This window comes from Phytomonospora sp. NPDC050363, assembly GCF_040655735.1.
GTDB lineage: Bacteria > Actinomycetota > Actinomycetes > Mycobacteriales > Micromonosporaceae > Phytomonospora.
Genome location: NZ_JBFAKK010000001.1, coordinates 1 through 115343 on the forward strand (window position 1 = coordinate 1; position 115343 = coordinate 115343).

A 115343-nucleotide genomic window follows, 5' to 3' on the forward strand; every position below is an offset into this window, starting at 1 on the left:
CGTCGTGGAGCGTGGCGGTGTCGAAGCGATCGGTGTCCATGATGCGAAAGTACAGCGTCCTCAGTGGCCGGTGATCTTACGGGTGCCGCAGCCCCACGATGATCACCAGGACACGCCCAGGGTCCCGACCGTCGAAATGTCCGCTGTGTCGGCACGGGCATTCTCGTGGATCGATGGATTCCCATACTGGGCCCGACCTGTCCGCGCGGACGTGCTTCTCGGAGACCGATGTGCCTTTCTCGGCTTCCCGCGAGACCTTTCACGCCGCCGGACTCGTCAACTACCGAGGACCGCTGTCCGTCCACAGTGGTCTGTCCAATTAGGACCATCGACCCACTGGGAGTTGGCTCGACGTGAGAAGAAGCATGCGACTGATCGTCGGCGGGGCGGCTGCGGCCGCCCTGCTGCTGGGTGCGGCGCCGCCGGTGGCGGCCGACCCGACGGGCGAGGCCGCCGGGCCACTCGCCGTATCCCCGCCCGCCGACGGGCGCGGCCACATCGTGACCCTGGTGACCGGCGACCGGGTCGACGTCGCCGCCGACGGGACGACGACCCTCCTCCCGGGCGAGGGCCGGGAGAAGGTCGGCCACCAGCGGTTCCGCGACGGCGACGACGTCTACGTCGTGCCCGCCGACGCCGTCGCGCCGCTGCGCGCCGGCCACCTGGACCGGCGCCTGTTCAACGTGTCGGGACTGATCCGCGACGGCTACGCCGACAGCGACGTCCTTCCGCTCATCGTCTCCGGCGGCGCGGCCTCACGGTCTGCGGCCGTCGCCGACGGCACCCGCCTGGAGAGCATCGGGGCGACCGCCTCGGTCCTGTCCGCGTCCGGTCTCGCCGGGCTCTGGAGCTCGGTGAGCGGCGCGAACGCCCGCTCGGCCGCCGACACCAGGATCCTGCTGGACGGCAGGTCGCGGGTCGTGCTCGACGCGAGCGTCCCGCAGATCGGTGGGCCCGCCGCATGGGAGGCCGGCTACGACGGAACCGGCGTGACCATCGCCGTCCTCGACTCCGGCTACGACCCGACCCACCCCGACCTGGCCGGCCGCGTGACCGTGGCCGAGAACTTCACCGAGGAGTCCGACGCCGTCGACCGGAACGGTCACGGCACGCACGTGGCCTCGATCGCGGCCGGCACCGGCGCGGCCTCGAACGGGAAGTACAAGGGCGTCGCGCCGGGCGCGAACCTGATCGTCGGCAAGGTCTGCACCCAGGACGGGTTCTGCGCCTACAGCGACATGATCGAGGGCATGGAGTGGGCCGCGGCTCAGGGCGCGACCGCGGTGAACATCAGCATCGGTGGCGCGCCCTACGACGGCAACCCGGTGGTCGAGGCGCTGGAGCGCCTCAGCGCGGACAGCGGGACGCTGTTCGTGGTGGCGGCCGGCAACAACTACGGGCCGAACAGCATCGACAGTCCCGGGGTGGCGCCCTCGGCGCTGACCGTCGGCAGCGTGACCAAGTCCGACGAGCTGTCCGACTTCTCCAGCCAGGGACCGGCCTACGACTACTCGGTCAAGCCGGACCTGGTCGCCCCGGGTAGCGCGATCACCGCTGCCCAGGCCGCCGGAACCGGGACCGAGGGCGAGTCCTACGTCGCCCACGACGGCACGTCCATGGCCACCCCGCACACCACCGGCGCGGTGGCGCTGCTCAAGCAGCGGCACCCGGACTGGACGGGCGAGCGCCTCAAGAACGCGCTCGTCGGCTCCGCCAAGGGACTCGACGCCCTCAGTCCCATGCAGGAAGGCGCGGGCCGCCTCGACGTGGCGCGCGGAATCTCCCAGGCCGTCCACGCCGACGGCTCGGTCTCCTTCGGGTTGTTCCGGTTCCCGCAGGACCAGGAGACCGCCGTCGAGGACGTCACCTACACCAACGACGGCGACGCCGACGTCACGCTCTCGGTCTCGCTGAGCGGTGGCGAGGGCTTCGCCGTCGACCGTCCACAGGTGACGGTACCGGCGGGCGGCTCGGCGACGGTGTCGGTGTCCTACGACCCCGACCCGGCGCGCGAGTACGGCGCGCACTCCGCGGAACTGGTCGCCACCGACGGGACCGCGACGGTCCGGACCGCCCTCGGCGCGGTGACCGAGGAGGAGATCTGCACGGTGGACTTCCCGTCGACCCTCGTCGAGGGAGAGACGTTCGAGTTCGCCGATGTCACCTACTGGAACCTCGACACCGGCGAGCAAAGCATCACCTGGGACTACCGGCCGGACGGGACGCCGTACGCCCGACTCACGCCCGGCCGCCATATATTCGCGGCCGTGGTCGCCAGCAGCGACGGTGAATCGCTCTTCGGGACCTTCACCGACATGGCAGCCCAGATCAGCGCGGACACCTCGATCACCGTCGACGCCGCCTCCGCCGGGGAAGTGACCACCGACATCACCTTCACCGACGGGGAAGTGCTGTCGTCCTCGTCGGCCGAGGTGCGGGTCGGGATGACCGAGGACCCGCACAGCGGTATCGGCGCGACCATGTGGTTCGGCAGCGTCTTCACGACCCGGTTGCTGCCCGGTTCCTCGGGCCTGCCCGTGCTGTTCGACCTGTGGCAGCTCTTCGAGGACGAGGGCGGCGAGTACTACCTGTCCGAGACGCGCGAGGGACCGCTGCCCGACGGTCTCGCGCTGGCTTACGAGGAGTCCGACCTCGGTGTCGTCGAGCACGTGATCGCGGCCCAGGGGCCGGGGACCACCACCGCGTACCTGGGGTCCGGGCGCAACGGAAGCGGCATCGCGCTGCCCCGGCAGGCTCCCGGAACCTACCGGATCCATTACACGCCGGGGGAGTGGAACTCCAGCGTCTCCCTGGGTGAGTTCATGTCGGACGACACCGAGGACCACGGCACGTCCCATGTGGTGGTCGCCGGAGCGACCACGACGGTTCGCTGGAACAGCGCTCCGCTCGGGACCGGGTTCACCAACGACGCGGCGGGTGTGCACCGCCGCAACGGTTTCCTCTATGTCAACCTCGGCATGTTCAGCGGCCCGGACCCGGCGATCGAGTCGTGGTCGATGAGCCCGAACAGCCGTCTCACCTTCACCGCCAACGGCGAGACCGTCCTCGACACCTCCTACTCCTACACCAACCGTTTCGAGATCCCCTCGGGACTTTCCGGCGACTTCGTCTTGACCTGCGAGATGGAGCGGGACGTCGCCTGGAGTGACATCGGCACCAAGTCCACCGTCGAGTTCTCCTACGCGCAGGACTTCGTCCCCGACGCCGCACTGGATCCCGCCGTGAGCCTCGTGCGCCTCGACGCCACGGGAGTGCGCGACGGGTACGCCAAGGCGAAGCTTCCGCAGGTCGTGTCGCTGAGCTTCGACCACAACACCGACGGGCAGCCCGCCGTCGAGACCCTGGGCATGGAGGTCTCCTACGACGACGGGAAGACCTGGAAGCGGGTCGCGGTCAGCCGCTTCGGTGAGACTGGCGTGGCGGTGCTGTTCCACCCCGCCGGGGCCACCGCCGTCTCGACTCGTCTGACCGCCGTGAACATCGACGGCGACACCACAGTGCAGACCATGATCCGTTCCTACGGCCTGAAGTAGGGCCCCGTTCCGGGGGCCCGCGACGAGAGTCGCGGGCCCCCGTTCTTTCTGGCCACTCTCGCCGCCCGGCCCGGTGTGCCGGTCTCCCCGGAGGACTTGATCGGCCGGGTCCGGGCCGGTGAGCCGCCGGAGCCTTACGCCGGGTAGAGCCCGGGGCGCCGACGCCGTCGGCGCCCCGCCGGTCAGCCCTTCGGCAGTGTGACGACGACCGTGCGCACGATCTTGTCGTGCAGTGTCTGCCGGTGGGGCTTGTCCCACAGGCACCACAGCGGGTTGAGCAGCCCGAAGGGCAGGAACACGAAGACCCAGAACGCCATGGGCCGCAAGGTCACCGCGATCCACCCGGCGGGCAGGCCGTCGTGCCGGCGCAGCACGCGCAGTCGCAGGAGCTTCTTGCCGATCGTGGCGCCGACGGTGCCGAGCAGGATCGCCTCGTAGGTGATCGGGCACGTGACGGCTACGACGATCGCGATGACCCGGGCGGTGTCCTTCACCGCGCCGGGGAGGAGCTGGTCGGTGATGAGGAATCCCGCGCTGACGGCCAGGGGGTAGAGCACGGCGACGGCGGCGATGTCGATCGCGCGTGCCGCCAGGCGCCGGCCGGGGTCGGCGAGGGCCGGGATCTGCGGCTCCCCGGGCTCGGGGATGGAGAACCGCGCTTCGGCGGGCTCTCGGGTGGTGACGTTCATGGATCTCCTGATCTCTGGGGGCGCCGACTAGGGCCAAGTGGCCGGAGGCATGTGACGTGCGAGCCGAAGCGCGCGGTGAGCGGCGAACCAGGCGTTCACCCGGTGCTGCGCCAGCAGGCCGACGATGATCGCGTCGGCCGCCATGAGGCAGGCGGCGAGCACGCCGTAGAAGGCGAGGAAGGCGCCGATGTGGTTCTCGGCCGCCGATCCGGCGGCGGTGAAGCCGACGGTGGACCCCAGCCCGTCGCAGATCGCCGAGGTCCCTGCGACGGCGAAGGCCGCCACCCGGCATTCCGAATTTCCGCGCAGTACGAAGATGCCGAGAATCCCGGCCGTGACGTGCAGCGCCGGCCCGAAGCAGCCGGTGAGGCCGAGAAGGACCGCCTCGGCGTCCTCACCGTCGGGGTCGTTGACGACGGCGACCGTGAACAGCATCAGCATGCCCACCACCCCGCTCGCGTACATGAGCATCACCGCGGTCTGCACCTGCGCCGGGCGCGGGAGCACGATCACCCGCGGCGGCGGAAGTGGTGTTCGGGAGTGCATGGATCACCGGGCGTTCTGCGGAGGCCGGGGGAGACCGGCGTGGACAGGTACGCCGCGATGGTCACCGGCCGGGCGCCCGAAACCCGCCCTGAATCCGCCCTCCCGGTCAGCCGCCTCCGCTGAGCAGGACCTCGACCCGGGCCAGGTCGGCGCTTCCCGAAGCCGCCATCAGATCCCGCGCGCGGCTCCAGGCGGTACGGGCCGCGGTCATGTCACCACGTCCCTTCTGGATGAGACCGATCGTCATCAGTACCCGGGCCTCGTCCAGGTGCTGGCCCTTGGCGCCGAGCTCGCCGAGAGCGGCTTGCGCGACCTTGTGCGCCGCGTCGAGATCTCCTATGGCGTGCAGCGTCTTGGCGAGCAGCGCGCGGGCCGGTCCGATGTGGGTTCCCGCCTTCTCGGCGATGCCGAGCGCGGCGCGCGCTCGCCGGTTGGCGTCGGCGGTGTCTCCCTTGTGGAGGGCGAGGGCGGCGCGGCCAGTTGTCACGACATAGGTGCCGTAGCCGTAAGTGCCCTTCTCCAGCGCGGCATCGGCGCGGTCGAGCCATGCGCCGGCCGCACCGGTGTCCCCGCCCTCGCGAAGTGCGATCTGGGCGAGGCCACAGGCCGACATGACGGTGAGCCGCACGTCGCCCAGGCGGTCTCCTTCGTCGAGCAGCGCGTGGAAGTAGGCGCGGGCCGTGCCGTAGGAGCCGAGTTCCCGGTGCATCGCCGCCAATCCGATCCAGATCTGCACCTCGTCGTGGTGGCGGCCCAGCTCGGTGAAGAGCCGGCCCGCCCGGGTGAGCACGTCGACGGCTTCGCGGAGTTCGCCGCGCCGGGAGTGCAGGAAGGCCAGGGTCTGGAGGATCTCGGCGCGTGAGGCGTCGTCGCCGTCGTCGGCTCGCGCCAGGGCGGCGGTGAGGTCGTCGAGGGCGCGGTCGAGATCCCCGACCTGGATGCGCGCCTGCGCCAGATTCGTCAGGCCGCGAAGCTCGGACTCGGCGTCGTCGTTGTCCTGGTCGATCGTCACGGCCCGGCGCGTCAGGTCGATGGCCGAGGGCAGGTCGTTGCGCAGGTGGTGCACCGAGGCGAGCCCGTGCAGTGCCTGGGCCTCGCCCCTGCGGTGATCATTGCGGGCGAACAGATCGAGCGCGCGCTGGTACTCGGCGAGCGCGGCTTCGGCCTCCGAGGTGCGGAAGTGGATGGCGCCGCGGGCCTGATGCATCGCCGCCAGTCCCACGTCGCTGGCGACGGCGCCCGCGGCGGCGAGGCCGATGTCGGTGACACCGCGCCACTCGGCGAGCGCGCCGGTGTCGCTCAACGGCACCCGCAGCGCGTCGGCGAGGCGCCAGGCGGCCTCCGGCCGATGGTGCTCGGCGGCGTAAGCGACGGCCGCCACGATGTTGGGCAGTTCGGCGCCCAGCCAGGCCCGCGCGACCACCGCTTCACCACGGTCGACGGCCGGGGGACGGCCTCCGCCGGCGAACACCGATCCGCCAACGGCCCTGGTCAACTCGGCGAGGTAGTAGGCGAGGAGGCGGTCGACGGCCGCGCCGCCGTCCGGATCGTCGGCGGCGTGGCGGATGCCGAAGGCCCGGACGAGGTCGTGATGGGTGAAGCGATCGGCCGCCGACTCGGCGATCAGGTTGCGGGACAGCAGGCGCTCTACAGTGGACTTCAGCGGTGCCGCAGAGCGCAGGGTCACGATGCCCAGCGCCTCGGCCGACAGGCCCGCCGGGGAGGGCACCATCGCCGACAGCCGCAGCGCTCGCCGGGACTCCTCGTCGAGCGACGCGTAGGAGCGGGCGACCGCGGCGTGGACGTCGGCGTGCGGGTCATCGGGTACGGCGAGCCTCCGCAGTGGTTCGGCGGCGATGTCGGCGGCGTAGCCGGCCACCGACTGGTGCGGCCGGTCGGCGAGGAGCGCGCCGGCGATGCGCAGGGCGAGGGGAAGGTGGCCGCAGGCGGCGGCGAGGGCCTCGGCGGCGCCCGGTTCCCCGACGAGCCGTTCGGCACCGAGCATCCCGGTGAGGATCTCGACGGCGGCGCGCGTGCCGAGCACGTCGAGGGCGAGTCGTTCGGCTTCGTCGAGGGCGACCAGTCCGCTGAGCCGTTCGCGGCTGGTCACCAGCGTGAGGCAGCCCGGCGAGTCCGGCAGTAGCGCGCGGACGCGGGCCGCGTCTCCGGCGTTGTCGAGGAGCAGCAGGGCGCGGCGGCCGGCGAGAGTCGACCGCAGGAGCGCCCGCCGTTCGTCGGTGCCGGGCGGGACGCGGTCCGGAGGCAGGCCGAGGGCGCGCAGGAGGATCGTGGTCGCGACGTCGGTGTCGAGCGGCGGTTCGGGGTCGAAGCCGCGCAGGTTGAGGTACAGACGCCCGTCGGGGAAGCGCTCGGCGGCGCGGTGCGCCCAGTGGACCGCGAGAGTGGTCTTGCCGGCCCCCGCCGGGCCGGTGACGACGATGACACGGCTCCGCTCGGCGAGCGCGTCCAGTGCGGCGAGTTCGGCGTCGCGGCCGGCGAGTAGGCGCGAGGGGGACGGGAGCGTGGAGATCGGACGGGCCTTCGCCGGTGCGGGCGCCGCGTCCAGGCTCGGCGCGGCGCCCAGGATGTCCTTGTGGAGACTGCGTGTCGCGGCCGAGGGCTCGATGCCGTACTCGTCGGCGAGGCGGGCGCGGAGGCGCCGGTAGGCCCGTAGCGCCTCCTCGGCGCGTCCGGTCCGGAAGAGGGCGAACATGAGCTGGCCGTGCGGGCGTTCGCGGGAGGGGTGGGCCCGGGTCAGCGCGGTGAGTTCGGCGATGACCTCGGCGTTGCGGCCGAGGGCGAGCATCGCCTCGATCCGGTCTTCGCGCAGGCGCGTGCGGAGCTCGTCGAGCGACGCAGCCTCGGCGCGGACGGCGGGTGTGTCGAGACCGTCGAGCGCGGGTCCGCGCCAGAGGGCGAGGGCGTTGTCCAGGGCGGTGAGGCGTGCGGTGTCGTCGGTCGCGGCGTCGATCCCGCCGATCGCCTCGTGGAGGGCCGGCAGGTCGCAGCGGGCGGCGTCGGTGTTGATGAGGTAGCCGGGGGAGCGGGTGACGATGAGCTCGCCGCCGAGACCGCGCAGGTCCCGGCGCAGTTCGGCGACCATCGTCCGCAGTCGCGGTGCCGGGTTGGCAGGGGGCTCGGTGTCCCAGATGTACTCGGAGAGCCGGCGGACACTGACGACCCGGCCGCCGTTGAGCAGGAGCCCGGCGAGGAGCAGCCGCTTTCGGTGCCCGAGGCTGACGGGCCTGCCGGCGGCGCCGACCTGGAAGGGACCGAGGAGCAGGAAGTCGTGTCTCGGGGCGGCGGCCATGGCCAACATGATGACCGGCGGGACCCGAGTCGATGTCGGGCCCCTGCCCTGCGGGGCATACGACGGGCCGCCTGTGGCATTGGCGTCCACAGTGGATCGCATGCCCCCTCGCCATGGACCGGCGACTTCCACCACACGGGAAGCCGATCATGCCTCCCCGTCTGCCCGTCGGGGCAGTCCGGCGATCGGACCCGCCCAGTACGGTGCCGGGATGGAGCGGGAGCGTGCTCACACTGCCGGAGCGCATGCGGGGACCCAGCCCGACCGTCGCCGCGCCCGCGTACCCGGCGACGTGCGCGCCGGACTCGGCCCGCACCGCACACCCCAGGGGATCCTGCGCCTCCAGTCATCGGCGGGAAACGCCGCCGTCAGCCGGCTGCTCTCGGTGCAGCGCCAGGACCCGGACGGGGCGGCGGCGTCCATGTCCTCTGCCGCGCCGGCGGCCACGGCCGAACCGCTGTCGTCTGAGGCGGCCGAGCCCACGCTCTCCTCGACCGACCGCGAGATCGACGGCCGCACCGTGGGCGAGGTCGGCGCCGACCTGCGCGGCCGCACCGGCCGCTACCTTCGGGTGCTCGACTCGTTCAAGCAGGGCGGCCTGGACACCAAGCAGCAGGAGCTCGACTGGTACGGCGAACTCGACCTCGTCGGCGAGTTCATCGACCTGTTCAACAGCGCTCCCCGCACCGACCCGGCCCGCTGGGACGCCGTCCCGGGCCAGTGGGACGAGGTCCGCACCCAGCTCGACGCCGCGCTCGCGGCGCCGATCACGGCCGAGGGGATCGGCGAGGCGGGACGTCGCAGCGAGGAGGCCTTCGCTCACTTCGACCAGGTCTTCCGGCTCGACCAGCAGCTGCGCGACGAGTTCTCGCACTACCTGCGCGGCTTCAGCCAGTCCGCCGAGGGCGTGCACACCACGGCGGTCATCGTGCGCGACGTCTCTTTCGCGGCGGCGGTGTCGATCGCGGTCGTCCTCGCCGCTCCGGCCGTCGCCGCCGGCGCCACGGTCGCCTCCGGTTACGTCGGCTTGACCGGGACCGCGGCGACCGTCGCCACGTACGGCGGCACCGCGCTGACGATGGGCGCCATGGGCGCGGGCATCGAAGGTGCCGGGCAGGCCCTTCCGGTGGCGGTCATGGAAGGCGTCGGCCTGCTCAACGACCTGGTGGTCGAGGGGCGGACCTGGAACGACGCGGCCGCCCGCTTCGACTGGGGTGCGATCGGCGACAACGGCTGGGAGGGTATGAAACGCGGCTTCGTCGACGGCCTCCTCGCCTACGCCGGCCTCGGATTCGACCGGGTGCTGGCGCGCGGCACGTCGGTCATGCTGTCGCGGATCCTCGGCCAGGCGGGCGCCGGCACGCTCGCGCAGGTGCTGCGCATGGCCCTGACCAGGGCGATCGGCGGCGGCGCGTCCGGTGCCGTCATCGGGGCGCTCGACGCCGGCATCAAGTCGGCGATCGAGGGCAAGAGCCTCGCCGAGGTCCAGGCGGCGATGGAGCAGGGCTTCATCATCGGCGGACTCGCCGGGGTCGTGCTCGGCGGCGCGGGCGGCGCCTTCGAGGGCCGCACCAAGGCGCGTCTGGCCGCCGAGATCTCCGAACTCCAGTCACTCCTGGTGTCGAATCCCGAGGAGTTCGCCCGGCGCTACCGTACCCTCGTCGAAGGTCTGACACCCGAACAGCGCCTGGCCTGGGACACCGAGATGCAGGGACGGCGCTTCGTCGACCGCGAGCACTACGGCCCGGCCGCCGACGCCTTCGACTCCGGTGCCTCGACCGTGCCGCCCGCGCACCGCTACGGCGAGCCGCACTTCCGCGACTGGCAGGAGGCCGCGGCGATGCTCGACGACCACGCCCGCACCGGCCGGCCGCTCACGCAGGCCGAGGTCGAGGCGGCACACGCCGCCGCCGCGCGCGACCTCACCAGCGAGGCCGGCAGCGTCCGCGGACCGGGCGTGGACGTGTTCGCCGGAGGCGGCCGGGGATTCCGGGGCGCGTTCAGCGCGCTGTCACCGGAGCAGATCGCCATCCTGGAGCGCAATCCGCACATCCAGCTCGCGCTGCGGGGCATGGACAACGCCTCTTTCACCGCCGAGGAGATCGCCGCCCGCATGGAGTCGGCGATCATCGCCTACCCCGAGGGCGCGCTCGTACAGAGCAAGCTCGACGACTTCTTCCGCTGGTACACCGAGGCCTCGGCGACGATGGGCCCGACCGAGTTCGCCGCCGCCGCACAGCGCGAGCTCGTCTCGATCCACCCCTTCGTGGACGGCAACGGCCGCATCACCCGCCTGGTCATGGACCACGCCCTGCAGACCCGGGGCCTGCCGCCGTCACTGCTCGACAACCCCAATCTCGACTACATGATCTCCGAGGCGGCCTGGACAGCCGAGGTCCGCCGGGGCGTCGTGGAGTCCTACCAGACCACCCTGCGCCACGTGGACCTGTTCAACGCGGCCATCCGCTCCGGCGAACTCGCCCGCGCGGGCGTCATGTGGGGCTCGATCCTCGGGCTGACCGGCCATCCCGCCGTGCTGACCCAGTGGCTGTACAACGACGATCCGGTCTGCCGCTAGCGACTCCACCCCACCCGATTCTTTAGTGCGCTAAAGCTCCTTTATGATCATCGCGTGTCCCTCACCGAACGCGAACGCGAGATCGTGGCCCTGCTGCACCGCGATCCGATGATCGGCTCGGCGGCCATCGCCGAGGCGCTCGGCACGACCAGGGCGGCGGTCAACGTCCACCTGTCCAACCTCGGCAGGAAGGGCGTCATCCTCGGGCGCGGATACGTTCTGGCGAACCGTCCCGCCGTCGTGGTGGTCGGCGGCGCGAACATGGACGTCAAGGCCCGCAGCCAACTCCGGGCCGTACCCGCGTCCAGCAACCCCGGCACGGCGAGCATCACCCCCGGGGGCGTCGGCCGCAACGTCGCCGAGAACCTCGCCCGCCTGGGCACCCGCACACACCTCGTCTCCGTCGTCGGCTCGGACAGCCTCGGTGACCAGGTCCTCGCGGCGACCTCGGCGGCCGGCGTGCACGTCGAGCACGTCCGCCGCAGCACGCGGCCCACCGGCACCTACACCGCCGTCCTCGACACCGACGGCGAACTGGTCGTCGCCGTCTCCGACATGAGCGCCACCGAGGACATCGGCATCGCCCAGGTCGCCGCCGTCCGCGACCTGATCGCCAACGCCGAACTGCTGGTCCTCGACGGCAACCTCCCCGAGGCGACACTGTCCTACGCGCTGGAACTCGCCGTCGCCGCCGACGTGCGCGCGATCCTGGAACCCGTGAGCGTCCCGAAAGCGGCCGCGCGCGCCCACCTCGTCTCGGCCGAGCGGCCGCTGTTCGCGATCACCCCGAACCGCGACGAACTGGCCGTGCTCGCCGGCCGGCCCACCGGCACCGAACGCGAAGTGCTCGACGCCACGGCGGTACTGCACGAACAAGGCGTGCGGTACGTGTGGACCCATCTCGGCGACAAGGGCTCGCTGCTCAGCGGCCCCGACGGCGCCGTCCCGATCGACGCGGTGCCCACCGAGGTCGTCGACGTCACCGGAGCCGGCGACGCGGCGCTGGCGGCCTTCGTCCACGCACTGCTCGCCGGAGAGGAAGTCGCGGCCGCGGCCGCCTACGGCCATGCCGCCGCCGCGCTGACCATCGCCGGCCCGAACACCGTTCGACCCGACCTGACCGACTGGCTCGTGAGGAGCACCCTGTGACCACGCCCCACCCGATGCTGCGCCTGACTGACGAGGTCTCCCAGGCCCTGCGCGACCGGACCCCGGTCGTGGCGCTGGAGAGCACGATCATCAGCCACGGCATGCCCTACCCGCAGAACGTCGCCATGGCCGTGGAGGTCGAGGGGATCATCCGCGAGCACGGCGCGGTGCCGGCCACGATCGCGGTGCTCGGCGGCATCCCCCGCATCGGCCTCGACCGCGACGACCTGGAGCTGCTGGCGAGCCACGGCGACGTCGCCAAGGTGAGCCTGCGGGACCTGCCCTTCGTCATGGCCCGCGGCGCACACGGCGCCACCACGGTCGCCGCGACGATGCGCCTGGCGGCCCTCGCCGGAATCCGCGTCTTCGTGACCGGCGGCCTCGGCGGCGTCCACCGGGGCGCCGAGCACACCTTCGACGTGAGCGCCGACCTGACCGAGCTGGCCGCCACGGACGTGACCGTGGTCAGCGCGGGCGTCAAGAGCATCCTCGACATCGGACTGACGCTGGAGAAGCTGGAGACCCTCGGCGTGCCGGTGCTGGTGCACGGCAGCGACGAGTTCCCGTCCTTCTACTCGCGCGACAGCGGGCACCGGGCGCCCATGCGGGTGGACTCGCCCGCCGAGGTCGCCGCCGTGATGACCGCCAAATGGGGAATCGGCCTGGCCGGCGGACTCGTGGTGGCCAACCCGATTCCGGTCGCCGACGAGATCCCCGCCGACCGGATCGGCGCCATCATCTCCCGGGCGCTGGCCGACTCGGAGGCGCTGAACGTGCGGGGCAAGGACATCACGCCGTACCTGCTCGGCCGGATCGTCGAACTCACCGACGGCGCCAGCCTCACCGCCAACATCGCCCTCGTCCGGTCCAACGCGCGCCTCGGCGCGGCGATCGCCGGGGAGTACGCAGCCCGGGCCTGACGACGCCGAAGCGGGCCCGCCGGCGAGAGCGACTCATGCCCGAGCAGGATCCCGGCTCATTCCCCGCTACGATGCCGCCACCGGCCCGGCCTCACTAGCGTTTGGGGCATGGTGAACCTCCTGGAAGAAGTGGCGCTGCTCGCCTACCGCGACGACAAGGGACGCAACGCCGTCCCGTACCTGCAGTGGAGTCTGGCCGGTGCGGCCCTGCTGGAACTCGCGCTGGGCGGGCACATCGTCGTCGACGACACCGGAAGGGTCGCCGTCCGCGAACCGGGCCCGGTGGCCCGGCCCGGCGTCGACGAAGCGCTCAAGCGGCTGTCGGAGTCCAGGACACGGCACATCCCCAGCTCCTGGGTGCAGATCCTGGCCGGCGTCGACCTGCGGCTGCCGGTCCTCGAAGGCCTGGTGGAGCAGCGAATCCTGACCCACGACCGGGAGAAGGTCCTGGGGCTCATCCCGGTCAACAGGTACCGCCCCGTCGAGACCGGCGTCGAGGAAGAGGTCCGGGCGCGCCTTGAGCGGGCCTTCGACCACGCCGCCGGCGCCGACGTCCGCACCGCCGCACTCGCCGGGATCATCAGCGCCACCTTCATGGAGGGCGCGGCCCTGCCACAGCACGAGTACGGCGCGGTGAACAAGACCTTCAGGGAACTCGCCGCGGGCTTCGTGGAGATCGAGAAGTTCGTCGAAGGCGTCCAGCTCGCCGTCACCCTGTTCCGCTCCACCCCCGGATCGGCAACGGCGGTGGCCACCTCCTGACGGCGGCGGCGGCCGGTGCGGCGAGACGGGTGGATCCCGCCTCGCCGCGTCTTCGACCGCCGCTACGGCGTGTCGAAACCGAGCGCGTAGCCTCCGCTGCCGGAGTAGGCGTGGACGCGGTACCGGTAGCGGCCCGCCGTGCCGTTGTACGTCAGCGTCTCATCGGGTCGCGCCGACGTGCCCTGCGCGACGTTCGTCCAGGTGGTGCCGTTCCACTTCTGCAGGTAGATGTCGAAGTCGGTCCCGTTCGGTCCGTCCAGGCAGGCCTGGTGCGTCCCGGAGACCGTCGTCTCGAAGTAGGACCCGTCCGGCTGGTACACGCTGCCGCCCGAGGTCAGCGAGCCGGTGCGGTTCGTCTCGTAACCCGGGCACGTGCCCGGCGATCCGTTGACGATCAACTGGAACGTCGTCGTGCGGGTCACCGTCCCGGCACCCCGGATCGTCACCGGGTACGTTCCCGGCGGCGTGCTCGCCGAGGTCTGGATCGTCATCGTCGAGGACGTGCCCGTGGTGGGCTGCGCCGGTGAGAACGCGGCCGTCGCACCGGCCGGAAGACCGGTCGCCGAGAGCGTCACCGGTTGCGGCTGCCCGGCCGTCGTCTGCGTCGAGACCGTCGCCGACACCGCCGCGCCCGGATTGACCGCGGCGGACGCGGGAGCCACCGAGACCGAGAAGTCGCGGGCCGCCTGGCAGTACTCGGCCTCCTTGCCGATCGCCCGGTAGGGGCAGTCGGCGTACTCGGCCAGCGTCAGGATCGACTCCTTGTTGCGCGCGGTCTGCGCCGGGATGACCTCGTCGGGAGGGTAGAAGCCGGGGCTCGGCGAGGCCGGGTACATCTCGTAGGTGAAGGACCAGATCCGCTGGTCGCCCCACATCCAGTCGGTGGAGTCGCCGTCGGTGATGTAGAGCTCGCTGGACTGCTCCGGCGTGTACCCGTTCGTCTCGGCCATCTCGAAGCCGATCGTCTCGAACGTGTCGTACTGGTCTTGCGTCATGCCTTCCGCGGTCTCGGAGTACGTGTACCCGTAGGGCCACAGGATCAGCTCGGAGTACGAGTGGATGTCGATGTGCGCTTTGATCTGCTGCACACCGCCGACCCGGCGCGACAGCACGAAGTCGCGGAACACCTGGATCTCCGGTGACGAGAACGCCGAGGGCCCGCGGTAGGTCTCGCTGCTCGGGCTCCCGCTCGACCCGCCGCAGCAGCCCCACTTGTAGCCGAAGTTGCGGTTGAGGTCGGTGCCGACGGCCGAGGAGCCGGAGTTCGGCTGCCGGTTCTTGCGCCACGACCGGTACGAGCCGGTGGCCACGTCGTACATGCTGCCGTCGGGGTTGAGCATCGGGATGATCCAGATCTCCCGCCCGTTGACGACGTCGGTCACCCGGTTGTCGGAGCCGTAGGAGGCGGTGAACAGGTTCGCCAGGTACAGCGCCTGCTCGGTGGTGAGGTGCTCGCGGGCGTGGATGTTGGCGTTGAACAGGACCTCGGGCTCGTCCTCGTCGCTGCCGACGTTGTCGGAGATCTTCAGCGCGACGATGTCGCGGCCTTCGTAGGAGCGGCCGATGACGCGGCTGCTCGCCAGTGCCGGGTAGGCCGCGGTGATCCTGTTGATCTCGGCGAGGGTCTCGGGGTAGTCGTGGTAACCGGAGTCGGCGGGCGGGAAGCCGGAGAGGTGCGGGTCGTCCGGCGAACCGGGTGACGGCGCGGGCAGCGCCTCGACGTCGAAGCCGAGCCGCTTGATCGCGGCCGCCTCGGTGCCGGTGGCGGTGATGAAGACGGTCCCGTGCTCGATGAAGTCGATGGCCGCGCCGGTGCCGGCGATCGCGCTGGCGTCGGCCCGGGTCTCGGGTCCGACGACGCGGTACTGGGCGCTCGTCTCGGTGGCGGCGGGCTCCGCGGCCGCCGGTTCGGGCGGCATGGACATCGAGCTGGCCACGACGGCGGCCAGCGTCAGAACCGATAAGGCGAGTCGTGCTCGCATGGTGATCTCCTCGTGACGTGTGCCGGAGGGACGCGGGCCGGTTCGAGGGGTCGCGGCCGGCCCGTGCATCCGACTCCCGGGCCGTGGCCCGGGAGAGCGGTGACCCGGTGCGGTCACCGGACCCAGCTTAGGGCCGCCGAAGGCACCGGTGACATACCGAAGATCCGCTTCGATTCAGCGTCTTCCCCATCCGTGCGAGGGGGGAGGGGCCGGGCTTTCCGGAGGGCCGGTCGCCGGTCGGCCACCGGACCGGTTCTCGCTACCATTCCTGAGATTCCTTCACAGTCGACCGAGGGGCCACCATGCACGAGGACGAACTCGTAGGCGCCCGATACCGACTCGATGCCCGCATCGCCACCGGCGGTACGGGCGAGGTCTGGCGCGCCCTCGACACCCGGCTCGACCGCATCGTCGCCGTCAAGCTGCTCCACCCCGAGATGTCGGCGAGCGAGGAGTTCCGCGCGCGCTTCGAGTCCGAGGCCCGAACGCTCGCCGGTCTCGACGCCCCGTCCGTGGCCTCCGTGAGCGACCACGGCGTCGACGAGAGCGCCCACGGCGTGCGGTGCTACCTGGTGATGGAGCTGGTGGACGGCCGCTCGCTGGCCGCCGCGCTGGGGGAGGACGGCACCCTGCCCCCTGGTGAGACCGCGCGGATCGTCGCCGACGCCGCTGAGGGCCTCCAGATCGCCCACGACGCGGGAATCGTGCACGGGGGCGTCAAACCCGCCGACGTGCTGATCACCTCCGACGGCGAGGTGAAGCTCATCGACTTCGGCGCCGCGCGCGCCGTGGAGCCGGCTCGCCCGGCGGACCCGGCCGCGGTCGCCTACACCGCGCCCGAGCGCTTCAGCGACACCGATCCGACACCGGCGGCCGACATCTACGCCCTCGGCGCCGTCGCCTTCGAGTGCCTGACCGGCGCGCCGCCCTTCGCCTCCACCGACCCCCAAGCCGTCATCGCCGGCCATCTCAACCAGCCGCCGCCCGCTCTGCCCGAGGACGTTCCCGGCGTCCTCGCCGAAGCCGTCTACAAGGCGCTGCGCAAGGAAACGGCCGACCGCTGGCTGACCGCCCACTCCTTCGGCGCGGCCTGCCGCACGGGCGCCACCGAGCGCCCGAGCCCCGCCGCGACCGTGCTCATGCCCGCCGCCGAGGCATCGTCACCTGAGACCACGGTGGAGGCCGAGGCCACGACGGCCCTGGAGACGCCGCGGACGCTCGACCCCGTTGCCCGCGACGAGGGGACGAAGGTCGAGGCCGCACCCGGGTCACCGGCCGATGAGGCCGCCTCACCCCGGCGGCGGCGCCGCGTCCTCATCGCCGTCCTCGCCGTCGCGGCGGTGCTGATCGCGCTCGCCGCGGCCTTCGCGCTGCCGGCGCTCACGGGCGGCGAGTCCGAGACCGCCGGCCCGGAGCAGTCCGCCGGCGCGGCGAGCGGACCGGCCTCCTCGCCCGAAACCGCACCGTCCGAAGAGGACGACGCCCCCGGCGACGCGCCCGGTTCGGCCGACGACCGGCCGGGCGCTCCGGACACGACCGGTCCGGACCAAGTGCCGGAGTCGAGCGGGCAGGCCCCGCTGGTCGCGGTTCCCGACCTGGTGGGCCTGCCGATGTCGCAGGCTCCGGAACTGCTCGCCGCAGAGGGCTTCGAGAACCATCAGCCCGAGGCCGCGCGGCCCGACGGTCTGGCGGCCGTCTGCGAGATCTGGGAGCAGACTCCGGCGGCCGGGACCCGCGTGGCCGCCGGCACCACGATCGTCTACCGCTACATGCCCGCTCTGCTCGGCGACTGCGCGACGCGGGGGTAGCGCGTCACGGCTGGTCGAAGGTCCGGCGATAGGCGCTCGGCGTCGTGCCCGCCGGGCCGCGGAAACGGCGGCGCAGGTTGACCGCCGAGCCGAGACCGACGCGGACCGCGATCGCCTCGACGGTCGGATCGCCGGACGAGGTGCGGGGACAGGTCGAGACCCGCCCGAAGGTCGACTGCACCGGCCGTACCAATGCCACCACACGATGCATGGCCGAAAAGTACCCCACGACGTCCCAAGCGGCTCTGAACCCCGCGCTCCGGCCGAGGCAGTCTGGGACGCATGCAACCCGAGATCCTGGCCCAAGAGGGCTACACGTCGGTGACCGTCGACGAATCCCCGGTCCGCGAGCTCTTCCCCGGTATCCGGCTCCGTCCGCTGTGGTCGGGCCCGGGCGGGACCCAGGCCAATGTGCTGGAGATGGACCCGGGTTCGTCGTGGCCCCACCGCGACGTCCACGAGCCCGGACCGGAGGAGGTGTACGTCATCGCGGGCACCTTCAACGACGGTGCCCGCGATTACCCTGCCGGTACGTTCCTGCACGCCCCGGCCGGGTCGTGGCACGTGCCCGCGACCACGACCGGGTGCACACTGTTCGTCTTCTACCCCGCCGGTTAGCGCGCCCGCTGGAGCGCCTCGGCGTGCTCGGACTCGATGATCGGCAGGACGACCGACGGGCCCTTCTGGTCGAGCCACGGACTGGTGACCGGCTGGATCGCCGGGTTCAGCCAGGTCACCGTGTACTGCACCTGGAAGTTGTCGGCGGCGGCGGCGACCCATGCCGTCGTCCAGGTGTGGGCCGCCGCGTTGGTGAAGATGTACGGCGTGCCGACCTGGGCGCCGTTGTAGCGGACGCTGACGCTGACTCGTGCCACGGTCGTGGCGAAGTCGGCGTCGACGGCGACGGCGGTGTGGAAGTTGAGCGTTCCGGTGGCCTTGGCGCAGAAGCGCGGGTCCTTCATCGGGTCGGTGAAGCCGAGCGACGTGAGCGTCGGCAGCGGCCCCCGGGCGACCGGGAACCAGTTGACGTTCTGGTCGAGGTTGAAGTCGGCGTCGATGTCCTGCACCGAGTCGATCCGGAAGTTCGCCACGTCGTCGGGCGAGGTCTTCTTCAGCCGTTCGACGACCGCCTGCTCGACGAGCGTCTCGGCCTGCTGGTGCGCCCAGGTCTCGGCACTGTCGATCATCGCCTGCGTGACACCGTCGCGCGGGGTCGGCGGGTCGATGGTGACGGTGATGCTCTGGCTGGCCACGAGCGTCTCGCGGGTCGCGATGACGATGAACTTCTCGTTGCCCCAGACGCTGGCCAGGGCGTTGTAGACGTCGTTGAGGACCTTCTCGATGGCCTCGTAGCCGGACACGAGGCCCGCCCTGATCCATTCGAGCCAGTGCTCGGCGTACTGGAGGAAGTCCCAGATCAGGTTCTTGAGCTCGTCGTAGACGATGCCGGCGATGTCCCCCAGTTCCTGCACGCTCACGTCGAGGTCCAGCGAGGGCAGGTCGAAGGTGAAGTCCCCGATGGTCACCTCGCTGGCTCCCATGTGGAGCGTCGCCCGGTCGGTGCCGACGTGGAAGCTCATGCCGATCGCGATGGCGGCGTTGAGGTCGAGCGTGCCAAGGCGCACGTCGAAGAGCTTGAACTCGGGGTCGTGGATGTGCACCTCGGCGGCGAAGTCGATGGTCACCCCGGTGTCGGTGTCGACGGTCGAGTCGAAGTCGAACGACGCGCCGAGGCTCTCGTCGCCGACCTTGGCCATGAAGTGCAGCAGCAGACCGGCGCTGCTCACGTTGACGGTGGAGGCCACTTCGAGGTCGAGGAAGACCAGTCTCCCGTCGAAGTAGAAGTGGGCGGGCAGGGTCGCCGGCTGCTTGGTCACCGGGTCGATGCCCTGGACGGGGTAGGTGGACATCGAGAAGCGCGGTCCCCGGGTGCGGTCCTCGTTGCCGGTCAGCTGGAGGTAGCCGTCGAGCACGTCGACGGGATCGGTGAGCTCGACGTCGACGGCGAAGCCCTGGTTCTGCTTGACCTCCAGCTGCACCGCGAGGTGGAGCATGAAGAAGTCGAGGGTGCCGGCGACGTACACGCCGGGGTTGAAGGTGAGCCCGGCCGAGGGCGGGCCGAGCGTGATCGTGCCGCCGCCGGGCGGCATGCAGTAGTAGAACTGCGGCTCAAGGGACGCGTGCAGGGTTCCGTCCTCACCCGTGGTCACCTGGTAGTGCTTGATGACGTCCGAGGCGGGGAAGTTCGTCAGGTACCACACACCCGGCTTGTCGAGGTCCGTCGCGCCGACCACGAGGAGGGTGTTCTCGGCGGTGAACGAGTAGGACGTGGACTTGTAGGCGGCGTTGAAGGCCGCGGTGATGCCCGCGAAGTCCCGGCCGTCGAACTTGGCGGCGGCCGTCGCCGGCATCGTCACCTTCGAGGTCCCGCTGACGCCGACCTGCGCCAGGAGTTCGTCGAGCCACTCGGGGATGACGTCCTTGCCCGAGACGGCGCCGACGATGGTGTCGGCGACCTGCTTGAGGGTGACGTCGCTGATCGAGCCGGCGAACAGGCTCTTCGAGGGATCGCCGGAGTCGAAGAAGAGCGCGATCGAGCTGTCGTAGGTGGTGCCGTAGGCGTTGAGGTCGATCTGTGCGGCGAAGCCGAGACTGGGGATCAGCTCCCAGTCGATGCCGACCACGATGACCACGTTCGACAGGGTCACCGGGCCGAAGACCACCGAACCGATGAGCGAGACGCTCAGGTAGGCCGCGTTCGGTGTGAGCTCGAAGGCCACACCGGCCTTGAGGCAGTCGTTCATGTTCGGCTTGTCGCACGACACGAGCTTGTTGGCGCCGTCGGTGCCCTGCACCGACGTGGTGACGACGCCCTCCAGGTAGAAGCTCGGCTCGCCCGACTCCATGCGGGCGCCGAGGTACCCGCTCAGGGTGGTGACGTCGTTGATCCGCCCCTGCACGCCGGCCTGTGCGTAGGCGTTCTTCCGCGGGTCCATCCCGATGAAGACCAGGAGCTGGAAGGCCAGCTCGACGTCCAGGCCGAGCAGGTGCTGCACGAGGGCGAGGTTCGGCTGGCCGGCCAGGTTCAGCTTCATCTCGCCGAAGAAGTAGAACCCGGCCTTGACCGGTCCGGCGAAGGACGGGATCACCATGTCGGGGCCCGTCTCGCCTTCGAAGTCCGCCGTCGGCGGGAAGTGGAACCCGCTGTCGAGGTCACCGGAGACGAAGACGAACAGCAGCTCGGTCGCGGCGAACATCGCGTCCATGCCCGCGAGCTCCGACAGCCCGCTGAACGCGGCGATCTTGGGCGTGTCGAGTTGCAGCGCCCCGGCGAACACCCAGCCCGAGGGCTGCTTCTCGACCTGCGTGATGAGCGTGCCGAAGGACGGCTTGGCCATCATCGCGAAGGTGTAGGCGGCGCCCTTCTCGGCCCCCTGCCTCTCGACGAGGAGGCTGGTCTTCGGGAAGGTGATGTCGGGCATCCAGCCCGGCAGCGCCCAGCCCGGCCCGAGCAGCCGGTCGGCCAGCGTCTGCATGCTGACGGTGAACTCCGGTACGAGCGCGGTCACCCTGAAGTCGCCGGGCGCCTGGTAGGTGATGTCGGCGCGCAGCCCGAACAAGGTCATCGCGCCGACCATCCCGCCGCCCGGGCCGCCCTTGTAGGAGTCGTTCTCGATGTGGAAGTCGGCGTAGAGGACCTCGAAGACCTCGACCCCACCGAAGCGGAAGACCAGCGGGTTGGCGGGATCGAGGCCGGCGTACATGCCGTAGTGGTTGGCCGGCGAGGCGAACTTGAAGTCCACACCGAGGCGGTTGAACACGATGTCGGGCAGGCCGACGACCCCCGGCAGGTACTCGTCGGTCAGGTGCTTCACCGGAAGGGTGAGGTCGGTGCCGGGCGCCAGCCCCGCCTGCACCCGGTACTCGCCCGGCTTGGACGGCGTGAACGTGGCCGACGCCTGTGCCACCATCTCCACGGGCTTCTCCGTGGTCGGCAGTTCCAGTCCGCCCGAGACCGTCACCGACAGGGTGCGGTTGGTGCTGTCGAAGGGGCTGAGCACCGTGGCCGTGAACTGGACGTCGGTGACCGTGGCGAGGTCGCCGAGCGGCCAGCCCGGACCGTCCGGCGGCATGCCGATGTCCAGCGACGCCAGCATCGGCGTGAGGTCGACGGTGCTGATCCCGAGCGTCAGCCGTCGCAGCTCCAGTCCCGAACCGCTCTGGTACGGGTCGGGCAGCGACGAGTAGAGGTCGTCGGCGCCGATGAGCTCCTTGAGAGCCTGCGCGGCCTCCGAGGGAGTCGGCAGTTTCACTCCGGTGAAGTCCCCGTAGAACGTCATGAGCCCGCCGAGCTGCGGCTTGAGGATCGTGCTGATCCGCAGGCCCTTGTCCGGCCCGAGGTCGAAGCTCGTGGCCAGCATCAGTCCGGCCTGGTTGGTCGCCTCCTGCAGATCGCTGACCAGCCGGGCCTCGACACGGCCCTTGAGGATCGGGAAGTAGTCGGTGAGCACCCCGACGTAGCCCAGCCCGAGCGACATCTGCGGCAGGTCGCCGAGGATCGAGATCGGGCCGACGGCCGTCGTCGCGGCGAACGAGCCGAGCAGCGCCGTCACGCCGCGCCACGGCTCGTCCGTCGCGGCCGGCTCGACCTTGGCGTAGAAGTTCATGCCGGTGGCGAACTCGCCGTCGTCGAGGCCGGGCCAGGTGAACGGGTCGGACGCGAACACGTAGGCGGGTTGGGTGCCGGCGCTGATCGCGACGCTCTCGAAGACCGTCCCGGCCAGGGCCGGGAAGGTCTCGACGAAGCTCCACCCGGTGCCGAGGTCCATCCGCACCGCCAGCTCCGCCTGCTCGCCGGCGAGATGGAAGAGCATGGTCAGCGAGGCGCTGTCGCGGCCGGAGAACTCCGCGCAGGTTCCGGCGACGGTGACGGTCTGCGCTGTGCTGTCCACGACGGGCGGCGCGGCGCCCGTCAGGTCCCACGAGTCCAGGTCGATGACGTCGGCCAGGAGCCGGTCGATGTCGGACGACCCGTAAGGCGCGGGGTCGAAGGAGAAGGTCCGCCGGTTGGCGTCGTACTGGCCGTCGACGGCCGCTTTGAGGGCGGTGAAATCCATGATGCGTCCCCGTCCGCTTCAGTAGTTGATCGTGATGGCGATGGGCGCGTGATCGCTGACGTACAGGCGATACGCGGCGAAGGCGTCGTCGAAGCGGTCGTAGCTGCCGTCCGCCCCCGCGGTCACCTTGTCGTCGCCGACGCTGCGTGCTTCGACGTTGGCGAGCGCCGGGCGAAACGGCGCGGGCTGCCACGTGCCCTGGGCGTCGAGCCGTCCGAGGGATCCGCTGATGACGCCGAGGATTCCGGGTGCCGACACGGTGATGCCGCGCTGCGAACTGTTGCGGCGCACGAAGAAGTTGTCGGAGGTCTGCACGTAGGACTGCGAGTCGGTGGTGGCCACGATCGGCGGGCCGAGGGCGGTACGGTGCCCGTGCATGGCCTGGTCGTATTTCCCGTTCGGTCCGGCGAGGCGCCCGAAGGCCAGGGCGCCGTTGGATCCGGGCGTGCCGACGTCATCGTCGGCCGGGACGTTGAACGAGCCCATGAGCAGCGCCCCGTCGCCCACGTCGAATGCCTCGACACGGGTCAGGTTCGCCATGGCCCGGGTGATCTCGGCGCCGTTCTGCCAGGCGTCGGGCCAGGTGGGTGCGTGCAGGACCGACATCGGCATCCACTTGCCGCTGCTGCCCAGCTTGAAGAACATCGTGAACGGCGGCAGGTCGGGGGACATGCTCTCCGGCCGGGGGAAGCCGAGAAGCCCGTCCAGGGGATTGGGCGCCGGGTACTGCCATAGCCAGTACTCGTAGCCGGGCGGCTTGTAGGCGCCGGCTCGCGAGCCGTCCCAGATGATCAGGTACTGCTCGTCGCGGCCCTGCCCGAGTGGAGGGCTGGCGCTGTGGATCCACGTCGAGTGGGGGTAGTACCCGCGCAGTTCGGCCACCACCGCCTCCCCTAGGGCGTTGGCCAGACCGGAGCGCACTCCGCTGAAGCCGGCGACGGTGATGTCGCCCGCCCGAATGGCCGAGGCGACCAGGCTCGGGTAGCTCGTGCCCGCCAGGGACGCGCGCTGCTGGTCGAGACCGCCGAGATTCCAGTACATGACGTTCAGCTGTGCCATCGGTGACTCCCCCGCTCGGGCGGCGCGTAGGCCGCCGCCGTGCTCATGTGAACCTCAAGGCGACGCCGCCGTGGTCGGACATGGTGCCGGCGATGCCGGGTCCGGCGTTGAGGGTTTGCGCGTAGGCGCTGGGCGCGGGCTGGATCAGCCCGGCGGGCACCGGTCCGGCGGGGGCGATGTCGCTGTACCAGTAGTCGTAGAGGCTGCCGCTCCAGGTCGTGCCGCCCGCGACGGCTCCGGGCGGTACCGCGGCCAGGCCCGCGGAGTGCCCGTAGAGCCGGCCCTGCCGCACTGTTCCGCGCGGAGTGATCATGTTGACGTTGAAGTCGCCGCCGATGTAGCGCGCGGCGACCGCGATCGGTCCCAGGCCGCCGACCGCCGCGCCCATCTCCCTCGCCATGAAAGGCAGCTGCCCGGCGACCAGGATTCGCTGGTCGACGAGGGTGTAGAGGTTGTGCAGGAAGCCGATGGCCACGTTGGGGCCGCCGCCGGGAATGGTGACGATCACATACGCGAGCCCGCGGTAGTCGGGTGTGGCCGCCCCCAGCCCTTGTGCGTTGAGTGCGGCGAAGGTCGCGGCACGCTGATGGGTCAGCGTGACCGTCTGGCCCACGACGGTGAGGAGCAGCCGCCCGACGGTGAGGATCGGCCAGCCGGCGTTGACGGCTATGCCGACGTACTCCGGGCCGTGCGCCAGTGCCGTTCGGCCGCAGGCGACCGCGCCGCTGAGGCCGCCGGCCATGCCGAGGCTGACGGCGGACAGCGCGAGCGCCGCCGGTGCCGCGATGTTGTTGGTGATCTCGGTGAAGCCAGCCACCGCGATGGGGCCGGCCGGCGGGCCGCCGATGGCGCCGTTGATGGCCGCGAACGCGCCGCCCGGTGCCATCACTCCGTTGTAGGCGGCGTTTCGCGCGGGTGCACCGCCGCCGAAGATGCGCATGTTCTGGTGGAAGAAAGTCGCCATGGTCGGCCCCTCACCGTTCGCGGGTGGATTCGGCGGTGGTGACCGCGCGGCTGGGCGGACGGCTAAAGAGACCCATTTGTACGTCCTCTGGTAGTCGTAGGCGGCCTTGGCGTCGAAGTGGACGTGGGCCGAGACCTCGCCGAGGCGGGCCCAGACGGTGAGCTGGTAGACGACCTGGACCGTCCCCGCACCGGCGTCGCCGCCGAAGTAGGACTTGAGGAAGGCCGTCTCGGTGCGGCTGAGGTTGTCGATGCCGAAGGTCGCGATCTGGCTGCCCGACAGCGATGGCCTCGCCTGGGCGGTGCGGCTGACCATTCCGGCCTTGTCGGAGAAGTTGAGGAAGGCCATGTTGGGGTCGATGCCCTCGCCGACCACGTCGATGTAGGGCATGGTCTGGTACGCGGGTGCCGGCACGCCCTTCTGCCGCAGCGCGACGGCGACGGCGAGTACCACGTCGTCGGGAACGGCCAGGATCGTCGACACCTGCAGCAGCGCGGAGAGATAGCCGCCGCCGCTGTCGACGTACTCGGTGAGGTGGAAGCGGGGTAGCCCGTTGGAGACGGAGAAGCCCGGCTTCGGCGCCACGTAGTAGATGTTGGGGTCGTCGGCGTCCTGGAAGTAGTCCCAGACGTTGTTGGCCGCGTCGGTGTAGGACGACTGGGACGCGGCGTTGAGGACGCGTGTCATCGGGTCTCCTTCTCGATGGCCGCGGCCCGGAGTCGCCGGGCGACGGCCACGGCCGTCGAGCGCCAGACCACCGTTCCCTCGACGTCGCAGCAGATCGCCGGCGCCTCGGCGCCCGCCTCCGGGTCGGGCACGGTCGCCAGCGCCCGTGCGGCCGGTTCGAGTTCCGTCGCGCCCATCTCGACGGCGTGGCGCAGCGCGCGGAGCCATTCGCCGGGAGCGGGATAGAAGGGCGTGCGCCGCCGGTCGTGGACTCCTGCTCGCGACACGTCCCGGGCGGCGGCGTCGACCATCTCGCACGCCTCGGCGTAGCCGGGCGCCGTGCGCATCCCCGCGGCGGCTAGCAGCGCGACCACATTGGTGTTCACGCAGCAGTCGACGGGATTGGCGACCGGCGCGCCGGTCAGCCAGGTGAGGAACACGCCTTCTCGATGCCAGGGGCGGTCGAGGTGGCGGGCACCTTCGCCGACCGCCCGGTTGGGCAGCAGGTGCCGCTCGGCGACCTCGGCCAGCGCGTCGGTGCTCATGAGCCCGGCGCGGACCAGTTCGAGGTTGATGACGGCGGTGTCGTCGGCGTCGGGATAGAGCGCCGAACGCATCCAGAAGGGGTGGCCGCGATGCGGGTAGAAGGAGAACAGGTCCCGGTAGACGGGGTACCTGCTGCGCAGCAGGTAGGCCAGTGCCCGCCTTCGCGCCTCGGCGACGCCGTCGCCGGCGATCCCGTGCAGTTCCCGGACCACGAGCGCGGTCACGAAGCAGTTGCGGTCCTCGCTCTCACCCCACGGCAGCTCGACACGGGAGAGGAAGGTCCCGCCCGGCGACTGTGCGTCGGCCAGCCGTGCCGCCAGTTCCGCCGCCTCGGCGTCGCCGGCCCCGATTCCGGGTCGTTCGCTCAGTTCCACGTTCATGTCAGATCGCCTCCGGAGGTCGAAGCCCCACGTAGCTGACGGGTTCGGCGTCGTCGGTGACGGTCACTCCCAGGAGCCCGTGGTGGTTCCACGGCCCCGGATGACCTGTCGTCGGCTCGCTCATGTCGGTGTAGTAGTCCATGCAGGCACCTCGCCTCTCCCAGTGGCCGCGCAGGCGCCGGCGGATGCCGGCGTCACCACGGGCCAGGACCTCGCAGAAACTGAAGAAGGAGAACGCCGCCCCGCGACCCGAACCGGGCGCGGGAAGGCTGTAGCTGTAACCGAACAGCGGCCCCGGCAGGCGCTGCCCGAAAGGCCGTCCGAGGACGTCCTCGAAGACCGCCAGGACGGCCGGGGCCCGCGATTGGAGACCGAGCGGCGACATCAGCGCCGCCAGTTCCCACGGCCGCAGGCCATGGATCCGCGCGTACAGCTCAAGACCGCCGCCGTACGGATACCAGCCGACCATCTGCGGCTCCTGACGGCGGGCCGGCAGAACGGCCGGCCCGCCCAGACGCCGCCGGAAGTGGGCGGCGACGCGAGCCCGCGCCGCCTCCGGAACCTCCGCGTAGATCTTGTAGTCGCTGCCCGCCGGGCCGTGCCTGGCGCCCAGCCATGCCCCGTAGGTCAGCCCGCCCCTCGCCTGCCAGCGGGTCAGCCGCGCGAGCGTGCCGTCGTCGGCGGGCTCGCCGCCGACCCCGGCCAGCAGCTCGACGGCCCGCGCCAGGCGGGCGCCCGGGGGAGTGCCCCCGGGCCCCACCTCCAGCGTGTAACTGGGACCGTCCCCATTGGTCGAGAAGGTCATCTCGAAGGGGAAGCCGCCGTCGGTGAGCGGACTGAGCCGCCACCGGGCCGAGTCGCCGGCCGGCAGGAGCGGATCCAGCAGCACCGGCAAAGCGGCCTCCATGTCGCCCGCGGCCGCCGGGAAGTGCCTGCGGGACACCTCGACGGCGCGGGCGATCGACGGCGGAAGGACCGGCATCAGAAGACCTTGCCGCCCGTCGGAGTCTTCTCCGTCGCGATCGCCGGCAGGTCCAGCACCGTTCCCTGCTGCGTGCCGTGCGCGTACAGCGCACCGCTCTTGTAGACGTAGGCGGCCGTCCAGCTGAACTCCAGATCGGCGAAGCCGTAGGGCATGTTGGCGACCTTGAAGAAGACCGGATAGGCCCGCCCGTCCGGTTGCCGGGCGATCACCTGGTTCGGCGAGTCGGCCTGCACCGTCACCCTCGTCGACTGCCCCTCGGGCGTGTACGTCACCGCCGTGACGAGGACCTTCACCCCGGTCAGCTCACCTCCCTGCCACTGCACGATCGTCGGATCGGCGGTGAGGAAGAAGGTCTGCAAGTACGGCGAGAACGCGAACAGCGTCACCGTCGAGGGCGTGAACTGGTACGGCCCGACCTGCCGCTGCGTGAAGTCCGACAGCAGCAGCGTCGCGTCGACCGTCACCGGCGTGACCGCCGTGTTGGCGAACAGCTCGAAGGTCTTCATCCTCGTCTTCTTCGCCGGCGGTACGGCCTCCTGCCCTTCGGCGGCGAACTTGAGCTGGATCGGACTGCTCTGCGTCGGCCGCGGCAGTGCCTTGCTCGCCGGGATGTCGGGGAAGTACGGCGGGTTGCCGTAGTAGAAGTTGATGTCGGCCTCGGTGACCTCCAGGTCGCCCTGTTCCATCGCGACGAACACGTTGAACGACTGGGTCGCGTCGGGCGACAGCAGCCGCACCCATGGCCCGTTCTGACTCTTGGCGTCGGTCGTGTACGGGTTGGCCTTCACGTCCTTGGCGAACGTGTAGGTCACCGTGTACACGTAGTCGGTGGTGATGGGCGCCGAGAAGACGCTGGAGAAGACCGTCGTCGCCTCCGACGGCGTCAGCACCGCCGACTGGAGGAACGGCACCTGCTGCGGGACGTTGAAGGAGAAGTCGACGGTGACCTTGTCGACGATCTTGTCCTCCGCCACGAAGAACTGGGAGGCGTCGAACACGACGTTGAGCGTGCCGATGTCGGCCAGCCCGAGCGTGTAGGTCGTGGCGTCGATGTCCGCCAGCGAACCCGTGACCTGCGTGTCGTCGTCGTAGACCGCCATGTACTGCAGCGAGTACTCCCCCTGCGCGGTGTCGTCCCAGTCCGCCTCCCACGTGTAGGGCGTGTTGTCGGTGAAGGTGTGCGTCCTGGTCCCGCTCGACGACAGCGTCGGGTACGAGACGGTGACGTCGAGCCGCTTGAGCGGCTTGATGTTGGACATGAACGGATTGACCGGCTGCGCCCCGAGCGTGGCCGCCTTCTCCTTCGACGTGCCGAACAGGCACTGCGGTGTGACCTGGGCGACGAACTTTCGCTTGTCGACGGTCACCTCAAGCGACTTGCGCTGGTCGACGCTGAGTCCGAGGTCGGCGAAGGTCGGCAGCGTCGCCTGCGGGCACAGCCGCCACAGGATCGTCTCCTTCTGCTCGTAGGTCTCGCTGAACGAGGAGATCTCGCTGACCGAGAACGACTCGTGACCCCCGGCCTTCTCCTGGAGCGCCAAGGCGGCCGCGACCTCCTTCGACACGAGGTCGGTGATCACGCGCTCGCCCCACGCGGCCACCGCGTCCACCACGCTCTGCGGGAGGTTCGGGTCGACCTTGTCGACGACCACCTTCGAGGCCGCCGACTGGGTCAGCTGCTCGGTGACGTCGTAGGTCCACGACGACGAGCTCGCCCAGTGCGTGTGCTCGTGCGCCTTGACCTGGTAGTCGAAGGCGGTGGTCGCGTCGAAGGTGAGCTGTGCGGTCACCGCGGGCATCTGCGCGGGGACGATGATGTTGTACTGCACCTCGAAGGGGCCGCTGCCCTGCTGGTCGAGAGTGCTCTTGACGGTCGTCATCTGGGCCGCCGTCAGCGGGACCTGGAAGATGGCGTTGTCGCTGCCGAAGTCGGTGCCGCCCACCTGGAGGCCGGTGACGCCGCCCTCGCCGTCGGGGAGGGTCAGGTTCACCAGGGTCCCCGACTGCACCGGGATCGCCGGGAGGTAGGGGTCCTTGACGCCGAACCGGGTGGCGATGTCGGCCTTGACGGCCTGCTGGACGCCGATGGGCACGACCAGTTCGACCTCGATGACGCAGTAGCCGGAGCCGTTGAAATGGTCGGAGGTCTCGTACTCGACGATCTGGACGGCCGGCAGTCCGTCGTTCATCACCCACGACGGCTGCGGCGTGATGTAGAAGGTGGCGGCTTCGGTGGTGTCCCCGTGGTACTCCCAGCCGACACTGCCGACCGTGACGGTGCCTCGTTTCATCAAGTCCAACATGCTTTTCTCCCCGTTCGACGAGTGGATTCGGGCACGCCGAGGAGACGTCCGCCGCGCCGTGCGTCTTCACGGCGTGCGGACATGCGTCATCGACGTGGGTGGATGAGGGGTCGCGCGGCCGTTGAGGGCGGCGTCGACCACTGCGGACTGACAGCGATTGGAATGCGCCGGTGACTCGGTGCGCCGGCTGCGGCGAGATCGGCCTGGGCGTGAGCGCCGGTGCCGGTCGTCGGTAGGTCGTGTGTTCTCGAGTGGCCTGCGGGACGTTCCCGGCGAACGGCTTCGACGATCCCGCCGACCCGTGAGCCGATATCCCGTGAGGGAGCCTAGCGTCACCATTTGGCGACTGTGCGCTATTGCTCCAATCTCCAGATCCCAGTGATGCCAAGGGCTCGAAGGCGGGGGAGTGCCGAGCCTGCCGGCGGGGGCGGTCGGCGAGGGCGGCCGGAGCCGGTGAATGGCCTTCTGTGCAGGGGTTTCACTGCTCTCGATGTCTCGATGAACGGGCCGGGAGCGCGATCCCTTGCGTGCTAACGATCTTGGGTTCGACCCGGTCGGCGATCCCCGGGTGACGGATCTCTGACACTGCCGTCGTAGGGGTTGCGTCGGCGGGGCATCTGAGCGTCGGGGTCATCGGCGATGCGTTTCGTGCTGCTCTTCGCTGCCGGTTCGGTCCGCGGGACTCGGTGTCCCGACGGGGCGGATGTGAACTGCCGGCCAGGCTGCGCACTGAGCAGATATCCAGGCAGTGACAGGATTGTGGCTGTCGAGGGGGCGTCCGTCATCGGTTCGCGACGGCGATCGGCGCGAGTGGTCCACTGTGGAGCCGAGGACGGGCCGGCGTACTGCGCCGGCCCGTCCTCGGCTCCCTCGGTTCGAGGTCACATCGCGCTGTCGGCCGTGGCCTTCTCGCGGGCCGAGCGCGTGCGGAGGGTGATGACCGCGAGGACCGCGCCGGCGACCGCGATGACCGCCGCGGTGGCGAAGGCCGCGGAGAACCCCTCGGTCAGGGCCGCGACGTCGCCGAGCCGGTCGGCGCCGGCCCCGGCGGCGATCGCGGTGGCCACCGCCAGGCCGAGGGCGGAGCCGATCTGGTAGCCGGTGTTGACGATGCCGGAGGCCAGGCCGCCCTCCTCGGGGCGCGCCGAGGAGATCGCCGTCTGGAGTGACGGGACGAAGGCCAGGGACATGCCGAGGGCGGACAGGAGCGAGGCGGGCAGGACGTCGGTGGTGAAGCCGCCGTCGGGGCGGATGAAGGACAGCCACGCCAGGCCTCCGGCCAGCAGCGCCAGGCCGGTCGCGATCATGGCCTTGGCGCCGAGGCGGGCCATGAGGCGCGGGGCGAGGGCGATCATCCCGATCATGATGAGCGCCGTCATCGGCAGCAGCGCCGCTCCGGAGGGGAAAGCCGAGTACCCGAGGACCTGCTGGAGGTAGAGGTTCAGGAAGAACCACATCGGCACCCAGGCCGCGCCCAGCAGCAGCTGTGCGAGGTTCGCCGCGCCGAGGCCGGGCGCCTTGAAGATCGACAGCGGCATGAGCGGCTCGCGCTTGCGTGCCTGGACGAGGACGAAGACGGCCAGCAGCACGGCGGCGGCGATCAGCGGGCCCCAGGTCGCCGGGGCGCCCCAGCCGACCTCGGGAGCGCGGACGACGGCGAACACAGCGGCGCCGAGTCCGAGGGTCGCGGTGAGGGTGCCGACGACGTCGACCGAGCCCCGCGCGCCGGTGGTCGCGGCCGGCAGGAGCGAGGGAAGGGCGACCAGGACGAGCAGCGCGATGGGGATGTTGATGTAGAAGACCCAGGGCCAGGAGGCGTACTCGGTGATCAGTCCGCCGAGGAAGACCCCGGCGGTTCCCCCGGCGGGTGCCGCCGCGCCGTAGAAGGCGAAGGCCTTGGTGAGCTCCCTGGGCTCGGCGCCGAACAGTGTCATGAGCAAGGTCAGCGCCGACGGCGCGATCAGCGCCGCGCCGACGCCCTGCATGCCGCGTCCGGCCAGTTCTGCGGGCACGTTCCCGGCGACGCCCGCCACGAAGGAGCCGACGGCCAGGACGAACCACCCGAGGCCGAAGATCCTGCGGGCGCCGAAGAGGTCGGCGAGCCTGCCGCCGAGGAGCAGCAGGCCGCCGAAGACCACGACGTAGGCGTTGAAGACCCAGGAGAGGTTCTGCTGGGAGAAACCGAGCGCGGTCTGCATCTTCGGGAGGGCCACGCCGATGATCGAGGTGTCCATGATGACCATGAACTGGGCGAGCGCGATGAGCGCCAGGGCCCACCACCGGCGGGAGGCCGGTGCGGTGGAGGGTTGGAACATGATCAGTACTCCTTACTGGTAGGGGGTATATCGCGTCGACATCGCCCCGATTGCTCGCGGAGTCCACAAGGGCCTTGGTGGACCGTTGTGGACGTGCGAGCCATTTATACCCCAGGGGGGTACTCGGTGGCAGGATGGGGCGAGTGACGCTCGCCATACCGGTAGGGGGTATGAAGGCTCAGTCCGCGCGGCGAGAACGACGCAGCGCGAACCCGCCGAGGACAAGGCCGATCGTCCCCACCAGCAGGGCCACGTAGGCGCCGCCGCGCCCGTTGCCGGTGCCGATGCCGGAGTCGGCGGTGGCCACGACCCATCCACCGAGAGCGACGCCGAGCACCGCCGCCGCCAGGCTCACCAGAGCCCCGAGCCGCCCCTTCGCCACGCTGAAACGACTCTGCGGCCGAGTCAGGGCCAGCACGGCGACGACCACCGCGACCACGCCGAGCACCGCGCCGGCGCTCGCCCCGATCCGTCCGGCGCTCACGGTGAACACACTGGCGGCGACCGGCTCGAAGGCGAGGACCGACCCACCGGCGGTGATGACGACTCGGGCGGCTGCTGTCGAAGACATGTCGTTCTCCTCTTCCGGGCATCTCGTCGTGAGATGCGGTCATCCTGATCCTGTCGCCCGGCACGGCGCCGTTCGTCCTGCGGAGGGAGGTGATCGGGCCTGCCGCGACCACGGCGTGGGAATGCCGCCGCCGACGCAGAACACGGGGGAGTACCGCGGGTGCGGTAGCCGCTCCCTCGTCCGGCGGCAGGAGGTTCGCGCCCGTGGACCGGGCTAGTGTGCCGACATGGACAGAAGGCGGCCGGCGATCCCGGCGGGTGTCACCGACCGGCTGATCACCGCCGGTGTGGCGGCGATGCTGCTGCTCGTCGGGCTGCTCCAGGGGCACTCCGCGACCGGACTCGGCATCGTCGGTTACGCGCTCCTGGCCGTCAGCGGCTTCGCGCTCATCGCGCGGCGCCGGGCGCCGGTGGCCGTCCTGGCCGTCACAGGGCTGTGCGCGGTGGGCTATCAGGCGGTCGGTTTCGACGTTCCCGCCGTGGCATTCCTCTTCGCCGTCTACGCCGCGGTCCGGGCGGGCCACCGGCTCGTCACGGTCGTCGTGGCCGTCGTGACGCTGGCGGCGCTTCCGCTGGCGATCCTGGCCTCGCCGCACGACTGGCCGGTCGGCGAGGCCTTCGCGCAGGCCCGGGGCGCCCTGGAGATCGCGTGGATCGTCGCCGCCGCAGCGGCGGGGGAGGCGCTGCGGCAGGCCGAGCGCCGCGCCGACGAGGCCGAGCGCACCCGCGAGGAGACCGCGAGGCGCCGCGCCGACGAGGAGCGGCTGCACATCGCGCGCGAACTCCACGACTCGCTCATCCACCAGATCTCGATCATCAAGGTGCAGGCCGAAGTCGCCGTCCACGTCGCCCGCAAGCGCGGGGAGGACGTGCCCGAGGCGCTGCTGGCGATCCAGGCGGCCAGTCGGGAGGCGAACCGGGAACTGCGGGCGACCCTCGGGGCGCTGCGCGACGAGGACCTCCCGAGACAGGGCGTCGACCAGGTTCCCGGCCTGATCGAGCGCACCCGCCTGACCGGCCTCGACGCCACTCTCACGATCGGCGGCCGACGGCACGACGTGCCGGTCGCGGTGGACCGGACCGCCTACCGGATCGTGCAGGAGTCCCTGACCAACGTCGCCCGCCACGCTTCGGCCACCACCGCGTCGGTGCACATCGACTACCGCCCCGACGCCCTCGCGATCCGCGTCGACGACGACGGTGACGGCGATCCCGGCGCCGCGGTGAGACCGGGTGTCGGCCTGCTCGGCATGCGCGAGCGAGTCACGGCTCTCGGCGGGCGTCTGCGCGCCGAATCCCGTGCCGAAGGCGGCTTCACCGTCGAGGCCGAGCTGCCGGTGGAGTCGGCCGCGTGATCCGGGTGCTCCTGATCGACGACCAGCCCTTGCTGCGCAGCGGGTTCCGGGCGCTGCTGGACCTGGAGGACGACATCGAGGTCGTCGGCGAGGCCGCCGACGGCGTCGCGGGCCTGGCCCTCGTCCGTGAGCACCTGCCCGACGTCGCGCTCGTCGACATCCGGATGCCGCTGCTCGACGGGATCGAGACGACCCGCAGGATCGCCGCCGACCCTGCCCTCGGCGGCGTGCACGTCGTCATCCTCACCAACTACGGCTTCGACGAGCACGTCTTCAACGCCCTGCGCGCGGGAGCGGCCGGGTTCCTGGTCAAGGACATCGTTCCGGAGGACTTCCTGCACGCCGTTCGCGTCGCCGCCCGGGGCGACGCCCTGCTCGCGCCGTCGATCACCCGCAAGCTCATCGACCGGTACGTCACCGAGCCACCGCACTCGATCGGGGAAGCCCGCGCCGACACCCTGACCAACCGTGAGCGCGAGGCGGTGGCGCTGGTGGCGAAGGGCCTGGCCAACGACCAGATCGCCGCCCGCATGGAGATCACTCCGATGACCGCCAAGACGCACCTCAACCGGGCCATGGCGAAGTTGGGCGCCCGCGACCGCGCGCAGCTCGTCGTGCACGCCTATGAATCCGGGCTGGTGACTCCCCGGGAGCGGTGAGGATCGGGGAAGGGTGACCGGATCGGTCCTCCTCGCTCCTTATCGTGAAGGCGTGGGATCGGCCCACCAAGGAGGAGACGGCATGCGCGTCGCGATCACTACCCCGACCGGCAACGTCGGCCGGCATGTCCTGGCCGGACTCGTGCGCGCCGGGGTGCGGCCACGGGTGCTCATGCGGGATCCCGCCCGCCTCGACCCGGGCCTGGCCTCCTTCGCCGAGCCCGTCGCCGTCGACCAGGGAGATCAGGACGCCGTGGTCGAGGCGACCAAGGACGTCGACGCGCTCTACTGGGTCGATCCGCCCAGCATGGACGATGATCCCGCCGGCGCCTATGCCCGCTTCGGAGCCGTCGCGGCTCACGCGGTGGCGGCCAACGGGGTCGGGCGGGTCGTCTTCCAGAGCAGCGTCGGCGCGGAGAAGCGCTCCGGCGCCGGCGAGATCGACGGGCTGGCGCGCACGGAACGGTCGCTCGACGCGACCGGCGCGAGCGTCCTGCATCTGCGCTGCGGCTTCTTCTTCAGCAATCTCCTGCTCGAACTCGACGCCATCCGGGAGGGCACCGTCGCGGTCGTACTGCCCGTCGACCGGCCGATGGCCTGGGTGGCTCCGCGCGACATCGCCGAGGTCGCCGTCGGGCGGCTGCTCAACCCCGACTGGTCCGGCCGGGTCGTCCAGGCCGTGCACGGTCCCGCCGACCTGAGCTGGGAGAAGGCGGTGGGAGTCGTCGCCGAGGTCACCGGACTTCCCGTGCGCGCAGAGCGAATTCCCGACGAGCGGATGCGCGAGCGGCTCCGCGCCGCCGGGCTGCCGCCGGGGCAGGTCGACGGGATCATGGGCATGTCGACGGGCCTGCGCGAGGGCTTCACTCCCGAGCAGGAGCGCACGGCCCTGACCACGACGCCGACCACACTGGCCGCCTGGTGCCGAGAGGAGCTGCTGCCCGCCCTCCGATCGTGACCGAGGCGCGCCTCAGGCCGCGTGCGCGGCCCGCCGTGCGACCGCGTCGATCATCAGGCCGAGCGCGAACTCGAACTCTTCCTCGTGGTCGCAGCGGGCCAGTTGCGCGGCCACCTCGGACAGTGCCGGGTGCCCCGAGCCCTCCAGGGCGCGGCGGCGGTCGGCGATGCCGTCGGGGTCGCCGACGCCGAAGGTCGGCCCGGCCTCGACCTCGCGCAAGAGCGCGCCGACGGTCAGGGCGAGCAGCGAGCGCAGCAGGTGGACGGACTCGCCCGGCCCGAAGCCCGCGGCGCGCAGGACCGACAGGATCGCCGCGGTGGGGGCGAGTCCGGCGGCCGAGGCCACCTGTCGGGTGAGGACGAGGGCGGCGGCGCGGGGGTGTCGCAGGGTGGTGCGGCGGAAGCTGCGGGCGAAGGCCATGAGGTCGGGGCCGAGCGAGCCGGTCGGTTCGGGGATGGCGAAGCCGGCGAGAATGTGCTCGGCGACCGCGTCGAGGAGGCCGTCCTTGCCGTCGACGTGGTTGTAGAGGCTCTTGGCGTCCACGCCGAGCCGGCGGGCCACCGTCCGCATGCTGGTGTTCTCCACCCCGTCGGAGTCGATGACGGCGATGGCCGAGGCGAGGATCGCCTCCCGCGTGAGCGCGGGGGAGCCTTTCGGCGGGCGTCCCCGGGTGGGCTTGGCCGTTGCGTCCTTCGTCGGTGGGGTCACCTGTTCATCATGCCGCGCCCTTGCGAAAACCCACAACGTGGAATAAGTTCCCGGATAGAAAATCCACGCTGTGGATATCCTCGCGACGACACGACAGGGAAGCCATGAACCGCTTCGACATTCCCGGCGCCGACGTCCTGCGCGCCCGCCAGCGGCTCGTCCTCGACCACTTCCGCGACGAGGTCGTGCAGAAGTGGGACGACGTGCTGTCGACCTTTCCGCACCCGCACTACGAGATCGTCCCGACGTTAACCGTCCACGACGGGGACACCGCGGTCCGCGGTTACTACCACGACACCCGCGTCGCCTTCCCCGACCAGCATCACGAGATCATCGAGCTGAGGCACAGCGCCGACGCGGTGATCGTCGAGTTCTGGCTGCTCGGCACCCATCGCGGGCCGCTCGGCGGCATCCCGGCGACCGGCCGGCCCTTCCGGGTGCGGATGACCGGGTACTTCATCTTCGACGAGCACGAGAACCTGGTCACCGAGCGCGTCTACTTCGACAGCCTGACCATGCTCAAGCAGCTCCTCGGGCATGTCTCGATCAAGCGGCCGGGGACCTGGCTGACGGCCGTCCGCGCGCTGCGCGGCCTGGCGAGCCTCAGCGGCGAACCCGACCGTCGACTGCTGGAGACGACCGCTCCCGCCGACCTCTCGGACTGAGGGCCCGAAGGTGCGCGTCCACCATCTCAACTGCGGCACCATGCGCACGCCCGGTCTGCGGTTGGTGACCCACGTGCTGCTGCTGGAGACCGACGGCGGGCTGGTCCTCGTCGACAGCGGCATCGGGCTGGCCGACATCGCCGACCCGGCGCGCCGCGTCGGCCCGTACCGGTATGTGGCCCGCCCGGCGCTCGACCCCGCCGAGACCGCGATCCACCAGGTTCGGCGGCTGGGCCACGACCCGGCCGACGTCACCGACATCGTCGTCACGCACCTCGACTTCGACCACATCGGCGGGGCCGCCGACTTTCCCGACGCCAGGATCCACCTGACGGCGGACGAGTGGGCGGCCGCCGGCCTGCGGTGGACCCTGCTGGAACGCGGCCGATACCACCCCGCCGCCTGGGGCCACGAGCCGCGGATCGTCACCTACGACGCGGCGGGGGAGTCCTGGCGGGGGTTCGCCGCCGTGCGGCCGCTCGACGGCGTCGACGGGTCCATCGCGCTCATCCCGATGCCGGGACACACCCGCGGCCACGCCGCCGTCGTCGTCGACCTAGGTTCGCGGTGGATCCTCCAGGCCGGCGACGCCTTCTACCATCGCGGAGCCATCACCGGCCACGGCAACGGCCCCGTGCTGGGCCGTGTCCAGGAACGCGTGGTGGCGCACGACTGGAAGCGGGTGCGGGCCAACCACGCGAGTCTCGCCGAGCTGCATCGGCGAGCCGATTCGGACCTGCTCATCGTCAACGCCCACGACCCGGTCCTGCTCGACCGGGCGCGGGTCGCGGCGAACGGGCCCTAGATCGTTGATGGGAGAAAGATTCGCTGGTCAGGGCGGTATCTGTGGTCGATAGCTGTCTCTAGCGGCCTAACAGGTCGGCGTGAGGCCAATTGCGCGGCGCTGGGCACTGGAGAAGGTCCTCGGAGACCGCCGCCGGGATGCGTCTGCGCTGGTCAGAATTTCACATCAACGATCTAGAACACGCCTCGCACCCGCAAGACAAGCCCTCCCGAGGCCAACCCTCCAGCCTGACCCGGTGGTCGGGTGGAGGGCGTGGCGCCCCGTAGCGCCCACCCGTGGCCAGGTGTGATGTCCGCTGTGGTCCTGGTCTACGCGGGGTGTCTACATAGGCGTAGCGCCCTATTCGTCCCCTCGGTTTCGGGGGGTGGCGGGGATGGGTTGTGACGCAAAACCGTCAGCGCTGCCAGCCGAACGGGTGGGTTTGGGTGTGATGGGCGGGTGGGTATTTCGGTGTCGGCGGACTGGCCGCGCGCGTCGTGGCCGGCTCAAGCAGAGGGGTTTCCCGCGCGTTCTCGAGACGTACGGGGTTCGCCGCCCGCAGCGCCCGGGGACTTCGGTCGCCGGGCGCTGCTGCGTGGTCTCGGGCGCATGTCGCAAGAGGAGCGGGATGCCCGGCTGGGCTTGACCGGCCTGTCACCGCAGGAGCGCGCCGAGCGCCTCGACCAGCTGGAGCGCGAGCTGGAGGCGAAAGTAGCGGTGTCAGGGCGAAGCCGGCCAAGGCCTGCGCGGAACGGCTCGCGTAGCGCAGCGCGCTGCGCTGGCCGCGTGGCGAGCATGTCGGCGACTTCGCCCGCCAGTCGCTGCTCCTCGGCGGCCGGGGCGGCGCCGGTCGCGGCACGCGCGAGGTGTGGGGCCAGTGCCAGCACGACCGGTGAGGGGCCAGTCCCCGCGAGGGCTTCGGCGATCGGCTTCCGCTCGGCGGAGGCGCTGGTGGGGATGCGCTTGGCCAGGCCGATGTGGGTGCGCTGCTGCGGCGGGGAGACGGTCACCGTGCGGACCGCACGCCGCCGGTTCGTGGCGGGATCGCTGTTGGAGGCCAGTGGCGCGAACACACCGACCAGGATCGCGAAGACGCCGGTGATCGCCAGGGTGTGCGGCCACAGCGACGACAGCCCCAACGGTGGAGGCTTGGCAACATAGGGACTGGCGTGCCGGGAGTGCCCGGAGGTGTTCCGGGGGTGCTGGGAGGCGGGGCGTAGGCGCCCATCGCGGCCGCCTGAGCGGGAATCGCAGCGGCTTGCGGCGCAACCGAGGCTTTGCTGCCGGGGCCGGATGGTGGGGCGGCGCGGCGGCCCCTCGCGATGAGCACCCGCTGCCGGCGCGCCGGAAACACCCCCGGCCGGGTTCGCCCCGCCCGGCCCCGAGACGTTCCCGGTCTTGCACCAAGCCCAACCAGCACACCGCCACACGGTGACGCCGAAGGGCGCCGTAGGCGAGATGCGGCTACGTTCCGGCCGGACCTCGGGCCCCACGGCGCCCAGGGCGCGGGACCGGTCGCAGGAGCGCGCTGTCGACGAAGAAGCGCCTACCGGTCCCGCACGCAGGCGGAGCCAACCCCCGAAGGCCCCGGCCCTGCTGGCCTCCATATAACGCCGCACCAGCCCCGCCCGGCGGGCATTTGATCGTTTCCCGCCCCGTGTTACGCACGCGTGAAGAGGCGGTTGACACCCGCCCAGTGCACGCTGACCCTGGATCCGGCAGGCAGGACACGTGCCCGGCACGGCTCCCCGAAGTCTCCACCGGGCACGAAGACCCCGCTGGGCAGGAGGACCCCGACGCGGTCACCCGCATCGAGGCAGGCCGGGCTCCTCCAAAGCGGGCCCGGCCTGGGTTTCCAGACCGTGCCCGCAGGGTGTGGGTGAGTGGGCTGCATGCCTTCGGGCCACTGCTGGTGGGCGACGGCGTCAGTCAATTCGGTGAGCTCAGCGGAGGTGCCCGCGGTGAGGGTGCTGTTGTCGACGGTGTGGTAGTCGGCGCCTTCGACCCCGCCGGTGTTCGTCTCGCGAGTGTGGTCGACAGGTTGGTGTCTCTGCCGAAGGTGTGGGGCGACAGGTTGCTGTCGTGGGTGCCCGGTACGAGCACGATCGGGTCGGCGGCCGCTTGGAGGCGCCGGGCCGGGAGGTGTTCGTGCCGTACGTGCCGGGTCAGTAGCCCTTAGGCCGGTTCTTGCAGACGTACAGCGCCAGGTCGCCGGGCTCGAAGAACAGACCATCGGTGTCGCTGCCGACCAGCTGGAGGTAGACCAGTCTGCCCTCGGCGTCGGCAATCACATACGGGCCGGTTCCGTTGACCGCCCACACGAGGTCGCCTTGGCCGACGGTGTGACCGTCCTTGGTGCGCATTCGACTCGGCATCGTTGACAACTACCATGTCGCGGCGGCTGGCCCTGTCCGCATGCGGACAGGGCGGCTCCGAGGGGCCACGCGACACGAACTCCTGCGACATGAACCGGCTGGGCCGGCAGGCGGGCGAAGGCCGGCGATCGGCGATCGGGCGACGGCGCCTAGGGTGGCCAGCGGATCAGCCGGGCCACCGCATGATCACCGGGGCCTGTGGATCGGCCATGTCCACGAGGATGTCGGCCTGTTCCGTCGGGCGCGCCTCCTCGCGGTAGAGCCGCTGGCCCGGCAGGTACCGCTTTCGGTACCGCTCCTCCACGGCCTCCACCGAGCCGAACAGGCCGAGGTCGCGCACACGGGCACGGGCCAGCGTCACGTCCTCGTCGACGTGCAGGTAGACCGACACGTCCCAGTGGTCGCGCAGTTCTGGCCGCAGCAGGAACACGCCGTCGAACAGCAGCACCGCGCCCGGCGGCGCCGCGCGGTGCGCGGGCCGTGCGGCGCGGTCGGTGCGGTAGTCGAAGGCCGAGGGAAGGTAGCGCCCGTCGCCGCCGGGCCCGAGAGGCCGCAGCACCTCGCCGACGATCGTCTCGTTGTCGAAGGAGTCGCGGTAGTAGCCCTCCGGCGACAGCGATCCGCGCCGCCGCCGCACGTCCTGCGGCCGGTGGAAGCGGTCGACGCTGAGACGGATCACCGGCCCGATCCGCGCGAGGCGGTCGGCGAGCTCGTCGGCCAGCGTCGTCTTGCCCGCCGCGTCCGGACCGTCGACGGCGACCCGCAGTGTGTGCGGCACCTCCCTTCCCGACAGTTCCGTGACCAGGCGGTCTATGCACGTTCGGCGGTCCTCCGGCATGGGCCCATACTAGATGCCGCTCCAATACTGTATCCGAATACAGTATGGTTGCCGCATGGAAGATCCCGCGCTCGCCGCCCATCTGCACGAGCTTCGGCGTGGCAGCGTCGTCAGCGCGTGCCTGACGGTCCTGACGACGCCGGCCTACGGATACGCGCTCAGCCACCGCCTCGAAGAAGCGGGCTTCGAAGTGGAGCAGAACACCTTGTACCCGCTACTGCGGAGGCTGGAAGCCCAGGGCCTGCTGGTCAGCGCGTGGAACAACGACGAGCCCCGCCCCCGGAAGTTCTACCGGACCACCCCGGCCGGCGACCGCGTCGCGACGGCCCTGCGCGACGACCTGGACAGGATGCGGTCGGCCCTCGCCGGCCTGCGGGAGAGGAACGACGATGACCTCGACGGTTGATCGGTACCTGGAGGTCGCCGTCGCCGGTGTCCCGCCCAAGGACCGCGCCGACGCCGGCCGCGAACTGCGCGACGCCATCGAAGACGGCGTCCGCGAACGCCTCGGCGAAGAACTCGACGAGGACGAGGCGGTCGAAGCCGTCCTCGTCGAGTTCGGCGACCCGCTCCTGTTCGCCGCCCGCTACCGGGGCCGCCCGCTCGGCCTGATCTCCAGCGTCCGCTACCCCGCGTGGCGCATCCTGCTGCGACTCCTGCTCGTCATCATCGTCCCCATCATCGCCGGCGTCGCCTTCGTGTACGCCGTGGAACGCGGCGCATCCGTCGCCTCGATCGTCGGCGCCGTCGCGGGAGGAGCACTGGAGGCCGTCGTGCACGTCTCCTTCTGGACGACGCTGATCTTCGCGCTCGTCGACCGCATCGTCCCGGCACCCGCCAAGCCGGAGGTGACCTGGTCCACCGCCTACCTCCCGCAGCGTTCGAGCTCGACACGCCTCGCCCTCGGCGAAGCCATCCTGTGGGCCGCGACGGCGCTCGCGGCCATCGCGGCCATCGTCGTCCAGCACGTGGTCCTCAACGAGCCGCCGCTGTCACCGGCCCAGTGGAGCTTCTGGTGGCCCGCCGTGATCGCCGCCCTGGCACTCCAAGCCGTCCTCGCCTTCGTCGTCCACCGGCGCGGATGGTCGCCCGCCCTGCGGCTGACCGCGCTCGTCTTGGACCTCGCGGTCCTGGTGCCCCCGCTGTGGCTGCTCGCCGCCGGCCGCGCGCTGAACCGCGACGCCTTCCGGGACCTCGACCTGGGAATCGCCACACCACCCGCCGACGCGCTCACCGCGGCGCTTCTCGTCGTCCTCTCCTCACTCCTCGCCTGGCGTCTGGTCACCGCGGCCCGGTCGCTGCGCCACCTCCACCCGAAAGCGGAATCATGACCACGGCACCGGCCGCCTTCCTCATCCGAGGACTCCACAAGACCTTCGGCGAGCACACCGCCGCCGACCACGTCGACCTCACCGTCGCCCCCGGCTCCTTCTACGGACTCGTCGGACCCAACGGCGCGGGCAAGACCACCACCCTCTCCATGGCCGTCGGCCTCCAGCGCCCCGATGAGGGCAGCGCCCTCGTCCACGGGGTCGACGTGTGGCAGGAGCCGCTGCGCGCACGCGCGCTCATGGGCGTCCTCCCCGACGGGCTGGCGATGCCCGAACGGCTCACCGGGCGAGAACTGCTCACGTCCCTGGGGCAGTTGCACGGCCTCGACGTCGCCGAGTCGGCGCACCGTGCCGGCGAACTCCTCGCCGTCATGGACCTCGACGGCCCCGCCGAGCGCACGCTCATCGTCGACTACTCCACCGGCATGCGAAAGAAGATCGGCCTGGCGACCGCGCTGCTGCACGGTCCCCGCCTCCTCGTGCTCGACGAACCCTTCGAAGCCGTCGACCCGGTCTCCGCGGCCACCATCAAGCGGATTCTCCAGCGCTTCGTCGCCGGCGGCGGATCGGTGCTGATCTCCAGCCACGTCATGGCACTCGTCGAGCAGCTGTGCGACACCGTCGCGGTGATGGCCGCGGGCCGCGTCGTGGCCGAAGGGCCGCTCGACGAGGTGCGCGGTGACCGCACGCTGGAGGACACCTTCGTCGACCTGGTCGGCGTCGAGGTCGGCGGCGGGAGGGGACTGTCGTGGTTGGCGTCCTGATCGGCATGAAGCTCGCCGTGCTGCGCAACACCGCGACCGGCGGGAAGAAGGCATGGGCCGCACTCGGCGCCACGGCCGGCCTCACCCTCGCCGTCGCCACGATCGTGCTGTCCTTCCTCGACTTCGCGCACCCGCGCATGCTGATGGACCTGCTCGCGGTCACCTTCGCGCTGTGGGCCCTCGGCTGGGCGGCCGGGCCCGCCTTCACCGGCGAAGCCCCGATCGGCGGACACCATTTCCAGCGCCAGCCGATCCCGCGCCGCACGCTCACCCTCGGCCTGCTCGCCTCGGCGATGGTCGCCGTCACCACCCTGGTCACGCTGCTCGCGTTCACCGCGCTGGTCGTCTTCGCCGCCCGCCTGAGCCCGTGGGCCGTGGCCGTCGCGATCCCCGCCGCGATCCTGCTGCTCCTGCTGGTCGTGCTGGCGTCAAGGGTCGTCTCGCTGCTCTTCGCGACGCTGGCCAGCTCCCGCTTGGGTGGCGTCGTGACCGCCTCGGTCACCGCGGCCATGGTCGCGCTGGCGTCCTTCTCCTGGGTCGTCTTCATCGCCGTGTACATCCTGCTCGAACACGGTTTCCCGGCGCGGGTCTCGACGGTCCTGCGCGCGCTCCCGTCGAGTTGGGGGCTGCTGTCGGTCGAGGCCGCCTCGCGCGGCGACTGGTGGGGCGCCGCCGGGCCGCTGGCCGGGCTCGCCGTTCTCGCCGTGGCGCTGTTCGGTGTGTGGTCGCGACTCCTCGGCACGCAGCCGATCACCCGTGCGGTCGTGCGAGGCTCGTCGGCGGAGTGGGCTGCCCCCAGGGGGTGGGCGGCTCGCGGTGATCTGGGCTTGTTCTACCTCCGGGAGCTGCGCACCTGGTGGCGCGATCCTCTGCGCACCCAGAACATCACGCTGCCCGTCGTGTTCGCGCTGCTCACCGCACTGTTCCCGGTGACGCTCGACTACACCGGCTTCTTCCCCTTCGCAGGCGCGGGCGCCGCCGTCATGGGCGCGGCGACGTGCGCGAACCTCTACGGCCAGGACGGAACCGCGCTGTGGATGACGCTCACGGTCCCCGGTAAGGAGAAGGCCGACGTGCGGGCACGGCAGCTCGCCTGGTTGACGGTGTTCGGGCCCATGACGCTGGCGATGACCGTCGCCGGAGTGGTCGTGCACGGAGAGGCGGCCATGCTGCCGTGGGCACTGGCGGCGAACCTCGCCGCTCTCGGCGCAGGCGCCGGGCTGCTCGTCTGGATCGCCGTCGTCGGGCTCGTGCCCGGCCCCGATCCGCACCGGAGCAAGCACTCACCGCTCGACCACGGCGACGTCACCGGCCAGTCGTTGCTGATGTTCCTGCTGACCTCCGTCGCGATCCTCCCCGCGCTGGGCGTTGCCCTGGCGGGGCACCTGCTCGGCCAGGCGGCACTGACTTGGGCGAGCGTGCCGGTCGCCATCGTGGTCGGGGCCGCCGCCTACCTCGGATTCGGTCGCCTCGCCGCCGGGCGCCTGGCCGAGACCGGGCCCGAGCTGCTGCAGCTGATGCGCACCGGGAAGCGCCCGAACGCCGCCGCGGGGACGGTGAGGCCACCGACGGCGTTCGAGACGATGGGCGCCGGAAGCCGGCTGCGCATGTGGGGCAGCATGGCCGTGGGGATCATCGCTCTGTTCCCGCAGGGGCTCGTGCCGCTGGGGATCAAGCTCGACGGCTCGCCCGACAAGGTGTGGTTCCTCGCGCTGTACCTGCCCGAAGCGTGGCAGTGGCCGACGATCGCCGTCATGATCCTCATCGGCCTGGCGGGCTTCGGCGGCATGTTCGCGGTCTACCGCGCCGAGACGCGCAGGGTGCGGGCGGACTGACCGGCCCTACTCGCTGTGGACGATCTGGATCAGGTTGCCGCAGGTGTCGTCGAAGACGGCGGTGGTGACCGCGCCCATCTTCAGCGGCTCCTGGGTGAAGGCGACACCGAGCTCGCGCAGTCGCTCGAACTCCGCCCGCACGTCTTCGACGGCGAAGGAGGTGGCCGGGATCCCATCGGCGACGAGGGCGTCCTTGTACGGTTTCACGGCGGGATGGCCGGAGGGCTCCAGGAGCAGTTCGGTGCCGGTGGGGTCCTCCGGGGAGACGACGGTGAGCCACTTGTCCTCGCCGATGGGGACCTCGTGCTTCTTCACGAAGCCGAGGACCTCGGTATAGAAGCGCAGGGCCTCGTCCTGGTCGTCGACGAAGACGCTGGACAGGTGGATCCTCATGGGTTCTCCTCGGTGGTGCCGGGCCTGAGCCATCGGGTCATGACGCGTTCGAGCGGTTCGGTGTTCAGGTCGTGGAACTTGTAGCGGCCCTGCCGGCGGGTGCCGACCAGGCCGGCGGATTCCAGCACGGCCAGATGCTGACTGATCGCCTGGCGGGTGAGCCCGAGCTTGTGCTTGGAGACCAGTCGCGTGCAGATTTCGAAGAGCGTCTGGCCGTCCCGGTCCACCAGCTCATCGAGGATGAGCCGGCGGGTGGGGTCGGCCAGGGCCTTGAAGACGTCCTCCTCCGCCATGATCCGACGATAGGCAAGTGTTGACTTGCCTGTCAAGGTGGGGCGAGGTCGGTCGCTGGTGAGGCCTTTTTATTCGTAGTCTAGGGCGAATGCTGTTAAGTCGGGCGGAATGTGGCGGCGGTTCGCGGGCAGGGGCGAGGGGTAGTGGGCCGGGTACGGCTGGAGGATGCGGTGGAGGGCGGGTCGGTCGCGGACGGGTGGTGCTGCGGACGGTGACATGGGGAGTGAAGACTCCACGGCGAGGCATATGCGGCGGCGGTAGCTCGGCGTCCACCCGCGGTCCCGCAGCACGTCGCGGGCCCCACGCCGCTGCCGTGCCACCTGCGGTGGACCGCCGGAGGCATCGCAGCCCGGCGCGCCCCAAGGCGGCCTGCGAGGTCACGCGTACGTGCGGTGCCGCTCGGGGTGATCGGTGGAGCCATCCGCGCGCAATACCGTGCTGCTCACGGAGCCGGGCGTAGTCACTCGGGCCCGCGCAACGCCGTGCGCTCTCCGAGCCCACCCCACCCACCCCGTTCTCTGCCGCGCCCGGGGCCTCCCGCCTCCCTGTCACACCTCCCCATCCCCTCCCGCCCTACCCCCGGCCCACCCGCAGCACCCCGTCCACCCGTCGCGGCACGCCGTCGTACCCCTCGCGCAGCTCTTCCGGCAGCAGCTCCGCCGGAGCGTTCTGCCAGGTGACCGGTCGCAGGAAGCGGCGGATCGCGCTGGTGCCGACCGAGGTGTGCTGGCTGTTGGTCGCCGGCCACGGGCCGCCGTGGTGCTGCGCCCATGAGACGGCGACGCCCGTGGGCTGCCCGTCGTAGAGGATGCGGCCGGCCAGCCGTCGCAGCCGGCGATCCAGTCTCCCGGGCAGCTCGACCTCGGCCGGTCCTTTGTGGATCGTCGCGGTCAGCGACGAGGGCAGTGTCGCCAACGCCGTGAAGAGCTCGGCTTCACCGGAGTAGCGGGCGACCACCGTGAGCGGGCCGAAACATTCCTCGGTGGCCTCGGGGGGCAGGTCGGCGGCCGTCGTGGTGAGCAGCCGGGGAGTGCCGCGGAAGCCGGGTGCGTCGTCGTCGGTGGCGCCGCGGGCGGCCTCCTCGATCCCTGCGGTGGCCCCAAGGAGCCCTGCTCCCTTGCCGTAGGCGGCGGCGATGCCCTCGTTGAGCATCACCATGGGGGCTGCGGAGGTGATGGCCTCGCCCATCGCCGTCACGACCTCGTCGCCCGCATCGCCCGAAGGGACGAACACCAGTCCCGGCTTGGTACAGAACTGTCCGGCGCCCAGCGTGAACGAGGCGGCGATCTCCGCGCCGAGCCGGGCGGCCCGGTCGAGCGCGGCGCCGGCGGTCACGACGACCGGGTTCAGGCTGCTCAGCTCCCCGAAGAAGGGGATGGGATCCGGGCGGCCCTCGATGATCTTGAGCAGTGCGCGGGCCCCTCCGGTGGACCCGGTGAAGCCGACGGCGCGGATCTCGGGGTGCGCGACGAGGTCGGCGCCGGCCTGCTGACCGTGCACCAGGCCGAGGGTGCCGTCCGGGGCACCGGCCGCGGTGGCCGCGGCCGCGAGCACGTCGAAGCACAGCTGCGACGTCGCCGGGTGCGACCCGTGTGCCTTGACGACGACCGGCGCGCCGGCCGCGAGCGCCGAGGCGGTGTCGCCGCCGGGAACGGAGAAGGCGAGCGGGAAGTTGCTCGCGCCGAACACCGCGACGGGCCCGACGGGGACCAGCATGCGGCGCAGATCCGGCCGCGGCCCCATGGGCGTGTCGCCGGCGTGGTCGACGGTCGCCTCCAGGTAGCCGCCGTCGCGCAGCACCTCGGCGAACAGCCGCAGCTGGTAGCACGTGCGGGCGAGCTCGCCGGTCAGCCTGGTGGCGCCGAGCCCGGTCTCCCGGTCGGCGACGGCGACGATCCTGTCACCGGCGCCCTCCAGCGCTTCGGCGAGCGCGTCGAGCAGCGACGCCCGCCCGTCGCGGCCGAGCGCTTCCAGCGGTTCGGCGGCGCTCGCGGCGGCGCGGCAGAGGCGGTCGACCTGCTCGGGCGTCGTCTCGGGGGCTGACCGGTAATCGATCTCGGCGATCTCGCCGGTGCTCGGGTCGATGCTGGGAACGTCGGTCATGTCCTTGCCTCCTGGATGACGGCGCTGTCGACGGTCCAGGCGCGTGTCTGGTCGCTGAGGGTGATGCCGAGGCCCGGCCGGCCGGAGAGGTGGATGCGGCCGTCGCGGATCTCTAGGCGCTCCTCGAAGAGGGGATGGAGCCAGTCGAAGTGCTCCACCCAGGGTTCGCGGGGGTAGGCGACGGCGAGGTGCGCGTGAATCTCCATCGCGAAGTGCGGCGCGAGCATGAGCCCGGCGTGGTCGGCGAGCGTTGCCAGGCGCATGAACTGGGTGATGCCGCCGATGCGCGGGGCGTCGGGCTGGATGATGTCGACGGCGCCGTGCCGGATGAGTTCGTGGTGCTCGGCGACGCTGGTGAGCATCTCCCCGCTGGCGATGGCGGTGTCGAGGCTGCGGGCGAGGGCTGCGTGGCCCTCGGCGTCGTAGGCGTCGAGCGGCTCTTCGATCCAGGTCAGCGCGAACCCTTCGAGGGCTCGCCCCACGCGCTGGGCGGTGGGCCGGTCCCACTGCTGGTTGGCGTCGACCATGAGGGGGAAACCGTCGCCGAGGTGCTCGCGGACGGCCTGGACGCGGGCGAGGTCGACGGCCGGCGAGGGGTGCCCGACCTTGATCTTGATGCCGCCGATGCCGGCCTCGACCGAGGCGGTGGCGTTGTCCTTGATCTGCTCCACCGACTCGTGCAGGAACCCGCCGGAGGTGTCGTAGCAGCGCACGGACTCGCGGTGCGCGCCGAGCAGTTTGGCCAGCGGCAGTCCCGCGCGCTTGGCCTTGAGGTCCCACAGGGCCACGTCGATCGCGGCGATGGCCTGCGTGGCGGCGCCGCTGCGCCCCACCGAGGCGCCCGCCCAGACGAGTTTCGTCCACAGGCGGGCGATGTCGTTGGGGTCCTCACCAATCAGTTCGGGCGCGACCTCGCGGGCGTGCGCGAACTGCGCGGGCCCGCCGGCGCGCTTGCTGTAGCCGAAGCCGACTCCTTCGTGCCCGTCCCGGGTGCGGATCTCGGCGAAGAGGAAGGCGACCTCGGTCATCGGGCGCTGCCGTCCGGTGAGGACCTTCGCGTCGCTGATCGCCTGCTTCAGCGGCAGGGTCACCGAGGAGAGCGCGACTTCGGTGATCTCGTCGATCGTGGTCATGTCGGCGTCCTTCGCGGTTTCAGCGCACGAGGCAGGGGCGTTTGGGGTCGAAGCTCCAGCCGGGGAGCAGGTAGCTCATGGCGACGGTGTCGTCGCGGGCTCCGAGGCCGTGCTCCCGGTAGAGCCGGTGCGCCGCGTCGAGGGCGTCGCGGTCGAGTTCGACGCCGAGGCCGGGCCCGGTGGGTACGGCGATGGCCCCGTCGACGATGGGCAGCGGCCGACGGGTGAGGCGCTGCCCGTCCTGCCAGATCCAGTGCGTGTCGAGGGCGGTGATCCGGCCCGGTGCGGCGGCGCCGACGTGGGTGAACATGGCCAGCGAGATGTCGAAGTGGTTGTTGGAGTGCGAGCCCCAGGTGAGGCCGAAGTCGTGGCAGAGCTGCGCGACGCGCACCGAGCCGCGCATGGTCCAGAAGTGGGGGTCGGCGAGCGGGATGTCGACGGCGTGCGCACGCACGGCGTGGGCCATCTGACGCCAGTCGGTGGCGACCATGTTGGTCGCGGTGGGCAGGCCGGTCGCCCGCCGGAACTCGGCCATCGTCTCGCGTCCGGACAGGTCGCCCTCGGCTCCGACGGGGTCTTCGGCGTAGGCGAGCACGTCGCGCAGGTCGCGGCCGAGCGCGATGGCGTCGCGCAGGAGCCAGGCGCCGTTGGGGTCGAGGGTGATGCGGGCGCCGGGGAAGCGCGCGGCCAGGGCGCGGACGGCGGCGGCCTCCTCCTCGCCGCTGAACACGCCGCCCTTGAGTTTGAAGTCGGTGAATCCGTACCGGTCCCGGGCGGCTTCGGCCAGCGCGACGATCGCCTCGGGGGTGAGGGCGGGTTCGCGGCGCAGGCGCTCCCAGTCGTCGGCCGGATCGGTCTCGGCGATGTAGGGCAGGTCGGTGCGGTCGCGGTCGCCGACGTAGAAGAGGTAGCCGAGCACGGGGACGCTGTCGCGCTGCCGTCCTTCGCCGAGCAGTTCGGCGACGGGCACGCCGAGGTGCCGGCCGAGCAGGTCCAGCAGCGCCGACTCCAGCGCGGTGACGGCGTGCACGGTGGTGCGCTGGTCGTAGGTCTGGCGGCCGCGGCCGTGCGTGTCGAGGTCGGCGTGGGTCTCGGCGACGGCCCGCAGCAGGGTCGCGTACTCGGCGATGGACCTGCCGAGCAGGATCTCGGCGGCGGCCTCGACGGTCGCGCGGATCGCCTCGCCGCCGGGGGCCTCGCCGAGGCCGACGTTGCCCGCGCTGTCGGTGAGGATCACGACGGTGCGGGTGAAGAACGGCCCGTGCGCTCCGCTGAGGTTGAGCAGCATGCTGTCGTGGCCGGCGACGGGCACGACCTCGACGCCGGTGATGGTGGGGGTGGGCGCGCTCATGGTCCTATCCGACCTTGTCGATGAGGGCGGCGAGGGCGTTCCGCTCGGACTCGTCGAGATCGGTCAACGGCGGCCGCACGCGGCCGCCGTGGCGACCGACGGCGGTGAGGCCGGCCTTGATGATGGAGACGGCGTAGCCGCGGGAGCGGTCGCGGATGTCGAGGTAGGGGATCACGAAGTCGCGCAGCATCCCGTAGACGGCGGGGCGGTCCTGCGCGCGCACCGCCGCGTAGAAGCGCAGCGCGAACTCGGGCAGGAAGTTGTACAGCGCCGAGGAGTAGGTGCTGACGCCCAGTTGGAGCAGCGGCAGCGCGAAGGTCTCGGCGGTGGGGAGGCCGCCGATGTAGATCAGGCGGTCGCCGACCTTGGCGTACGTGCGGGTCATCCGCTCGATGTCGCCGACGCCGTCCTTGAGGCCGACCAGGTTGGGATTGCGCTCGGCGAGTTCGGCGACGGTGACGTCGTCGAAGACGGCGTTGGCGCGGCTGTAGACGATGACGCCGAGGTCGGTGGCGCCGCAGACGGCGTCGACGTGCGCGATGAGCCCGGCCTGGCTGGCCTCGGTGAGATAGGGCGGCAGCAGGAGGATCCCGGCGGCGCCGGCGTCCTGGGCGGTGCGGGCCTGGGCGGCGGCCTGGACGGTGCCGCCGGTGGCCGGGGCGACGACCGGGACGCGATCGCCGACCTCGTCGACGGCCGTGCGCACGACCGTGTCGATCTCGGCCGGGGTGAGGGAGAAGCCCTCCCCGGTCCCGCCCGCGGCGAACAGGCCCGCGATGCCGGCGCCGGCCTGCCAGGCCAGGTGCTCGCGGTATCGAGGCTCGTCGAAGGCGAGCTCGTCGTCGAAGTGGGTCACCGGGAACGACAGCAGTCCGGTCGTCAGCCGGGTGGCGAGCTCTTCAGGCGTTGTCAGCGTCACGCGGTCACCGTAAGTACTGATCACGATGCCTGTCCAAGAGTGTTTCCGCATTATTTGATACCCGGGCGGTATCGACGACTCTAGAACTCCGCCTCGTCGAGCACCGCGAGGACGCGCCGGACGGCGGGGTTGCGCGAGTCGCGCGGCCACAGCAGGTGCAGTTCGACCGGCTCGGGCACCGGTGTGTCCAGTGCCGCGTAGGAGACGCCCGGGATGCCCAGCAGCCTCGCCGAAGCGGGGACGAAGGCGAGGCCGCGCCGCGCCGAGACGAGCCAGAGCATCGTCAGCACCTGGCTGACGCTGTGCACGACGTGCTCCTGGGCGAGCGGGATCATGCTCACGACCAGGTCGTAGAAGTACCGGGCCCGCAGCGGCGAGTGGAAGATGAGCGGTTCGACGCGCAGGTCGTCGGCGCCCACCGGCCGGTCGAGGGCGGTGAAGCGGTGGCCTTCGGGGACGGCGAGCAGGAGCGCCTCGCGGTGCAGCAGGCGGGAGTCGAACAGCTCGGAGTCGAAGGGCGGACGGGCGAGGCCGAGGTCCAGGTCGTCGCTCGACATGGCCGCGGTCTGCTCGCGGGTGACCATCTCGGACAGTTCGACGCGGACGTCGGGCAGTGCCCGTTCCAGTTCGTTGAGCAGCCGGCCGAGGATTCCGTAGGTGGAGGCGGCGGTGAAACCGATGCGGATGAGTCCGCTGGAGCCGGAGGAGACCCGCCGGGCGAGGTCGGGGGCGGCCTCGGCGATGGCCAGGATCCGGCGCGCCTCGGCGAGGAAGGCCGTCCCCGCGGGCGTCAGTGAGACCCGGCGGTTGTCGCGCTCCAGCAGCCGGGCGCCCACGGCGGCCTCCAGTTTCTGGATCTGGCGGCTCAGTGGCGGCTGGGTCATCCGCAACCGGGCGGCGGCGCGCCCGAAGTGCAACTCCTCGGCGACGGCGACCAGTCCCCGCAGTTGTTCGAGCGTGTAGGCCATGCAGTGAAGGTATCAATCAATGCTTTAAGAGAGTTGGACAGGCATGACAGGCGGTCATAGGCTCGCCCAACGGTGAGGCGCCTCACACGAGACCCCATCCACGCTCCCGCCCCCGTGTTTCAGGAGAGTTTCAATGACGAAAAGGCTTCGCGTACCGCGCCGGGCACTGCTGGGCACGGGACTGTGCGCGGTCCTCGCCCTCACAGGCTGCGGTGGAAACCTCGACGACAACGGCTCCGAGTCGGCCGCCTCCTACCCCGATAAGGCGGTGACCCTCCTCGTCGGACAGGACGCCGGAGGCAGCACCGACCTCACCGCTCGCGCTCTGGCCGACCCCGCCGCGGCCGACCTCGGCCGGCCCATCACCGTCGAGAACCGGCCGGGCGCCAACGGCGCCGTCGCCGCCGGTGAGCTCGCGGGCGCCGCGGCCGACGGGTACACGGCGATGCTGTTCGTCGGTTCCCTCGCCTACATCACGCCCCTGGCCGTGTCGGAGGACCAGGCCGTCGACATCAACGACTACGAGGTCGTCACCGGGCTCTCCCAGGACGACTACGTCCTGGTCGCCAGTCCCGAGTCCGGTTTCAAGACCGTCGACGACATCGCCGCCGCCGGCCGGTCGATCAAGTACGGCACCACCGGCGTGGGCACCGGAAGCCACCTCAGCCAGGCGCTGCTGTTCGCGCAGGCCGGCGTCGACGCCACCGGCGTCCCCTTCGACGGCGGAGCCCCGACGCTGACGGCGGTCCTCGGTGGCCAGGTCGACGTCGCCTCCATCCAGCTCGGCGAGGCCGCCGCCCAGATCCAGGCCGGCAAGCTCGCCCCGATCGTCACCTTCGCCACGGAACGGCCCGCCTACCTCGCCGACACGCCGACGGCGGTGGAGGCCGGGTACAACGCGCCCGTGCAGCAGTCCCGCGCGGTCGTGGTGCCCAAGGGCACCCCGCAGGAGGTCATCGACCGGCTGCGCGCGGCCTTCCAGAAGTCCTTCGAGTCGCAGCCCTACAAGGACTTCAACACCGAGCGGATGCTCACTCCCAACGAGGTCGACGGGCCCACCCTGATCCAGCAGTGGAACACCGCGCTGTCGACCTACCGGCAGCTCGTCGAGCAGTACCAGATCGACCTGAGCGGCGAGTGATGAGCGAGCCGACCGAAGACCGGCCGGCCGTCGACGAGTTCGGCGAGCCGGACCGGCCTGCGGCCGCCGGGACGGTCACGAACCTGGTGACCGCCGCGGTCGTCCTCGCCCTCGGCGCGGCGGCCCTCGCCGGGGCGCTGAGCCTCGGCGTCGGCGAACCGGCGTCCCCGGGCGCCGGCACCTGGCCGATGCTGATCGGCGGCGCGCTCATCGCCCTCGGCGTGGTGCTCGCCCTGCGCGCCCGCCGCACCACTGACGCCGAGCGCTTCAACCGCTCGGGCCTGCTCGTCCTGATCGCCGTGGCGAGCATGGTCGGCTACGTCGCGGTCATCGGCTCCATCGGTTTCGAGATCCCCACCGCGCTGCTGGCCTTCGTCTGGTTGCGCTTCCTCGGGCGGGAACGCCTGCTCACCTCGATCATCGGCGGCCTCGCCATGGTCGCCGCGTTCTACCTGCTGTTCATCGGCGCGCTGAACGTGAGCATCCCGCACCTGTTCTAGAAGATTTGGAGGACCGTTGGGCGACCTGTCCCCGGTACTCGACGGCTTCTCCGTCGTCGTCGAACCGACGAACCTGCTGTACTGCCTCATCGGCGTCGTCATCGGCATGCTCATCGGCGTGCTCCCCGGTCTCGGCCCGGCGGCGACGATCGCCATCCTGCTGCCGCTCACCTTCGGCCTCGAACCGGTCACGTCGATCATCATGCTGGCCGGGATCTTCTACGGCGCCCAATACGGCGGCACCATCACCTCGGTGCTGCTGCGCCTGCCCGGCGAGGCGTCGTCGGTCGTCACCGTCTTCGACGGCCACGCGCTGGCCCGGCAGGGCAAGGCCGGGACGGCGCTCGGCATCGCCGCCATCGGCTCCTTCGTCGGCGGCACCCTCTCCATCCTCGCGCTGACCCTGGTGGCGCCCTTCATCGCCGGTTTCGCGCTCGACTTCGGCCCGCCCGAGTACACCGCGCTGGCCCTGCTGGGCATCCTGCTGGTGTCGACGATCAGCAGCGGCAGCAAGGTCAAGGCGCTCACCGCCGCCGGAATCGGCCTGCTCCTGGCGACCGTCGGCCGCGACGGCTTCACCGGTGCCGAGCGCTTCACCTTCGACAACCTCTCCCTGGCCGACGGGCTCGACTTCGTGCCGATCGCGATGGGTCTGTTCGGGCTCGGCGAGATCCTGCACAGCCTTGAGGAGCGCCACCGCGCCGAGAAGGCGCCCGCGCCGGTCGCCAACGTCTGGCCGAGCCGCGAGGACCTGCGCAAGTCCAGCGGCGCCATCGGCCGCGGGTCGGCCCTCGGGTTCGTCCTCGGCGTCCTCCCCGGCGGCGGCGCCGTCTTGTCCTCGTTGGCCGCCTACGCGCTGGAGAAGCGCCGCTCACGCAACCCCGAGCGCTTCGGGCGCGGCGCGATCGAGGGCGTCGCCGCGCCGGAGTCGGCGAACAACGCCGCGGCCACCTCGTCGTTCATCCCGCTGCTGTCGCTGGGCATCCCCGCCAACGCGACGATGGCCGTGATCTTCGGCGCGCTGCTCATCCAGGGCGTGACGCCCGGCCCGCAGCTGGTCACCGAGCAGCCGGAGCTGTTCTGGGGCGTGGTCAACTCGATGTACATCGGCAACGTCCTGCTGCTGATCATGAGCATTCCGCTGGTCGGACTGTTCGTGCGCATCCTGCGCGTGCGGGCGGCGATCCTCGCGCCGATCACCGTGCTGATCACCCTCGTGGGCGCCTACACGGTCAACAACAGCGTCTTCGACATCGTGCTGGTCATCGTCTTCGGCGTCCTGGGTTACCTGATGAAGAAGCTCGGCTTCGACCCCGGACCGCTCGTGCTGGCCTTCGTGCTCGGCTCCCTGCTGGAGAGTTCGCTGCGCCGTTCGCTGCTCCTCTTCGACGGCGACCCCACCGGCTTCGTCACGCGGCCGATCTCGGGCACCCTCCTCGCGCTCTTCCTCGCCGTGGCGCTGCTGCCGGCGCTCCAGGCGTGGCGCAAGCGTCGGCGGAAGGAGCGGGAGCGCGTCGAGGAGGCGGTCTGATCCTTGCCGCGCGGTCAGTTCCCGGACTCGGCCCTCGACCTTTCGAGGTCCTCCAGGAAGTTCGGCGGCCATTCGACCAGTTCGACGCGGTAGCCGTCGGGGTCGGTCAGCCACGAGGTCTTCGGCCCGTCCGGGCCCCCGGGCAGCTCCTCCGGTCCCGGTTCGAGTCCGGCGGCGGTGAGCCGGTCGAGGGTGGCCGCCAGGTCGTCGACGTCGATCGCGAAGTGCTCGAAGCCGCCCGCCTCGGACGCGCAGCGCGAAGAGGATCGTCTTCATGCCCGCCGATTCAACAGGGTGGCGAGCGCAGCCGTCAACGATCGGCGAAGCGTGCGGCCGCGCGTTCAGTTCCGCTTCGTGGGCGCCTCGTCGGCCGCCGACGGGTCGCGCGTGGCGATCCAGGAGGCGAGCACGCGCAGGGCGTCGGCGGTCGGTGAGCCCGCCGGGGCGGTGAACACGTTGAGCACGAGTCCAGGTTCGCTGGACAGCTCCATCGACTCGTAGTTGAGGTCGAGGTCCCCGACCACCGGGTGGTGCAGCCGCTTGAGGCCGCTGCGGTGGTGCTTGACGTCGCGCGACGCCCAGCGTTCGCGGAAGAGTTCACTGCGGGTCGACAGCTCCCCGACCAGGCGGATCAGGTCCGGGTCGTGGGGGTTTCGGCCCGCCTCCATGCGCAGCATCGCCGCGGAGTCCCGGGCGACCTGGTCGTAGTCGCGCCAGAACTCGCGTGCCTTGGGGTTGAGGTAGGTGAAACGGGTGGTGTTCGGCGGCCGGCGCGGGTCGTCGAACACCGGCGCGTAGAGGGCACGGCCCATGTCATTGGCGGCGATGATGTCGTGGCGGCCGTTGCGCACCCACGCCGGTGACTCGGTGATCGCGTCGAGGACCTGCTGCACGGCGGGCCCGACCTTCGCGGCCGGCTTCCCCGACCGCCTGCGCCCGTTTCCGCTCGCCTTGGCGAGGTCGTAGAGGTACTCCCGTTCCGCCTCGTTGAGCTGGAGGGTCGTGGCGATGGAGTCGAGCACGCTCTCCGAGGCCCCGGACAGGTTGCCGCGTTCGAGGCGGACGTAGTAGTCGACCGACACCCCGGCGAGCATGGCGACCTCCTCGCGCCGCAGCCCCGGCACCCGCCGGTTTCCGCCGTAGGCGGGCAGTCCCGCCTGGTCGGGCGTGATCCGGGCGCGCCGGGAGCTGAGGAACTCCCGGATCTCAGCGCGTACGTCTCCCATGCCTCAACGGTAGGCCGACCCCCGCCGGGCTGGGAGGTTCTGCCTGTACCTGGCTGCGGGCGGCGTGCGGGCGCAGGATGATCGGAGAACGCAGACGGTGAGGAGCAGACGATGCACACACGCACGCTCGGTCAAGGTCTAGAGGTGTCGGCGATCGGTCTGGGCGCCATGGGCATGTCGATGAGCTACGGGCCGAATCCCGGTGACCGCGGCGACATGATCGGTGTCCTGCGCTACGCGATCGAGAACGGGGTCACGTTCATCGACACCGCCGAGGTGTACGGGCCTTATGTGAACGAGGAGCTCGTGGGCGAGGCGGTCGCGCCTCTGCGGGGGCAGGCCGTGATCGCCACGAAGTTCGGCTGGAACATCGTCGACGGGAAGATGCGCGGCACCGATTCGCGGCCGGAGACGATCCGCCGCGTCGCCGAGGAGTCCCTGTCGAGGCTGGGCGGAGACGCGATCGACCTGTTCTACCAGCACCGCGTCGACCCGAACGTGCCCATCGAGGACGTCGCCGGCGCCGTCGGGGAACTCGTCGCCGAGGGCAAGGTACGCCACTTCGGCCTGTCCGAGGCAGGCGCCGAGACCATCCGCCGCGCCCACGCGGTCTTCCCCGTGACCGCCGTCCAGAGCGAGTACTCACTGTGGACCCGCGACCCCGAACCCGAGGTACTGCCCGCCTGCGCCGAGCTGGGCATCGGTTTCGTGCCGTTCAGCCCATTGGGCAAGGGCTTCTTCAGCGGGACCGTGGCGGCCGGTGCGAAGTTCGGCGACGACGAGATCCGCGCCCGCGTCCCGCGCTTCAGCGCGGAGAACCTCGACGCCAACCAGGCGCTCATCGAGCACGTGCGCGCGCTCGCCGAGGCGCGGGGCGCCACCCCGGCGCAGGTCGCCCTCGCCTGGCTGCTCACCCGGCACCCGTCGATCGTCCCGATCCCCGGCACCCGCCGCCGGGAGCGGGTCGACGAGAACGCCGGTGCCACCGCGGTCGGCCTGTCCGCCGACGAGGTCGCCGACCTCGAAGGCATCGTCGACCGGCTGGGCGTCGCCGGTGAGCGCTACGACGAGGCGGGCATGAAGATGGTGGGTCTGTGATCGGTGATTCCCGGACCGACGTGATCGTCGTCGGCGGCGGACCGACCGGAATGATGCTGGCCGCCGAGCTGCGGCTGAGGGGCGTCGGCGTGCTCGTGCTGGAGCGGGAGCCCGAACCGACCGAGGTCGTCCGCGCGCTGGGCATGCACGCGCGCAGCATCGAGCTGATGGACCAGCGCGGGCTCCTGGACCGGTTCCTCGCGCTCGGCAGGACGCACCCGCTCGGCGGCTTCTTCGCCGGCATCCTCAGACCGGCGCCGGAGGGTCTCGACACCACGCATCCCTACGTCCTCGGCATCCCGCAGCCCGTCACCGAGCGCCTGCTCACCGAGCACGCCCTCGCCCTCGGCGCCGAGATCCGGCGCGGCCGCGAACTCACCGGTCTCCAGCAGGACGACGAGGGAGTGGCCGCCGAGCTGGCCGACGGCACACGCTTGCGCTCGCGTTACCTTGTCGGCTGCGACGGGGGCCGCAGTACGGTCCGCAAACTGCTCGGCGTCGGTTTCCCTGGAGAGGCCAGCACCGCCGAGACGCTGCTGGGGGAGATGTCGCTGACCGCGGACGCCGAGACGATCGCCGCCGTCAACGCCGAGGTCCGCAAGACCCAGCTGCGTTTCGGTGCCGGGCATCTCGGCGAGGGGGTCTACCGCGTGGTGGTCCCCGCCGCGGGCATCGCCGAGGACCGCGCGGCGCCGCCGGACTTCGAGGAGTTCAAGCGGCGGCTGCTGGCCGTCGCGGGAACCGACCTCGGCGCGCACTCGCCGCGCTGGCTCTCCCGCTTCGGCGACGGCACCCGCCTGGCCGAGCGCTACCGGGTCGGACGGGTCCTGCTGGCCGGCGACGCCGCGCACGTGCACCCGCCGATGGGCGGGCAGGGGCTCAACCTCGGCGTCCAGGACGCGTTCAACCTGGGCTGGAAACTCGCCGCCGAGACGACCGGGCGGGCGCCGGAGGGACTGCTCGACAGCTACCACGACGAACGCCGTCGGGTCGCCGCCGACGTGCTCGACACCACCCGGGCCCAGGCGGTGCTGATCGCCACCGAGCCCGGCCCGCAGGCCGTGCGCCGCCTCATGGCGGAGCTGATGGGCTTCGACGAGGCGAACCGGTACCTGATCGAGAAGATCATCGGCGTGGCGATCCGCTACGACTTCGGCGAGGGGCACGAGCTGCTCGGCAGGCGGCTGCGCGACGTGGAGCTCAAGGGCGGGCGGCGTCTCTTCGAGCTGCTGCGCGACGGGCGAGGGCTGCTGCTCGACCGGACCGGGCGGCTGTCGGTGGCGGGCTGGGAGGACCGGGTCGGCCATGTCGCCGACGTCGGCGAGGAAGTGGACGCGCCGGCGGTGCTGCTGCGGCCGGACGGGCACGTGGCCTGGGTGGGGGAGGACCGGCTCGACCTGCGCGGTCACCTGACCCGGTGGTTCGGGGCGGCCGTCGGCTGAGCGGCGGTGGATCCGCCGGCGCCGTCCACGGCGACGCCGGCGGGAGCAGCCGTGGCTCAGGCCCGCCACACGCTCGCGCACCGTGCCATGAACCGGAAGGGGATCGCCTGCCCGTTCACCTGGTCGACGGTGCCGGCCAGGTGCAGGTCGAGCTCGGGGCAGTGGAACAGCCAGGTGCCGGTGGCGCCGGAGTGGCCGACGAAGTCGATCGGGCGCTGCCCCGGTGCCATGAGGCGGCCGACGCGGAAGAACATGGTGCCCAGCCCGTAGCGCAGGATCGGGATGTCGCGGAGCCGGTTGCGCCGCTCGGTGAGCGCGTCCAGTGTGCGCGCCCCGGCGAAGAGCTCGCCGTCGAGCAGCGCCCGCTGAAAGGCGAGCAGGTCGCCGGTGGTGCTGAACAGGTCGTTGGCCGAGTCGATCAGTGAGGGCAGCTCGACGCGCCGTCGCCCCCGGTGGAGAGGTGTCGGGGGCGCCGTCACCGGGTCGGCCGGGGCACGGCCGGGCAGCCAGGTGTGCCCCAGTCCCAGCGGGCCGAGGATCCCCTCGGTGAGCAGCTCGTGGAAGGAGCGGCCGCCGACCGTCTCGACGACGCGGATGAGCAGCTGGAACCCGGTGTCGCAGTAGCGGGCCTTCTGCCGGGCCGCGGTGAGGTCCTGCGGCGCGAAGTGCGGGCGCTGCTCCTCGCGGACGATCCGCGTCATCTCCTCGAAGTCCCAGGCGACGTCGCGTCCGGCTCGGAGGCTTTCGTGCAGGCTGGGGCCGCCCCGGCGCTTCTCGAAGTAGTCGGGCAGGCCGGAGGTGTGGCTCGCGAGGTGGCGCAGGGTGATCGCCGGGGTGCGGTCGACGCCTTCGTGGACGTGAAGGCCGGCGATCGTCTCCGCCGGCAGGTAGTCGCCGACCGGGGCGTCGAGGTCCAGGTCGCCGCGCTCGTGGGCCTGGAGGACGAGCGTGATGACGAAGCGCTTGGTGATGCTCGCGACGAAGAACGGGGTGTCGGTTCGCGTGCCTTGGTCGGCAGGCCCAGCGGCGGCCGACCAGCGTGACTTCCCGTCGCCGCTGACGACGGCGACGTTGGCGTGGTGGACACCGCGCCGCTCGACGAGCCGGCGGAGCAGTCCGGTCAGACGTGCGCCGACCTCGGCGGGAACGTGATTGTCGGGGGCTTGGTCGATGAGCATTGGCACGTGGACTCCCGGGATGAACGAATGACTCTCATAGACATGTCTACAAGACATGTCTATGAGAGTCAATGGTCTAGACTCGGCCGGTGGCCAACGTGATCCTGGGACTTCTGCTGCTCGCCCCGCAGAGCTTCTACGACCTCATCAAGGGGTTCGAGGCGGGCGTCGGCCTCTTCTACAGCGCCAGCTCGGGCAGCATCAAACGCGCGCTGGACGGCCTGCTCGCACGCGGGGCCATCGAGGTCGCCAGCGTCGAGGCGGGCGGCCGGGGCCGTAAGGTCTACCGCGCCACCGACACCGGCCGCGCGGAGTTCCAGGCCTGGATGGGCTCCGAGCCGACCGGTTCGGACTTCGAGACGGCCGCGCTCTCCCGGCTCTACTTCCTCGGTCTGCTCGACGCTGACGATCGCGTACCGGTCCTGCGCGGCATCACCGCCCGCATCGAATCCGACCTCGCCGAACTCACCGCCCTCGACGCGCGGCTCGACACCCAGGCCGTTCCCCCGGAGCACCGCGACACCGCCTTCCACCAGCGGGCCACACTCGCCTTCGGCATCGCCTCGAACCGCTTCGCGCTCGCCTGGTTCGGCGAGCACATCGAGCGAAGCGAACCCACGGACGGCTGACGGCCCCGGGCGATCGCTTCCTGACCGGGCTCGCCGGTCAGCCCGAGCGACGGGGTGGTGAGCCGACCGGTTCACGCGGCATCGGCATCCGGGCCCACCGCCGGTCTTCGCGCGCCCGCGCCGGATCCCTTCGGTGGCAGAGGAAGGCTACCCTCGGTCCACTTTCCGAGGAGGTCCCTTGCACGCGCAGGCCAGAGTCGACGGCACGACCCCACGCTCGGGCTCCCGGCCGCTCGTCGGGTCGCTCCTGCGCCTCGCGGGTCTGCTCGGGCTCGCCGCCGTCCTCGCCGCCGTGGTCGTGTTCAGCCTCTGGGCCGGCACCCTCGAAATAACCCCGGAAGAGCTGTGGGCGGTGTTCACCGGGACCGGCCGCGAGGTGCACGAACTCGTCATCTGGGAGCTTCGCGCACCCCGCGCGGGCCTCGCCGTGGCCGTGGGAGCCGCCCTCGGCGTCGCCGGCGCACTGCTCGCGGCGCTGAGCCGCAACCGCCTCGCCGACCCCGTGTTCGGCGGCGCCGGGTTCACCTCCGCCGCCTTCGTGGTCCTCGCCGTCGGAGCATTCCGGCTCACCGACTTCCACGCCTACATCTGGTTCGCCTTCCTGGGCGCCGCGCTCGCCCTGATCGTCGGCCACTTCCTCCCGGCGACCCGCGCGCCCGGCCACCCCCTCAAGCGCGCATTCGCCGCCGCCGGGGTCAGTCTCACGCTGGCCGTGGTCGTCCACATCGCCACGACACGGGCGCCCGACACCTTCGCGGGCTCGCGCATGTGGGTCTTCGGGTCCCTCAACGCCGCCACCGGCGACCGCCTCGCGGCGCTCGCCCCCTATCTGGGCGCCGGTCTCCTGTTCGCGTTCGTGCTCATGTGGCCGCTGCGGCGGATCGACGCGCCCGGCGCGACGCGCTTCGCCGGCGAAGGCGGCCGGAACACGCTCATCCGCGCGGGCGTCGCACTGACCCTCGTGATCCTCTGCGGCGCCGCCACGGCCGCGACCGGACCGATCGCCTTCCTCGGCCTGGCCGCGCCGGCCTTGGCGAGGATGCTCGTCGGCGACGACGTCCGCTGGATCGCCGCGTATTCGGCGTTTCTCGGGCCGATCCTGCTGATCGCCGCCGATCTGGCCGGGCGGACCCTCGACACGACGCGGGAACTCGAGGCGGGCCTGGTCACGGCCGTCGTCGGCGTGCCCTTGTTGATCGTCCTGGCGTGGCGGATGAGGGCCGGGCGGACCTGAGCCCGGCGGCGAGGCGGTCGGCGACCAGCTCGGCGTCCCGCCCGACCCATCCCAGCAGCGCCGAGCCGCGACTGTGCTGGAAGGACAGTCCGACGTGGAAAAGCCCGGGAACCGGGCTCACACCGAAGTCCTGCACCGGCCGGCCGTCGACCGGATCGACCGCGCCGGCGACGTCGAGCCACCCGTAGTCGGGCGCGTAGCCGGTCGCCCAGACAACGGTGTCGGGTGCCACGACCTCCCCGGCGGCGGTGTGGACCGCGCGGCCGTCGACCCCGGTGAGACGTCCCAGGACGCGCACGCCCGACCGGAGGAGGTCGCGCGGGCCTCGCCCGATCAGGGGATCGCGGGCCCGCACGCGCCTGCCGAGGCGGCCGGTGACCGGCGCGCGGACCACGCCCAGCATCTGGAGCCAGCCGAACACGTCGCGGCCGAGGACCCGCTGGGGCATCACGGGCCGAGGGCGGCCGGTCGCGAGGGCCACGTCATGGGTCGCCGACAGCTCGGCGGCGATCTGGACCCCGGAGTTGCCCGCGCCCACGACGAGGACGCTCCCGCCGGGGATCCGGCCGGGCGCGCGGTACTCGCCGGAGTGGAGCTGCCGCACCGCCGGGTCGAGCCGTTCGGCGAGCGCCGGAACGCGGGGCCGCTGGAACGGTCCGGTGGCGACCACGACGGCCTCGGCCCGGTGGGCGCGCGAGTCGGTCTCGGCCACGAACCCGCCGTTGTCGCGGTGGAGCCTTCGCACCGTGGAGCCGTGCTGGACGGCGAGACCGAAATGCCGGGCGTAGCCGGCGAGATAGTCGGCGACCTCGTCCTTGCCGGGGTAGCGGCCCGGCCTGCCTGGGAAGGGCATGCCGGGCAGAGCGCTGTGGCGCGCGGGCGTGAACAGCCGCAGTGAGTCCCAGCGGCGGCGCCAGACCTCGCCGGTCTCGGCGGCGGCGTCGAGGACGAGTGGGCGGTGTCCGCGGACGGTGAGCGCGTGTGCGGCGGCGAGGCCGGCCTGGCCACCGCCGATGACGATGATGTCGTTCATGCCTCCAGCGTCTGCGGGGGAGGGGGCGGGCGGCTTGCAGGAACCTGCTGTCCTTCCCAGACGACGCCGCGGACGAGGTCGGAGGGCGGGGACCCGAACATCGCCCGGAAGCTGTTGCCGAGGTGGGCGGAGTCGGTGAAACCGGCGGCGTGGGCGACCTGGCTCAGGGACTCGCCGGAGGCGAGCAGGCTCAGCGCCAGCCGGATCCGCTCCCAGCGGACGTGGGCGCGGAAGGGCAGGCCGAGCTGCTCGGCGAACAGGTGGGCGAGGCGGCTCTCGGACAGGTGGACGCCGCGCGCGACCTCGCCGATCCGGAGTCTGGCCGGTAGCGCGGCGGTGATGATCTCCATGGCGGCGGTGAGCGCCGGGTGCCGGTCGGCGGGTTCGGGGAGTGTCGTGCCGGTGAGCCGGCCGATGATGTCGTCGACGGTCTCGGCGAGCGGTAGGCGATCGTCGACGGTGGCGGAAACGGTGGCTGCGCGCCAGGTCGAGGGATCCCCCGAGCGGTCGGCGGTGAGCGCCCGGCCGACGGCGGAGGACGGTTCGATCAAGGCGAGGAGTCCGCGTGCCGGGGGACCGGTGATCGCGTGGAGAGCGCCGGAGGGGATGATCGCGGTACTGAACTCGTGCCCGGTGCCGTCGGCGCCTCGCAGGGTGACGGGCTCGGGGAAGGCCGCGAGCACTTGGACGACGCGGTGGGCGTGCAAGGCCGCCGGACCGATCTCGCCGTGGAAGTAGAGGCGCCCGGGAGGTAGCGCCACGCGACCCCGCCAACCGTTCACGATCGTCGGCCGGGGAAGGCGCCGCCCGGTGTTTCCCGTCCACTCGCGCCATAGGTCGACATGGGCCGATGCTATTGCCCGGGAGCGCGCGGGCCGCGCCGAGGCGCCCGACACCGCGTCCAACGGCGCCGGGGATCGTTGAGCATGAGGTGTCCTCGTGAACACGGACGGTGGGCACGGGCTGACAGGGGGAGCGCATGCCGGACACGGCGACGATCGGGCGGGGACAGGCCCTGCTGACCGAGGCCTTCCTTCGCTACGAGAAGCGGCGGGCCGACGGCAACATGGGCCTCGGCCTGCTCGCACGGTTCCCGGGCGCGACGCCCGATCCCGAGACGCTGGAGCGCGAACTGCGCAAGTCGTGGGGCGCGACCGGCTGGGAGCTGGCGTTCGACGCGCCGATGGAGGCGCCGGGCGGGCTGCGCGCGGCCGTCGCGGCGATCCTCGCCGTCCACGCGCCTTCGCGGCCGGTCCTGTCCTGCCGGCCGGTGCACGGTTACGCCGAGGAGGAGTGGGCGCTGGTCTTCACCGCCCATCACGCCCACGCCGACGGCCTGTCCATGGTGGAACTGGCGGCGCGCTGCCTCGGCTGGCAGCTGGAGCGCACCCCACCGCGGCCCTGGGCGCCGCAGGGCGAGGCGGGCCCGGCGCGCAACCTGTTCCTGGCCACGCGCGGCCTGGTACCCCTGACCCGCAGTTTCCTGCCTCCCGCGCCCGGGATCGCCGGTGCCGCGCCGACCAGCGCGGTGCGCCGTGTCGCCTGGGAAGCGGTGGAGGCCGACCGTGTGCGCGAGATCGCCCGGAACCACGGCGCGACGGTCAACGACGTGGTACTCGCCTCGGTCCTGGGCGCGGTAGGCGACTGGAGCGCCTCGCCTTGGTCGGGCGAGCGGCTGTGGACCTTCGTGCCCGTCAACGCGCGCGGCCCGCACGAGGTCGGCACCATCGGCAACCGTGCCGTCGGCCTGCGGATCGGTCTGCCGCTCGGCGAGCCCGACCCGGTGCGGAGGCTCGCGCTCATCACGGCGGCCACCGCCAAGGCGAAGCGCCGGGGCGCGGCGACGGCGGCGTGGGCGGCCGTCCAGTTGCTGCCCACAAGCCTCGCCGCGCCGCTGTTCGGGTTCGCCCTCTCCCCGCGCCAGTGCCAGCTCATCGTCAGCGACTGGGGTGAGACAGTGGCCGGCTCCCACGACGGCCGCCGGGCGACCGAGCTGCTGCCGCTGATGTTCCTCCCGCACGACCGGCCGCTCTCCGTCGGCGTCGCCACCCACGCCGGTCGCCTCTCGATCGGGTTCGTCGTGGACGGTGCCTACGGCGAGGGCGACGAGCTGTGCGGACTCTGGCGGCGGGCCCTCGACGCGTACGGGGCCGGCTGAGGTTCAGCCTTCGGCGGTGAGGGACTCGCGGGCCTCGCGGGCCAGCTTCTCGTCGTGCGGGCGGTCGAGCCGGCGCGCCGCCTCGATGGTCCGGTCGAGCAGCGCGATCGCTTCGCCGCTTCGGCCCGCGACCCGGCAGGTCTCGGCGTAGGTGTGCAGGAAGTTGATCTCCAGTTGCGCCTCGGCCAGCGGCTCCAGGAGTTCCAGGGCGCGGCGGTGGTGCTCCAGAGCCTCCTCGAACGAGCCCATCTCGCGCAGCGCGACACCGAGGTAGTTGTGGCACCACGCCTGGTTGTGCGCCAGCCGGTTCTCCTCGGCCAGTCCGAGCGCCTCGCGCAAGGTTCGCAGCGACTCCTCGGCGTCCTGCGTGGCAAGAGCCAGTCCGAGCGTGACCAGCCCGGTGATCCGCGCCGGACCGGCGGCCGTCGCGACCGACTCCCGCGCGAGGGCGACGGCTTCGGCGCGGCCCCCGAGATGCAGGGTCACCCACCCGTCGAAGGCCAGCGCCTGTGACAGCCCGCCCATGTTGCCGAGCTTCCCGAACAGCTCGCGGGCCTGCCGGAAGTGCGCCTGCGCCGCTTCGAACTCGCCGAGATCCCGGCGCGCGAAGCCCATGCGCAGTGCCAGGCCCGCGGCGAGTTCGTCGTCGGCGGCGCCCGGCTCCTCGGCCAGCTCGTAGGCGGCGATCGCCTCGGTGAGGCGGCCCGCGGCGGCCAGTGCGTAGCCGAGGTCGGCGAGCAGGGCGGTGCGCTGCCGGTGGCGCCCCAGCCGGCCGGCGGCGCCTGCGGCGGCTTCGAGCAGCCGCACCTGGTCATCGGTGCCCCGGTGCCGGAAGAACCAGACGCGGAGGGCGTCGGGGAGTTCGGCCGCCACCTCGTCGGCGCCCAGGCGCACGGCGGCGTCGAAGGAGGCTATGAGGTTGACGTACTCCAGGTCGAACCAGGCCATGGCCGCGGCGGGGTCGCCCGGCTCGGGTTCCCTGCGGTGCGGGGAGGGCAGCGTCCGGTCGTGGGCGACGGCGCGCGCGAGGTAGTGGTCGAGCACCCTGCGCAGGGCGGTGTTCGCCTGCGGCTCCTCCTCGGCGGCGAGGTCGGCGGCGTAGCGCCGGATGAGGTCGTGCAGCCGGTAGCGCCCCGGGGAGGGTTCCTCGACGAGGTGCGCGTCGGCCAGCTCCTCGAGGATCCCGGCGACGCGGCCGGCCGGCATGTCGGCGAGGGCGCCGGCGACCTCGGTGTCGAAGTCGGCGCCCGGCAGCACGCCGAGGAGCCGGAAGACGCGGCGCTGGACGGAGTCGAGCTGTTGCAGTGACATGCCGAAGGCGGAGTCGAAACGGCTGGTGTTGTCGCGGAGGCGTTCGGCCAGCACCGCCACCGTCCACCCTGGGCGGTGCCGGAGCCGGGCGCCCGCCATGCGCAGCGCCAGCGGAAGTCCGCCGCACTGGCGCAGGACCTGCCCGACCGCTTCCTCCCCACCGAGGGCGAGGCCCGCGGCACGGCCGAACAGGCTCGCCGCGTCGCCGTCGGCGAACGGCTCCAGCGAGACCGGCGGCACCCCGTCGAGGTCGACCAGTCGTGCCCGGCTGGTGATGACCACCGCCGACTTCCCGGCACCGGGCAGCAGCGGGCGGACCTGCCCGGCGTCGACGGCGTTGTCCAGTACCACGAGCACTCGTCGCCGGGAGAGTTCCGAACGCCACAGGGCCGCGCGTTCGTCGACGGCGGCCGGAAGGTGGGTGATCTCCAGGGCGTTCAGCAACCGACCGAGCGCGGCGAGCGGCTCCAGCGGCTCGTGACCCGGTGTGAAGCCGTGCAGGTCGAGGTAGAGGCCGCCGTCGGGATAGGCGGGCGCCAGCCGGTGCGCGGCGTGCACGGCGAGGCTGGTCTTGCCCACGCCGGCCATGCCGTCGACGGCGACGGCGCCCGTTGTCCGCAGCAGCTCCTCGACCTGTTCCGCCTCCGCCTCGCGGCCGGTGAAGTCGACCAGGTCGGCGGGCAGGTCGTTGCGCCGGGGAGCGGGCGCGGCACCGGCCTTGGACGCCTCGGCCCACAGCGGACGCAGCGGGCGGGGGTCGCGGCCGACGGCTTTGCACAACGCCGTGACAGCCTCCCATGTCGGCACCAGCCGGCCGGTGAGGTACCGCGACAGCGAGGAACTGCTCAGACCCGTCTGGCGGGCGAGGGCGCGCAGGCTGAGCCCGCTCAGTTCCTTGATCCGGACGAGCTGGGCCACCAGCCGCTCGTTGGGGCTCGACACCGCACCACCGTACCCGTCCCGGCCCGCGAAAACGGATCGCCGAGGCGTTCGCGCAGGTAGGTGCCCCTGCGTGTGTCCCACGGTGTCCCACGGGCAATGCGAGACGGGGCGCGTCGGTGGTCCGATGGCTCATGTCAGCAAGGACGACGACGAAGGAGAAGACGATGGCGACCGAGCGCATGCCGAACCCCGCGACCCTGGTTCCCGAGGCGATGACGGCGTTGACCGACCTCAACAAGGCGATCGCCGGGACCGGCGTCGACGGCCGGCTCCTGGCGCTGACCCACCTGCGCGCCAGCCAGATCAACGGCTGCGGGCCGTGCGTGGCCGGCGGCGCCGGCCAGGCACGACGTCACGGTGTGACCGACCGGCAGCTCGACAGCGTCGCCGCCTGGCGCGAGACGCCCTGGTTCACCGACGAGGAGCGCGCCGCCCTCGCCCTCACCGAGGCCGTGACCCGGCTCGCCGACAGCCCTGACGCGGTGCCCGACCAGGTCTGGGACGTGGCCGCCACGCACTTCGACCAGAAGGAGCTGGCCGCGCTGCTGCTCAACATCGCCGTCGCCAACGCCTACAACCGGCTCAACCTGCCGACCCGCCAGCAGGCCGGCAAGTGGTGACCCGAATGCCCGCCCGTACCGAATCCACCAGCACGAAACCGAGAGGACTCACCATGTCGAAGGACACCGCGCCCACCGAGAAGTACGACGGCTTCACCGTCGAGGAACGCGACGCGATGAAGGACCGTGCCAAGGAACTGAAGGCGGCCAAGGGCAAGGGCAAGTCGAAGGACACCGAGCCCGAGGTCCTCGCCAAGCTCGCCGAGATGCCCGGCGGCGACCGCGCCATCGGCGAGCGGCTGCACGCCGTGATCAGGGCGAACGCGCCCGAACTGGCGCCGCGACTCTGGTACGGGATGCCCGCCTACGCCAAGAACGGCAAGGTCTTGTGCCACTTCCAGCCCGCGCAGAAGTTCAAGACGCGGTACGCGACCTTGACATTCAGCGATGAGGCCGCCCTCGACGAGGGTTCGATGTGGTCGACCTCCTTCGCGCTGCCCGAGCTGACCGCCGCCGACGAGGCGCGGATCGGCGAACTGGTGAAGAAGGCCGTTGCCTGACGGCCGCGCCGCGCCGGGTGCCGGGCGTCCTCTCCCGAGCGGGAGCGGGCGCCCGCTTCGCTGCCCACAGCGCCTCGTGCAGGTCGCCGCGCCCGGCGAGCGCCCGCCCCATCCCGTCGAGCGCGTTGGCCTCGGTCAGTGGCCGGCCGGTCCGGCGGGCGATGGCGATCGCCTCCGTCAAGCGCGACGCAGCGGCATCCCATGCCTCCTCGGCGAGGTCGACGTGCGCGAGGTTGTTGAGGTCGACCCCGTGCTCGCCATCGGCCCCATGAGCCACGGAGATCGCCAGCGCGCGCTCGTGCTGGGTACGGGCCTCGGACAAGCGCCCGGCACGCCGCGCGGACGCGAACTCCTTGCGCTGGCCCGCTTCCGTCGAGGGGTATCGGGGGCGGGAACGCGCGGGCGACGTGCAGTCCGGTGTGGACGTACCAGTCGACGGCCCGCCGTACCGGCGTCAAGGGCGCGGTAGGACCAGGAGAACACCGCGCAGGTTTACCGCCCCGCCCCCGGCCGAACCCAGGACGGCGAAGCGGTCGCGCTCGGCGGCGAACTCGGCGAGCAGGCGCAGGGCGAGGGGCAGGCCGGCGCGCCGCCCGCGGGTCGGCCGCCAGACGCGCCGCTCCGACCAGCGCCGCGAGGAGCTTGTGCGCGTCGGCGTCGTCGAAGCGGTCGAGGGCGACGCGCACGGCCCCCTCGCCGACGACCAGGTCGCGCAGCGCCTCGCGGCTGGTGACCAGGACCGCCGCGTCGGCGCCCGGAGGCAGCGGCCGGACCGCGTCGCCGGTGCGGGCGTCGTCGACGATGAGCAGGATGCGCCGCCCCGACACCTCCGAGCGCCACAGCGCCGAGCGGGCCTCGGTGGAGGGCGGAACGCGCTGGGCGGGAACGCCGACGGCGCCGAGGAGGCCGCCGAGCGCGCCGCCGGGATCGACCGGCTCGCCGTCGGTGTGGCCGCGCAGGTGCATCCAGAACTGGCCGTCGGGAAACTCGTCAGCGTTGGCGTTGGCCCGCTTGCGCGCCAGGGACGTCTTGCCGATCCCCGCGGTCCCGGTCACGACCGCCGGCTTCGCCCCCTCGCCGCCGTGACCGGGACGGAGCCGGTCGAGGGGGCCGGTCTCGGTGTCGCGACCGACGAGCAGGCGCGGAGCCGCCGGGAGTTGCCTGGGGACCGGTGTGTCCTGCGCGCGAAGGCCGAGCACCGAGCGGTGGGCCGCCAGGAGCGCGGATCCGGGGTCCTCGCCGAGTTCTTCGCGCAGGATCCGCCGGGCGGTGTGGAAGGCGTCGAGCGGCGAGGTGCTCGAAGCGGAGGAGGTCGAACTCGGCGGCCGAGGTGGCCAGGCGGTAGCCGTACGGGACCGTCTCGATGCGCCGCAGTTCGGGCAGGAGCCGGCGCAGCCGGAACACGTGGAGTTGCAACGCGCCGCTCACGTCGGCGGGGCCGGGACCGTCGCCCCAGAGGTAGTCGGCGAGGCGGTCGGTGCCGACGGTGCGGCCGGTGGACAGCAGCAGGGCGGCCGGCAGTGTCCCGGCTGTAGCGAGGAGCCCAGCCGCACCGGCGTTCCGGCCCCGCTTACCTCCAGGGAGCCCAGGACGCCGAAGTGGACGCCGGGCGTTTCCGGCTCACCCATCGGCCGTGCTCCCGCCGGGACGGCACAGGCACCCGGCGCACGCGTCGGCGACGACCCTTACCGGGCGCCGTTCGTCGCCGGCGCGCCAGACCACCGCCAGGCGGCCCGGCGGGATGCCGGTGACACGGACGTAGGCGAGGTCGCCGCGAGCGTAGATCCCGGCGTTGCCGGCCGAGATGAGCGCGACGCCCAGCCCTGCCGCGACCAGTTCAAGGCATTCCTCGGCCGTCTCGGCCTCGGCGCCGATCAGGGCCGGACCATCCCGTTGAGCCGAGGCCAGCCAGAAGTCGCGCCCGCCTCCCGCCGAGGCCGGCAGTGCCACGAAGGGCTCGTCGGCGAGTTCGGCGAGCCGCAGCTCCGCGCGCCCGGCGAGCCGGTGGCCGGCGGGGAGCGCGACCAGCCGGTCCTCGGTGGACACCACGCTCCAGGTGAAGCGGCCGTCCTCCGGCAGGGGCAGCCACACGACGGCGACGTCGGCCTCACCGGTGGCGAGCCCGGCGGTGGCGTCACTCCACGGGAACTGCCGGAACCGCAGTGTCCAGCCGGGCAGCGCCTCGCGCATGGAGGCGGTCAGGGCCGGCAGGACGCCCCGGGCGACGCGGGTGTGGAAGCCGACGGTGAGCGACTTCGCCGCCGTCGCGACGGCCGTCCTGGCGCGCTCCCAGCCGTCGGTGAGGTCGCGGACGTGCGGCAGCAGGGCGCTTCCGGCGGCGGTCAGCGCGACCCGGCCGCCGGAGCGGTCGAACAGCGGGGTGCGTAACTGCTCTTCGAGGCGGCGGATCTGCTTGCTCAGCGCCGGTTGCGAGACGTAGAGGCGCGCGGCGGCGGCGGTGAAGTTGAGGTCGTCGGCGACGGCGGCGAAGTAGCGCAAGTCCCGCAGATGCACGTCCATAGCCAAAGGTTATGGCGACGGGTCTTGGACGGGTGGGGAGGGCGCGGCACAGGATGTGCGCATGAGACTGGGTGTGAACGGACTCGCCGCCAAGGCGACACTGGGACCGGCGGCGACGGTGCGGCTGGCGCGGCTGGCCGAGGAACTGGGGTACGCCTCGTGGTGGGTCGGCGATCACGTCGTTCTGCCCAGTCCGCGCACGCCGGAGTCGCCGATGGAGGCGACCGATCCGATCCTGGATCCGCTGGTGCATCTGGCGTACGTCGCGGCGGTGACCACGCGGATCGAGCTGGCCACCGGGATCGTGATCCTCCCGCAGCGCAATCCCGTCGTCCTCGCCAAGCAGGCGGCCAGTCTGGACGTGCTGTCCGGTGGGCGGCTGCTCCTCGGCGTGGGGGCCGGATACCTGGAGCCGGAGATGACGGCGGTGGGGGTGGCGATGTCCGAACGCGGTGGCCGCACCGACGAGTACATCGACGCGATGACGTCGTTGTGGACTCACGACGCGCCGGCCTTCGAGGGCCGGTACGCCTCCTTCCGTGACGTCGACGCGCATCCGCGACCGGCGCGGCCGGGCGGTCCCCGTGTCGTGATCGGCGGGCACAGCCGCGCCGCCCTGCGCCGCGCGGTGGGACGCGGGCACGGCTGGTTCGGCATGGGCGACCTCGCCGAACTGGAGCGCCTGCTCGCCGGGCTCCGCGAGGCCGCCGGCGAGGTCGAGCGCCCGGACCGGCTCGGCCGGCTGGAGGTCACCTACCTGCACTTCGGCGCGGCGGCCCTCGACCGGTCCGTCGCCGAGCGCTACGAGTCGATGGGCGTGGACCGGCTGCTCGTCTATCCGCTGCCGCTGGAGGACGTCGACGATGTCGCGGCCTTCATGGAGCGGTACGCGGGGCTGCTCCAGTAGTCCGGCGCCGGACCGCTGCGCGAACCCGTGATGGCGACTGCCGAGGTATTACGCTACCTTAGGTATCGATACTGGAGGTAGCGCAATGGGTGCAGGAAAAGTCATGAGCGAGAGCATCGCCGCCGAGCGGCCGCCGCGGCCGGATCTGGCGACCATCACCGACGAGGAGCTGGCCGCCTATCGCGACGCCGAGAACCGCTTCCGGGCCTCCGTCGAGCTTCGGGTCGTCACCGGGCATCCCGACGAGGGCGCGACCATCGACTGGCAGGAGGTCGAGCTGTCCGACCGTGCTGTCCCGGTGCGGGTCTACCGGCCGTCCTGTGCGGTGGAGGGCGCCGCGTTGCCGCTCGTGCTCCACGTGCACGGCGGCGGATTCGTGGGCACGGCGACGCAGTGCGACTGGATCAACGCCCATTTGGCGGCCCGGCTGCCGGCGGTCGTCGTCTCCGTCGAGCATCGTCTCCTCGACGCCCGGACCCCGCTGGCGGCCGCCGTCGACGATGACTGGGACGTGCTGCGGTACGCGATCGGCCACGCGGAGCGCTGGGGAGTCGACCGGGACCGCATCGCCGTCTTCGGGGAGAGCTGTGGCGCGCTGGTCAGCGCTCTCGTGACCCTGCGGGCCGGCCGGGCGGGGCCTCGTCTGCGGGCGCAGGTCCTGGTCAACCCCTGCCTCGATGTGTCCGAGACGATGTTCGACCACCCCTCGTTCACCGAGTTCGCCGAGACGCCCGCCCTCGACAGGCCCGTGCTGGACCTGTTCCACCGCTTCGCCGTTCCGGCGGGGACCGATCCGGTGCCGCTGTCGCCGCTGCGCGCCGACGACCTGGGCGGACTGCCCCCGATGCTCGTTGTCGTACCCACCGACGACCCGCTCGCCGACCACGGCCGCGCCTACGCCGAACGCCTGAAGGCCGCCGGGACACCCACGCGGCTCACCGAACACCCCGGCGCCCAGCACGCCTTCCTGAGCACACCGGGCATCGCGCCGCAGGCCGAGACCGCGAAAACGGAGATCACCGATTTCCTCCGCGAGACCCTCGCCGCCACAGCGTGATCATCGCGGGGCGAGACCCGGCATCACCCCAGAACGCGCGGCGGGCCGGGTCTCCTCCACCGCTCGACGGTGGGGCCCCGGCCCGGCGCTCGCGCGCTCAGTGCCTGCCCTTGAGCTTCGTCACCAGCCTTCGAAGCTTGTACTGGGTCTCCGGCTTCTGCAGGTAGCGCTGCGCCTTGCCCTTCGCCTGCTGACCCTTGGGACTCTGCAGGAAACGCTGAATGCGGTCGACGATCGACATCTCGAACTCCTTCGCGGGGTGGATGACTCCTGAGTACCCCGAAACACCGCGGCCTAATCCGCCCCGAGACCGACGGCACCACCGTTGCGTGCGCACAGTGATCGAACGAACTCTAAGCGTTAGTGCGTGTCGTACAGTCGGTACATGGCGCTCGACAAACCGCTCGGCCTCCTCGCCGACAACCTGCGCCTGGCCACCGTCCTGGTCGACGCCGGCGACCGCATCGTCTTCTTCGACCCCATCGCCGAGGAGATCACCGGCTACGCCGCCGCCGAGGTGATCGGGCGCGAAATGGAGACCGTCCTGCACGCCGACGGCGACGGCGGCGTCGCCACGGTCCGCCGCGCCGACGGGACCACGCGAACCGTCATGGCCCGCAACATCCCCGTCCGTCCCGCCGACGGCGCCCCCGTCCGCCTCGTGCAGTTCATCGACGTCGGCGCCGCCCGCGGAGCCGTCACCCACCTCGGCCTCCTCGATGCCTTCTTCCACCAGGCACCCGTCGGCTACGCCATCCTCGACCAGCACCTCCGCTACGTCATGGTCAACCAGACCCTCGCCGACTTCAACGAGCGCCCCATCGCCGACCACATCGGACGCAGCGTCCGCGACGTCGTCGTCTCACCCGACATCGACGCCTACGAACAGGCCCTCTTCGGCGTCCTCGAAAGCGGCGAGCCGCTCCTCAACGTCAGCATCGCGCGCTCGCCGACCACCAGCCCCGACGCGCGGGCCGTGGCCTCCGCGTCGTGGTTCCGCGTGACCGGCGGCGACGGTGAACCCCTCGGCCTGTGCGGCCTGATCGGCGACATCACCACGCAGGAGGCGCGCTCCCTGGTCGACGCGCGCGGCCGCCACCGCGCCCAGCTCCTCACCAAGGTGGGCACGCTACTGGCGATGAGCCTGGAGATGGAGGTGGTGTGCGGGAAACTCGCCGAGCTGCTCACCGCCGACTTCTGCGACCTCGCGGCCATCGACGTGTTCGCCGAGGTCGTCGGCGAGCAGACCGAGGTCGCCCCCGACGACCCGCACGTCCTCTTCCGCCTCGCCGGAGCGACGCGCCTCGACGACCCGCGCGCCGTCCGCCTCATCGGACAGCGCGGGCCCCGGCCGCTGGCCGACTCGCCGGGCCTGGCGATGGTCCTCAAGGACAACCGGGCGCGGATGTTCCCGCCCGAGGAGTCCACCGGCGCCGAAGCCCCCGAATGGATGCTCACGACCGCCCGCGAACTCGACGCCGGCTGCTACCTCGCCGTGCCGCTGCGGGCACGCGACACCACGATCGGCGCGCTGAGCTGCCTGCGGACGGGTGACCGCACCGCCTTCGACGAGGACGACATGCGCTTCGCCGAGGAGGTCGCCGCCCGCACCGCCGCGACCATCGACAACGTGCGCCTCTACCAGGAGGAGCGGCGCAAGGTCGTCGTCCTCCAGATGAGCCTGCTCCCCGGCACGCTCCCGAGCCTGCCCGAGGCCGAGCTCGCCCACCGCTACCTGCCGGGCCGGGCAGGGCAGCAGGTCGGCGGGGACTGGTACGACGCGTTCGTCCTGCCCGGGCACCGGATGGCCATGGTGATCGGCGACGTCGCCGGGCACGGTGTCGGCGCGGCGGCGACCATGGGCCGCTACCGCAGTGTCGTGCAGACCCTGGCCAGCATCGGGCTCGAACCGGGCGCGCTGCTGACCCGGCTCAACCAGATCGCCACCAGCTTCGGCGAGACCGCGATGGCCACCTGCGCCTACGTCCAGTACGACCCGTGGGACCACCGGTGCACGATCGCCTCGGCCGGCCATCTCCCGCCCATCGTCATCCGGCCCGGTGCCCGCGCCGAGGCCCTCGACGTCCGCCACGGCCCGATGCTCGGCGCCTCCGAGGACGCCCTGTACGAGACCGACATCATCGACACCCCGCCCGGGACCCGGCTGCTGCTCTACAGCGACGGCCTCGTCGAGTCGCGCACCATCTCCTTCGAGGCGGGCGTGGCGAGGCTGGCGGCACTGCCCGGCACCGGCCTGCCCCTCCCGGAGCACGCCGACCTGATCATGTCCGCCGCGCCCGGCGACAGCCGCGACGACCGCGCGCTCCTGCTCGCCGAACTGCGCGGCACGACCCGGGCGCACTGATCCCGCCGAACACACCGACGGCCCTCCGGGCGGCCCCTCGGCCGCCCGGAAGGCAAGGCGTCAGCCGCGTCGGGTGTCGATCGCCTCGATGATGCGCGGCCGCAGTTCGGCGGCGCGGATGACCGCGTCGACCGAGCCGACCTCCACCGCGCGCTGGATGTTGTGCACGCCGTCGAACTCCGCGGCGACCTCGCCGAGCTTCTCGGCCCGGACGGAGGCGCGCAGTTCGTCGAGTTCGGCGGTGAGGGTGGCCCGCTCGGTTCCCGACGCCGCCGCGACGCGTGACTCCAGGTCGCGGACGCGCGGGTCTGCGGCCGTGCGGGCGTTGACGTCGCCGGAGAAGACGACGGCCGCGGCGGGCGCGCCGCCGAGGACCGAGGCGAAGGACCCCTCCAGTGCCAGCACGGTCATGTTCGGGTTGAGCGCCTTGGAGAACACCACGAACGCGCCGCCGTGGTAGCGCGAGATCACGCAGAACACGATCGGCCCGTCGAAGTTCACGATCGCGCGACCGATCTCGGCGCCGTACTCCAGCTGGAGCTTGCGCATCGACTCGGGTGAGCCGTCGAAGCCCGAGAGGTTCGCCAGCACGACCAGCGGCCGGTTGCCGCTCGCCGCGTTGATCGCCCGCGCCGCCTTCTTCGACGAGCGGGGGAACAGCGTGCCGGCCGTGTAGGTGTCGGGCCCGTCGGTGGGGGGGAAACCGCGCCGGGGCACCGAGCGCGACTCCACGCCGAGCAGGCACACCGGCATCCCGCCGAGGTGGACGTCTTGCACCGCGACGGTCTCGGCGTCGGCCATGCCCGCCCAGCGTTCCAGCACCGGGTGGTCCTGGTCGGCCAGCGCCCGCATCACCGTGCGGATGTCGAAGGGCTTCTTACGGTCGGGGTTGGCCTCGGCGGAGAAGATCTCGCCGACGGTGCGGAAGTCGCTGCCCTCCACGTCGTGCGGGAAGTCCGAGACGTCGCGGTCGACGGGGTCGGAGGTCTCGGCCCTGCGAGGCGCGTCCTCTCCGGGGGCCACGTACGTGTGGGCGTAGTGCGCCATCACGATGTCGCGGGCGCCCAGCAGGGTCGGCGCCCAGTACTGTGCCTGGCCGTTGGGGCCCATCACCCGGTCGTAGCCGCCGATGCCGTAGTTGTCCTCGGCCGACACACCACCGGAGAAGTCGAGCGACTGCTTGCCGGTGAGGACCATCGCCGAGTCCGGCGTCATCACCAGGATTCCCTTGGTGTGCATGAGCATCGTCGCCTCGGCGTTCCAGTACGGCTGCGCGCCGACGTTGATGCCCGCGACCACGATGTTGATCTCGCCGCCGTCCTGGGTGAACTCGACGATCCGCTTGAGGGCCGCGGCCACCCAGTCCATGTTCTCGGTGCCCGACTGCATCGAGATCCGGGCACCGGCCGACAGCGCGTACCACTCCAGCGGCACGCGCATGCGCTCGGCGAGGTCGAGCGCGGCGATCACGCGCCGGCACTCGGGCTCGGACAGCGCGCCCAGCGCCTTCGTCGGGTCGCCCAGCAAGACGACACGGGTGACGCCCTCGGGGTGCCGCTCGGTCGGCGTGCTCACCACGCCGGCGACGATGGCGGCCGTGTTGCGTCCCTTGGGCCGGTCGACCGGTACGAGCGCGCCCGACTCGTCGAGGTCGTGCTCGGTGAAGTCGCCGAGCAGTCCGGTCAGCTCGTAGGGGTAGACCGCGTTGCGGCCGGCGGCACGCAGCACCTTCAGGCGGTAGTCGTCGAGCGGCTCGACGAACTCGGTCGTCGGCTCGCCGAAGGTCAGCTCGGCGTCGCGAGCGGCGTTGAAAGAGATGCGCAGGTGCATCTTGCGCAGCTCACCGGTCTGGCGATCGCGCCGGCGCGCGATGAACAGGATCTCCTCAAGGCCCGCGCCGCCGGTCGTCGGGCGCACGCGGCCGGCGATCATCCCCAGTTCCTCTCGGGTGATGTCCACCGGCGGCCACACGTAGATGACGGCCCGGTTGGTGGTGAAGCGGTTGCGCGCGGGCCGCCGAACCTGTGCCCGCCGGATCGAGTCGAGGCAGGCCGCGACGGTGTCCTCGGCGGTCGGCAGGGCGACCAGGCGGCCGTCGTGTTCGCGCAGCTCGGTGAGGTCGCGCACCTGCGCGAACGCGACGAGGCGGTCGTCGGAGGGGTTGTCCCGCGCGACGGCCTGGAACAGGTAGACCTCCTCGTCGGAGGAGCGCAGGCGCGTGAGGTCGAACTTCCCGAAGCGCTCCATCTGCATTCGCTGCGCGATGTAGGGGTGCAGGCCGCGGATCAGGCGCTCCTCGGCCATCCCGCCGTCGGAGCTGCGGAACGTGAAGTGATGGTGCATCACGGCTCCGCTGCGGCCCGCGACAGTCGTGGTGAGCCTTCGTACGCGGCTGGGCAGCGGGTGCGCCTGGACGACGTCGTTCAGCGCGGCGGCCATCGCCTCGGAGTCCTCCGGCTGGTCCTCCCACGACAGGTAGACGTCGGCGTCGATGTCGGTCTCGCCCTCGCCCAGCTCGGCCAGGCCGCGCAGGGCTCCGCCGAGGCCGTCGAAGGCGACGGCCGCGGAGGCCAGCAACGAACCGGTGCGCTCGGCGATGACGAAGGAGACGTCGCCGACCTTGACCGTCCGGACCCCGGAGAGCCCTTTGTTGCCGTAGTAGCGGCGGGTCAAGACCTCCAGCATCACCGAGTTGTCGACGTCGTCGCGGACCAGCCGCTGGCCGAGGAGCCTGACGAGGGGCTCGGTCGTACGGACCATCTCGGCGATGCGCTCGGCGCGGTCGGCGGCGTCGGGGTGGGCGTCGAGGTGCCGCAGGTGCTTGCGGACCCCGGCGTAGACCAGGGCGCGGTTGCGGCGCAGGAGCGGCTGCGCGAACCAGGAGAAGACGACACCGCGGGCGAGGTCGGCGATGACCGGGAAGCGCACCTGCGTGGCCGCCATGAGGCGCTCCAGCACGAGCCCGGCGGGCTCGCGCATCGCCTCGTCCGGCGCGGGCTCCTGCAGCCAGGAGCGCAGAACGGCCGTGACGACGGCCGCGTCGGCCGACGAGCGCTGCTGGGCGAGGAATACGCGGAAGACCGCGGCCTCGACCTCGGGCGTGCGCTCCAGATCGGTGACACCGTAATGACCGAGGGCCTTGGTCAGCTTCGTCTGGAACGCCGGCGGCAGCCCGGCGCGCTCGACGTCGAGGCTCTGGAGGTAGGTGTGGAAGTACTCGCGGGCACTGTGGACGTGGGTGTCGCTGCCGCCGTCCTCGCCCGTTGGCCGGTTGCGGCTGAGCTCGGCGAGGTCGGCGAACAGGTCGACCAGTGCCAGTTCGGCGGCCAGGGGCCGCGGACCGGCGGCGCGGCGGGCGGCCAGGTAGTCGTCGAGGACCCGGCCCTCGTCGTGCGGATCGACGTCGAAGCCGAGCAGCAGGCCGCGCAGGTCCTCGAGACCGCGCCGGACGCGTTCGGCGACCGGACGCTCGGTCGGCTCGGGCGGCAGGTCCAGCTCGACGGCGGCGACGGCGGGGGAGTCGCCGGCCTCCTCGTCGGCGAGCGGTTCGAGGCGCAGCAGGGCCGCGCCCGTCTCGACCTGGCTGCCCACGGAGACCGCGCACTCCTTGAGGCGCGCCTTGAACGGCGCGCGCAGCACCGTCTCCATCTTCATGCTCTCCAGCACCAGCACGGGTGCGCCGGCCTCGACCTCGGCGCCGACCTCCAGCGGGGTGGCGACGACCAGCGCGGGCATGGGCGAGCGCAGCACGCCGCCCTCGTCGCGGCCGACCCGGTGTGTGACGCCGTCGACCTCGACGAGGTGGGTTGCGCCGTAGGTATCGGTCAGGAGGCGGTGGCGCACGCCGTTGACGACGATCTGGCCGCTGTGGCGGTCGTGGCGGTCGAGTTCGACGTCGGCGGTGCGGATCTGCTCACCGGCCTCGATGGCGACGCGGAAGCGGTGCGCTCCGACGCGGGCGACGCGCACGCGGTAGCCGACGCCGCGCAGCTTCAGGTCGAGCGGGCGGCCGCTCTCGTGGCGCACCTGGGGGCGTCCGCCGAACGCGGTGGACAGCAGGCGCTGGCGCTCGGCCCGCTCCTCCTCCTCGTAAGCCTCGATGGCGGCGGCGGCCAGCGCGATCGCGGAGTGCCGGTGCGACACCAGGCGGCCCTCGCCGCGCACGCGGTCGATCCAGCCGGTGTCGGCGCTGCCGTCGACGACCTCGGGCTGGTCGAGCAGGTCGAGGACGAAGCTCTTGTTGGTGGCGCCGCCCTCGATGACCACGGTGGTCTCGGCCATCGCGCGGCGCAGCCGGCCGAGGGCCTCGTCGCGGTCGCGTCCGTAGGCGATGATCTTGGCGATCATGGAGTCGAAGTCGGCGGGGATGGAGTCGCCCTCACTGACACCGGTGTCGACGCGGATGCCGGGCCCGGCGGGCAGGGCGAGGCGCGCGATGCGGCCGGGGGAGGGCGCGAAGTCGCGGTCGGGGTCCTCGGCGTTCAGGCGGGCCTCGACGGCGTGGCCGCGCTCGGCCGGAGGCTCGCCTTCGAGCCGGCCGCCCGCGGCCACGTGCAGCTGGGCCTTGACGAGGTCGAAGCCGGTGGTGGACTCGGTGATGGGGTGCTCGACCTGGAGCCGGGTGTTGACCTCCAGGAAGGCGAAGAGCCGGTCGCCGGGGTGGTAGAGGAACTCGACGGTCGCGGCTCCCCGGTAGCCGACGGCCACGGCGAGGCGCTCGGCGGAGGTCTTGAGTTCCTGGGCCTGATCGGGGCGCAGGACCGGAGAGGCCGACTCCTCGATGACCTTCTGGTTGCGGCGCTGCACCGAGCAGTCGCGGACGCCCAGCGCCCACGCGGTGCCCTGGCCGTCGGCGATGACCTGCACCTCGACGTGGCGGGCTCCGGTGACCAGGCGCTCCAGGAACACCACGCCGCTGCCGAAGGCGCGCGCGGCCTCCTGACTGGTGCGCTCGTAGGCTTCGGCGAGGTCGGCTCCGTTGGTGACGACCCGGATGCCGCGCCCGCCGCCGCCGGCGGTCGCCTTGAGCATGAGGGGGTAGCCGATCTCGGTCGCGGCCTTCAGGGCGGCGTCGAGGTTCTCGACCGCGCCACGGCTCCACGGCGCGACCGGGACGCCGACCTCCTCGGCGATGAGCTTCGCGCCGATCTTGTCGCCGAGCTTGCGCATGGCGTCGGGGCTCGGCCCGACGAAGGTGACGCCGATCCGCTCGCAGAGTTCGGCGAAGGCGGGATCCTCGGCGACGAAGCCCCAGCCGACCCACGCCGCGTCGGCGCCGGACTCCACAAGGGCGTGTTCGAGGACCTTCAGGTCGAGGTAGGGCCGCGCGGCGGCGGGGCCGAGGTCGAAGGAGAGGTCGGCCTCGCGGACGAACGTGGCCGTCCGGTCGACGTCGGTGTACAGGGCGACGGTCTCGATGCGGGCCCCGGTCTCCGCGGCTATGTCCCGCACGGCGTGGATCAGCCTCATCGCGGCCTCACCCCGGTTGACGATGGCGACGCGTTTGAACACCGAAACGAACCCTCCTGTGGACCGACAATGCGCGGGCCGCCCACGGGCGGCCCCTATCACCCTCCCGCTTGGAGCGCGGGCGGCGCTATGCCGTGCCTGAGCGATCTGCACGGCGATAGTTGTAGGAACTATACAAAGCCGCTTGGCAGGCCCAGGCAGGCCGCTCGCGCGGGCGCGCCGCACGGACTCAGGACCTTCCTCACAGCGTGCCCGACGAGGGCGCCCGGCCGATCTTGGGGTCAGCGCTCGCCGTGCCAGATGACGCGCCCGGCGAAACCGCCGCGCTCGGCCGCCTTGCCCGCGCGGATCTCTTCAAGGCCCTCGGGCGTGAGGCCGTGCAGTGCGGCGAGTGCGCGGACGACCTCGACGATGTCGGCGAGTTCCTCGGCCGCAGAGTCCTCGTCGGCCTCCAGGTACTCGGTGGTCTCCTCGCCGAGCTTGGCGCGCAGTTCGCGGCGGTACTCGCCGTCGGTGGCCACGGTGGTCACCGGGTCGAGTCCGTCGGCGCGGATGATGTCGGGGACGCGGTCGCGGACGAGTTTGCGGATCATGCGGCTCCTCGGGTCGGGCGGCCGGTTGACGGCGCGCAATAACATCCTCCCTACGCCGGTTCACGTCCGGCGGCCCGCCTCGGGGGACGGCGGTGAGTCGCGCGGCCCCCGGGCGAGTGTTGTCCACGCGGCGACACCATCGCCGCGGCAGGAGGGGAAGCATGCGAGAACGAGTCGTGAAGCTGCTCGTGTTCACCTTGGCGGCGGTGCTGGGAGCGACCGGGGTCTCGGTCGGTGTCGCCGGAACCGCGCAGGCGGAGGTCTCGGCCCCGATCCCGTTCGACTACGAGGGCAAGAACGTGCGGGTGAAGATCTACTCGCGGGATGTCGGCGACGCGGAGAACAGCCCGGTCTTCAAGTTCGGCGATCTGCTCAACCGGGCGGTCCGCTACAAGACCGCCAATCCCGCCGCCGACGTGCGGGTCACGTTCGCGATGTACACGATGAGCTCGGACGTCTACATCGGAGTCGTGCCCGGCACGGCCTCCTATGGCCACGTCCGCGACTCCGACTGGGATCCCGACAACACCGAGAAGCTGACCTACTCGATGGTGAAGGCCGCGCAGCACAAGATCGACGTGGACTTCGCCTACCAGAAGGACGCCTACAAGCCCGGCGGTCAGGACGGGGAGGTGCTCCGCTACCTCGAAAGCCACATGGACGACGCGTGCGTCGGGGACGGCGCCTGTCAGGTGCGCGACCACCTCAGCGCCCGCAAGGTCACCTGGGGCGATGAGTCCCCTCAGCAGATGCACGCCAAGTACATGACGGTGAACCACTACCTCGGCGACGACGGCGGCGACATCACCGACACGACCTACGTGTCGACGGCCAACGTCGACGACCACAGCTCCACAGGTGTTCCGGTCGGGCACGACTGGGTCCAGTCGGGGACGCTGGTCAACGGCCATCCCGGTCTGCTCGCGGCCTACAACGGCTACTTCGGCAAGATCTACGACAACGCCTACGACCAGGCGGCGTTCCACACGGCCGTGCGCGAGGCCCACGGCCGGGGCGAGCTCAACTTCGACGACGCCCACTTCAGCGCGTACTTCTTCCCGATCCCGACGGACGCGGCCGACGGCTGGGACATCGCCTTCAACCCGGTGGCGAAGTACGTCGACCTGATGCGCGAGACCGGCGGCGACCGCTACCTCAAGGTCAACGTCTACCACCTGAAAGGCGACGCCTTCGGCAAGCGGCTCCACGCCGAGCTCAAGGCGATCCACGACGCGCCGGATCCGGGACTCGAGCACTTCCGCTTCGTCGTCTACCGCAACAGTGCCGAGAAGACGTGGTCGGTCGTGAAGAACTTCGGGCAGCTGGGCACGGTCTACTACGGCGAGGACACCGCGGTGAAGAACACGCACGCGAAGAACACCCAGTTCGCCTTCAGCGGTGCCGGCGAGTACTACTGCGTCACCGGCTCCACCAACCTCAAACTCGACGAGAACGCGTCCAAGGCGAACTCCAGCCTGGTGATCAAGGAGTTCACCGTCGATCATCCGGTCTACGACGAGTTCAAGAAGATCTACGAGTACGTCACGCTCGCATAGCGAGGACGCGGGTCTCCCGGCCGCGGGGCCCGCGTACCTTTCCCGTCGATCTCCGGCCGGACCTAGGATTCGGTCATGTCGCAGAACGTCCGGGTGGTGGTCGTCGGAGCAGGCCCGGCCGGGCTGACCGCGGCGATCGGGCTGGCCCTGCGCGGCATCGAGTGCCTCGTCCTGGAGCGCAGGCCGCGCCCCTATCCTTTGCCGCGCGCGGTGCACTTCGACGACGAGGTGTTCCGCATCCTGGCCGGTCTCGGTCTCGGTGAGCGGGTCCGCGCGATCTCCCGGCCCGCCGCCGGCATGCAGCTCGTCGACACGCGGCTGCGCCCGCTGGCGGAGTTCACCCGCGACGCGGCCGGCGGCCCGCACGGCCACCCGCAGGCCAACATGTTCGACCAGCCCGAACTCGACGCCGTGCTGCGTGAGCGCCTCGGCGAGATGCCGAAGGCCGTGCTGCGCGAAGGCGCCGAGGTCACGGCGATCGAAGACGACGGCGGCCCGCTGCGGGTCCGCTACCGCGACGCCGCCACCGGCGAGGAGTCGGTCGTGCGGGCCGACGCGGTGCTCGGCTGCGACGGCGCCAACAGTCCCACCCGCGAGGTCATCGGCGCCACCATGCGCGACCTCGGCTTCGAGCAGCGCTGGCTCGTCGTCGACGCCCGCAGCCCGCGCCCCCTGGTCGCCTACGACGGGGTTCAGCAGGTCTGCGACCCCGACCGCGCCGCGACCTTCATGATGGTCACGCCGGGCAGGTACCGGTGGGAGTTTCGCCTCCCGCCGGCCGAACCGGGCGACGCGGAACTGGACGACGACGCCGTCCTCGCGCTCATCCGGCCCTGGCTCGGCGAGGTCGCCCCCGAAGAGCTCACCCTGACACGCCGGGCCTGGTACACCTTCCGGGGCGCCGTCGCCGACCGCTGGCGCGCCGGACGGGTGTTCCTCCTCGGCGACGCCGCGCACCTCACACCTCCGTTCATCGGACAGGGCATGGGCGCCGGCGTCCGCGACGCCGCCAACCTCGCCTGGAAGCTGGCTCTCGTCCTCGACGGCCTCGCCGACGACCGGCTCCTCGACACCTACCGGGCCGAGCGCCTTCCCCACGCCCGCAGGATGATCCGGCTCGCCGTCATCGTCGGCAGGATCATGACCGGCGGCAGCGCCCGCACCGCCCGACTGCGCCGGGTCGCACTGAAGCTCGCGACCCGCCTCCCCGGGATCGAGGGGAAGGTCCTCGACACCGCCTGGCCGGCCTTCCCCGCCGGACCGCTCACCGCCGGACGCGACCGGGCCGCCGGAAAACTCTGCCCGCAACCGCTGGTCCGCACACCGACGGGCGAGGCGGGGCTCGACGAGCTTCTCGGCGACGGTTTCGCGATCCTCGGCCCTCCCGGATGCCGGGCCGCCGTCGAGGCCTTCGACACCGCGACGCGCGACTACTTCGACGCCCTCGGCACGCGGGTCGTCGAACTCGGCGAGGACGCCGTGGTCGATGTGGACGGTTCCCTCGCCACGCTGCTCCATTCCCGCGCCGGCACCCTGCTGCTGCGCCCGGACCGCGTGATCGTCGCGAGCGCGGCCGGCCCGGACCTGCGCGTCTGGCGGCGGCTGCTCGAACGGGCGGGGATCTCGGGTGCCCCGAAAAGGGCGGACACGTGCTGAGCCGCTCTCCCCGGACCCGCGCGGTCGCCGGCCGCATCGACCATGCTGCCGCGGTGGGAGACCCCGGTAAGTGACGGCGGGCGCCCGAACCTCGTGAACAGTGCACAAGGCACCTGAGCGGACACATATCGTCCCTGTTCAGAGCATTGCGCAAGGTTAAACTTGACTCATTCCAAAAAATGGTTCACACTTCTGGCGTGGCCATGACCTTGGACTTCGAGCAGATGCTGCGAGAGGTCGCGTTGCGAGTCACCCGACCCCGGGTGGAGGTGCTCAGCGCCGTGCACGCGCGACCGCACGCTGATACCGACTCGATCATCGCCGCGGTTCGCACCACCCTCCCGACCGTCTCGCATCAGGCGGTCTACGACTCCCTGAACGCGATGACGGCCGTCGGCCTGGTTCGCCGCATCCAACCCTCCGGCCTCGTGGCCCGCTACGAGTCGCGAGTGGGCGACAACCACCATCACGTCGTGTGCCGGTCCTGCGGTTTGATCGCCGACGTCGACTGCAGCGTCGGCGAGGCGCCGTGCCTCATCGCCTCGGACGCCGGCGGCTTCACGATCGACGAGGCCGAGGTCGTCTATTGGGGACTGTGCTCCGACTGTTCCACCCCAGGCAACCCCTGACAAACCCCTCAGCAAGTTCTGGAAGGAAACCGATGTCCGAGAACCATGACGCCATCGTCCACGACGCCGATTCCGGCGCCGAGTCCCGCTGCCCGGTGGCGCACGGGCGCGCCCCCCACCCCGTCGAGGGCGGCGGCAACCGTGGCTGGTGGCCGAACCAGCTCAACCTGAGGATGCTGGCGAAGAACCCCGCCGTGGCCAACCCGCTCGGCGAGAAGTTCGACTACGCCGCGGCCTTCAACTCGCTCGACCTGCCCGCCGTCAAGCGGGACATCGCCGAGGTGCTGACGACCTCCCAGGACTGGTGGCCCGCCGACTTCGGCCACTACGGCCCCCTCATGATCCGCATGGCCTGGCACAGCGCCGGCACGTACCGGATCAGCGACGGCCGCGGTGGCGCAGGCGCCGGTCAGCAGCGCTTCGCGCCGCTCAACAGCTGGCCGGACAACGGCAACCTGGACAAGGCCCGCCGCCTCCTGTGGCCCGTCAAGCAGAAGTACGGTCAGAGCCTGTCCTGGGCCGACCTGATGATCCTCGCCGGAAACGTCTCCCTCGAGTCGATGGGCTTTGAGACCTTCGGCTTCGCCGGCGGACGCGAGGACGTGTGGGAGCCCGACCAGGACGTGTACTGGGGCCCGGAGACGACCTGGCTCGGCGACGCCCGCTACACCGGCGACCGCGAGCTGGAGAGCCCGCTGGCGGCGGTGCAGATGGGCCTGATCTACGTCAACCCCGAGGGCCCCAACGGCAACCCCGACCCGATCGCCGCGGCCCGCGACATCCGCGAGACCTTCCGCCGCATGGCGATGAACGACGAGGAGACCGTCGCGCTGATCGCCGGCGGCCACACCTTCGGCAAGACCCACGGCGCCGGACCCGCCGACCACGTCGGCGCCGAGCCCGAGGGCGCCTCGCTCGAAGACCAGGGCCTCGGCTGGAAGAACAGCTTCGGCACCGGCAAGGGCGGCGACGCCATCACCAGCGGCCTTGAGGGCATCTGGACCAACACCCCCATCCAGTGGGACAACAGCTTCTTCGAGATCCTCTTCGGCTACGAGTGGGAGCTGTTCCAGAGCCCGGCCGGTGCCAACCAGTGGCGCCCCAAGGACAACGCGGGCACCGGTACCGTCCCCGACGCCCACGACGCCTCGAAGACCCACGCGCCGACGATGCTCACCACCGACCTGTCGCTTCGCTTCGACCCGGTCTACGAGCAGATCTCGCGTCGCTTCCACGAGAACCCGGCCGAGTTCGCCGACGCCTTCGCCCGCGCCTGGTACAAGCTCACCCACCGCGACATGGGGCCGATCCAGCGCTACCTCGGCCCGGAGGTCCCGACCGAGGAACTGCTCTGGCAGGACCCGCTGCCGGCCGTCGACCACGAACTGATCGACGCCGCCGACATCGCCGACCTGGAGAACCGCGTCCAGGCCACCGGCCTGTCGGTCGCGCAGCTCGTCACCACCGCCTGGGCCTCGGCCTCGACCTTCCGCGGCGGCGACAAGCGCGGCGGCGCCAACGGCGCCCGCATCCGCCTTGAGCCGCAGAACGGGTGGGAGGTCAACCAGCCCGACGAGCTCGCGGTCGTGCTGCGCGCCCTCGAAGGCGTCCAGGCGGACTTCAACGCCGCCCAGACCGGCGGCAAGAAGGTCTCCCTCGCCGACCTGATCGTCCTCGCCGGGTCGCTCGCCGTGAAGTGGGCCGCCAAGAACGGCGGCCACGACGTCCAGGTGCCCTTCACCCCGGGCCGCACCGACGCGTCGCAGGAGAAGACCGACGTGGAGTCCTTCGCCGCCATGGAGCCGGCCGTCGACGGGTTCCGCAACTACCTCGGCAAGGGCCAGCGCCTGCCGGCCGAGTTCCTGCTGGTGGACAAGGCCAACCAGCTCACGCTGAGCGCGCCCGAGATGACCGTCCTCGTCGGCGGCCTGCGGGTCCTCGGCGCCAACCACCAGCAGTCGTCGCAGGGCGTGCTCACCGAGACGCCCGGCGCCCTGACCAACGACTTCTTCGTCAACCTGCTGGCCATGGGCACGGTCTGGACGGCGACGTCCGAGGACGCCTCGGCCTTCGAGGCCCGCGACGCCTCCACCGGCGAGGTCAAGTGGACCGGAAGCCGCGTCGACCTGCTCTTCGGCTCCAACTCGGAGCTGCGGGCGGTCGCCGAGGTCTACGCCGGTGACGACGCTGCGGAGAAGTTCGTCCGCGATTTCGTCGCCGCCTGGGTGAAGGTCATGGAGCTCGACCGCTACGACCTGGTCTGATAGACGAACGCCCGGGCGCACCGCGAGGTGTGCCCGGGCGTTCTCGTGTCCATGGGCGCCGGGCAGAGCGGGACTACCGGTCCCGCCGGAGCCCACGAACGAGTGAAACGGCAGGCTAGGGTGTCGAAGTGAGCGACGGTCTGAGCCCCGGAGAGGTCGCGCGCCGCCTCGGTATCGCCGTCACGACGCTGCGGACCTGGCACCAGCGCTACGGCCTGGGTCCCAGTCGCCACTCCACCGGGCAGCACCGCCGCTACGGCGACGACGACCTCGCCCGCCTGGAGACCATGCGGCGGCTCACCACCTTGGGCCTGCCCGCCGCCGCGGCGGCCCGTGTCGCGCTCGCACCGGGCTCGACGCCCGAACCCACCGCCCGCGCCGGCGGCGGGCACGCCATCAGGATGCGGTCGGCGAGCCGCGCGGCACGCGGACTGGCGGCCGCCGCGATGCGCCTCGACGTCCTCGCCATGCGGGAACTGATCGCCGGCCACCTCGTCGACCACGGCGTCGTCCGCACGTGGGACGACCTCGTGCGGCCCGTCCTCAGCGGCATCGGGACGAGGCACGCCGGCACCGGCCGCTTCGTCGAGGTCGAGCACCTGCTGTCCAGAAGCGTGAGCGAGGCGCTGGCCGCCGTCCCGCGCCCGGGCGCGGGCTCGCCGGTGCGCGTCATGCTCGCCTGCGCCGACGGCGAGATGCACAGCCTGCCCCTCGAAGCACTGGCCGCGGCACTCGCCGAGCAGGGCGTCGGCTCGCGGCTGCTGGGTGCGCGGGTCCCACCGGTCGCGTTGCTCGACGCCGTCGCCCGCACCGGCCCCATCCTCGTCGTGGTGTGGTCACACGAACCCGCGACAGCCGACCCGGAGCCCCTGACGGCGCTGGTCGAGGCCGCACCGGTGGTCGCCGTCGCCGGAACCGGCTGGTCGCCGCCACTGCCCGAGCAGGTCATCACCCTGCCGACCCTCCGCGAGGCGGTCGACCTCGCCATGCGGCTGGCCGCCGCCTGAGTCCCGGTCAGATCGCGATCACGCCGACGGCGTGCGTGGGCTGCGGCGATCCGCCGGCCGGTTCCACCGACAGGCCGATCGCGGTCGCCTCGACGATGCCGGCGACCAGCCCGGAGACGTGCGGCATCAGGCCGGCGCTGACCATGACACCGTCGACGTCGCGCCAGAGCTGATAGGCCTGGTCGGCGCTCAACCCGGGCATGCCCACGCGGGTGACGACGGCGGCGTTCCGGCTCGCGGAGGTGACCACGCTGATCGACCCGCCGTCGGCGGCCGGCGCGGTGGTGAGCACGGCGTCGTCGGCGGCGAGGACGGCCGCGACCCGGGCGGCCTCGGCGTCGCGGGCGTCGACCTGCTCGCGGAGGTCGTCGACCCGGGCCTGCCCGGTGACGTAGACGAAGGCCGAGAGCGCCAGCGCGGCGACGGCCACGATCGCCGCGGCCAGGGTGACCAGGTTCCGGCGCGGGCGCGGCACGGCCGGGGCCGGCCGGCGCGGAACGGGCCGGTCCTCGGCGGTGAGCTGAGGAGTGGCGCGGACGGCCTCCATGACCGAGGCGCGCATCGTCGCGGGCGGTTCGGCGCTGAGGCCGTCGGCCAGTCGCGCGGCGGTGCCGGACAGTTCGGCGGCCTCGGCGGCGCAGGACGAGCAGGCGCCGAGGTGGACCTCGAAGCGGGCGCGCTCGTGGTCGTCGAGCGCGTTGAGGACGTAGGCGCCCAGCAGGGTGTGGGGTTCGTCGTGGATCATCGCGCCCCCAGGCAGTCCCGCAGCCGGATGAGCCCGTCGCGCATCCGGGCCTTGATAGTAGGCAGTGCGACGGCGAGTTCGGCGGCGACCTGCGGGTAGCTCAGGCCCGAGTAGTAGGCGAGCGTGATCGACTGGCGCTGGAGCTCGGTGAGCCGGGTCAGGCAGCGGCGGACCTGCTCCCCTTCGGCCCTGATGAGGGTGGTCTCGGCGGCCTCGTCGAAGGGGACGTCGGGGGTCATGAGGGCGGCGGCCTTCGACTCGCGGTCGGTGGAGCTCTGGGCGGCGCGGACGTGGTCGACGGCGCGGCGGTGCGCCATGGTGAGGACCCACGACAGCGCCGATCCGCGCGCCGCGTCGAAGCGGGGCGCCTGGCGCCACACGTCGAGCAGGGCCTCCTGTGCGGCCTCCTCGGCCATCGCGCGGTTGCGCAGGATCCGCAGGGCGAGACCGAAGACGCGGGGGGAGACGAGTTCGTAGAGCTCGGCGAAGGCCTGCTCACTGCCGCGGCCCACCTCGGCCATGAGCTTGTCCAGGGACGGTTCGTCCGCTCGGTTCGGCGGGCGCTGCTGCTCGGGACGGGATCGTGCGGTCACGGGCGTGCTCCACGGATCTGCGACGGCGGTAGCGCCGGACGTGCCAGCGCCCCCTCACTCTACGCAGTGCGGTTCGGGCCGTGATTTCGACTCACGAATCGGCGCAATATCGATCTCCGCAGGTAGCCCGGCCGGAGTTCAGGCCTCCGGGTCGGCGCAGCGCGGGCCCGCGGGCGCGACTCGGCCGGGATCCGAAGCGCCGGTGGCGGCCTCGACGCCACGCCGCGCGCGTTCCTCCTGGCGGCCGAAGCGCATCGTCCGGGCCAGGTCGAGGGCGTGCCGGTGGAGTTCGAGCGCCTCGGCGTCGCGTCCGGCGGCCCGGCAGGTGTCGCCGAAGTCGTTGAGGAAGTGGACCGCCGCCTGGTGCTCGCCGAGCTCACCGAGCAGTGCCATCGCCTCCCGGTGGGTCGCGACGGCCTCGTCGAGCCGGCCGGCGTGGCGCAGGGCCACGGCGAGGTAGTTGAGCGCCCACGACAGGTCGTAGTCGTGGTCGTCGGCCTCGCTCAGGACACAGACCCGCCGCAGGTGCTCGATCGCCGTGGCCGGGTCGGCCGGTGCGATCGCGGCCGCGTAGGTGACCAGGGCGGCGCGGTGAGCGATGCCGTCGCCGCAGACGCCCATCGCCTCCTCGGCGAGATTCGCCGCCCGGGTCAGGTCGCCGTCCTGGTAGTGGGTCCAGGCGGCGTAGGCGCGCGCGAAGGCGAGCCCGTCGGGCTTGCCGATCGCCTCGAAGAGTTTCGCGGAGCGTTCGAGGTCGGCCAGCGCCCTCGCCGAGTCGCCGATGTTGTCGTACAGGTTCCCCCGGCGCAGCGCGAGCACGGCGGCCACGTCGGGCCGGTCGACGGTGGCGAGGAGGCGTTCGGCGGTCTCGTACTCGTCGAGGGCCTCGGTGGTGCGCCCGGTGGCGGCGCGCGCGTTGCCGAGGCCGACGCGGATCCGGGCGAGCAGTTCCCGGTCGCCGAGGCGCAGGGCCGCGGGCAGCGCCGCCTCCAGCATTCCCACCTCCTCGGCCCAGCCGCCACGCCTGGGAAAGTAGGGGCGCAGCAGCGTCGGGAGGCGCGCGGTGAAAGCGTCGGCCCCGATGGCCACCGCGCGTTTGAAAGCCGCGCGCAGGTTGGCGAACTCGCGGTCGTACCAGGCGAGCGCGGCATCGCGGTCGGCGAACGGCTGCTCGTCGTCGCCGGGCGCCTCGACGTAGAGGAAGGGCAGTCGCCGGAAGGCGGCGGTGGCCAGGCACAGGTGGTGGTCGAGGACCCGCAGTTCCGCGCGGCGGCGCGCGGCCTCGGGCTCCTCGGCCTCGACGGTCCGGGCGGCGAAGCCGCGCACCAGGTCGTGCAGGCGGAAGCGGTCGGCGGCGGGCTCCTGGACGAGGTGGATGTCGACGAGGTCTTCGAGGACGGCGGCGGTCTCGCCGACGCCGTATCCGGCGGCGGCCGCGGCGGTGGCGGCGTCGAAGTCGGGGCCCGGCAGCAGCGCGAGCCTGCGGAAGGTCTCGCGGTGCCGCTGCCCGAGTTGGCGCAGGGACATGCCGCAGGCGGTGTCGAAGTCGTCGGTCCGGCCGCGCAGCCGTTCGCCGAGGACGGCGATGGTCCAGCCGGGCCGGTGCCGCAGCCGCGCGGCGGCCAGCCTGATGGCCAGGGGCAGGTTCCCGCACAGCCGCATGACCTCGGCGACCGCCTCCGGCTCGCGGTCGTAGCGCTCGTCGTCGCCGCCCGCGCGGCGGAACAGGTCACCGGCCGCGGCGGGGCCGAGGACGTCGAGCGACACCGGCGGTACGTGGCCGAGGGCGACCAGGCGCCGGCGGCTCGTCACGATGACGGCGCTACTCCCGGCTCCGGGCAGCAGCGGCCGCACCTGCTCGGCGTCGTGGGCGTTGTCGAGGACGGACACGACTCGCCGCCGGGCCAGTTCCGAGCGCCACCGTGCCGCGAGGCGCTCGACGCTGTCGGGGATGGCGCTCGTCGGCACGTCGAGGGCGATGAGGAGGGTGCGCAGGGCGTCGGCGGGCTCGACGGGTTCCTCGCCCGGCGTGAAACCGTGCAGGTCGATGTACAGGCGGCCGTCGGGGAACCTGGGGGACAGGCGGTGGGCGGCGTGGACGGCGAGGGTCGACTTGCCGACCCCGGCCATGCCGTCGACGACCACGGCCCCCACCTCGCCGACGAGCCGCTCGACCTCGGCGAGCTCGTCTTCGCGGCCGGTGAAGTCGGCGACGTCGGAGGGCAGGTCGTTGCGCGGCGCGGGAGCCCGGCGGGCGGCGGCGGCCACCGCCGGGGACGCCCGGCGCGCCAGCTCCCACGTCGGCCGCAGGGGACGCGGATCGCGGCCGATGACCCGGCACAGCGCGACGACGGCCTCCCACGGGGGAACCGACTGCCCGGCGATGTAGCGCGACAGCGAGGACGAACTTAGCCCGGCCTCCTGCGCCAGGCCGCGCAGACTGCGTCCCGACAGGTCCCAGACCTTGCGCAGCCGGGCGGCCAGATCGGTTCCGGACGGGTGCTCCATGGGTCGCCTTCCTCGCGTCGTCCCACGGCCGGGACGTTCCGCGCGGAGGCCATCTTGCCTGATGGCGGAGTGGTGCCCATGCCGTGCCGTCACCGCCCGTGGTGGACGCCCGGGCCCGTTCGCCGACTCCCCGGTCCGATACGGCCGCCGACAGCACCCGTTACGGTCTGGACCGGCCCGGTGACTTGCCCTAACCTGAGCCGGTATCGGCCTAGGGGCAGGCCGAAGGGCGGACCTTGGGGGCGGCGATGGATTTTCGGATCCTCGGACCGGTGGAGATCGACATCGACGGGCGCCGCGCGCCCCTCACCGGCCGCAACCGGCCGGCGCTGCTGGCCGCGCTCTTACTCGACAACGGCCGGGTCGTCTCGACCGAACGGCTCATCGCGGCCCTGTGGGACCAGGACCCGCCGGCCACGGCCCGGCAGCAGACGCAGAATCTCGCCTCCGGTCTGCGCCGTGAACTCGCCGCGCTCGGCGCGCCCGACATCATCCGCGCTGCCCCGGGCGGCTACCGCTCGGCCGTCGAGCCGGACCGCCTCGACGTGACCCGCTTCGACGCCTATACGGCCACCGCGCGCGCCCAGGCAGCCGAGGGCCGCGACCAACACGCCCTCGAAACCTTCGAGCGCGCCTTCACGCTGTGGCGGGGCCCGGCACTGGCGGGCCTCGGTGGTCCTGTCTTCGAGTCCGCCGCCCGCCTCATCGAGGAGCGGCGGCTCTCGGCGAGTGAGGACCGCGTGGCGGCCCGGCTCGCGCTCGGCCACTGGCACGAGGCGATCACCGAGACCAGAGCCCTGCTCGACGAGCACCCCTACCGGCAGAAGACCGTCGCGCGGCTCATGCGCGCCCTGCACCTCGGCGGGCGGACCGCCGAGGCGCTTGCCGCCTATGAGGCCTTCCGGGTCCGTCTCGCCGACGAGCTGGGCATCGACCCGGGCGCCGAACTCCGCGAGACCCACCTCGGCCTGCTGTCGGCCGACCCGCCGGCGAGCACACGAGCGCGGGGGACTTCCGCGCCCGCTGAACTCCCGGCCGCACCGGGCGGTTTCACCGGGCGCGCCGCCGAGCTCACCGCGCTCGACACCATCGGCCGGCGCGGCCTGGTCACCGTCCTCGGCCGGCCCGGCGTCGGCAAGACCGCGCTGGCGGTGCACTGGGCCCACCGCAACAGATCGCGCTTCCCCGACGGCCAGCTCTACGTCGACCTGCGCGGATTCGACAGCGCCGAACCGGTTTCGCCGCTGAGGGTCCTGTGGCGGTTCCTTCGCGTCCTCGGCCACCGGGGCGACGCTCCCGGCGACCTCGACGACGCCGTCGCGCTTTACCGCACCCGGGTCGCCGACCGGAAAATGCTCGTCGTTCTGGACAACGCCGCCGACGCCGAACAGGTCCGCCCGCTCCTCCCGGCGGGCCCCGGCAGCCTCGCCGTCGTCACCAGCCGTGCGGGACTGTCCGGCCTGGAGGTCCGCGACGGCGCGCGGCCCCTGCGCCTCGGCCATTTCACGCGGGCCGACTCGCTCCGACTCCTGAGGCGGCTGCTCGGGGCCACCGGCCACGACGTGACCGGCCACGCCGTCCGCAGGCTCGCCGACCTGTGCGGGCACCTGCCGCTCGCCCTGCGGATCGCGGCGGCGAACCTCACCGCCGACCCCGCGCTCACTCTCCCCGCCTACCTCACCGAGCTCGAACGCGACCGCTTCGCCGGGCTCACCGTCGAAGGCGAACCCGAGACCGCCGTCGACGCCACGATCACCCTGTCCTACTCGGCTCTCGGCCAGGCCGAACGGACGCTGTTCCGCCGGCTCGGTCTGGTCGCGGCCACGGACTTCCCCGAGACGGTCGCCGCGGCCCTCGCGGGCCCGGCCGGTCGACCCGGCCTCGCACGCCTCGTCGAGGCGCACATGGTCGAACGCGGCGGCGCCGGCCGCTTCCGCCTGCACGACCTGCTGCGCCTCTACGCCGAGCGCCGGTGCGCCGCAGAGGAGCCGCCGGAGGAGCGAGACGCCGCCGTCGACCGGCTGATCGCCGTCTACGCCGACCCCGCCGGCCGAAACCCGGAAGCGGAGCGCGACAACATCGCGATGACCGCGCTGCGCCACGCCGGCCGCCCCACCGCCTGGCGGCTCCTCGAACGGCTGCGCGCCGACATCGAGCAGGGCTACGAGATCGCGGGCATGCGCGCCCTCCTCGACCGCGCGGCGGCGCGGCCGGGCGCCGAACCCCGCCGGCAGTGGACCGTGCGGTACCTGCGGGCGAAGCTCGCCTGGCTCGGCGGTGACTACCGCACCGCCATCGCCGCCGGAACGGCCGCCCTGCACGCCGCCCGGGAGGCCGGCGACCCCGAACGCGAGTTCATCGCTCTCGCCGGTCTCGGCACGTACCACCGTGTGCGCGGCGACTACGGCCTCGCCCGCATCCACGAGGAGGCGAGCCTCGTCCTCGCCCGCCACGCCGGAAACCGGGCCGAGCTCGTCGAGTGCCTGCTCAACGTCGCCAGCGGCCGGCTGAAGGCGGGCGACCCGCAGGCGGCCGCCCTCCTGCTGGCCGAGGCGGAGGCGCTCGTCGCCGATCTGAGAACGCCACTCGAACGCGGGCGCCTCCTGCGCAGGCAGGTGATGCACGACGTCATCACCGGCGACTTCGCCCTCGCCGAGCGCCGCGCCGACGAGGCCTTGGACCACTACCGGCGCCACGACTCGGCGCGCGGGAAGGCGTGGGTGCTCAAGTTCCTCGCCGAGGCCCATCGCGGCCTCGGCGCTCCCGACCGAGGCTGCGCCCGCGCACTGGAGGCCCTGCGGCTGGCGCGCGACGCCGGACTCGTCAACGCCCTCCCGGCCATCCGGCTGACCCTCGCCGACTGCCGCAACGACCTCGGCGAGCCCCACGCGGCACTCGGCCACGCCACCGAGGTGCTGGCCATGACCGAGCGGCAGAACGCCAAGGGCGGCATCGCCGAGGCGTGGCGCGTCCTCGCCGAGACGCACACCGCGCTCGGCGACTACGGCCCGGCCGTCGAGCTCGCCGGACGGGCCGTCGCCTGGCACGTCGCGGCGGGCGAGCCGTACTACCTGGCGGCGGCGCTGCGGGCAGCCGGTGCGGCCTACCGCCGCCAAGGCCTCACCGAGGAGGCGCGCGCGGCCTGGACCCGAGCGCACCGCACTTACACAGAACTGGGCGCGAAGCAGGCTTCCGCGGTGCGGGCGCTGCTCGAAGCGCCGCCCGCCGCCGCCCGTCGGGACGCGCTCGGAGAAGGCATGCGCCGGCCGCGCGGGTGCGACCTCGACGCGGACCGTTCCGCCCCAGCCGGCTGAGCCGCGCTCAGCGCGAGCGCCCCCACACGTCGAAGGGATGGCGGCCCGCCCGGAAACCGTTCGCCTCGACCATGGCCGCCGCTCGGGCGAACCCCCGCGCCAGATCGGCGGGGGAGTGGGCGTCGCTGCCGAAGGTCACCGCGTCGCCGCCCTCGTCACGCCACCAGGCCAGGATGTCGGGGTGCAGCGGCAGCGAGGTGTTGACTTCGAGAGCCCGGCCGCTGCCGGCGAGCACGCGCAGGGCGTGGCGGAACTCGTCTTCGAACGCGTGCGGGTCGAAGGGCCCGGCCTCGGCCGGCCAGGAGCGGACCGCGTAGTCGATGTGGGCCAGCACGGAGAACGCGCCGGAACTCTCGATCACGGCGGGCACCTCGGCGAGGTAGTCGCGAACGACGTCGGCCGCGCGCCTGCGCCGGTACAGCCCCGTCGGTTCGGCGAACCCGTCCTCGATGGGCAGGCAGTGCAGGGAGCCGAGCACCCGCTCGAAGTCCCCGGCGGCGAGGAGCTTTCCCGCCGCCTCGGCGTGCAGATGCGGCTCCCCGAGTTCGACGCCGGTGATGATCCGCAGGCCCGGGAACAGGTCACGGCACCGCTCGACGGACTCGAAGTAGCCCTCGACGTCGAACGGCGGCGGCGTGAGCAGCCCGTCGGGCGCGGCGATGGACGCGAGGAAGCTGTTGGCCTCCAGGTGGCGGTCGACCACCTCCCACGCCGTGAAGTCAACGTGCTCGGTGAAGGCCAGGGCAGGCAGGCCGATCTCCACCGCTCGGGCGCAGGTCCGTTCCATCGAACCGTCCCGGGCGTCCCAGGACCATTCACTGTGGACATGGCTGTCGGCGGGCAGGGCCACGATCTCGTCAGGTGGCGGCATCCCTGAAGACTAGCCAGACTCGACCGCGACCCCGCGGTCCGACGAGAAGGCGAACGATGGGCACCGAACTCCACATCGACCCGATCCGGGCCGTCGAGCACTTGTTCACCCGATGGCTGCCGCACACGCGCCTGAGCTTGATCGACGGCGAGGCGCCTGCCTCCTATGTGGAGGATTGGACGACCGCGCCGTCCCCGGAGGAGGTGTCGCGACACGGTTCCTTCCCCGCGACCTTCCCCGTCCCCGGCGGTCGGCGCCACCCGCTCACCGCCGAACGTTTCGACGTCCACGACCCCGCCGAAACGTCCACCAGCCCTCTCCACGCCTCCTGGGGAGTCCCCGACAACGGCGCGCGGCGGGCGTACGAACTGATCATCGGCGCACTGGAGACCCGACCCGGCGCACTCGACCGCCGCGGCCGGGCGCTGGCCGGCCTGCTCGCCGGATACCTGACCGCCGACGCCACGGACCTCCTGCGGATCAACGTCGCCGCCGAACCGGGCGGTCCCGCCCTCGACGGCGAACTGCATCTCCTCGCCCGCTCCGGCAAGCGCACGACCCGCCTCGCGCTCATCCCCGCGGTGGACGCCTCCCCCGTCGAGGCCGCGCCGGAGCACCGGATCGCCTGCGCCGCGACGCTGCTCGCCGAGTTCCTCCGGATCAACAACACCGACACCGTCACCTTCGACGTCGCCCTTGGAACCCACGGCGCCGACCTGGACGTCGCCGACCCCGACGCCGCCTTCCGCGCGGCCTGGACCGGCACCGACTGGGCGATCGCCGACGACGAGGACGACGGCGTCCTGCGGCCTGTCGGCACCGGCGCGCTGGAGGCCGCGCTCACCGAGTCGGAGGAGAACCTGGTCGCCGTCGCCCGCGCGCAGACCCTGCTCTGGGAGTTCGACGCCGACATGCCCGAGATCCCCGGCGACGAACTCGTCTCCCACCTCGCCCGCGACCTCCTCGAAACGATCGTCACCGAGACCACGGGATCGGCCGCGACCCCACCCGTTCTCGCCTACGCCGGGAACCTCCCCCTCGCCTCGGTCCTGGAGGGCGAGGGCGACTCCGTCCTGCTCCTCGTGGGCGCGCACCGCACCGCCCTCGTTCACATCGCCGGATAGCGCACCAGCCGAACCGGCCCGCGAGCGGCTGGGCGATCATGTCGGCATGCAACAGTCTCGCGAAGCCTGCCCCTGCGGCCTGGGCGTCCCCTACTCCGAATGCTGCGGCCGCTGGCACCGCCAAGGGCAGGAGGCGCCCACCGCCGAACTGCTCATGCGCTCGCGGTTCACCGCTTTCGCCATCGGCGACGCGCCCTACCTGCGCCGGACCTGGCACGCGTCGGGCCGGCCCGGCCGCATCGACCTCGATCCCGGAACGCGCTTCACCCGGCTCGAAATCCTCGGCACGACCGGCGGGGGCCTGTTCGACAAGGAGGGCACGGTCCACTTCCGGGCGCACTACGTCGAGGACGGGCACGCCGGGGTCGTCGAGGAGGACAGCCGCTTCGTTCGCGAGGGCGGGCGCTGGCTCTACGTCGCCGCGATCGACTGAGCGGCGGTCAGCGCACGCCCTTGATCGGCTTGACGCACAAGGCGGCGACGACGGCGGTGGCCAGCACGAGCAGGTACAGGGTGACGTAGCCGCCGAGTTCGTTGATGACGAAACCTCCGACGGCGGCGGCGAACACGTACGGGACGGTATTGGCGATCTGGATGACGCCGAGGTCCTTGCCTCGGTGCTCGGGCCGCGGCAGCACCTGCGTGACCAGGGCCTGGTCGACGGCGATGTAGGAGCCGTAGCCGATCCCTAGGATCGCAGCTCCGGCTATGGCGGCGGGCATGGTCGGGACGAAGGCGAACAGGAGACCGGCCGCGCCCTGAAGCACCGAGGCGATGACGATCATCCGTTTGCGGCGGCCGGTGCGGTCGGAGATGCGGCCCGTCGGCAGTGCGGCGGCGGTGACCGACACGGCGTAGACCACGACGAGGATCAGGGTGCCCAGGTCGGGATCGAAGCCGACCCGGTCCTTGAGGTACTGGTACAGGTAGATCTGGCCGAGGGCGTTCGACAGCTGGATCAGGAAGCGCCCCGCCCACGCCCAGGCGAAGTCCGAGTGCCGCAGCGGCGCGATGATGCCCGCAAGGACCGAGCCGACCGTCGCCTTCGGCATCCGCCCGGGAGGCAGCACGGCACCACGGGTCCGCAGCGCGAAGGGGAGTGCGAACAGCGCGAGGAGGAGGGCCATCGCCAGGTAGGCGGGGAGGATCCCGGTCAGGACCGTCGCGACCAGCGCGATCCCGATCAGCGGCCCCAGGGACTGCGCGACCCCGAACCAGGCGGACACGGTTGCCCGCTGGGCGACCGGGACCTCGTCGGGGACGGCGGCGTTCAGCGCGGCCGTCGAGGCCGACAGCCCGATCTGCGTGAAGGCCCACATCAGCACCAGGCCGGGCACCGTCTGCTGCGTGCCCTGCAGGATCAGGCCGACCGCGGCGATGACGACTCCGGCCGCCACCCAGATCTGGCGGCGTCCGCGGGAATGCGTGGTGCGGTCGGACATGACGCCGACGATGATCGGCACGACCACGCCGACCGCCGCGGCGGCGATGTTGGCCACGCTCTGCGCCCAGACCGATCCGGCGTCGTCGGCGGTGACCTCGCCGGCGTGCCGGGGGATCAGGATCTGCTGCGAGGCGTAGAAGGCGAGGAAGACGCCGAAGTTCGCCAGCGTCCAGTAGGTCACCCAGCGGCGGGGGATCGGGGCGGTCGGCTCGCCGGTCGCGGTGTCCGGAGCGCCGGGGGACGTGGGGGTGGCCGCCATGCGCGACTCCTCTGTTGCCGGCGGTCGTCCCGCCACGTGGTGCCGAAAGGATGGGGCAACGGCAGGGGCGTGTCAAGGCTTCGGCCGCACGGCCACTGGACAAGCGGTCCGCGAAGGTGTGTAGTTGCCCGAACGGATCGGCCGGCGAACTTGAGGGGGTTTCCTTGACCGGGTTTCCGCGCGACTTCGTCTGGGGCGTCTCGACCGCCGCGCAGCAGATCGAGGGCGCCGTCGACGCCGACGGCCGGACCCCCTCCATCTGGGACACCTTCGCCCATCGGCCCGGGACCATCGCCGACGGCTCCGACGCCGACGTGACCTGCGACCACTACCACCGCTGGCCGGAGGATCTGGCGCTGCTCGGTGAGCTCGGGGTCGGCGCCTACCGCTTCTCGACGTCCTGGTCGCGTGTGGTCCCCGAGGCATCCGGCAAGCCCAACGCCGCCGGCCTCGACTTCTACGAGCGGCTCACCGACGCTCTCCTGGAACGCGGTGTCGCTCCGGTGGTGAACCTGTACCACTGGGACCTGCCGCAGTGGGCGCAGGACGAGGGCGGCTGGCGCGATCGGGACACCGTCGCCCGCTACGCCGAGTACGCCGGGATCGTCGCCGGAAGGCTAGGCGACCGCGTGGCGACCTGGTCGACCTTCAACGAGCCCTTCGAGCACTGCATGCTCGGCCACGTGACGGGCGAGCACGCCCCCGGACTGACCCTGCCGCTCGACGAGGCCTTCGCGGTCGCGCACCATCTGCTGCTGGCGCACGGAAACGGCGTGCGGGTACTGCGGGAGGCGGGCGCCGCGTCGATCATGTCGATCAACAGCTACGCCCCGGCGCGGCCGGCCTCGGAGTCCGACGCCGACCGCACCGTCGCGGCGCTCTATGACGTGCTCCAGAACCGTCTGTTCACCGAGCCGCTGCTGCTGGGCGCCTATCCCGAGGAGGTCGCGCCGCTCGTCGAGCCCTTCGTGCGCGAGGGCGACCTGGAGCTCATCGCGAGCCCGGTGGACCGGTGGGGCGTGAACTACTACGCGATCAACGCCGTGCGCGCCGTCGACGGGCCGATCCCGCTGGAGGTCGTCGCGCCCGAGGGCTACCCGCGGACCGCGTTCGGCTGGGCCGTGGCGCCCGAAGGTCTGGGTGAGGTGCTGCGCGATCTCGGCGACCGCTACGGCGACGCGCTGCCGCCCCTGGTCGTCACCGAGAACGGCTGCGCCTACGACGACGTGGTCGACGAGGACGGTCGCTGCGACGACCCGGACCGGGTGCGCTATCTGTCGGGGCATCTCGACGCGGTGGCCGGCGCGATCGAGGCCGGTGCCGACGTGCGGGGCTATTTCGTGTGGTCGCTGACGGACAACTTCGAGTGGGCGGAGGGCTTCACCAAGCGCTTCGGGCTCGCCTACCTCGACTACACCACGGGGGAGCGCATCCCGAAGACCTCCTTCGGCTGGTACCGCGACAGGATCCGGGCCGCCCGCGGCGGCGAGGGCTGAGGCCGACGGGGCACCCGGTCATCTGAGGAGCCGCGATCGGGGCGCCTCCGTGCCCTCGCCGACCGATTTCGTGTGCACGACAGCCGTCGCATGGGGACAGTGTCGGTGGATAAGAATTAGTTATGTCTTTACCGGCCCGGGTCGCGAACGACACGAGCCTCGAACCGCAGCGAACCCGAGAACCCCTGGGCGAGCGGTTCGCGAGTGCCGGTCGTCAGCCGAGCGTGATGGAGTCGCCGTCGACGGTGATGGTCTCGGCGGGCAGGGGCGAGCTCGCCGGCCCGGAGAGGACGCTCCCGTCGTCGACGGAGAAGACGCTGCCGTGGCAGGCGCACTCGATGCCCGTCTCGGTGACCGAGGAGACCGTGCATCCCTGGTGGGTGCACACCGCGCTGAAGCACTTGAAGTCACCCGCCGCGGGCTGGGTGACCACGACCTTCTTGTCGGCGAAGATAGTGCCACCGCCGACCGGGACGGCGGCCGTCGTGGTCAGCGGCGTGCCCGACCCCTGATCGCCGGAGGAGCCGCTGCCGTTCGGGGCGCCGGTGGCCGGCTCGTCCGGGTCGGAGCCGCTGTACGGATCGCCTCCTCCGCAGGCGGCGAGCAGGCCGGCGGTGCCGATCGCGCCCGCCGCGCCGACGCCCTTGAGGAAGTTCCGGCGCGCCCGGTCGGGCGAGTAGTGCGTCATGAGGTCTCCCATACCGATGTCGCACCGGTGTGGCCGGTGCGGATGACGAAGTACATCGAGGCTGCCGCGAGGATCAGCAGGGCCGATTCGATGGCGATGAGCACCCACGACGGAGTCGCGCCCCCGCGCTCGCGCATGCGGGTGAGGAGCACGAAGGCCACCGTGACCACGCCCAGAGCGAGTGCGCACCAGAAGGTGAGGGTGCCGAAGTCGCGGTGCGTCAGCAGGTCGGCGGGGGCGTTGCCGGCGTAACGGGTGGCGAGGAATTCGCCGCCGGAGAGCACCGCTCCGCCGGCGGCGAGCGGCGCGACCACCGACAGGGTGACCGCGGCCCAGCCGGTGTGGTTCCGCCATCCGGGGACGAGGGCGTAGACGGCCGACAGCAGCGCCAGCAACGGCACGAGCACCACCGGCGCGTGCACCCACAAGGGGTGCGCGGGAAGCCCGAGGATCTCGGTGAACATGGCCCCCTCCGTTCGCTGATCATGAGATCAGACACGGAGGCGGACCGCAGCCGGAATCGTCCATTCGCGACTCCGCGCCGGGGGAGACGGGGCAGGCGCGAGAGTCAGCGAGAGTGCCACCGCGCCAGGAGTTCGGCCTCGCGCTCGGCGGTCAGCGCCGTCGCGGGCGCCGTGCCGACGGTGAGGACATCACGCGCGATCGACGCGACCGGCCGCACGTTGAGGCCCGCGCGCAGCGAGGCGCCCGGGTCGGCGGTGCTGCACAGGTCCTCGGCCCGATCGCCCCGCGACCACATGGGCAGCGACTCGGCGGTCACACCGGCGTCGATGAGGAATTCGTCGGCGACCCAGGTGAACTCGACCTCCGGTTCGCCGACGCCACGGCGCACGTCTTCGAGGAGGTCGGCGAAGGTGTACTCGGCCGAGCCGCCGACCAGGTGGAAGGTCCCGGCGTGGCCGGTGTCGAGACAGTCGAGGGTGAAGGCGGCGATGTCGCGCGGGTCGACGACCTGGATGGGCGCGCCCGGGGCGCCGGGCGCGAGCACCTCTCCGCCGCGCGCGATCCGGTGCGCCCAGTGGTCGAGCCTGCCGTAGGGGTCCCAAGGTCCGACGATGTACGTCGGCCGCAGGATCAGGGTGGACTCGCCGTGCCGGTCGGCGGCGTCGCGCTCGCACAGCACCTTCAGGCCGCCGTAGTTGGCCTCGGTCACCTCGGCCGGCTCGGGTCCTTCGAGCCGGTGGACACGTCCGTCCTCGGTGAAACCGGGCCCTTCGGGGTCGTAGACCGAGGACGACGAGATCAGCACGTGCCGGCCGCCCCGGCCGCCGAGCGCGTCGGCGAGGCCGCGCACCTGGCGGGGGAAGTAGGCGCAGACGTCGACGGTGGCGTCCCACTCACCGCCGGCGAGGGCGGTGGCGAGGGCCTCGGGATCGTCGCGGTCGGCGAGCAGGTGGCGGGCCTTGTCGCCGAAGACGTCGTTGCCGGTACGGCCGCGATGGAGAAGGGTGACCTCGTGTCCGGCGGCCAGCGCGGCGGCGGCGATGTGCCGTCCGACGAACCGGGTGCCGCCGATGAGCAGGATCCGCATCGCGCGATCCTATGCCCGCCGCGGGCTCACCGGGAGCGTCGCGCGGGCGGCGGCGGGGCAGCCGGCCGACTTCAGCAGCCGCCGCCACGCCGGTGACGGCTCGGCGAGGTACAGGCGGCGATCCCCGGCGTCGCCCAGTGCGGAACTCTTGACGGCCGCTCGCCGGTCGAGCGCGCGGCGCGTGCCGGCCCCTAGCCCCCCGAGCGCAGCGTCAGCAGCGCGATCTCGCTGGGCGCGAAGACCCGCAGCGGCGGTCCCCAGAACCCGGCGCCCCGGCTGGTGTAGAGCTGGGTGCGCTCGCTGTGCCGGCTGAGGCCGGCCAGCGCGGGCTGGTCGAGCAGGACCAGCAGGTGGAAGGGCCAGATCTGCCCGCCGTGGGTGTGCCCGGACAGTTGCAGGTCGACGCCGTGTGAGACCGCGTCGGTGACCTGTTTGGGCTGGTGGGCGAGCAGGAGGACCGGCAGCTCGGGGTCGGCGCCGGACAGGGCGGCGTCGATGTCGGCGCCGTGGCCGGGGCTGCCCGAGGAGCGCGCGGTGGCGTCGTCGATGCCGGCGAGCACGAGGCGGTCGCCGCCGCGCTCGATGACGGTGTGCCGGTTGTGCAGCGACTGCCAGCCGAGCTCGGTCATGTGGTCGAGCCAGCTCTGGCCGCCGCGGCCGATGTACTCGTGGTTGCCGGTGACGTACCCGCGGGCGAGCCGGGCGCGGATGTCGGCCAGCGGTGCCGCCTGCTCAAGGCGCATGGCGACGGTGCCGTCGGCGATGTCGCCGGTGTGGCAGACGATGTCGGCGTCGAGTTCGTTGACGGCGGCGGTGACCTTCCGCGACCATCCGGCGCGGTCGATGGGCCCGTAGTGGGTGTCGGTGATGAGGACGACGCGGGTGCCGTCGAGGCCGGGTCCGAGGCGGGGCACGGTGATGTCGACGCGCTTGACCCGGGGAACGCGCATGGCCTCGGCGTAGCCCCAGACGACCAGTACGGCCGAGACCGCCAGGACCGAGACGGCCATGGCGCGCCCGGCGGTCGTCGCGCCGGCGCCGCCGAGCAGCAGTGCGAAGTAGAGGACGTGGCCGATGGCGGACCAGGCGAACAGCACCCAGATGACGCCGAGGAGGGTGTCGGCGACGCGCGAGGCGAAGTCGTTTCCGCGGAAGTGCCCGCGGTACATCAGCACGGGGAAGGCGAGCAGCGCGAGTGCGGCGACGACGGTTCCGGCGGCGGTGACCGGCGCCGGCCATCCGGCGGACAGGACGATCGTCCACCAGGGAAGGCCGAACAGAAGGCCGAGTACCAGCGTGAGGGTTCCCGCGAACAGAAGGGGTCGAAGCGAACGTCGGCGTGTGGCCGGGACCGCGGTGTCGGCTGACATGAACGCCCTTTCGGAAAAAGTCTCCCCTGAGCGGTAACCGAGGCCGGGCGGGTGGCATTCCCGCCTCGGCGGTGAACGCCCCTGAGCCCCGGCCGAGGCCGGGGCTCAGGGGCGTCGGGTCACCCGTTAGCGGTGAGGAGCAGGGCCGCGATCGAGGCGCCGAAGACGATGACGTGGCGGAGGTTCTGCAGCCAGGGGAACACCCAGGCGGGGAAGGCGTTCTCGGCGGCGGTCAGGAAGGCCCTGACGTCGACGCGGGCGAGTTCGGCGTCGCCGCGCTTGGCGAAGGCCGCCTCGACCGACTTCACCGCGGTGATGTTGCTGTAGAGGATGGCGAGGTTGCCCAGCAGCACCAGCGACTGGAAGAGCCACGTGCCCGGCGCGGCCCAGGACGAGTCCAGCAGATTGAGGGCGGCCACCGCGGCCATGATCGCCGCGACGGTCACCGGGACGGCGGTCTCGTGGCCGCCGGCGTCGAAGCGGAGCTTGTTCTCACCGAGGACCTGCGGGCGGATGCCCTGGCGGGTCAGCTCGGCCTCGGCGGCGGCCTGTGCGCGCGGCCCGTAGCGGGCCCGGACCATCGGGATGCTCACGAAGGCGAGGGCGATCAGGATCTGGCAGGCGGCGATGACGATGTTCACGGCGGGCTCCTCAGGCTCTTGAACTTAGTTCAAGTGGGGGTGTGGGCAGAACTGTAGACCGGTACTTGAACTAAGTGCAAGTCAGGGTCGAACTAAGTTCAAGTGAGGCCGTAGGCTGAGCCCATGCCGAAATCGACACTCACCGCCGAGCAGATCGTGCGCACGGCCATCGAGCTGCTGGACGCCGAAGGACTCGACGGGCTCAACATGCGGGGACTGGGCAAGCGCCTCGACGCGGCGGCCACGGCGATGTACTGGCATGTCAAGAGCAAGGACAACCTGGTGCGGCTGGCCGCCGACGAGGTATGGAACGAGATCGAACTCCCCGATCTCGACGGGCTCGACTGGCGTGCGGCGGCCGTCGACATGGCCACCGGACTCCACGCGATGCTCACCCGGCACCCGTGGCTGGTTCAGGCACTGGCGGGATACCTGCACTACGGCCCCGGCAAGAGCCGGCACGACGAACACCTGCTCGCCGTCTACGAGGCCGCCGGCCTGAGCGGCGCCGAGGCCGACCGGGCGGCCGCCGCGACCTTCATGCTCGCTCTCGGCAGCGCCGTCGGCGCCTCGGCCACGATCGCGCTGAGCCGCCGAATCGGCGTGGACGGCGGCGACCCCGAGGAGCGGATGCGCGAGACCATCGCCGAGGCGAGCGCGATCGCCACGCGCTTCCCGCGACTGCGCGCCCGCTTGGAGACGGCTTCGGCCGACTACAACGCCGCCGCCGCCGACGGCAGCTTCGAGTTCGGGCTGGCGACCTTCCTCGACGGCCTTGAGCTCCGCCTGAAGGCCTAGGGCGTGTCCGGTGGATCACTGCGGGGCTGCGACGGGCTCAGCGTTCTTTGGAGCACAGGTCGCCCTGGCGGCGCCGTTTTGCGGCCCGAGTAAAACTCCGGTACCAGGACCGCAAAACGTCTGGCCAGAAGAAGAATGAGCTCCGCCTCGCACCCGCAAGACCCAGCGGACGAGCCCTAACCCAGTTCGTCGATGGCTCCGGTGAGCCAGGCGATCCAGAACGATTCCAGCTCCGTCCCGGCACGCAGCACCAGGCGCTGGAGTCGTTCGGCCTCGCTCCCGGCGCCATCGGGGAAGTCTCGCTCCTCGATCGAGCGGTACTCGGCCAGCTGCGCGCGGTGCACCGCGAGATGGCGGGCCAGCTCCTCGCGAAGTCCCCGCGACCCGACCACGGCCGCCGCGCGCATCCGCAGCATCAGCGGCTCCCGGATCGGGCGCGGGTCCTGACTCTCCCCGACCCAGTCGCGCAGCTCCGCCGTGCCCGCCGCGAGCACCTCGTACTCCTTGCGCCGCCCGCGGCTCGGCGGCTGCGGCACGGCGGCGATCAGTCCCGCCGACTCCAGCCGGCCCAGCTCGCGGTAGATCTGCTGATGGGTGGCCGGCCAGAAGTAGCCGATCGACTTGTCGAAGCGCCGCGTCAGCTCCAGCCCCGAGGACGGCTTCTCCAGCAGGGCGGTCAGGATCGCGTGCGGCAGCGACATGCGCCCAGACTAGATCGCCGCGGCCAGGCGGGTGCCCTGGTCGATGGCGCGCTTGGCGTCGAGCTCGGCGGCCACGTCGGCGCCGCCGATCAGATGCGGGCGCAGACCGCGGGCGACGAGGGCGTCGTGCAGGTCGCGGCGGGGCTCCTGGCCCGCGCACAGGATGACGTTGTCGACGGCGAGGATCCGCTTTCGCCCGTCGGCGGACAGGTGCAGGCCCTCGTCGTCGATGCGGTCGTAGACGACCCCGGCGGTCATGGTGACCCCGCGATGCCGCAGCTCGGTGCGGTGGATCCAGCCGGTCGTCTTGCCGAGACCGGCCCCGACCTTGCCTTCCTTGCGCTGGAGCAGATGCACCTCGCGAGGGCTGGGCGCACGCACCGGCGCGGTGACGCCGCCGGGGGAGCGGTGGCCGGTGTCGACGCCCCACTGCGCGAAGAAGGCCTCCGTGGTCGCGGTCGTCCCGGTGTCGGTGAGGTAGGCGGCGACGTCGAAGCCGATGCCGCCCGCGCCGATGATGGCCACCCGCTGGCCGACGTGCGCCTTGTCGCGCAGTACGTCGAGGTAGCCGAGCACGCTGGGGTGATCCACACCGGGGATCTCGGGAACCCGGGGCGTCACACCGGTGGCGATGATGATCTCGTCGTGCCCCTCGGCGGCGAGCAGGCCGGCGGTGGCGGGCGTGCCGAGCCGCACGGCGACGCCCAGGGTTTCGAGCCGGTGCCGGTAGTAGCGCAGCGTCTCGTCGAACTCCTGCTTGCCCGGGATCTCGCGCGCGACGTTGAGCTGGCCCCCGACGACCGCGGCGGCGTCGTAGAGCGTCACGGAGTGCCCGCGCTCGGCGGCGGTGACGGCCGCGGCGAGGCCGGCGGGTCCCGAGCCGACGACGGCGACGCGCTTGGCGAGCCTGGTCGGCGAGAGGACCAGCTCGGTCTCGTGGCACGCGCGCGGATTGACCAGGCACGAGGTCAGCTTGAGCGCGAAGGTGTGGTCGAGGCACGCCTGGTTGCAGCCGATGCAGGTGTTGATCGCCTCCGGCTCCCCGGAGGCCGCCTTGGCGACGAAGGCGGCGTCGGCCAGCAGCGGCCGCGCCATCGACACCAGATCGGCGTGGCCCTCGGCGAGGACGCGTTCGGCCAGCTCGGGAGTGTTGACCCGGTTGCCGGTCACCAGGGGGATCGACACCGCGCCCATCAGCTTGCGGGTGACCCACGTGTAGGCGCCGCGCGGGACGGAGGTGGCGATCGTGGGGATGCGCGCCTCGTGCCAGCCGATGCCGGTGTTGATGATGGTCGCCCCGGCTTCCTCGATCGCTTCGGCGAGCGTCACGACCTCGTCGAAGGTCGACCCGCCCGGAATGAGGTCGAGCATGGACAGGCGGTAGACGACGATGAAGTCGGCGCCGACATGCTCGCGCACCCGCCGGACGATCTCGACCGGGAAGCGCATTCGTGCGGCGTAGGAGCCTCCCCACTCGTCGGTGCGCCGGTTGGTGGGCGCGGCGATGAACTCGTTGATGAGGTAGCCCTCGGAGCCCATGATCTCGACGCCGTCGTAGCCGGCCAGCCTGGCCAGTTCGGCGCAGCGGACGAAGTCGTCGATGGTCCGCTCGACCTGCTCGCCGGTGAGTTCGTGCGGCGGGAAGGGGCTGATCGGCGCCTGGACGGGGCTGGGCGCGACCAGTTCGGGGTGGTAGGCGTAGCGGCCGAAGTGCAGGATCTGCATGGCGATCCGGCCGCCTTCGGCGTGGACGGCATCGGTGACCACGCGGTGCTCGGCGGCGGTCGCCTCGGTGGTGAGCATCGCCCCGCCGGGGTAGGGGCGGCCCTCTTCGTTGGGGGCGATGCCGCCGGTGATGATGAGGCCGACGCCGCCGCGCGCGCGTTCGGCGTAGAACGCCGCCATGCGCTCGAAGCCGCCGGGGGCCTCTTCGAGACCGGTGTGCATGGAGCCCATGACCACCCGGTTGGGCAGGGTGGTGAAGCCCAGGTCGAGGGGCCTGAGCAGGTGCGGGTAGTCGGTCATCGGTGCTCCTCGGACGTCGGCGCTGGGTCTTTCTTAGCCCAGTCCCGACCTTTTTGCAACTAGGTGCAAAAAGAATCGGCGGCCGAAAGCGTTATCGCCGCGCACGCCGGCGGTCTCCTGTCACGCCGGACCTCCCGGCGATCGACGGCCGGAGCGGAGCACCATGCCCCACCCCCACGACGCACCCCCCGAGACAAGGCCCGGACGCGGGCGCCACGCCCGGCGGGTCTCCCCGCGCCGGGCCGTGGTCGCCGGCATCGCGGCGGCGGCGACCGTGTCGCTGGGCCTCGCGGCGCTGTTCGGCCTCGGTGGCGACCCCGGTGAGACCGCCCGGCCCTCGGCGGCGTCCCCCTCCGGGAGCACGCCAACCGAGGCGGTGCCGGAGCCGTCGTCGGCAGCTCCCTCCTCGGAGGCGTCGACGGTCACCCCGAAGACGAAGCCGCCGGCCGAACCCGAGGACGAGGAGACCGCCGACCCCGGACCGGCTGGGCCCGCCGGAGGAGAGGCCGCGCGGTTCGCCGCCCGTGTCGCCGAGCTGGTCAACGACGAGCGCGCCGAAGCCGGCTGCGGCGCCTTGCGCGTCGACGCGAAGGTCACCTCGGCGGCGCAGGCCCACGCCGACGACATGGGCGCCCGCGACTACTTCGCCCACGACAGCCCGGAGGGACGCAGCGCCGGGGACCGCCTCGACACCGCCGGGTACGCCTGGAGCGGCTGGGGCGAGAACATCGCCAAGGGCTCCGCCGACGCCGAGCAGGTGATGCGGGGCTGGATGGACAGCCCCGGGCACCGCGCCAACATCCTCAACTGCGACTTCGACCACCTCGGCGTCGGCGTGAACCTCGACGGCGGCGGCCCGTGGTGGGTGCAGGTCTTCGGCAGCCCTCGCTGAGCCGCGCTCAGGCCGGGCGGGCCAGGTCGAGCACCCAGATCGTCCCCTGCGGACCGTCCACGGCCGCCGCGCCGGCGGCGGTGTAATCGCAGGCCAGCATGTTCTCGCGGTGGCCGGCGCTGTCCATCCAGGCGCCGGCCGCGCCGTCGGGCTCGGCCGACCCGAGGTAGAGGTTCTCCGCCCAGCCGCCCCACGTGTAGCCGGCGGCCGTGATCCGTTCGCCGGCGTCGGATCCGTCGGAGCCGGTGTGGTCGAAGAAGCCTTGTGCGGCCATGTCCTCGGCGTGCCGGCGCGCGGCCTCCCGCAGCTCGGGGTCCTCGGCGAGGGCGTCGCACCCGGCGTCGGCGCGCAGGGCGTTGATCGCCTCGATCAGCCGTGTCTCCGCGGGCGCCGGGGCCGGTGAGGTCCGGTCGGCCTCGGCGGGCGCCGGCGGGGGACTCGCCGAGACCGAGACGGACGGTGTCGCGGCCGGCGGAGCCTCCGGGGCGGGGTCCTTCGACGGCCACAGCAGCACGAGCGCGGCCACGCCCGCCAGTGTGCCAACGGCCGCCACGGGCCGCAGCCAGCCCGGCCGCGCGGGAGCCGAGGCCACCAGGGACGGGTCGACCGCCAGGTCGGCGGCGGGCACCGGGACCAGGGCCATCCCCGCGAGCAGCCGCTCGGCGGGAGCCAGCCCGTCCCGCGACCGCGAGCACGGCGAGCAGTCGCGCACGTGCCGCGCGACGCGCTTGCGCCACAGCGGCGAGGGCCGCCCGTCCCAGGTCGCCACGACGGTGGTCAGCTCACCGCAGCGCCACGTCGCCGACAGTGCCCGCACGATCTGCCGCGCGAGGTCGAGTTGGGTCTTCATGCGCTGGACCCGCACGGCGGCGTGGCCCGTGGTCAGGTCCATGGCGGCGGCCAGTTCCTCACGGGTGAGGCGGCCGGCGCTCTCCTGCCACCACAGGGCGAGCAGATCGCGGTCGTCGGCGTCGAGCCAGCGGGTCGCCTCGGCGATCTCCCGGCGCTGGGCGGACAGGCCGAGCCGCAGGATCGACAGCTCGACGAAGTCCCCGGCGGGATCGGGCGCGGCGCCGACCCGGTCGGTGGCCGGCAGCGGCGCCCGCTGGGCGTGCGACCAGCGCCGGCGGACCTCGTTCATGGCGATGGCGATGAGCCATGAGCGGAAACTCGCCGCGTCGCGCAGGCGGCCGAGCCCGTCGATGGCCTTGAGCATCGTCTCCTGCACGACGTCGTCGACGTCGGGATGGCCGTTCATCGCGCGCCCGACCACGTTGTAGACCAGCGGCAGGTACGCGGCGACCAGCCGCTCGCGGGCGCGCGGGTCGCCCGATCGCGCGGCCGTCACGGTCGCGGTGCTCGCGGTTCGATCGCTGTGTTGGTCCATGCCCCGTCCAGTCGTCGGCGTTCGCTTCGGCCATGGGAGACCTGCGGCGGACGCCGGGATAACGAAAACCTGCGGGGGCGAGGCTACTGCGGTCGGGAACGCGGGCGCGGTGTCCGTCCGCGGGGACGGCGGGCGGGCAGAGCGCCCGCCGTCCCCGGGATCCGCCGGCCCGCGCCGCCCGCCAGGAGAGGATCGGGCGACGCGAGCGGTCAGGCCGGGCCGAGCCTTCCGTCGAGGACCGACAGGATGACCGGGTTGTCCTGGTAGACCTGGTTCTTGTTGGTGGTGTGCGCGGTGTCGAACTTCTCGACGCGGACGCCCTCGATGGCGGGGCTGACGTACTTGTAGCCCCAGATCGGGATCCTCGGCAGCAACTCGTTGAAGATCGTGGCGAGCTTGCGGCACGCCTCCTTCTGGGCCTCGGCGTCGGGCGCGGTCTTCGAGGTCAGGATCAGGGCCTCGACGTCGACCGCGCCGAGGGTCGGGCTGGTCATGTTGAGGTCGAGCATCTGGCCGGGCGCCTCCTCGGTCCGGCCGTTCTCGAGCTGGAAGTTGGTGAAGCCCGATCCCCAGTAGTCGGGGTTGAAGGGGTTGCCCCAGTGGCGCACGGCGACCTCGAAGGAGCCCGAGCCCCAGATGCCCCACGGGTTGTCGGCCGGGACGTTGCTGGCCTTCGTCTCGATGCCGAAGGCCGTCCACGCCTCCTGGACCTGCGTCGCGGTCAGCTCGAAGTCGTTCCAGCCGGTGACGCCGATGATCTCGTAGGAGGCCTTCTCACCGCTCGGGAGGTGCCACGCACCGTCCTTCTTGGTCCAGCCGGCCTCGTTGAGCAGCGCCTCGGCCTTGGCCGTGTCGAAGCCGAAGACCTCGAACTTGGCGAGCTGGTCGGCGGCGAACAGCTCCTCGGAGTGCACGTCGGGCAGGCCGTTGTGGTACTTCGAGACGTAGAAGGTCTTGCCCCGGGCGATCTTGCCGACCTGCTCGAAGTCGATGGCGTAGGCCAGCGCCTTGCGGACGCGGACGTCCTTGAGCTCGGGCTTGGCCGCGTAGTTGAACATCAGCCCGGCACCGTCGTAGCCGGGCGTCTCCAGCAGGGCGAGCCCGGGGACGGCGGCGAAGGTCTCGTGCTCGGTGGGCGTGAAGGCGTTGGTGGCGTAGTCGAGTTTGCGCTCGACCAGGAACTGCGCGGCGGCCTTGTTGTCGCCCTTGTAGACCGTCACCTTGTCGAAGCGGACCTTGTCCGAGGCGAAGCCGCCGGGGTTCTTGACCAGGGTCAGCACGGTGTCGGAGCTCTGCGCGAGGTCGATCTTGAACGGGCCGCTGCACACGTAGTCGGTCGGCTTGAGCGCCAGCAGTTCGTCGTTGAACGCGACCTGCTCGTCGTCGCCGTTCTTGACGCCCTCGGCGAGCATCGCGATCGCCTTGTCGCCGAGGACCCCGTGGCTCGACTTCGCCCACACCCGCTGCTTGAGCACGGGCCGCTCGATGCCGGGGTAGGGGTTTTCGAAGGTGAGCTTGACGGTGTGGGTCTCGGGGACCTCGATGCTCTTCACGAACGGCCAGGCGTCGCCCCACGCGGGGGTGTTGAGGATCAGCGAGGCATAGGTCTGGTGGAAGTCGGCGCCGACCACGTCGGTGCCGTCGCTCCACTTGACGTTCTTGCGAACGTTGATGACCAGGACGTCGCCCTCCCACGCCGAACTCTCGATGAGCTGGTACAGCCAGGTCTTGCCGGCCCAGTCGTAGATGGCGCCGGTGGTCATGAACAGGTCGGAGTAGATCGACGACATGAGCAGCGCGCCGTTGTTGTCGGCGACGTTCATGTTCTGCGTGTCGCGGTTGAAGTCGTAGACGCCGGTGAACTCACCGCCGCTCTTCTGGCCGCCGTCGTCGTCGTCGCCCGCGGCGCAGCCGACCAGGGCGGTCCCGCCGGTCGCGGCGACCGCGGTCAGACCCATGAGTTGCAGCAGGCGACGCCTGGAGATGTCGAACTGAGAGGTCACAGCCTCTTCCTTTCTCGATACAGGGCAAGGGAGGAGATGAGAGCGAGGAACAGGCCCATGCCGAGCGTCAGCGCGGTGACGACGAACTCGGCCGTCCGGGGGTTCAAGAAGAGCAGCATCAAGGCGGGCACGACGGTCAGGAAGATCGCCATGTAGAGGCCCATGCGCGCGAGCAGGGCCGCCATCAGCCGACTCCGGCCTGCTCGTGGTCCCGTGCGACCACGTGGCAGGCCAGCCGCCGCGAGTCACCGTCGAGGACGGCCAGCGGCGGTGCGGCCGTCTCGCAGGTGTCGGCCTCGGCCAGCGGACACCTGGGGTGAAAGGTGCAGCCGCTCGGCAGGTCGGTCAGGCTCGGGATCTCCGAGCTGCGCAGGGTGACGGCCTTCTTCGCGCGGGCCAGCCGCGGGTCGGGCTCGCACACCGCCGAGATCAGCGCCTTGGTGTAGGGGTGCTGCGGATCGTTGATGATCCGCGGCGTCGGTCCCTGCTCGACGATCCTGCCGAGGTACATGACCGCGATGTCGCCGTCCCAGGCGAAGTACTTGGCCACCGCGAGATCGTGGGTGATGAACAGGAAGCCGACGTCGAGTTCGTCGCGCAGCCGCCCCAGGGTGTTGAGGAGGCTGACGCGGATGGACACGTCGAGCATCGAAGTGGACTCGTCGGCGATGAGCACCTGTGAATCCATGGCCAGTGCGCGTGCGATCGCCACGCGCTGCCGCTGGCCGCCGGACAGCTGGTGGGGGTACTTGTCCAAGTAGGACTCCGCCGGTGTCAGGTCGACTCGTTCCAGCAGCTCGGCGGCCCGCCGCCGGGCGTCGGCCCGGTCGGCGGCGCGGCCGTGCCGCCGCAGCCCCGCCGTCACCGTCGAGTAGACCGTCCGGACGGGGTTGAGCGAGGCGTAGGGGTCCTGGTGGATGTACTGGACGGCCTCCCGGAAGGTCTGCCGGCCCGCCCGGTCGAGACCGGCGATGTCGGCGCCCCGGAAACGGATGGTGCCGGCGGTCGGCTTGGTCAGCCCGGCGGCGGCGCGCGCGGTCGTCGTCTTCCCGCAACCGGACTCGCCGACCAGGCACAGCACCTTCCCGGCGCGCACGGTCAGGTCGACCCCGGCGACGGCGGGTACGTCCCCGCGCTTGGTGTGGAAGGTCTGCTCCACACCGGACAGTTCCAGCAGCGCCTCACCGGGTGACGGTTCGCGGGGATCGGGGATCTTCGGCTCAGGCACGGGCCACCACCTTGCGGGTGTACTCGATCTCCTCGGCGCGCAGGCAGGCCGCGGAGTGGCCCTCGTCGAGGGCGCGGGGCGTCAGCACGGTCAGTTCCGGGCGCGTGTCGAGGCACTCGTCGCGCGCGTATCCGCAGCGCGGATGGAAGGAGCACCCACCGGGGAGGGAGGCCAGGCTCGGCGGCGAACCGGGGATGGAGCACAGCTCGGGAAGATCGCCGACGACCGGAGGCACGGCCTTGATCAGGCCGACGGTGTAGGGATGCCGGGGTTCGTAGAAGACGTCCTCGGCCGTCCCGGTCTCGATGATCCGCCCCGCGTACATGGTGGCCACCCGGTCGGCGAGCTCCGCCGCCAGGCCGAGGTCGTGGGTTATGAAGATCATCGCGAAGCCGAGGCGTTCGCGCAGCTCGTGGAGTTGCTCGACGATGGACCGCTGGGTGAGGATGTCGAGGGCCGTGGTCGGCTCGTCGAGGACGAGCACCTGCGGTTCGAGAGCCAGCGCCAGTGCGATGAGGATGCGCTGCTTCATCCCGCCGGAAAGTTCGTGCGGGAAGCTGCGCAGCACCCGCGCGGGCTCCAGCCGCACCATCCGCAGGAGCTCTTCGGCCCGTTCGGTGATCTCGGCGCGGGTCCGGCGCCCCCGTGCCGGTTCGTGCGAGCGCAGGGTGTCGGTGAAGTGCTCGCCGATGCGCAGGACCGGGTTGAAGGAGTTCATCGCGCCCTGGAAGACCATGGCGGCCTCGTGCCAGCGGAACCTGCGCAGGTCCTCCTTGGACAGGCGCAGGATGTCGAGGGACATGCCGTCCTTGAGGCGGTAGACGATCTCGCCGGAGGAGACCTCCCCGAGCCTGGGCAGAAGCCGCAGCAGGCCGAGGCCCAGGGTGGTCTTTCCGCAGCCGGACTCGCCGACCAGGGCCATCGACTGGCCGGAGTAGAGGTCGAAGGAGACGTCGGCGGCCGCGGTGACGCTCGTTCTGCGGCCGGTCTTGTACACGATGGACAGATCCCGGACGGACAGGATCGGCGCTGCCTGTGCCATGGGGTTCCTACCTTTCCCGCAGTCTCGGGTTGAGGGCCTGCTCAAGGGATCGGGTGACGAGCACGAGGCCGACCTGGAAGAGCGCGATCATCGCCAGTGGGGCGAGCAGGAAGGGCAGCGCGCGGGGGAGCAGGTAGGCGCTGTTCTGCCAGGCCTGCTGGATCATCAGTCCCCAGTTCTCGGCCGTCGAGGGGAGCAGGCCCAGCAGGTAGAGGCCGACGATGGCGTAGATGGCGTTGGTGACGGCGATGATGAAGTTGATGAAGATGTAGCCGGCCATGTTCGGCAGGATGTCGACGAAGACGATCCGCATGGTGCCGAGGTTCTGCAGCTGCGCGGCCTCGATGAACTCGCGTTCTTTGAGGCTGAGCACCTGCGCGCGGATCGAGCGGGTGAGGAAGGGCCAGGTCAGCAGGCCGATGATGAGGCCGACCATCCACGGTGAGATGTCGCGGAAGTA

At 71.8% G+C, this 115343-nt stretch carries 91 protein-coding genes and 2 pseudogenes (1 of these 93 running past the window's edge); 40 read left to right on the top strand and 53 right to left on the bottom strand.

Annotation, left to right across the window (positions count from 1 at the left end):
* Positions 1-365: 365 nt before the first annotated feature.
* Entirely contained in the window at positions 366-3554 is a 3189-nt protein-coding gene (locus AB0I28_RS00005; RefSeq protein ID WP_357488373.1) for a S8 family serine peptidase, read from the top strand.
* A 182-nt stretch (positions 3555-3736) separates the two neighbouring features.
* On the opposite strand, the gene AB0I28_RS00010 is transcribed toward AB0I28_RS00005, so the two are convergent.
* The 3 genes from AB0I28_RS00010 to AB0I28_RS00020 form a co-directional block, all read right to left on the bottom strand.
* Entirely contained in the window at positions 3737-4243 is a 507-nt protein-coding gene (locus AB0I28_RS00010; protein WP_357488375.1) for an RDD family protein, read from the bottom strand.
* Between the two features lie 27 nt (positions 4244-4270).
* Positions 4271-4756 carry a hypothetical protein gene (locus AB0I28_RS00015; protein ID WP_357488377.1) on the bottom strand — a complete coding sequence of 162 codons (486 nt, stop codon included), beginning with the start codon at positions 4754-4756 and terminating at the stop codon, positions 4271-4273.
* Between the two features lie 139 nt (positions 4757-4895).
* On the bottom strand, positions 4896-8099 hold the full coding sequence (locus AB0I28_RS00020) for a BTAD domain-containing putative transcriptional regulator (protein ID WP_357488379.1): 3204 nt from the start codon (positions 8097-8099) through the stop codon (positions 4896-4898).
* Positions 8100-8310: 211 nt separating this feature from the next.
* On the opposite strand from AB0I28_RS00020, the gene AB0I28_RS00025 reads away from it, so the two are divergent.
* The 4 genes from AB0I28_RS00025 (at position 8311) to AB0I28_RS00040 (ending at position 13508) form a co-directional block, all read left to right on the top strand.
* Entirely contained in the window at positions 8311-10677 is a 2367-nt protein-coding gene (locus AB0I28_RS00025; RefSeq protein ID WP_357488381.1) for a Fic family protein, read from the top strand.
* A gap of 54 nt (positions 10678-10731) precedes the next feature.
* A complete protein-coding gene (locus AB0I28_RS00030) occupies positions 10732-11826 on the top strand; it encodes a carbohydrate kinase (protein ID WP_357488383.1) in 1095 nt (364 codons plus the stop codon).
* Positions 11823-12746 carry a pseudouridine-5'-phosphate glycosidase gene (locus tag AB0I28_RS00035; protein ID WP_357488385.1) on the top strand — a complete coding sequence of 308 codons (924 nt, stop codon included), beginning with the start codon at positions 11823-11825 and terminating at the stop codon, positions 12744-12746. The genes AB0I28_RS00030 and AB0I28_RS00035 overlap by 4 nt, the downstream gene beginning before the upstream one ends.
* A gap of 108 nt (positions 12747-12854) precedes the next feature.
* Positions 12855-13508: a GPP34 family phosphoprotein gene (locus AB0I28_RS00040; protein ID WP_357488387.1), complete on the top strand. Its 654-nt coding sequence runs from the start codon at positions 12855-12857 to the stop codon at positions 13506-13508.
* 62 nt (positions 13509-13570) lie between these two features.
* On the opposite strand, the gene AB0I28_RS00045 is transcribed toward AB0I28_RS00040, so the two are convergent.
* Positions 13571-15433, bottom strand: a complete 1863-nt coding sequence (locus tag AB0I28_RS00045; protein ID WP_357489258.1) for a M14 family zinc carboxypeptidase — start codon at positions 15431-15433, stop codon at positions 13571-13573.
* 359 nt (positions 15434-15792) lie between these two features.
* Between AB0I28_RS00045 and AB0I28_RS00050 the strand changes: the two genes are divergently transcribed.
* Positions 15793-17298 carry a protein kinase gene (locus tag AB0I28_RS00050; RefSeq protein WP_357488389.1) on the top strand — a complete coding sequence of 502 codons (1506 nt, stop codon included), beginning with the start codon at positions 15793-15795 and terminating at the stop codon, positions 17296-17298.
* A 4-nt stretch (positions 17299-17302) separates the two neighbouring features.
* Here AB0I28_RS00050 and AB0I28_RS00055 read toward each other — a convergent pair whose 3' ends face one another.
* A complete protein-coding gene (locus tag AB0I28_RS00055; protein WP_357488391.1) occupies positions 17303-17509 on the bottom strand; it encodes a hypothetical protein in 207 nt (68 codons plus the stop codon).
* A 71-nt stretch (positions 17510-17580) separates the two neighbouring features.
* On the opposite strand from AB0I28_RS00055, the gene AB0I28_RS00060 reads away from it, so the two are divergent.
* Positions 17581-17916: a cupin domain-containing protein gene (locus tag AB0I28_RS00060; protein WP_357488393.1), complete on the top strand. Its 336-nt coding sequence runs from the start codon at positions 17581-17583 to the stop codon at positions 17914-17916.
* Here AB0I28_RS00060 and AB0I28_RS00065 read toward each other — a convergent pair.
* From AB0I28_RS00065 to AB0I28_RS00100, 8 genes are all read right to left on the bottom strand, one after another.
* Entirely contained in the window at positions 17913-22415 is a 4503-nt protein-coding gene (locus AB0I28_RS00065) for a hypothetical protein (protein WP_357488395.1), read from the bottom strand. The two genes, AB0I28_RS00060 and AB0I28_RS00065, sit on opposite strands and share 4 nt — an antisense overlap.
* Positions 22416-22433: 18 nt before the next feature.
* Complete coding sequence (locus tag AB0I28_RS00070; protein WP_357488397.1) at positions 22434-23474, bottom strand: hypothetical protein; 1041 nt, start codon at positions 23472-23474, stop codon at positions 22434-22436.
* Positions 23475-23517: 43 nt separating this feature from the next.
* On the bottom strand, positions 23518-25125 hold the full coding sequence (locus tag AB0I28_RS00075; protein WP_357488399.1) for a hypothetical protein: 1608 nt from the start codon (positions 25123-25125) through the stop codon (positions 23518-23520).
* Positions 25122-26030: a hypothetical protein gene (locus tag AB0I28_RS00080; RefSeq protein ID WP_357488401.1), complete on the bottom strand. Its 909-nt coding sequence runs from the start codon at positions 26028-26030 to the stop codon at positions 25122-25124. Before AB0I28_RS00080 ends, AB0I28_RS00075 begins: the two co-directional genes overlap by 4 nt.
* 1 nt (position 26031) lies before the next feature.
* Complete coding sequence (locus AB0I28_RS00085; protein WP_357488403.1) at positions 26032-27012, bottom strand: hypothetical protein; 981 nt, start codon at positions 27010-27012, stop codon at positions 26032-26034.
* The gene (locus AB0I28_RS00090; protein WP_357488405.1) at positions 27012-29306 is read right to left on the bottom strand and encodes a hypothetical protein; all 2295 of its coding nucleotides are present in this window, start codon (positions 29304-29306) and stop codon (positions 27012-27014) included. The genes AB0I28_RS00085 and AB0I28_RS00090 overlap by 1 nt, the downstream gene beginning before the upstream one ends.
* Before the next feature lie 893 nt (positions 29307-30199).
* Entirely contained in the window at positions 30200-31633 is a 1434-nt protein-coding gene (locus AB0I28_RS00095) for an MFS transporter (protein WP_357488407.1), read from the bottom strand.
* A 178-nt stretch (positions 31634-31811) separates the two neighbouring features.
* The gene (locus AB0I28_RS00100) at positions 31812-32204 is read right to left on the bottom strand and encodes a DUF6223 family protein (RefSeq protein WP_357488409.1); all 393 of its coding nucleotides are present in this window, start codon (positions 32202-32204) and stop codon (positions 31812-31814) included.
* 226 nt (positions 32205-32430) lie between these two features.
* On the opposite strand from AB0I28_RS00100, the gene AB0I28_RS00105 reads away from it, so the two are divergent.
* From AB0I28_RS00105 to AB0I28_RS00115, 3 genes are all read left to right on the top strand, one after another.
* Positions 32431-33558 carry a histidine kinase gene (locus tag AB0I28_RS00105; protein ID WP_357488411.1) on the top strand — a complete coding sequence of 376 codons (1128 nt, stop codon included), beginning with the start codon at positions 32431-32433 and terminating at the stop codon, positions 33556-33558.
* Entirely contained in the window at positions 33555-34217 is a 663-nt protein-coding gene (locus AB0I28_RS00110) for a response regulator transcription factor (protein WP_357488413.1), read from the top strand. Before AB0I28_RS00105 ends, AB0I28_RS00110 begins: the two co-directional genes overlap by 4 nt.
* A gap of 82 nt (positions 34218-34299) precedes the next feature.
* Positions 34300-35175, top strand: a complete 876-nt coding sequence (locus AB0I28_RS00115) for an NAD(P)H-binding protein (protein ID WP_357488415.1) — start codon at positions 34300-34302, stop codon at positions 35173-35175.
* Positions 35176-35187: 12 nt separating this feature from the next.
* Here AB0I28_RS00115 and AB0I28_RS00120 read toward each other — a convergent pair whose 3' ends face one another.
* Positions 35188-35883 carry a TetR/AcrR family transcriptional regulator C-terminal domain-containing protein gene (locus AB0I28_RS00120; RefSeq protein WP_357488417.1) on the bottom strand — a complete coding sequence of 232 codons (696 nt, stop codon included), beginning with the start codon at positions 35881-35883 and terminating at the stop codon, positions 35188-35190.
* A 104-nt stretch (positions 35884-35987) separates the two neighbouring features.
* Between AB0I28_RS00120 and AB0I28_RS00125 the strand changes: the two genes are divergently transcribed.
* The gene (locus AB0I28_RS00125; protein WP_357488419.1) at positions 35988-36548 is read left to right on the top strand and encodes an ester cyclase; all 561 of its coding nucleotides are present in this window, start codon (positions 35988-35990) and stop codon (positions 36546-36548) included.
* A 10-nt stretch (positions 36549-36558) separates the two neighbouring features.
* Positions 36559-37353, top strand: coding sequence for an MBL fold metallo-hydrolase (locus AB0I28_RS00130; protein WP_357488422.1), 795 nt, complete (start codon positions 36559-36561; stop codon positions 37351-37353).
* 485 nt (positions 37354-37838) lie between these two features.
* Here the strand turns inward: AB0I28_RS00130 and AB0I28_RS00135 are convergent, their stop codons facing one another.
* From AB0I28_RS00135 to AB0I28_RS00145, 3 genes are all read right to left on the bottom strand, one after another.
* Complete coding sequence (locus AB0I28_RS00135) at positions 37839-38471, bottom strand: hypothetical protein (protein WP_357488424.1); 633 nt, start codon at positions 38469-38471, stop codon at positions 37839-37841.
* Positions 38472-39497: 1026 nt separating this feature from the next.
* On the bottom strand, positions 39498-39695 hold the full coding sequence (locus tag AB0I28_RS00140) for a hypothetical protein (protein WP_357488426.1): 198 nt from the start codon (positions 39693-39695) through the stop codon (positions 39498-39500).
* A gap of 178 nt (positions 39696-39873) precedes the next feature.
* Positions 39874-40545 (bottom strand): hypothetical protein, encoded by a 672-nt coding sequence (locus AB0I28_RS00145; protein ID WP_357488428.1) that lies wholly within the window; start codon positions 40543-40545, stop codon positions 39874-39876.
* 55 nt (positions 40546-40600) lie between these two features.
* Here AB0I28_RS00145 and AB0I28_RS00150 point away from each other — a divergent pair, with 55 nt between their 5' ends.
* From AB0I28_RS00150 to AB0I28_RS00165, 4 genes are read left to right on the top strand one after another with little or no spacing between them, the layout of a single operon-like run.
* Positions 40601-40951, top strand: coding sequence for a PadR family transcriptional regulator (locus AB0I28_RS00150; RefSeq protein WP_357488430.1), 351 nt, complete (start codon positions 40601-40603; stop codon positions 40949-40951).
* Positions 40935-41876, top strand: coding sequence for a hypothetical protein (locus tag AB0I28_RS00155; RefSeq protein WP_357488432.1), 942 nt, complete (start codon positions 40935-40937; stop codon positions 41874-41876). Before AB0I28_RS00150 ends, AB0I28_RS00155 begins: the two co-directional genes overlap by 17 nt.
* Complete coding sequence (locus tag AB0I28_RS00160) at positions 41873-42640, top strand: ABC transporter ATP-binding protein (RefSeq protein ID WP_357488434.1); 768 nt, start codon at positions 41873-41875, stop codon at positions 42638-42640. Before AB0I28_RS00155 ends, AB0I28_RS00160 begins: the two co-directional genes overlap by 4 nt.
* On the top strand, positions 42625-44475 hold the full coding sequence (locus tag AB0I28_RS00165) for a hypothetical protein (RefSeq protein WP_357488436.1): 1851 nt from the start codon (positions 42625-42627) through the stop codon (positions 44473-44475). The genes AB0I28_RS00160 and AB0I28_RS00165 overlap by 16 nt, the downstream gene beginning before the upstream one ends.
* A 6-nt stretch (positions 44476-44481) precedes the next feature.
* On the opposite strand, the gene AB0I28_RS00170 is transcribed toward AB0I28_RS00165, so the two are convergent.
* From AB0I28_RS00170 to AB0I28_RS00200, 7 genes are all read right to left on the bottom strand, one after another.
* On the bottom strand, positions 44482-44868 hold the full coding sequence (locus AB0I28_RS00170; RefSeq protein WP_357488438.1) for a VOC family protein: 387 nt from the start codon (positions 44866-44868) through the stop codon (positions 44482-44484).
* Complete coding sequence (locus AB0I28_RS00175) at positions 44865-45161, bottom strand: metalloregulator ArsR/SmtB family transcription factor (protein WP_357488440.1); 297 nt, start codon at positions 45159-45161, stop codon at positions 44865-44867. Before AB0I28_RS00175 ends, AB0I28_RS00170 begins: the two co-directional genes overlap by 4 nt.
* Before the next feature lie 574 nt (positions 45162-45735).
* On the bottom strand, positions 45736-47265 hold the full coding sequence (locus AB0I28_RS00180) for an aldehyde dehydrogenase (NADP(+)) (RefSeq protein ID WP_357488442.1): 1530 nt from the start codon (positions 47263-47265) through the stop codon (positions 45736-45738).
* Entirely contained in the window at positions 47262-48398 is a 1137-nt protein-coding gene (locus tag AB0I28_RS00185; protein ID WP_357488444.1) for a mandelate racemase/muconate lactonizing enzyme family protein, read from the bottom strand. The genes AB0I28_RS00180 and AB0I28_RS00185 overlap by 4 nt, the downstream gene beginning before the upstream one ends.
* Before the next feature lie 19 nt (positions 48399-48417).
* Entirely contained in the window at positions 48418-49749 is a 1332-nt protein-coding gene (locus tag AB0I28_RS00190) for an enolase C-terminal domain-like protein (RefSeq protein ID WP_357488446.1), read from the bottom strand.
* 4 nt (positions 49750-49753) lie between these two features.
* Positions 49754-50668 (bottom strand): 5-dehydro-4-deoxyglucarate dehydratase, encoded by a 915-nt coding sequence (kdgD, locus tag AB0I28_RS00195; RefSeq protein WP_357488448.1) that lies wholly within the window; start codon positions 50666-50668, stop codon positions 49754-49756.
* A gap of 80 nt (positions 50669-50748) precedes the next feature.
* Positions 50749-51636 (bottom strand): LysR family transcriptional regulator, encoded by an 888-nt coding sequence (locus tag AB0I28_RS00200; RefSeq protein ID WP_357488450.1) that lies wholly within the window; start codon positions 51634-51636, stop codon positions 50749-50751.
* 133 nt (positions 51637-51769) lie between these two features.
* Here AB0I28_RS00200 and AB0I28_RS00205 point away from each other — a divergent pair, with 133 nt between their 5' ends.
* From AB0I28_RS00205 to AB0I28_RS00215, 3 genes are read left to right on the top strand one after another with little or no spacing between them, the layout of a single operon-like run.
* A complete protein-coding gene (locus AB0I28_RS00205; protein WP_357488452.1) occupies positions 51770-52777 on the top strand; it encodes a tripartite tricarboxylate transporter substrate binding protein in 1008 nt (335 codons plus the stop codon).
* The gene (locus tag AB0I28_RS00210) at positions 52777-53277 is read left to right on the top strand and encodes a tripartite tricarboxylate transporter TctB family protein (protein ID WP_357488454.1); all 501 of its coding nucleotides are present in this window, start codon (positions 52777-52779) and stop codon (positions 53275-53277) included. The genes AB0I28_RS00205 and AB0I28_RS00210 overlap by 1 nt, the downstream gene beginning before the upstream one ends.
* 16 nt (positions 53278-53293) lie before the next feature.
* Positions 53294-54808, top strand: coding sequence for a tripartite tricarboxylate transporter permease (locus AB0I28_RS00215; RefSeq protein ID WP_357488456.1), 1515 nt, complete (start codon positions 53294-53296; stop codon positions 54806-54808).
* Positions 54809-54822: 14 nt separating this feature from the next.
* Here AB0I28_RS00215 and AB0I28_RS00220 read toward each other — a convergent pair.
* Positions 54823-55038, bottom strand: a pseudogene (locus AB0I28_RS00220) (VOC family protein); the annotation flags it as partial.
* Positions 55039-55149: 111 nt separating this feature from the next.
* Positions 55150-56034, bottom strand: coding sequence for a helix-turn-helix transcriptional regulator (locus AB0I28_RS00225; protein WP_357488458.1), 885 nt, complete (start codon positions 56032-56034; stop codon positions 55150-55152).
* A 111-nt stretch (positions 56035-56145) separates the two neighbouring features.
* Here AB0I28_RS00225 and AB0I28_RS00230 point away from each other — a divergent pair, with 111 nt between their 5' ends.
* Positions 56146-57132: an aldo/keto reductase gene (locus AB0I28_RS00230; protein ID WP_357488460.1), complete on the top strand. Its 987-nt coding sequence runs from the start codon at positions 56146-56148 to the stop codon at positions 57130-57132.
* Entirely contained in the window at positions 57132-58574 is a 1443-nt protein-coding gene (rox, locus tag AB0I28_RS00235; protein ID WP_357489260.1) for a rifampin monooxygenase, read from the top strand. Before AB0I28_RS00230 ends, rox begins: the two co-directional genes overlap by 1 nt.
* A gap of 56 nt (positions 58575-58630) precedes the next feature.
* On the opposite strand, the gene AB0I28_RS00240 is transcribed toward rox, so the two are convergent.
* A complete protein-coding gene (locus AB0I28_RS00240; protein ID WP_357489261.1) occupies positions 58631-59752 on the bottom strand; it encodes a serine hydrolase domain-containing protein in 1122 nt (373 codons plus the stop codon).
* Between the two features lie 89 nt (positions 59753-59841).
* Here AB0I28_RS00240 and AB0I28_RS00245 point away from each other — a divergent pair, with 89 nt between their 5' ends.
* Positions 59842-60381 carry a PadR family transcriptional regulator gene (locus AB0I28_RS00245; RefSeq protein ID WP_357488462.1) on the top strand — a complete coding sequence of 180 codons (540 nt, stop codon included), beginning with the start codon at positions 59842-59844 and terminating at the stop codon, positions 60379-60381.
* 178 nt (positions 60382-60559) lie between these two features.
* Positions 60560-61615 carry an iron ABC transporter permease gene (locus AB0I28_RS00250; protein WP_357488464.1) on the top strand — a complete coding sequence of 352 codons (1056 nt, stop codon included), beginning with the start codon at positions 60560-60562 and terminating at the stop codon, positions 61613-61615.
* Here the strand turns inward: AB0I28_RS00250 and AB0I28_RS00255 are convergent.
* A complete protein-coding gene (locus AB0I28_RS00255; protein WP_357488466.1) occupies positions 61548-62648 on the bottom strand; it encodes an NAD(P)/FAD-dependent oxidoreductase in 1101 nt (366 codons plus the stop codon). The two genes, AB0I28_RS00250 and AB0I28_RS00255, sit on opposite strands and share 68 nt — an antisense overlap.
* On the bottom strand, positions 62645-63409 hold the full coding sequence (locus AB0I28_RS00260) for an AraC family transcriptional regulator (RefSeq protein ID WP_357488468.1): 765 nt from the start codon (positions 63407-63409) through the stop codon (positions 62645-62647). The genes AB0I28_RS00255 and AB0I28_RS00260 overlap by 4 nt, the downstream gene beginning before the upstream one ends.
* 218 nt (positions 63410-63627) lie before the next feature.
* Here AB0I28_RS00260 and AB0I28_RS00265 point away from each other — a divergent pair, with 218 nt between their 5' ends.
* Complete coding sequence (locus AB0I28_RS00265) at positions 63628-64806, top strand: wax ester/triacylglycerol synthase domain-containing protein (RefSeq protein ID WP_357488470.1); 1179 nt, start codon at positions 63628-63630, stop codon at positions 64804-64806.
* A gap of 3 nt (positions 64807-64809) precedes the next feature.
* On the opposite strand, the gene AB0I28_RS00270 is transcribed toward AB0I28_RS00265, so the two are convergent.
* Positions 64810-67059, bottom strand: coding sequence for a tetratricopeptide repeat protein (locus AB0I28_RS00270; RefSeq protein WP_357488473.1), 2250 nt, complete (start codon positions 67057-67059; stop codon positions 64810-64812).
* Between the two features lie 164 nt (positions 67060-67223).
* Here AB0I28_RS00270 and AB0I28_RS00275 point away from each other — a divergent pair, with 164 nt between their 5' ends.
* Positions 67224-67679, top strand: coding sequence for a carboxymuconolactone decarboxylase family protein (locus AB0I28_RS00275; protein ID WP_357488474.1), 456 nt, complete (start codon positions 67224-67226; stop codon positions 67677-67679).
* Between the two features lie 53 nt (positions 67680-67732).
* Positions 67733-68179: a DUF1801 domain-containing protein gene (locus tag AB0I28_RS00280; protein WP_357488475.1), complete on the top strand. Its 447-nt coding sequence runs from the start codon at positions 67733-67735 to the stop codon at positions 68177-68179.
* A 626-nt stretch (positions 68180-68805) separates the two neighbouring features.
* Here AB0I28_RS00280 and AB0I28_RS00285 read toward each other — a convergent pair.
* Positions 68806-69378 (bottom strand): annotated as a pseudogene (locus tag AB0I28_RS00285) (AAA family ATPase); the annotation flags it as partial.
* Positions 69379-69799: 421 nt separating this feature from the next.
* Positions 69800-70699, bottom strand: coding sequence for a LysR family transcriptional regulator (locus AB0I28_RS00290; RefSeq protein WP_357488476.1), 900 nt, complete (start codon positions 70697-70699; stop codon positions 69800-69802).
* A gap of 61 nt (positions 70700-70760) precedes the next feature.
* On the opposite strand from AB0I28_RS00290, the gene AB0I28_RS00295 reads away from it, so the two are divergent.
* Positions 70761-71606 carry an LLM class F420-dependent oxidoreductase gene (locus AB0I28_RS00295; RefSeq protein ID WP_357488477.1) on the top strand — a complete coding sequence of 282 codons (846 nt, stop codon included), beginning with the start codon at positions 70761-70763 and terminating at the stop codon, positions 71604-71606.
* Between the two features lie 103 nt (positions 71607-71709).
* Positions 71710-72663: an alpha/beta hydrolase gene (locus AB0I28_RS00300; protein WP_357488478.1), complete on the top strand. Its 954-nt coding sequence runs from the start codon at positions 71710-71712 to the stop codon at positions 72661-72663.
* 97 nt (positions 72664-72760) lie between these two features.
* Here AB0I28_RS00300 and AB0I28_RS00305 read toward each other — a convergent pair whose 3' ends face one another.
* A complete protein-coding gene (locus AB0I28_RS00305) occupies positions 72761-72904 on the bottom strand; it encodes a hypothetical protein (protein WP_357488479.1) in 144 nt (47 codons plus the stop codon).
* A 144-nt stretch (positions 72905-73048) separates the two neighbouring features.
* On the opposite strand from AB0I28_RS00305, the gene AB0I28_RS00310 reads away from it, so the two are divergent.
* Entirely contained in the window at positions 73049-75028 is a 1980-nt protein-coding gene (locus AB0I28_RS00310; protein ID WP_357488480.1) for a SpoIIE family protein phosphatase, read from the top strand.
* A 60-nt stretch (positions 75029-75088) separates the two neighbouring features.
* On the opposite strand, the gene AB0I28_RS00315 is transcribed toward AB0I28_RS00310, so the two are convergent.
* On the bottom strand, positions 75089-80539 hold the full coding sequence (locus AB0I28_RS00315) for a carboxyl transferase domain-containing protein (protein WP_357488481.1): 5451 nt from the start codon (positions 80537-80539) through the stop codon (positions 75089-75091).
* A 239-nt stretch (positions 80540-80778) separates the two neighbouring features.
* The gene (locus tag AB0I28_RS00320) at positions 80779-81090 is read right to left on the bottom strand and encodes a nucleoside triphosphate pyrophosphohydrolase (protein ID WP_357488482.1); all 312 of its coding nucleotides are present in this window, start codon (positions 81088-81090) and stop codon (positions 80779-80781) included.
* A gap of 161 nt (positions 81091-81251) precedes the next feature.
* On the opposite strand from AB0I28_RS00320, the gene AB0I28_RS00325 reads away from it, so the two are divergent.
* The 5 genes from AB0I28_RS00325 to AB0I28_RS00345 all read left to right on the top strand — a co-directional run bounded on the left by AB0I28_RS00325 (position 81252) and on the right by AB0I28_RS00345 (position 88202).
* Complete coding sequence (locus tag AB0I28_RS00325) at positions 81252-82646, top strand: hypothetical protein (protein WP_357488483.1); 1395 nt, start codon at positions 81252-81254, stop codon at positions 82644-82646.
* A 75-nt stretch (positions 82647-82721) separates the two neighbouring features.
* A complete protein-coding gene (locus tag AB0I28_RS00330; protein ID WP_357488484.1) occupies positions 82722-84302 on the top strand; it encodes a bifunctional 3-(3-hydroxy-phenyl)propionate/3-hydroxycinnamic acid hydroxylase in 1581 nt (526 codons plus the stop codon).
* Positions 84303-84505: 203 nt separating this feature from the next.
* Positions 84506-84931: a Fur family transcriptional regulator gene (locus AB0I28_RS00335; protein WP_357489263.1), complete on the top strand. Its 426-nt coding sequence runs from the start codon at positions 84506-84508 to the stop codon at positions 84929-84931.
* Positions 84932-84963: 32 nt separating this feature from the next.
* Positions 84964-87195: a catalase/peroxidase HPI gene (katG, locus tag AB0I28_RS00340; protein ID WP_357488485.1), complete on the top strand. Its 2232-nt coding sequence runs from the start codon at positions 84964-84966 to the stop codon at positions 87193-87195.
* A 128-nt stretch (positions 87196-87323) separates the two neighbouring features.
* Positions 87324-88202 (top strand): MerR family transcriptional regulator, encoded by an 879-nt coding sequence (locus tag AB0I28_RS00345; protein WP_357488486.1) that lies wholly within the window; start codon positions 87324-87326, stop codon positions 88200-88202.
* Between the two features lie 7 nt (positions 88203-88209).
* On the opposite strand, the gene AB0I28_RS00350 is transcribed toward AB0I28_RS00345, so the two are convergent.
* The 3 genes from AB0I28_RS00350 to AB0I28_RS00360 all read right to left on the bottom strand — a co-directional run bounded on the left by AB0I28_RS00350 (position 88210) and on the right by AB0I28_RS00360 (position 92048).
* Entirely contained in the window at positions 88210-88947 is a 738-nt protein-coding gene (locus AB0I28_RS00350) for an anti-sigma factor (RefSeq protein ID WP_357488487.1), read from the bottom strand.
* A complete protein-coding gene (gene sigK, locus AB0I28_RS00355) occupies positions 88944-89540 on the bottom strand; it encodes an ECF RNA polymerase sigma factor SigK (RefSeq protein WP_357488488.1) in 597 nt (198 codons plus the stop codon). Before sigK ends, AB0I28_RS00350 begins: the two co-directional genes overlap by 4 nt.
* Positions 89541-89678: 138 nt before the next feature.
* Complete coding sequence (locus AB0I28_RS00360) at positions 89679-92048, bottom strand: tetratricopeptide repeat protein (protein WP_357488489.1); 2370 nt, start codon at positions 92046-92048, stop codon at positions 89679-89681.
* Positions 92049-92296: 248 nt separating this feature from the next.
* Between AB0I28_RS00360 and AB0I28_RS00365 the strand changes: the two genes are divergently transcribed.
* Complete coding sequence (locus AB0I28_RS00365) at positions 92297-95362, top strand: BTAD domain-containing putative transcriptional regulator (protein WP_357488490.1); 3066 nt, start codon at positions 92297-92299, stop codon at positions 95360-95362.
* A gap of 7 nt (positions 95363-95369) precedes the next feature.
* Here the strand turns inward: AB0I28_RS00365 and AB0I28_RS00370 are convergent, their stop codons facing one another.
* The gene (locus AB0I28_RS00370) at positions 95370-96233 is read right to left on the bottom strand and encodes a PHP domain-containing protein (RefSeq protein WP_357488491.1); all 864 of its coding nucleotides are present in this window, start codon (positions 96231-96233) and stop codon (positions 95370-95372) included.
* 56 nt (positions 96234-96289) lie between these two features.
* On the opposite strand from AB0I28_RS00370, the gene AB0I28_RS00375 reads away from it, so the two are divergent.
* Both AB0I28_RS00375 and AB0I28_RS00380 read left to right on the top strand, forming a co-directional pair.
* Entirely contained in the window at positions 96290-97357 is a 1068-nt protein-coding gene (locus tag AB0I28_RS00375) for a hypothetical protein (protein WP_357488492.1), read from the top strand.
* A 46-nt stretch (positions 97358-97403) separates the two neighbouring features.
* The gene (locus AB0I28_RS00380) at positions 97404-97790 is read left to right on the top strand and encodes a YchJ family metal-binding protein (protein ID WP_357488493.1); all 387 of its coding nucleotides are present in this window, start codon (positions 97404-97406) and stop codon (positions 97788-97790) included.
* A gap of 7 nt (positions 97791-97797) precedes the next feature.
* On the opposite strand, the gene AB0I28_RS00385 is transcribed toward AB0I28_RS00380, so the two are convergent.
* Positions 97798-99060: an MFS transporter gene (locus AB0I28_RS00385; protein ID WP_357488494.1), complete on the bottom strand. Its 1263-nt coding sequence runs from the start codon at positions 99058-99060 to the stop codon at positions 97798-97800.
* A gap of 164 nt (positions 99061-99224) precedes the next feature.
* On the opposite strand from AB0I28_RS00385, the gene AB0I28_RS00390 reads away from it, so the two are divergent.
* Positions 99225-100556, top strand: coding sequence for a GH1 family beta-glucosidase (locus AB0I28_RS00390; protein WP_357488495.1), 1332 nt, complete (start codon positions 99225-99227; stop codon positions 100554-100556).
* A 214-nt stretch (positions 100557-100770) separates the two neighbouring features.
* Here the strand turns inward: AB0I28_RS00390 and AB0I28_RS00395 are convergent, their stop codons facing one another.
* The 5 genes from AB0I28_RS00395 to AB0I28_RS00415 all read right to left on the bottom strand — a co-directional run bounded on the left by AB0I28_RS00395 (position 100771) and on the right by AB0I28_RS00415 (position 104807).
* The gene (locus AB0I28_RS00395) at positions 100771-101244 is read right to left on the bottom strand and encodes a Rieske (2Fe-2S) protein (RefSeq protein WP_357488496.1); all 474 of its coding nucleotides are present in this window, start codon (positions 101242-101244) and stop codon (positions 100771-100773) included.
* Complete coding sequence (locus AB0I28_RS00400; RefSeq protein ID WP_357488497.1) at positions 101241-101708, bottom strand: DUF2231 domain-containing protein; 468 nt, start codon at positions 101706-101708, stop codon at positions 101241-101243. The genes AB0I28_RS00395 and AB0I28_RS00400 overlap by 4 nt, the downstream gene beginning before the upstream one ends.
* Before the next feature lie 104 nt (positions 101709-101812).
* Positions 101813-102796, bottom strand: coding sequence for an NAD-dependent epimerase/dehydratase family protein (locus tag AB0I28_RS00405; protein WP_357488498.1), 984 nt, complete (start codon positions 102794-102796; stop codon positions 101813-101815).
* A 191-nt stretch (positions 102797-102987) separates the two neighbouring features.
* Entirely contained in the window at positions 102988-104166 is a 1179-nt protein-coding gene (locus AB0I28_RS00410; RefSeq protein ID WP_357488499.1) for a metallophosphoesterase, read from the bottom strand.
* A gap of 119 nt (positions 104167-104285) precedes the next feature.
* Positions 104286-104807, bottom strand: a complete 522-nt coding sequence (locus AB0I28_RS00415; protein ID WP_357488500.1) for a hypothetical protein — start codon at positions 104805-104807, stop codon at positions 104286-104288.
* Between the two features lie 123 nt (positions 104808-104930).
* Here AB0I28_RS00415 and AB0I28_RS00420 point away from each other — a divergent pair, with 123 nt between their 5' ends.
* A complete protein-coding gene (locus AB0I28_RS00420; protein ID WP_357488501.1) occupies positions 104931-105605 on the top strand; it encodes a TetR/AcrR family transcriptional regulator C-terminal domain-containing protein in 675 nt (224 codons plus the stop codon).
* Positions 105606-105781: 176 nt separating this feature from the next.
* On the opposite strand, the gene AB0I28_RS00425 is transcribed toward AB0I28_RS00420, so the two are convergent.
* Positions 105782-106306 (bottom strand): PadR family transcriptional regulator, encoded by a 525-nt coding sequence (locus tag AB0I28_RS00425; protein ID WP_357488502.1) that lies wholly within the window; start codon positions 106304-106306, stop codon positions 105782-105784.
* Between the two features lie 9 nt (positions 106307-106315).
* Positions 106316-108331 carry an NADPH-dependent 2,4-dienoyl-CoA reductase gene (locus AB0I28_RS00430; protein ID WP_357488503.1) on the bottom strand — a complete coding sequence of 672 codons (2016 nt, stop codon included), beginning with the start codon at positions 108329-108331 and terminating at the stop codon, positions 106316-106318.
* Positions 108332-108494: 163 nt separating this feature from the next.
* Here AB0I28_RS00430 and AB0I28_RS00435 point away from each other — a divergent pair, with 163 nt between their 5' ends.
* On the top strand, positions 108495-109223 hold the full coding sequence (locus tag AB0I28_RS00435; protein WP_357488504.1) for a CAP domain-containing protein: 729 nt from the start codon (positions 108495-108497) through the stop codon (positions 109221-109223).
* Between the two features lie 7 nt (positions 109224-109230).
* Here the strand turns inward: AB0I28_RS00435 and AB0I28_RS00440 are convergent, their stop codons facing one another.
* The 6 genes from AB0I28_RS00440 to AB0I28_RS00465 all read right to left on the bottom strand — a co-directional run.
* Positions 109231-110610 (bottom strand): sigma-70 family RNA polymerase sigma factor, encoded by a 1380-nt coding sequence (locus tag AB0I28_RS00440; RefSeq protein WP_357488505.1) that lies wholly within the window; start codon positions 110608-110610, stop codon positions 109231-109233.
* Between the two features lie 209 nt (positions 110611-110819).
* Entirely contained in the window at positions 110820-112613 is a 1794-nt protein-coding gene (locus tag AB0I28_RS00445; protein WP_357488506.1) for an ABC transporter substrate-binding protein, read from the bottom strand.
* Positions 112610-112798 carry a hypothetical protein gene (locus tag AB0I28_RS00450; protein ID WP_357488507.1) on the bottom strand — a complete coding sequence of 63 codons (189 nt, stop codon included), beginning with the start codon at positions 112796-112798 and terminating at the stop codon, positions 112610-112612. Before AB0I28_RS00450 ends, AB0I28_RS00445 begins: the two co-directional genes overlap by 4 nt.
* Positions 112798-113841, bottom strand: coding sequence for an ABC transporter ATP-binding protein (locus tag AB0I28_RS00455; protein ID WP_357488508.1), 1044 nt, complete (start codon positions 113839-113841; stop codon positions 112798-112800). Before AB0I28_RS00455 ends, AB0I28_RS00450 begins: the two co-directional genes overlap by 1 nt.
* A complete protein-coding gene (locus AB0I28_RS00460; RefSeq protein ID WP_357488509.1) occupies positions 113834-114883 on the bottom strand; it encodes an ABC transporter ATP-binding protein in 1050 nt (349 codons plus the stop codon). Before AB0I28_RS00460 ends, AB0I28_RS00455 begins: the two co-directional genes overlap by 8 nt.
* 7 nt (positions 114884-114890) lie before the next feature.
* Positions 114891-115343, bottom strand: the 3' portion of a protein-coding gene (locus AB0I28_RS00465; protein ID WP_357488510.1) for an ABC transporter permease. 414 nt of this gene lie beyond the right edge of the window; the window shows 453 of its 867 coding nt (coding positions 415-867); the start codon falls outside the window, past its right edge; it ends in the stop codon at positions 114891-114893.

Bases quoted from the DNA above. Each gene is read 5' to 3' on its own strand.
- AB0I28_RS00005 (WP_357488373.1), top strand. From the start codon at position 366: ATGCGACTGATCGTCGGCGGGGCGGCTGCGGCCGCCCTGCTGCTGGGT.
- AB0I28_RS00010 (WP_357488375.1), bottom strand. From the start codon at position 4,243: ATGAACGTCACCACCCGAGAGCCCGCCGAAGCGCGGTTCTCCATCCCC.
- AB0I28_RS00020 (WP_357488379.1), bottom strand. From the start codon at position 8,099: ATGGCCGCCGCCCCGAGACACGACTTCCTGCTCCTCGGTCCCTTCCAG.
- AB0I28_RS00025 (WP_357488381.1), top strand. From the start codon at position 8,311: ATGGAGCGGGAGCGTGCTCACACTGCCGGAGCGCATGCGGGGACCCAG.
- AB0I28_RS00040 (WP_357488387.1), top strand. From the start codon at position 12,855: ATGGTGAACCTCCTGGAAGAAGTGGCGCTGCTCGCCTACCGCGACGAC.
- AB0I28_RS00045 (WP_357489258.1), bottom strand. From the start codon at position 15,433: ATGTCCATGCCGCCCGAACCGGCGGCCGCGGAGCCCGCCGCCACCGAG.
- AB0I28_RS00050 (WP_357488389.1), top strand. From the start codon at position 15,793: ATGCACGAGGACGAACTCGTAGGCGCCCGATACCGACTCGATGCCCGC.
- AB0I28_RS00055 (WP_357488391.1), bottom strand. From the start codon at position 17,509: ATGCATCGTGTGGTGGCATTGGTACGGCCGGTGCAGTCGACCTTCGGG.
- AB0I28_RS00060 (WP_357488393.1), top strand. From the start codon at position 17,581: ATGCAACCCGAGATCCTGGCCCAAGAGGGCTACACGTCGGTGACCGTC.
- AB0I28_RS00065 (WP_357488395.1), bottom strand. From the start codon at position 22,415: ATGGATTTCACCGCCCTCAAAGCGGCCGTCGACGGCCAGTACGACGCC.
- AB0I28_RS00070 (WP_357488397.1), bottom strand. From the start codon at position 23,474: ATGGCACAGCTGAACGTCATGTACTGGAATCTCGGCGGTCTCGACCAG.
- AB0I28_RS00075 (WP_357488399.1), bottom strand. From the start codon at position 25,125: ATGACACGCGTCCTCAACGCCGCGTCCCAGTCGTCCTACACCGACGCG.
- AB0I28_RS00080 (WP_357488401.1), bottom strand. From the start codon at position 26,030: ATGAACGTGGAACTGAGCGAACGACCCGGAATCGGGGCCGGCGACGCC.
- AB0I28_RS00085 (WP_357488403.1), bottom strand. From the start codon at position 27,012: ATGCCGGTCCTTCCGCCGTCGATCGCCCGCGCCGTCGAGGTGTCCCGC.
- AB0I28_RS00090 (WP_357488405.1), bottom strand. From the start codon at position 29,306: ATGAAACGAGGCACCGTCACGGTCGGCAGTGTCGGCTGGGAGTACCAC.
- AB0I28_RS00095 (WP_357488407.1), bottom strand. From the start codon at position 31,633: ATGTTCCAACCCTCCACCGCACCGGCCTCCCGCCGGTGGTGGGCCCTG.
- AB0I28_RS00100 (WP_357488409.1), bottom strand. From the start codon at position 32,204: ATGTCTTCGACAGCAGCCGCCCGAGTCGTCATCACCGCCGGTGGGTCG.
- AB0I28_RS00105 (WP_357488411.1), top strand. From the start codon at position 32,431: ATGGACAGAAGGCGGCCGGCGATCCCGGCGGGTGTCACCGACCGGCTG.
- AB0I28_RS00115 (WP_357488415.1), top strand. From the start codon at position 34,300: ATGCGCGTCGCGATCACTACCCCGACCGGCAACGTCGGCCGGCATGTC.
- AB0I28_RS00125 (WP_357488419.1), top strand. From the start codon at position 35,988: ATGAACCGCTTCGACATTCCCGGCGCCGACGTCCTGCGCGCCCGCCAG.
- AB0I28_RS00140 (WP_357488426.1), bottom strand. From the start codon at position 39,695: ATGCGCACCAAGGACGGTCACACCGTCGGCCAAGGCGACCTCGTGTGG.
- AB0I28_RS00145 (WP_357488428.1), bottom strand. From the start codon at position 40,545: ATGCCGGAGGACCGCCGAACGTGCATAGACCGCCTGGTCACGGAACTG.
- AB0I28_RS00150 (WP_357488430.1), top strand. From the start codon at position 40,601: ATGGAAGATCCCGCGCTCGCCGCCCATCTGCACGAGCTTCGGCGTGGC.
- AB0I28_RS00155 (WP_357488432.1), top strand. From the start codon at position 40,935: ATGACCTCGACGGTTGATCGGTACCTGGAGGTCGCCGTCGCCGGTGTC.
- AB0I28_RS00160 (WP_357488434.1), top strand. From the start codon at position 41,873: ATGACCACGGCACCGGCCGCCTTCCTCATCCGAGGACTCCACAAGACC.
- AB0I28_RS00170 (WP_357488438.1), bottom strand. From the start codon at position 44,868: ATGAGGATCCACCTGTCCAGCGTCTTCGTCGACGACCAGGACGAGGCC.
- AB0I28_RS00175 (WP_357488440.1), bottom strand. From the start codon at position 45,161: ATGGCGGAGGAGGACGTCTTCAAGGCCCTGGCCGACCCCACCCGCCGG.
- AB0I28_RS00180 (WP_357488442.1), bottom strand. From the start codon at position 47,265: ATGACCGACGTTCCCAGCATCGACCCGAGCACCGGCGAGATCGCCGAG.
- AB0I28_RS00185 (WP_357488444.1), bottom strand. From the start codon at position 48,398: ATGACCACGATCGACGAGATCACCGAAGTCGCGCTCTCCTCGGTGACC.
- AB0I28_RS00190 (WP_357488446.1), bottom strand. From the start codon at position 49,749: ATGAGCGCGCCCACCCCCACCATCACCGGCGTCGAGGTCGTGCCCGTC.
- AB0I28_RS00200 (WP_357488450.1), bottom strand. From the start codon at position 51,636: ATGGCCTACACGCTCGAACAACTGCGGGGACTGGTCGCCGTCGCCGAG.
- AB0I28_RS00205 (WP_357488452.1), top strand. From the start codon at position 51,770: ATGACGAAAAGGCTTCGCGTACCGCGCCGGGCACTGCTGGGCACGGGA.
- AB0I28_RS00210 (WP_357488454.1), top strand. From the start codon at position 52,777: ATGAGCGAGCCGACCGAAGACCGGCCGGCCGTCGACGAGTTCGGCGAG.
- AB0I28_RS00225 (WP_357488458.1), bottom strand. From the start codon at position 56,034: ATGGGAGACGTACGCGCTGAGATCCGGGAGTTCCTCAGCTCCCGGCGC.
- AB0I28_RS00230 (WP_357488460.1), top strand. From the start codon at position 56,146: ATGCACACACGCACGCTCGGTCAAGGTCTAGAGGTGTCGGCGATCGGT.
- AB0I28_RS00240 (WP_357489261.1), bottom strand. From the start codon at position 59,752: ATGCTCATCGACCAAGCCCCCGACAATCACGTTCCCGCCGAGGTCGGC.
- AB0I28_RS00255 (WP_357488466.1), bottom strand. From the start codon at position 62,648: ATGAACGACATCATCGTCATCGGCGGTGGCCAGGCCGGCCTCGCCGCC.
- AB0I28_RS00265 (WP_357488470.1), top strand. From the start codon at position 63,628: ATGCCGGACACGGCGACGATCGGGCGGGGACAGGCCCTGCTGACCGAG.
- AB0I28_RS00275 (WP_357488474.1), top strand. From the start codon at position 67,224: ATGGCGACCGAGCGCATGCCGAACCCCGCGACCCTGGTTCCCGAGGCG.
- AB0I28_RS00280 (WP_357488475.1), top strand. From the start codon at position 67,733: ATGTCGAAGGACACCGCGCCCACCGAGAAGTACGACGGCTTCACCGTC.
- AB0I28_RS00290 (WP_357488476.1), bottom strand. From the start codon at position 70,699: ATGGACGTGCATCTGCGGGACTTGCGCTACTTCGCCGCCGTCGCCGAC.
- AB0I28_RS00295 (WP_357488477.1), top strand. From the start codon at position 70,761: ATGAGACTGGGTGTGAACGGACTCGCCGCCAAGGCGACACTGGGACCG.
- AB0I28_RS00300 (WP_357488478.1), top strand. From the start codon at position 71,710: ATGAGCGAGAGCATCGCCGCCGAGCGGCCGCCGCGGCCGGATCTGGCG.
- AB0I28_RS00305 (WP_357488479.1), bottom strand. From the start codon at position 72,904: ATGTCGATCGTCGACCGCATTCAGCGTTTCCTGCAGAGTCCCAAGGGT.
- AB0I28_RS00310 (WP_357488480.1), top strand. From the start codon at position 73,049: ATGGCGCTCGACAAACCGCTCGGCCTCCTCGCCGACAACCTGCGCCTG.
- AB0I28_RS00320 (WP_357488482.1), bottom strand. From the start codon at position 81,090: ATGATCCGCAAACTCGTCCGCGACCGCGTCCCCGACATCATCCGCGCC.
- AB0I28_RS00325 (WP_357488483.1), top strand. From the start codon at position 81,252: ATGCGAGAACGAGTCGTGAAGCTGCTCGTGTTCACCTTGGCGGCGGTG.
- AB0I28_RS00330 (WP_357488484.1), top strand. From the start codon at position 82,722: ATGTCGCAGAACGTCCGGGTGGTGGTCGTCGGAGCAGGCCCGGCCGGG.
- AB0I28_RS00335 (WP_357489263.1), top strand. From the start codon at position 84,506: ATGACCTTGGACTTCGAGCAGATGCTGCGAGAGGTCGCGTTGCGAGTC.
- katG (WP_357488485.1), top strand. From the start codon at position 84,964: ATGTCCGAGAACCATGACGCCATCGTCCACGACGCCGATTCCGGCGCC.
- AB0I28_RS00350 (WP_357488487.1), bottom strand. From the start codon at position 88,947: ATGATCCACGACGAACCCCACACCCTGCTGGGCGCCTACGTCCTCAAC.
- AB0I28_RS00360 (WP_357488489.1), bottom strand. From the start codon at position 92,048: ATGGAGCACCCGTCCGGAACCGATCTGGCCGCCCGGCTGCGCAAGGTC.
- AB0I28_RS00365 (WP_357488490.1), top strand. From the start codon at position 92,297: ATGGATTTTCGGATCCTCGGACCGGTGGAGATCGACATCGACGGGCGC.
- AB0I28_RS00370 (WP_357488491.1), bottom strand. From the start codon at position 96,233: ATGCCGCCACCTGACGAGATCGTGGCCCTGCCCGCCGACAGCCATGTC.
- AB0I28_RS00375 (WP_357488492.1), top strand. From the start codon at position 96,290: ATGGGCACCGAACTCCACATCGACCCGATCCGGGCCGTCGAGCACTTG.
- AB0I28_RS00380 (WP_357488493.1), top strand. From the start codon at position 97,404: ATGCAACAGTCTCGCGAAGCCTGCCCCTGCGGCCTGGGCGTCCCCTAC.
- AB0I28_RS00385 (WP_357488494.1), bottom strand. From the start codon at position 99,060: ATGGCGGCCACCCCCACGTCCCCCGGCGCTCCGGACACCGCGACCGGC.
- AB0I28_RS00395 (WP_357488496.1), bottom strand. From the start codon at position 101,244: ATGACGCACTACTCGCCCGACCGGGCGCGCCGGAACTTCCTCAAGGGC.
- AB0I28_RS00400 (WP_357488497.1), bottom strand. From the start codon at position 101,708: ATGTTCACCGAGATCCTCGGGCTTCCCGCGCACCCCTTGTGGGTGCAC.
- AB0I28_RS00405 (WP_357488498.1), bottom strand. From the start codon at position 102,796: ATGCGGATCCTGCTCATCGGCGGCACCCGGTTCGTCGGACGGCACATC.
- AB0I28_RS00410 (WP_357488499.1), bottom strand. From the start codon at position 104,166: ATGTCAGCCGACACCGCGGTCCCGGCCACACGCCGACGTTCGCTTCGA.
- AB0I28_RS00420 (WP_357488501.1), top strand. From the start codon at position 104,931: ATGCCGAAATCGACACTCACCGCCGAGCAGATCGTGCGCACGGCCATC.
- AB0I28_RS00425 (WP_357488502.1), bottom strand. From the start codon at position 106,306: ATGTCGCTGCCGCACGCGATCCTGACCGCCCTGCTGGAGAAGCCGTCC.
- AB0I28_RS00430 (WP_357488503.1), bottom strand. From the start codon at position 108,331: ATGACCGACTACCCGCACCTGCTCAGGCCCCTCGACCTGGGCTTCACC.
- AB0I28_RS00435 (WP_357488504.1), top strand. From the start codon at position 108,495: ATGCCCCACCCCCACGACGCACCCCCCGAGACAAGGCCCGGACGCGGG.
- AB0I28_RS00440 (WP_357488505.1), bottom strand. From the start codon at position 110,610: ATGGACCAACACAGCGATCGAACCGCGAGCACCGCGACCGTGACGGCC.
- AB0I28_RS00450 (WP_357488507.1), bottom strand. From the start codon at position 112,798: ATGGCGGCCCTGCTCGCGCGCATGGGCCTCTACATGGCGATCTTCCTG.
- AB0I28_RS00460 (WP_357488509.1), bottom strand. From the start codon at position 114,883: ATGGCACAGGCAGCGCCGATCCTGTCCGTCCGGGATCTGTCCATCGTG.